The organism is Chromobacterium sphagni (assembly GCF_001855555.1).
In the GTDB taxonomy this organism is placed as follows: domain Bacteria; phylum Pseudomonadota; class Gammaproteobacteria; order Burkholderiales; family Chromobacteriaceae; genus Chromobacterium; species Chromobacterium sphagni.
This window is the reverse complement of the sequence record NZ_MKCT01000061.1, coordinates 55,408-167,420: the sequence shown is the minus strand read 5'-3', so window position 1 is coordinate 167,420 and position 112,013 is coordinate 55,408. Positions and strand designations below refer to the sequence as shown.

General features: G+C 62.0%; 112 protein-coding genes, 4 tRNA genes, 3 rRNA genes and 2 pseudogenes (1 of these 121 running past the window's edge). 34 read left to right on the top strand and 87 right to left on the bottom strand.

Annotation, left to right across the window (positions count from 1 at the left end):
* Positions 1-15: 15 nt before the first annotated feature.
* From BI344_RS18955 to BI344_RS18915, 9 genes are all read left to right on the top strand, one after another.
* Positions 16-462 (top strand): type IV pilin protein, encoded by a 447-nt coding sequence (locus tag BI344_RS18955; RefSeq protein ID WP_071114361.1) that lies wholly within the window; start codon positions 16-18, stop codon positions 460-462.
* On the top strand, positions 459-968 hold the full coding sequence (locus BI344_RS18950) for a GspH/FimT family pseudopilin (protein ID WP_071114360.1): 510 nt from the start codon (positions 459-461) through the stop codon (positions 966-968). The genes BI344_RS18955 and BI344_RS18950 overlap by 4 nt, the downstream gene beginning before the upstream one ends.
* Positions 959-1,567, top strand: coding sequence for a PulJ/GspJ family protein (locus BI344_RS18945; RefSeq protein ID WP_071114359.1), 609 nt, complete (start codon positions 959-961; stop codon positions 1,565-1,567). Before BI344_RS18950 ends, BI344_RS18945 begins: the two co-directional genes overlap by 10 nt.
* A complete protein-coding gene (locus BI344_RS18940) occupies positions 1,564-3,363 on the top strand; it encodes a DUF4097 family beta strand repeat-containing protein (RefSeq protein WP_071114358.1) in 1,800 nt (599 codons plus the stop codon). The genes BI344_RS18945 and BI344_RS18940 overlap by 4 nt, the downstream gene beginning before the upstream one ends.
* Positions 3,360-3,722: a type IV pilus modification PilV family protein gene (locus BI344_RS18935; protein ID WP_083338787.1), complete on the top strand. Its 363-nt coding sequence runs from the start codon at positions 3,360-3,362 to the stop codon at positions 3,720-3,722. The genes BI344_RS18940 and BI344_RS18935 overlap by 4 nt, the downstream gene beginning before the upstream one ends.
* An 82-nt stretch (positions 3,723-3,804) precedes the next feature.
* A complete protein-coding gene (gene ubiU / locus BI344_RS18930) occupies positions 3,805-4,821 on the top strand; it encodes a ubiquinone anaerobic biosynthesis protein UbiU (protein WP_071114356.1) in 1,017 nt (338 codons plus the stop codon).
* A gap of 23 nt (positions 4,822-4,844) precedes the next feature.
* Entirely contained in the window at positions 4,845-5,777 is a 933-nt protein-coding gene (locus tag BI344_RS18925; protein ID WP_071114418.1) for a U32 family peptidase, read from the top strand.
* Complete coding sequence (gene ubiT, locus BI344_RS18920; RefSeq protein WP_071114355.1) at positions 5,764-6,192, top strand: ubiquinone anaerobic biosynthesis accessory factor UbiT; 429 nt, start codon at positions 5,764-5,766, stop codon at positions 6,190-6,192. The genes BI344_RS18925 and ubiT overlap by 14 nt, the downstream gene beginning before the upstream one ends.
* A gap of 70 nt (positions 6,193-6,262) precedes the next feature.
* Complete coding sequence (locus tag BI344_RS18915) at positions 6,263-7,027, top strand: GGDEF domain-containing protein (protein WP_071114354.1); 765 nt, start codon at positions 6,263-6,265, stop codon at positions 7,025-7,027.
* A gap of 55 nt (positions 7,028-7,082) precedes the next feature.
* On the opposite strand, the gene BI344_RS18910 is transcribed toward BI344_RS18915, so the two are convergent.
* Positions 7,083-8,048: a LysR family transcriptional regulator gene (locus BI344_RS18910; protein ID WP_071114353.1), complete on the bottom strand. Its 966-nt coding sequence runs from the start codon at positions 8,046-8,048 to the stop codon at positions 7,083-7,085.
* 719 nt (positions 8,049-8,767) lie between these two features.
* Here BI344_RS18910 and BI344_RS18905 point away from each other — a divergent pair.
* A complete protein-coding gene (locus tag BI344_RS18905; RefSeq protein WP_071114352.1) occupies positions 8,768-9,565 on the top strand; it encodes a LuxR family transcriptional regulator in 798 nt (265 codons plus the stop codon).
* Here BI344_RS18905 and BI344_RS26210 read toward each other — a convergent pair.
* Positions 9,486-10,073: an acyl-homoserine-lactone synthase gene (locus BI344_RS26210; protein ID WP_420837176.1), complete on the bottom strand. Its 588-nt coding sequence runs from the start codon at positions 10,071-10,073 to the stop codon at positions 9,486-9,488. The genes BI344_RS18905 and BI344_RS26210 overlap by 80 nt on opposite strands.
* A gap of 361 nt (positions 10,074-10,434) precedes the next feature.
* Between BI344_RS26210 and BI344_RS18900 the strand changes: the two genes are divergently transcribed.
* Positions 10,435-11,790, top strand: a complete 1,356-nt coding sequence (locus BI344_RS18900; RefSeq protein ID WP_071114351.1) for an aldehyde dehydrogenase family protein — start codon at positions 10,435-10,437, stop codon at positions 11,788-11,790.
* Between the two features lie 54 nt (positions 11,791-11,844).
* Here the strand turns inward: BI344_RS18900 and BI344_RS18895 are convergent, their stop codons facing one another.
* From BI344_RS18895 to BI344_RS18885, 3 genes are read right to left on the bottom strand one after another with little or no spacing between them, the layout of a single operon-like run.
* Complete coding sequence (locus BI344_RS18895; protein WP_071114350.1) at positions 11,845-13,290, bottom strand: hypothetical protein; 1,446 nt, start codon at positions 13,288-13,290, stop codon at positions 11,845-11,847.
* Between the two features lie 12 nt (positions 13,291-13,302).
* The gene (locus tag BI344_RS18890) at positions 13,303-14,106 is read right to left on the bottom strand and encodes a GNAT family N-acetyltransferase (protein WP_071114349.1); all 804 of its coding nucleotides are present in this window, start codon (positions 14,104-14,106) and stop codon (positions 13,303-13,305) included.
* Positions 14,096-14,488 carry a rhodanese-like domain-containing protein gene (locus tag BI344_RS18885; protein WP_071114348.1) on the bottom strand — a complete coding sequence of 131 codons (393 nt, stop codon included), beginning with the start codon at positions 14,486-14,488 and terminating at the stop codon, positions 14,096-14,098. The genes BI344_RS18890 and BI344_RS18885 overlap by 11 nt, the downstream gene beginning before the upstream one ends.
* Positions 14,489-14,579: 91 nt before the next feature.
* On the opposite strand from BI344_RS18885, the gene pdxR reads away from it, so the two are divergent.
* Positions 14,580-16,028, top strand: a complete 1,449-nt coding sequence (gene pdxR, locus BI344_RS18880) for a MocR-like pyridoxine biosynthesis transcription factor PdxR (RefSeq protein WP_071114347.1) — start codon at positions 14,580-14,582, stop codon at positions 16,026-16,028.
* Entirely contained in the window at positions 16,025-16,507 is a 483-nt protein-coding gene (locus BI344_RS18875; RefSeq protein ID WP_071114346.1) for a 2-thiouracil desulfurase family protein, read from the top strand. The genes pdxR and BI344_RS18875 overlap by 4 nt, the downstream gene beginning before the upstream one ends.
* A 137-nt stretch (positions 16,508-16,644) precedes the next feature.
* Here the strand turns inward: BI344_RS18875 and rrf are convergent.
* The 5 genes from rrf to BI344_RS18850 all read right to left on the bottom strand — a co-directional run bounded on the left by rrf (position 16,645) and on the right by BI344_RS18850 (position 21,823).
* Positions 16,645-16,759, bottom strand: a 5S ribosomal RNA gene (gene rrf / locus BI344_RS18870).
* 130 nt (positions 16,760-16,889) lie between these two features.
* Positions 16,890-19,785, bottom strand: a 23S ribosomal RNA gene (locus BI344_RS18865).
* A 256-nt stretch (positions 19,786-20,041) separates the two neighbouring features.
* Positions 20,042-20,117 (bottom strand) — tRNA-Ala (locus BI344_RS18860).
* Positions 20,118-20,120: 3 nt separating this feature from the next.
* A tRNA-Ile gene (locus BI344_RS18855) sits at positions 20,121-20,197 on the bottom strand.
* A gap of 90 nt (positions 20,198-20,287) precedes the next feature.
* Positions 20,288-21,823 (bottom strand): 16S ribosomal RNA (locus tag BI344_RS18850).
* The 16S, 23S and 5S rRNA genes sit together here with 2 tRNA genes alongside, the layout of an rRNA operon.
* Before the next feature lie 410 nt (positions 21,824-22,233).
* On the opposite strand from BI344_RS18850, the gene BI344_RS18845 reads away from it, so the two are divergent.
* Entirely contained in the window at positions 22,234-22,869 is a 636-nt protein-coding gene (locus BI344_RS18845) for a pyrimidine 5'-nucleotidase (RefSeq protein WP_071114345.1), read from the top strand.
* A gap of 73 nt (positions 22,870-22,942) precedes the next feature.
* On the opposite strand, the gene BI344_RS18840 is transcribed toward BI344_RS18845, so the two are convergent.
* The 4 genes from BI344_RS18840 to BI344_RS18825 all read right to left on the bottom strand — a co-directional run bounded on the left by BI344_RS18840 (position 22,943) and on the right by BI344_RS18825 (position 26,907).
* The gene (locus BI344_RS18840) at positions 22,943-24,007 is read right to left on the bottom strand and encodes an ABC transporter substrate-binding protein (RefSeq protein WP_071114344.1); all 1,065 of its coding nucleotides are present in this window, start codon (positions 24,005-24,007) and stop codon (positions 22,943-22,945) included.
* 130 nt (positions 24,008-24,137) lie between these two features.
* A complete protein-coding gene (locus BI344_RS18835; protein ID WP_071114343.1) occupies positions 24,138-24,932 on the bottom strand; it encodes an ABC transporter permease in 795 nt (264 codons plus the stop codon).
* Complete coding sequence (locus BI344_RS18830; protein ID WP_193431009.1) at positions 24,925-25,818, bottom strand: ABC transporter permease; 894 nt, start codon at positions 25,816-25,818, stop codon at positions 24,925-24,927. Before BI344_RS18830 ends, BI344_RS18835 begins: the two co-directional genes overlap by 8 nt.
* A 3-nt stretch (positions 25,819-25,821) precedes the next feature.
* Entirely contained in the window at positions 25,822-26,907 is a 1,086-nt protein-coding gene (locus tag BI344_RS18825; RefSeq protein ID WP_071114342.1) for an ABC transporter ATP-binding protein, read from the bottom strand.
* Between BI344_RS18825 and BI344_RS24975 the strand changes: the two genes are divergently transcribed.
* Complete coding sequence (locus BI344_RS24975; protein WP_206600432.1) at positions 26,906-27,043, top strand: hypothetical protein; 138 nt, start codon at positions 26,906-26,908, stop codon at positions 27,041-27,043. The genes BI344_RS18825 and BI344_RS24975 overlap by 2 nt on opposite strands.
* 381 nt (positions 27,044-27,424) lie before the next feature.
* On the opposite strand, the gene BI344_RS18820 is transcribed toward BI344_RS24975, so the two are convergent.
* The gene (locus BI344_RS18820) at positions 27,425-28,015 is read right to left on the bottom strand and encodes an OmpW/AlkL family protein (protein WP_071114341.1); all 591 of its coding nucleotides are present in this window, start codon (positions 28,013-28,015) and stop codon (positions 27,425-27,427) included.
* A gap of 145 nt (positions 28,016-28,160) precedes the next feature.
* On the opposite strand from BI344_RS18820, the gene ubiD reads away from it, so the two are divergent.
* Positions 28,161-29,636: a 4-hydroxy-3-polyprenylbenzoate decarboxylase gene (ubiD, locus tag BI344_RS18815; protein WP_071114340.1), complete on the top strand. Its 1,476-nt coding sequence runs from the start codon at positions 28,161-28,163 to the stop codon at positions 29,634-29,636.
* A gap of 53 nt (positions 29,637-29,689) precedes the next feature.
* Here the strand turns inward: ubiD and BI344_RS18810 are convergent, their stop codons facing one another.
* The 3 genes from BI344_RS18810 to BI344_RS18800 all read right to left on the bottom strand — a co-directional run bounded on the left by BI344_RS18810 (position 29,690) and on the right by BI344_RS18800 (position 32,340).
* On the bottom strand, positions 29,690-30,256 hold the full coding sequence (locus BI344_RS18810) for a HutD/Ves family protein (protein ID WP_158020760.1): 567 nt from the start codon (positions 30,254-30,256) through the stop codon (positions 29,690-29,692).
* Positions 30,257-30,331: 75 nt separating this feature from the next.
* Positions 30,332-30,634, bottom strand: coding sequence for a hypothetical protein (locus BI344_RS18805; RefSeq protein ID WP_071114338.1), 303 nt, complete (start codon positions 30,632-30,634; stop codon positions 30,332-30,334).
* Positions 30,631-32,340, bottom strand: coding sequence for a M30 family metallopeptidase (locus BI344_RS18800; RefSeq protein WP_158021089.1), 1,710 nt, complete (start codon positions 32,338-32,340; stop codon positions 30,631-30,633). The genes BI344_RS18805 and BI344_RS18800 overlap by 4 nt, the downstream gene beginning before the upstream one ends.
* Before the next feature lie 218 nt (positions 32,341-32,558).
* Here BI344_RS18800 and BI344_RS18795 point away from each other — a divergent pair, with 218 nt between their 5' ends.
* Complete coding sequence (locus tag BI344_RS18795; RefSeq protein ID WP_071114336.1) at positions 32,559-32,918, top strand: 50S ribosome-binding protein YggL; 360 nt, start codon at positions 32,559-32,561, stop codon at positions 32,916-32,918.
* 108 nt (positions 32,919-33,026) lie between these two features.
* Here the strand turns inward: BI344_RS18795 and BI344_RS18790 are convergent, their stop codons facing one another.
* The 6 genes from BI344_RS18790 to BI344_RS18765 form a co-directional block, all read right to left on the bottom strand.
* Positions 33,027-33,608, bottom strand: coding sequence for a YdcF family protein (locus BI344_RS18790; RefSeq protein ID WP_241499401.1), 582 nt, complete (start codon positions 33,606-33,608; stop codon positions 33,027-33,029).
* A 111-nt stretch (positions 33,609-33,719) separates the two neighbouring features.
* Positions 33,720-33,959, bottom strand: a complete 240-nt coding sequence (locus BI344_RS18785; RefSeq protein WP_071114334.1) for a DUF2164 domain-containing protein — start codon at positions 33,957-33,959, stop codon at positions 33,720-33,722.
* A gap of 232 nt (positions 33,960-34,191) precedes the next feature.
* A complete protein-coding gene (locus tag BI344_RS18780) occupies positions 34,192-35,097 on the bottom strand; it encodes a hypothetical protein (protein ID WP_204378026.1) in 906 nt (301 codons plus the stop codon).
* Positions 35,098-35,317: 220 nt separating this feature from the next.
* On the bottom strand, positions 35,318-35,677 hold the full coding sequence (locus BI344_RS18775; RefSeq protein WP_139167077.1) for a hypothetical protein: 360 nt from the start codon (positions 35,675-35,677) through the stop codon (positions 35,318-35,320).
* 140 nt (positions 35,678-35,817) lie between these two features.
* Positions 35,818-37,221 (bottom strand): aspartate ammonia-lyase, encoded by a 1,404-nt coding sequence (aspA, locus tag BI344_RS18770; protein ID WP_071114332.1) that lies wholly within the window; start codon positions 37,219-37,221, stop codon positions 35,818-35,820.
* A gap of 134 nt (positions 37,222-37,355) precedes the next feature.
* The gene (locus BI344_RS18765; protein ID WP_071114331.1) at positions 37,356-38,264 is read right to left on the bottom strand and encodes a LysR substrate-binding domain-containing protein; all 909 of its coding nucleotides are present in this window, start codon (positions 38,262-38,264) and stop codon (positions 37,356-37,358) included.
* A gap of 499 nt (positions 38,265-38,763) precedes the next feature.
* Between BI344_RS18765 and BI344_RS18760 the strand changes: the two genes are divergently transcribed.
* The gene (locus BI344_RS18760; protein WP_071114330.1) at positions 38,764-39,306 is read left to right on the top strand and encodes a hypothetical protein; all 543 of its coding nucleotides are present in this window, start codon (positions 38,764-38,766) and stop codon (positions 39,304-39,306) included.
* A 35-nt stretch (positions 39,307-39,341) separates the two neighbouring features.
* On the opposite strand, the gene BI344_RS18755 is transcribed toward BI344_RS18760, so the two are convergent.
* The 19 genes from BI344_RS18755 to BI344_RS18665 form a co-directional block, all read right to left on the bottom strand.
* Entirely contained in the window at positions 39,342-41,222 is a 1,881-nt protein-coding gene (locus tag BI344_RS18755; RefSeq protein ID WP_071114329.1) for a polysaccharide biosynthesis protein, read from the bottom strand.
* 1 nt (position 41,223) lies between these two features.
* Positions 41,224-41,694, bottom strand: coding sequence for a GNAT family N-acetyltransferase (locus BI344_RS18750; protein WP_071114328.1), 471 nt, complete (start codon positions 41,692-41,694; stop codon positions 41,224-41,226).
* Positions 41,691-42,359: a sugar transferase gene (locus BI344_RS18745; RefSeq protein WP_083370294.1), complete on the bottom strand. Its 669-nt coding sequence runs from the start codon at positions 42,357-42,359 to the stop codon at positions 41,691-41,693. Before BI344_RS18745 ends, BI344_RS18750 begins: the two co-directional genes overlap by 4 nt.
* Positions 42,356-43,519, bottom strand: coding sequence for a DegT/DnrJ/EryC1/StrS family aminotransferase (locus BI344_RS18740; RefSeq protein ID WP_071114327.1), 1,164 nt, complete (start codon positions 43,517-43,519; stop codon positions 42,356-42,358). The genes BI344_RS18745 and BI344_RS18740 overlap by 4 nt, the downstream gene beginning before the upstream one ends.
* Positions 43,520-43,703: 184 nt before the next feature.
* Positions 43,704-44,936: a glycosyltransferase family 4 protein gene (locus tag BI344_RS18735; protein ID WP_071114326.1), complete on the bottom strand. Its 1,233-nt coding sequence runs from the start codon at positions 44,934-44,936 to the stop codon at positions 43,704-43,706.
* A gap of 1 nt (position 44,937) precedes the next feature.
* The gene (locus tag BI344_RS18730; protein WP_071114325.1) at positions 44,938-45,366 is read right to left on the bottom strand and encodes a hypothetical protein; all 429 of its coding nucleotides are present in this window, start codon (positions 45,364-45,366) and stop codon (positions 44,938-44,940) included.
* Complete coding sequence (locus BI344_RS18725) at positions 45,363-46,472, bottom strand: glycosyltransferase family 4 protein (protein WP_071114324.1); 1,110 nt, start codon at positions 46,470-46,472, stop codon at positions 45,363-45,365. Before BI344_RS18725 ends, BI344_RS18730 begins: the two co-directional genes overlap by 4 nt.
* A gap of 3 nt (positions 46,473-46,475) precedes the next feature.
* Positions 46,476-47,558, bottom strand: coding sequence for a glycosyltransferase (locus tag BI344_RS18720; RefSeq protein ID WP_071114323.1), 1,083 nt, complete (start codon positions 47,556-47,558; stop codon positions 46,476-46,478).
* Positions 47,551-48,132, bottom strand: a complete 582-nt coding sequence (locus BI344_RS18715; protein WP_071114322.1) for an acyltransferase — start codon at positions 48,130-48,132, stop codon at positions 47,551-47,553. Before BI344_RS18715 ends, BI344_RS18720 begins: the two co-directional genes overlap by 8 nt.
* Complete coding sequence (locus BI344_RS18710; protein ID WP_071114321.1) at positions 48,129-49,400, bottom strand: lipopolysaccharide biosynthesis protein; 1,272 nt, start codon at positions 49,398-49,400, stop codon at positions 48,129-48,131. Before BI344_RS18710 ends, BI344_RS18715 begins: the two co-directional genes overlap by 4 nt.
* 5 nt (positions 49,401-49,405) lie before the next feature.
* Positions 49,406-50,503, bottom strand: coding sequence for a DegT/DnrJ/EryC1/StrS family aminotransferase (locus tag BI344_RS18705; RefSeq protein ID WP_071114320.1), 1,098 nt, complete (start codon positions 50,501-50,503; stop codon positions 49,406-49,408).
* Between the two features lie 58 nt (positions 50,504-50,561).
* Entirely contained in the window at positions 50,562-51,128 is a 567-nt protein-coding gene (locus BI344_RS18700) for an acyltransferase (protein WP_071114319.1), read from the bottom strand.
* A gap of 16 nt (positions 51,129-51,144) precedes the next feature.
* Entirely contained in the window at positions 51,145-51,681 is a 537-nt protein-coding gene (locus BI344_RS18695; RefSeq protein ID WP_071114318.1) for a DUF4337 domain-containing protein, read from the bottom strand.
* 61 nt (positions 51,682-51,742) lie between these two features.
* Positions 51,743-52,801 carry a Gfo/Idh/MocA family protein gene (locus BI344_RS18690; RefSeq protein ID WP_071114317.1) on the bottom strand — a complete coding sequence of 353 codons (1,059 nt, stop codon included), beginning with the start codon at positions 52,799-52,801 and terminating at the stop codon, positions 51,743-51,745.
* Positions 52,802-53,383, bottom strand: a complete 582-nt coding sequence (locus BI344_RS18685; protein WP_071114316.1) for a YdcF family protein — start codon at positions 53,381-53,383, stop codon at positions 52,802-52,804.
* Positions 53,384-53,386: 3 nt separating this feature from the next.
* Positions 53,387-54,691: a nucleotide sugar dehydrogenase gene (locus BI344_RS18680; RefSeq protein WP_071114414.1), complete on the bottom strand. Its 1,305-nt coding sequence runs from the start codon at positions 54,689-54,691 to the stop codon at positions 53,387-53,389.
* A gap of 227 nt (positions 54,692-54,918) precedes the next feature.
* Positions 54,919-55,662 carry a polyamine aminopropyltransferase gene (locus BI344_RS18675; RefSeq protein WP_071114413.1) on the bottom strand — a complete coding sequence of 248 codons (744 nt, stop codon included), beginning with the start codon at positions 55,660-55,662 and terminating at the stop codon, positions 54,919-54,921.
* A gap of 46 nt (positions 55,663-55,708) precedes the next feature.
* A complete protein-coding gene (gene ttcA, locus BI344_RS18670; protein WP_071114315.1) occupies positions 55,709-56,692 on the bottom strand; it encodes a tRNA 2-thiocytidine(32) synthetase TtcA in 984 nt (327 codons plus the stop codon).
* Between the two features lie 132 nt (positions 56,693-56,824).
* A complete protein-coding gene (locus BI344_RS18665; RefSeq protein ID WP_071114314.1) occupies positions 56,825-57,583 on the bottom strand; it encodes a pteridine reductase in 759 nt (252 codons plus the stop codon).
* A gap of 98 nt (positions 57,584-57,681) precedes the next feature.
* Here BI344_RS18665 and BI344_RS18660 point away from each other — a divergent pair, with 98 nt between their 5' ends.
* From BI344_RS18660 to BI344_RS18650, 3 genes are all read left to right on the top strand, one after another.
* Positions 57,682-58,839 carry a class I SAM-dependent methyltransferase gene (locus BI344_RS18660; protein ID WP_071114313.1) on the top strand — a complete coding sequence of 386 codons (1,158 nt, stop codon included), beginning with the start codon at positions 57,682-57,684 and terminating at the stop codon, positions 58,837-58,839.
* Positions 58,840-58,926: 87 nt separating this feature from the next.
* Positions 58,927-59,003: transfer RNA gene (locus BI344_RS18655), tRNA-Met, on the top strand.
* A gap of 34 nt (positions 59,004-59,037) precedes the next feature.
* Positions 59,038-59,114, top strand: a tRNA-Met gene (locus tag BI344_RS18650).
* A 170-nt stretch (positions 59,115-59,284) separates the two neighbouring features.
* On the opposite strand, the pseudogene BI344_RS18645 reads toward BI344_RS18650, so the two are convergent.
* From BI344_RS18645 to BI344_RS18620, 6 genes and pseudogenes are all read right to left on the bottom strand, one after another.
* A pseudogene (locus tag BI344_RS18645) lies at positions 59,285-60,187 on the bottom strand (IS5 family transposase).
* Positions 60,188-60,479: 292 nt separating this feature from the next.
* A complete protein-coding gene (locus BI344_RS18640) occupies positions 60,480-62,132 on the bottom strand; it encodes an acyl-CoA dehydrogenase family protein (RefSeq protein ID WP_071114312.1) in 1,653 nt (550 codons plus the stop codon).
* A gap of 96 nt (positions 62,133-62,228) precedes the next feature.
* Positions 62,229-63,929 carry a hydrogenase maturation protein gene (locus BI344_RS18635; RefSeq protein WP_071114311.1) on the bottom strand — a complete coding sequence of 567 codons (1,701 nt, stop codon included), beginning with the start codon at positions 63,927-63,929 and terminating at the stop codon, positions 62,229-62,231.
* Positions 63,930-64,198: 269 nt separating this feature from the next.
* On the bottom strand, positions 64,199-65,158 hold the full coding sequence (locus tag BI344_RS24135) for a hypothetical protein (RefSeq protein WP_139167076.1): 960 nt from the start codon (positions 65,156-65,158) through the stop codon (positions 64,199-64,201).
* A gap of 14 nt (positions 65,159-65,172) precedes the next feature.
* Complete coding sequence (locus tag BI344_RS18625; RefSeq protein ID WP_139167075.1) at positions 65,173-65,826, bottom strand: hypothetical protein; 654 nt, start codon at positions 65,824-65,826, stop codon at positions 65,173-65,175.
* Positions 65,827-65,913: 87 nt separating this feature from the next.
* The gene (locus tag BI344_RS18620; RefSeq protein WP_071114308.1) at positions 65,914-68,448 is read right to left on the bottom strand and encodes an XVIPCD domain-containing protein; all 2,535 of its coding nucleotides are present in this window, start codon (positions 68,446-68,448) and stop codon (positions 65,914-65,916) included.
* A gap of 464 nt (positions 68,449-68,912) precedes the next feature.
* Here BI344_RS18620 and BI344_RS18615 point away from each other — a divergent pair, with 464 nt between their 5' ends.
* A complete protein-coding gene (locus BI344_RS18615; protein ID WP_071114307.1) occupies positions 68,913-69,614 on the top strand; it encodes a S4 domain-containing protein in 702 nt (233 codons plus the stop codon).
* Here BI344_RS18615 and sigJ read toward each other — a convergent pair.
* Complete coding sequence (gene sigJ / locus BI344_RS18610; RefSeq protein WP_206600431.1) at positions 69,587-70,483, bottom strand: RNA polymerase sigma factor SigJ; 897 nt, start codon at positions 70,481-70,483, stop codon at positions 69,587-69,589. The two genes, BI344_RS18615 and sigJ, sit on opposite strands and share 28 nt — an antisense overlap.
* A 107-nt stretch (positions 70,484-70,590) precedes the next feature.
* Here sigJ and BI344_RS18605 point away from each other — a divergent pair, with 107 nt between their 5' ends.
* The 10 genes from BI344_RS18605 to lnt all read left to right on the top strand — a co-directional run bounded on the left by BI344_RS18605 (position 70,591) and on the right by lnt (position 79,984).
* Positions 70,591-71,820 carry an NAD(P)/FAD-dependent oxidoreductase gene (locus BI344_RS18605; protein WP_071114305.1) on the top strand — a complete coding sequence of 410 codons (1,230 nt, stop codon included), beginning with the start codon at positions 70,591-70,593 and terminating at the stop codon, positions 71,818-71,820.
* A gap of 226 nt (positions 71,821-72,046) precedes the next feature.
* Positions 72,047-73,249 carry a cation:proton antiporter domain-containing protein gene (locus BI344_RS18600; RefSeq protein ID WP_071114304.1) on the top strand — a complete coding sequence of 401 codons (1,203 nt, stop codon included), beginning with the start codon at positions 72,047-72,049 and terminating at the stop codon, positions 73,247-73,249.
* 85 nt (positions 73,250-73,334) lie between these two features.
* A complete protein-coding gene (locus BI344_RS18595) occupies positions 73,335-73,715 on the top strand; it encodes a hypothetical protein (protein ID WP_071114303.1) in 381 nt (126 codons plus the stop codon).
* A 28-nt stretch (positions 73,716-73,743) separates the two neighbouring features.
* Entirely contained in the window at positions 73,744-75,078 is a 1,335-nt protein-coding gene (miaB, locus tag BI344_RS18590; protein ID WP_071114302.1) for a tRNA (N6-isopentenyl adenosine(37)-C2)-methylthiotransferase MiaB, read from the top strand.
* Positions 75,079-75,157: 79 nt separating this feature from the next.
* On the top strand, positions 75,158-75,448 hold the full coding sequence (locus BI344_RS18585; RefSeq protein ID WP_241499400.1) for a YciI family protein: 291 nt from the start codon (positions 75,158-75,160) through the stop codon (positions 75,446-75,448).
* On the top strand, positions 75,445-76,116 hold the full coding sequence (locus BI344_RS18580; RefSeq protein WP_071114301.1) for an HAD family hydrolase: 672 nt from the start codon (positions 75,445-75,447) through the stop codon (positions 76,114-76,116). Before BI344_RS18585 ends, BI344_RS18580 begins: the two co-directional genes overlap by 4 nt.
* Positions 76,113-77,078, top strand: coding sequence for a PhoH family protein (locus BI344_RS18575; protein ID WP_071114300.1), 966 nt, complete (start codon positions 76,113-76,115; stop codon positions 77,076-77,078). Before BI344_RS18580 ends, BI344_RS18575 begins: the two co-directional genes overlap by 4 nt.
* Positions 77,059-77,565, top strand: a complete 507-nt coding sequence (ybeY, locus tag BI344_RS18570) for an rRNA maturation RNase YbeY (protein ID WP_071114299.1) — start codon at positions 77,059-77,061, stop codon at positions 77,563-77,565. Before BI344_RS18575 ends, ybeY begins: the two co-directional genes overlap by 20 nt.
* Before the next feature lie 3 nt (positions 77,566-77,568).
* Positions 77,569-78,420, top strand: coding sequence for an HlyC/CorC family transporter (locus BI344_RS18565; protein WP_071114298.1), 852 nt, complete (start codon positions 77,569-77,571; stop codon positions 78,418-78,420).
* A gap of 73 nt (positions 78,421-78,493) precedes the next feature.
* Positions 78,494-79,984 (top strand): apolipoprotein N-acyltransferase, encoded by a 1,491-nt coding sequence (gene lnt / locus BI344_RS18560; RefSeq protein ID WP_071114297.1) that lies wholly within the window; start codon positions 78,494-78,496, stop codon positions 79,982-79,984.
* A 1-nt stretch (position 79,985) separates the two neighbouring features.
* On the opposite strand, the gene BI344_RS18555 is transcribed toward lnt, so the two are convergent.
* A complete protein-coding gene (locus BI344_RS18555) occupies positions 79,986-81,638 on the bottom strand; it encodes a methyl-accepting chemotaxis protein (RefSeq protein WP_071114296.1) in 1,653 nt (550 codons plus the stop codon).
* Positions 81,639-81,801: 163 nt separating this feature from the next.
* Positions 81,802-83,679: a methyl-accepting chemotaxis protein gene (locus BI344_RS18550; RefSeq protein ID WP_071114295.1), complete on the bottom strand. Its 1,878-nt coding sequence runs from the start codon at positions 83,677-83,679 to the stop codon at positions 81,802-81,804.
* Positions 83,680-84,101: 422 nt separating this feature from the next.
* On the opposite strand from BI344_RS18550, the gene BI344_RS18545 reads away from it, so the two are divergent.
* Together BI344_RS18545 and BI344_RS18540 are read left to right on the top strand one after the other, a co-directional pair.
* Entirely contained in the window at positions 84,102-84,899 is a 798-nt protein-coding gene (locus BI344_RS18545; protein WP_071114294.1) for an MOSC domain-containing protein, read from the top strand.
* A 33-nt stretch (positions 84,900-84,932) separates the two neighbouring features.
* Complete coding sequence (locus BI344_RS18540; RefSeq protein WP_071114293.1) at positions 84,933-85,847, top strand: glutaminase; 915 nt, start codon at positions 84,933-84,935, stop codon at positions 85,845-85,847.
* Positions 85,848-85,918: 71 nt separating this feature from the next.
* On the opposite strand, the gene rplQ is transcribed toward BI344_RS18540, so the two are convergent.
* The 35 genes and pseudogenes from rplQ to rpoB all read right to left on the bottom strand — a co-directional run.
* Entirely contained in the window at positions 85,919-86,314 is a 396-nt protein-coding gene (rplQ, locus tag BI344_RS18535) for a 50S ribosomal protein L17 (protein WP_043579409.1), read from the bottom strand.
* Between the two features lie 25 nt (positions 86,315-86,339).
* Positions 86,340-87,323, bottom strand: coding sequence for a DNA-directed RNA polymerase subunit alpha (locus BI344_RS18530; protein WP_043579524.1), 984 nt, complete (start codon positions 87,321-87,323; stop codon positions 86,340-86,342).
* 23 nt (positions 87,324-87,346) lie between these two features.
* A complete protein-coding gene (gene rpsD, locus BI344_RS18525; RefSeq protein WP_043579407.1) occupies positions 87,347-87,967 on the bottom strand; it encodes a 30S ribosomal protein S4 in 621 nt (206 codons plus the stop codon).
* 18 nt (positions 87,968-87,985) lie between these two features.
* On the bottom strand, positions 87,986-88,381 hold the full coding sequence (rpsK, locus tag BI344_RS18520) for a 30S ribosomal protein S11 (RefSeq protein WP_011137709.1): 396 nt from the start codon (positions 88,379-88,381) through the stop codon (positions 87,986-87,988).
* A gap of 18 nt (positions 88,382-88,399) precedes the next feature.
* A complete protein-coding gene (rpsM, locus tag BI344_RS18515; RefSeq protein ID WP_071114292.1) occupies positions 88,400-88,762 on the bottom strand; it encodes a 30S ribosomal protein S13 in 363 nt (120 codons plus the stop codon).
* Positions 88,763-88,832: 70 nt separating this feature from the next.
* Positions 88,833-88,946 carry a 50S ribosomal protein L36 gene (rpmJ, locus tag BI344_RS23250; protein ID WP_011137711.1) on the bottom strand — a complete coding sequence of 38 codons (114 nt, stop codon included), beginning with the start codon at positions 88,944-88,946 and terminating at the stop codon, positions 88,833-88,835.
* Between the two features lie 38 nt (positions 88,947-88,984).
* A pseudogene (locus tag BI344_RS23245) lies at positions 88,985-89,122 on the bottom strand (S1 domain-containing protein); the annotation flags it as partial.
* An 86-nt stretch (positions 89,123-89,208) separates the two neighbouring features.
* Positions 89,209-90,528 (bottom strand): preprotein translocase subunit SecY, encoded by a 1,320-nt coding sequence (gene secY / locus BI344_RS18505; RefSeq protein WP_071114290.1) that lies wholly within the window; start codon positions 90,526-90,528, stop codon positions 89,209-89,211.
* Positions 90,529-90,539: 11 nt separating this feature from the next.
* Positions 90,540-90,971, bottom strand: coding sequence for a 50S ribosomal protein L15 (gene rplO, locus BI344_RS18500; protein ID WP_071114289.1), 432 nt, complete (start codon positions 90,969-90,971; stop codon positions 90,540-90,542).
* A 3-nt stretch (positions 90,972-90,974) separates the two neighbouring features.
* Positions 90,975-91,160 carry a 50S ribosomal protein L30 gene (gene rpmD / locus BI344_RS18495; RefSeq protein WP_011137715.1) on the bottom strand — a complete coding sequence of 62 codons (186 nt, stop codon included), beginning with the start codon at positions 91,158-91,160 and terminating at the stop codon, positions 90,975-90,977.
* Positions 91,153-91,671, bottom strand: coding sequence for a 30S ribosomal protein S5 (gene rpsE, locus BI344_RS18490; RefSeq protein WP_071114288.1), 519 nt, complete (start codon positions 91,669-91,671; stop codon positions 91,153-91,155). Before rpsE ends, rpmD begins: the two co-directional genes overlap by 8 nt.
* A 13-nt stretch (positions 91,672-91,684) precedes the next feature.
* A complete protein-coding gene (gene rplR, locus BI344_RS18485) occupies positions 91,685-92,038 on the bottom strand; it encodes a 50S ribosomal protein L18 (protein ID WP_043579398.1) in 354 nt (117 codons plus the stop codon).
* A gap of 13 nt (positions 92,039-92,051) precedes the next feature.
* The gene (gene rplF, locus BI344_RS18480; protein WP_071114287.1) at positions 92,052-92,585 is read right to left on the bottom strand and encodes a 50S ribosomal protein L6; all 534 of its coding nucleotides are present in this window, start codon (positions 92,583-92,585) and stop codon (positions 92,052-92,054) included.
* 9 nt (positions 92,586-92,594) lie between these two features.
* Positions 92,595-92,990, bottom strand: coding sequence for a 30S ribosomal protein S8 (gene rpsH / locus BI344_RS18475; RefSeq protein ID WP_071114286.1), 396 nt, complete (start codon positions 92,988-92,990; stop codon positions 92,595-92,597).
* Between the two features lie 14 nt (positions 92,991-93,004).
* Positions 93,005-93,310 carry a 30S ribosomal protein S14 gene (rpsN, locus tag BI344_RS23240; protein ID WP_083338780.1) on the bottom strand — a complete coding sequence of 102 codons (306 nt, stop codon included), beginning with the start codon at positions 93,308-93,310 and terminating at the stop codon, positions 93,005-93,007.
* Positions 93,311-93,314: 4 nt separating this feature from the next.
* Positions 93,315-93,854: a 50S ribosomal protein L5 gene (gene rplE, locus BI344_RS18465; RefSeq protein ID WP_043579390.1), complete on the bottom strand. Its 540-nt coding sequence runs from the start codon at positions 93,852-93,854 to the stop codon at positions 93,315-93,317.
* Positions 93,855-93,863: 9 nt separating this feature from the next.
* Entirely contained in the window at positions 93,864-94,178 is a 315-nt protein-coding gene (rplX, locus tag BI344_RS18460) for a 50S ribosomal protein L24 (RefSeq protein WP_071114284.1), read from the bottom strand.
* 9 nt (positions 94,179-94,187) lie between these two features.
* A complete protein-coding gene (gene rplN / locus BI344_RS18455; protein ID WP_043579386.1) occupies positions 94,188-94,556 on the bottom strand; it encodes a 50S ribosomal protein L14 in 369 nt (122 codons plus the stop codon).
* A gap of 203 nt (positions 94,557-94,759) precedes the next feature.
* Positions 94,760-95,023 (bottom strand): 30S ribosomal protein S17, encoded by a 264-nt coding sequence (rpsQ, locus tag BI344_RS18450; protein ID WP_011137724.1) that lies wholly within the window; start codon positions 95,021-95,023, stop codon positions 94,760-94,762.
* Between the two features lies 1 nt (position 95,024).
* The gene (gene rpmC, locus BI344_RS18445; protein ID WP_071114283.1) at positions 95,025-95,213 is read right to left on the bottom strand and encodes a 50S ribosomal protein L29; all 189 of its coding nucleotides are present in this window, start codon (positions 95,211-95,213) and stop codon (positions 95,025-95,027) included.
* A complete protein-coding gene (gene rplP, locus BI344_RS18440) occupies positions 95,213-95,629 on the bottom strand; it encodes a 50S ribosomal protein L16 (protein WP_071114282.1) in 417 nt (138 codons plus the stop codon). Before rplP ends, rpmC begins: the two co-directional genes overlap by 1 nt.
* Positions 95,613-96,314 (bottom strand): 30S ribosomal protein S3, encoded by a 702-nt coding sequence (rpsC, locus tag BI344_RS18435; protein ID WP_071114281.1) that lies wholly within the window; start codon positions 96,312-96,314, stop codon positions 95,613-95,615. Before rpsC ends, rplP begins: the two co-directional genes overlap by 17 nt.
* Positions 96,315-96,324: 10 nt before the next feature.
* Positions 96,325-96,654, bottom strand: a complete 330-nt coding sequence (gene rplV, locus BI344_RS18430; RefSeq protein WP_021478358.1) for a 50S ribosomal protein L22 — start codon at positions 96,652-96,654, stop codon at positions 96,325-96,327.
* A 9-nt stretch (positions 96,655-96,663) separates the two neighbouring features.
* Positions 96,664-96,942, bottom strand: coding sequence for a 30S ribosomal protein S19 (rpsS, locus tag BI344_RS23235; protein ID WP_011137729.1), 279 nt, complete (start codon positions 96,940-96,942; stop codon positions 96,664-96,666).
* Positions 96,943-96,948: 6 nt separating this feature from the next.
* Positions 96,949-97,782, bottom strand: coding sequence for a 50S ribosomal protein L2 (gene rplB, locus BI344_RS23230; RefSeq protein ID WP_083338779.1), 834 nt, complete (start codon positions 97,780-97,782; stop codon positions 96,949-96,951).
* Positions 97,783-97,793: 11 nt separating this feature from the next.
* The gene (gene rplW, locus BI344_RS18420) at positions 97,794-98,102 is read right to left on the bottom strand and encodes a 50S ribosomal protein L23 (protein WP_043579379.1); all 309 of its coding nucleotides are present in this window, start codon (positions 98,100-98,102) and stop codon (positions 97,794-97,796) included.
* Positions 98,099-98,719 (bottom strand): 50S ribosomal protein L4, encoded by a 621-nt coding sequence (gene rplD, locus BI344_RS18415; RefSeq protein ID WP_071109263.1) that lies wholly within the window; start codon positions 98,717-98,719, stop codon positions 98,099-98,101. Before rplD ends, rplW begins: the two co-directional genes overlap by 4 nt.
* Positions 98,719-99,363, bottom strand: a complete 645-nt coding sequence (gene rplC / locus BI344_RS18410) for a 50S ribosomal protein L3 (protein WP_071114280.1) — start codon at positions 99,361-99,363, stop codon at positions 98,719-98,721. The genes rplD and rplC overlap by 1 nt, the downstream gene beginning before the upstream one ends.
* 158 nt (positions 99,364-99,521) lie before the next feature.
* Entirely contained in the window at positions 99,522-99,833 is a 312-nt protein-coding gene (gene rpsJ, locus BI344_RS18405) for a 30S ribosomal protein S10 (protein WP_011137734.1), read from the bottom strand.
* A 17-nt stretch (positions 99,834-99,850) separates the two neighbouring features.
* Positions 99,851-101,041: an elongation factor Tu gene (gene tuf / locus BI344_RS18400; RefSeq protein WP_071114270.1), complete on the bottom strand. Its 1,191-nt coding sequence runs from the start codon at positions 101,039-101,041 to the stop codon at positions 99,851-99,853.
* A gap of 81 nt (positions 101,042-101,122) precedes the next feature.
* Positions 101,123-103,222, bottom strand: a complete 2,100-nt coding sequence (gene fusA, locus BI344_RS18395; protein ID WP_071114279.1) for an elongation factor G — start codon at positions 103,220-103,222, stop codon at positions 101,123-101,125.
* A 28-nt stretch (positions 103,223-103,250) separates the two neighbouring features.
* Positions 103,251-103,721, bottom strand: coding sequence for a 30S ribosomal protein S7 (rpsG, locus tag BI344_RS18390; protein ID WP_071114278.1), 471 nt, complete (start codon positions 103,719-103,721; stop codon positions 103,251-103,253).
* A 110-nt stretch (positions 103,722-103,831) separates the two neighbouring features.
* Positions 103,832-104,203 carry a 30S ribosomal protein S12 gene (rpsL, locus tag BI344_RS18385; RefSeq protein WP_011137738.1) on the bottom strand — a complete coding sequence of 124 codons (372 nt, stop codon included), beginning with the start codon at positions 104,201-104,203 and terminating at the stop codon, positions 103,832-103,834.
* A 165-nt stretch (positions 104,204-104,368) separates the two neighbouring features.
* Complete coding sequence (gene rpoC / locus BI344_RS18380; RefSeq protein ID WP_071114277.1) at positions 104,369-108,565, bottom strand: DNA-directed RNA polymerase subunit beta'; 4,197 nt, start codon at positions 108,563-108,565, stop codon at positions 104,369-104,371.
* A 56-nt stretch (positions 108,566-108,621) separates the two neighbouring features.
* Positions 108,622-112,013, bottom strand: the 3' portion of a protein-coding gene (rpoB, locus tag BI344_RS18375; RefSeq protein WP_071114276.1) for a DNA-directed RNA polymerase subunit beta. 784 nt of this gene lie beyond the right edge of the window; the window shows 3,392 of its 4,176 coding nt (coding positions 785-4,176); the start codon falls outside the window, past its right edge; the stop codon is at positions 108,622-108,624.

Sequence of the window (112,013 nt, the reverse complement as noted above, 5' to 3'; positions counted from 1 at the left end):
GGAGCCCGCGGCCAGATGACTCCCCCGGCACATCCCCTTTCTCCTGCGCCGCCGCCGCGCGGCTTCTCCCTGCTGGAGCTGCTGATCGCGCTGGCGGTGGCGGCGCTGATCGTCGGTTTCGCCGTTCCCGGCTATCAGGGCTATATGCAGCGCAGCCGGCGCAGCGACGCGCTGGACGCGCTGTACCAGCTGCAGCAGGCGCAGTTGCGCTACCGCGGCTTCCACCCGGCCTACGCCAAGGATCTGGCCGAACTGAAAACCCCGTTCGGCGGCGGCAGCCGCCAGGGCTATTACCAGTTGTCCACCGGCAGCGCCGGCGATCCCGCCTCCAGCTACTTCGTCCAGGCCACCGTTCGCGAAGGCGGCGCCCAGGCCGGCGACAGCGAGTGCCGGCAAATCACCCTCACCCAGCGCCAGCACACGGTTAGCCTGACGCCTCTGCCCTGCTGGGGCAAGCGATGAGGCCGCCCGCCCGCGGCGTCACCTTGCTGGAGCTGCTGGTGGTGATCACCCTCGCCGCCCTGCTTCTGGCGCTGGCACTGCCGGCTCTGGGCCGCTGGATCGCGGGCCAGCAGCTGCAGAGCGCGCTGGACGACATCACCCACAGCCTGGAGCTGGCGCGCAAGACCGCCACCACGCGCCAGAAGCTGGTGTGGGTGGAGTTCAGCCGGGATGGCGCCGGCTGGCTGCTGCGGGTATCGGAGCACAAGAGCGGCAAAGGCTGCGACGCCGGACGCGATCTGAGTTGCATCGGCAGCGCGCAGCACGCCGGCATCGCCCTCAGCCGGCCAGGCCAGGCCCTGGCGCTGAAGCTGGCGTTCTCCCCGCTGCGCGGCATGCCGCAAAACCCCGATGGCAGCTTGCTGACCGAAACCGAGCTGCAACTGAGCCGGCCTGCCTGCCTGCCAGCGCGCCTGCGGCTGCTGGCCACCGGATTGATCAGCAGCGAGGCCGGCACATGCTTCTGAGGCGCGCGAGCGGCATCAGCCTGTTGGAATTGCTGGTGGGCATGACCATAGGCCTGCTGCTGCTGCTGGCGGTGTCCGGCCTGCTGGTCAACCTGCTGGGCAGCCAGGCGCGCGAGCGGCGCCAGATCCGGCTGGGCGCGATGGTGGACGCCTCGCTGTCGCTGATGGCGATGGAGCTGCGCCGCGCCGGCTACTGGGACAGCGACGGCGGAGCCGGGACTAATCCCTATGGCCGCATCTATATCGAACAAAGCGGCCGCTGCCTGCGCTACGGCTATGACACCCCGCCCAACCAACCCAAGGGGGGGCAGCGCTACTTCGCTTTCCGCCTGAAGCTGGACGATGCCCAGCGCGGCCGGCTGCAGCGGCTGAGCGCGGACGAGGCCGGCTGGAAATGCGACGCCGCCGATGCGAAATGGGACGATCTGAGCAAGCCGGACATCGGCATCATCGACACGCTGCGCTTTACCGAGGACCGCTCGGACCACGCGATCGGGGTAGAAGTGGCGGCGCACACGCCGCCGGGCGGCGAAGAGGAGAAGCTGGATATCCGCACCAGCATCGCGCTGCGCAACCGCCCCGCCGTAGAGGTGAGATGAAGCCCCTCCGCCAGCGCGGCCTGGCCACGCTGTTCACCGTGCTGACGCTGCTGGCCGTCGCCAGCCTGGTGTTGATCGCCGCCTCGCGCCAGCTGCTGCTGGCCCACGCCAACGCGCAGAACCAGCACCGCTACCACCAGGCGCTGGACTATGCCGAGGAAGGCCTGAACCAAGCGCAGGCCGCGCTGGCCGCCGGCATGCCACTGCGCGGCACCGAACGCTACCAGCTGGCGCAGACCGAAATCCTGCCCAATCTGATCCGCCTGTCCAGCACCGGCCTGTACGACGGCCACCGCGTCACGGTGCAGCGCACCATCAGGCTGGGCGGCCGCGGAGCGGACAGCCCGGTCGCGCTGGCCATCATCGGCGACCTGGACCTCAGCGGCGCAGTCGACCTGCTCAGCGACAAGCCGGTGGAGATGACGGTGGACGGCAAAGTCGCCCTCAGCGGCTCGATCAACGGCATCTCCACGCTGCAAAGCACCGGCGACATCGCCATCAATGGCCCGCAAACCATCAACACCCTGCACTCCAACGGCAATATCGAGCTGGCCAACGGCCGCTACCAAACTGTGAAGGCGGTGGGCAATCTGACGCTGCGCGGCGACGCCGCCATCGCCCAACTGGCGCGGGTCAACGGCAATGCCCAGTTCCTAAGCAGCCCGGGCATGGATCCGGCCGTGCGCGCGGCCGAGGTGAAAGGCGACGTCAAAATCGATATGGGCGGCGCCCGCTTCGGCCGGCTGGACACCGAAGGCAGGGTGGAGATCCATCAGTCCGGCGGCATGGAGGCACTGCAGGCGCGCGGAGACCTGTCGATCCAGGGCTGGGGCGCGCCGATATCCGGCGCCATCGCCGGCCACGCCAACTTCAACGCCAACAATCCGGACATTCGCGTCATCCAAGATCCCAAGCTGCAGATCAAGCTGGAGCCGGTGCCTATGCTGCAAATCGACCGGCCGCGCATAGACGCATTCGACTTCAAGAACGAGGCGCACTACCGCTTCGAGTTCGACCATGGCCGCATCCAGGTGATGGTGCGCAAGGTGCACGGCCTGGACGACGGCGTCTACCGGCTGGGACTGTCGCCCGACAGCCAGCTGCCCAACTACCTGTGCCGCGACACCGACAACCAGGGCCGCTGCAAGAGCGGCGCACCGGCGCAGCTGATCTGCAAGGGCCACGCGCCGCAGAACGACTGCTTCGCCGGCAGCCGCCCCGGCCAGTGGCGGCTGGACAGCCGGACCATGGCGCCGGGCATCCTGTGGTTCGACGGCAATCTGGAAGTGGGCAACGGCGTTTACCACAACAGCTTCATCGCCAGCGGCAACATCGCCACCAGCGGCCAGCACAGCAGCTACGCGGTGAACTACGCCGGCGCGATAGGCATCTGCCGCAACAACGACTTTCCCGCGCTGTATCCGGAAGACGACTGCCGCCTGGGCGTGTTCAAGGGCAAGCCGATAGGCAATGCAGTGCTGCTGGCCGGCGGCTACGCGGGTGGCGGCTACCAGGGCGGCGACATCACGCTGGGCGCCTCCAGCCAGGTGCACGGCAACGTCTGGGCCGGCAATATGCTGTTTTCCGGCGGCATCACCACCATACACGGCTACGTCACCGCCGCGCGGCAAGGTCGCGCCGGCGCCGGCCAGCCCCACCGCTGGGGCGCCAGCACCACCATAGACCTGCGCAACCTGCCGGAATCGTTCCAGCCCGGTAGCCAGCCCGACAACGGCGGCGGCAATGGCAAGCGCGCAGTGGAAGCGCTGCCCTACAGCTGGATGGACAGCGAATGATGAAGCCCGGCGCGCACCGCGGCTTCACGCTGCTGGAAATGATGATCAGCCTGCTGGTGCTGGCGGTGGGAGTGCTGGGCCTGCTCAGGCTGCAGACCGAACTGCTGCACAGCCAGATCGCCGCCAACGACTACAACGCCGCCACCAATCTGGCGCAAGCGGTGCTGGAGCAAAGGCACAGCGGCGGCTGCCGCCGGCCCGACTATGCCCCAGCAGCGGCCAGCGGCACCCTCTCGCGCTTCCAGTGCCGCAGCCGCGCCGCCAGCGGCACGATCAGCGTGGACGTGCGCTGGGTGGACAGCCAGGGCGACAGCGATACCCTCAGCCTGAGCGCGCCGGAGCGGCTGGCCGGCGACTGATCGGTGCGCTTGACCCAGAACAAAGGCCGGGGTTGTCGCTTCTGATACTGTCGCCGCATTTCCCTCACCCTGCGACTTCCCCATGCCTGCCAGTCAGCAACTGCCGGAACTGGTGTGTCCGGCGGGCAGCCTGCCCGCGCTGAAGGCCGCCGTCGACCACGGCGCCGACACCGTGTATTTCGGCCTGAAAAACGACACCAACGCCCGCAACTTCGCCGGTCTCAACTTCGACGACCACACCGCCCGCATCGGCATCCGCTACGCGCATGAGCGCGGCCGCCAGGTGCTGATGGCCATCAACACCTATGCCCAGGGCGGCGACATCAGCCGCTGGCAGCGCGCGGTGGACCAGGCCGCCGATCTGGGCGTGGACGCGGTGATCCTGGCCGACATGGGCCTGCTGTCCTACGCCAGCCGCCGCCATCCCGATTTGCGCCTGCACCTGTCGGTACAGGGCTCCGCCACCAATTACGAAGCCATCCGGCTGGCGCAGGAGTTATTCGGCATCCGCCGCGCGGTGCTGCCGCGGGTGCTGACGCTGGAGCAGGTGCGCCAGGTGATAGAGCACAGCGACGTCGAAATCGAAGTGTTCGGCTTCGGCAGCCTGTGCGTGATGGTGGAGGGCCGCTGCCTGCTGTCCAGCTACGCCACCGGCGAGTCGCCGAACTCGCACGGCGTCTGTTCGCCGGCCAAGTTCGTAGAATGGCGGCACACCCCGCGCAGCCTGGACGCCCGCCTCTCCGGCATCCTGATCGACCAGTACACCCCAGACCAGCCGGCCGGCTATCCCACACTGTGCAAAGGCCGCTTCGAAGTGCAAGGCGACACCTATTACGCGCTGGAGGAGCCCACCAGCCTGAACGTGCTGGCCATGCTGCCCCAGTTGCTGGACATCGGCGTGGCGGCGATCAAGGTGGAAGGCCGCCAGCGCAGCCCGGCCTACGTCGGCCAGGTCACCCGCATCCTGCGCGAGGCGCTGGACGCCGCCGGCCGCGAACGCCAGCGCTTCGCGCTGCAACCGGCCTGGCAGCAAGGTCTGGCCAAGGTGGCAGAGGGGCGGCAGCAAACGCTGGGCGCCTACGACCGGCCATGGAAATGAGCGCGCCCATCATGGGAACCAGCATGCCCACCATTCCTCTCAAGCTCGCCCTCGGTCCGGTGCTGTTTTTCTGGCACCGCGACGACATCCTGCGCTTCTACGCCGAAGCCGCCGACTGGCCGCTGGACACCCTCTATCTGGGCGAAGTGGTGTGCGGCCGCCGCCAACAGCTGCGCAGCCAAGACTGGATCGCCCTGGCCGCCGAGCTGGCCGCCGCCGGCCGTGAAGTGGTGTTGTCCTGCCAAGCGCTGCTAGAGAGCGAATCCGACCTCAAGCGGCTGCGCAGGCTGGCGGACAACGGTCAGTTGGCCATCGAAGCCAATGATCTGGGCGCCGCCCGCCTGGCCCGCGAGCGGAACCTGCCCTTCGTCGCCGGCCCCCATTTGAACATCTACAACGCCGACACCCTGGCCGTGATGCATTCGCTGGGCGCCTACCGCTGGCTGCCGCCGGTGGAAATGAGCCGCGACATCCTGGCCGCGGTGCTGACAGCCGCCCGCCGCCGGCAACTGGACATCGAAACCGAAGTCTTCGCCTGGGGCCGGCTGCCGCTGGCGCTGTCCTCGCGCTGCTTCACCGCCCGCCACTACCAGCTGAACAAAGACGACTGCCAGTTCCGCTGCCTGGAACATCCAGACGGGCTCAGGCTGTCCACCCGCGACGGCCAAGGCTTCCTCGCCATCAACGGCACTCAGACCCTGTCCGATGGTTGCCAAGCGCTGCTGCAGCATCTGTGCGGGATGGCGGCAATCGGCGTGGATCGGGTGCGGATCAGCCCGCAGGCCCAAGAAACCGGCGCCGTGGTACGCGCCTTCCGCCAAGTGCTGGACGGCCAGAGCGAAGTGGCCGGCCTGATGACGGAGCTGAGCCGCCTGGCGCCCGGACTTCCGGTAGACGGCTATTGGCGCGGCCAGGCCGGCATCCATCCGCTGGAGAACCATCATGCGCATTCCTGAGCGGCCGCTGCCCGGCGGTATCGCCAAGCTATTGGCGCGCCTGCCCGCCGCGCCGCCCAGCTGGCTTCTGGTGGCCGGGCTCAACCAATTGCTCAGCCGCGGCATCCTCCCCGCCGACATGGACCTGCTGGCGGGCAAACGCTTCCGCGTCTGCCTGCAGGATGCGGGTCTGCAGCTGGACTTCAGCGCCGACCAGCGGCGCTTCACGCTGGGCTGCGGCGAACCGGATCTCAAACTCGCCGCCAATTGCGGCGACTTCGCCCGCATGCTGCTGCGCGCGGAAGACCCCGACACCCTGTTCTTCCAGCGCAAATTGAGCATCGAGGGCGACACCGAGCTGGGCCTGATCGTCAAAAACCTGCTGGACAGCGTGGACTGGAGCCAAACCCCGCTAGCCCGCCTGATGGCAGGCTGAAGCCATACCTCTTGCCCCTGCGGATGCGATGGGCTAGCAAGAAGCTAGACCGGCATGAAACAGAGGCGCCATGAGACACTGGCCGTTCAGCACGCGGCGGATAAAGACCGAACTTGCCTTGATCGCGCTTTTCAATCTGATCAGCTTCCTGCTGTTCGTGCATTTCGAGCTGTTCGACAAGCTGGACGACTGGTTCCACAGTCACCCGGACAGCTCGCTGGACGAGGTGTTGCTGATCGGCTTCACGCTGGCGATCTCGATGTCCATCTTCGCCGTGCGCCGCCTTAAGGAGGCCAGCAGCCTGCTCAAGGCGCTGCGGCGACAGGCGGAGCGCGACGAAGTCACCGGCCTGGCCAACCGCCGCCGCGCCAACCAGGCGCTGCAGCGGGAAACCGAGCGCAGCTACCGCAGCGGCCGCCGCTACTCGGTGTTGCTGATCGATCTGGATCATTTCAAGAGCATCAACGACACCCACGGCCACCTGATCGGCGACATGGTGCTGCAGCGTTTCGGCAAGGTATTGCAAAGGCGCGCGCGCCAGCTGGACACCATCGCGCGCTGGGGCGGCGAGGAATTCATCGTCATCTGCCCGGAAACCGAGCAACAAGGCGCGCTGACCCTGGCGGAAAACATCAGCGCGCTCTTGAAGGAAATCGATGTCGCCCCGGTGGCGCAAGTCACCGCCAGCATAGGCGTGGCCACCCTGACCGACGACGACACCCCGGACAGCCTGGTGCACCGCGCCGACATGCATCTATACGCAGCCAAGCAGGCAGGGCGCAACCGGGTGGTCGGCGATGCCCAAACCTCGGAGGCATCGCAGCTGCAGGCGTGAAAAAGCCGGCGCATGGCCGGCTTCGAGCTTGAGGCAAAAGCAGTTCCGTTTCGCGTCAGACCACGCTCTGCAACAGGGCGCTGCGCTTGGCCGAGAGGTCCAGGCCCGGCAGGTCCGCCATGATGTCCGGGTGATCGGCCAGCTTCTCCACCACGAAATCGACGAATACCCGGGTACGCGGCGCGATATGGTCGCGATGCGGGAAGCAGATGTAGATCGACCGCTCCAGCGACACCATGTCGGTCAACACCGGCTCCAACTCGCCGCTACGTATCAAGTGCACCACTTCGTGCCCCGGCAGCTGCGCCACCCCCATGCCCAGGCGGGCCAATTCGGCCACCGCCTCCATGTCGTTCAATGTATAGGTGCCGTTGACTTCCAGCGGGATGCGCTCGCCCTTGCGGTCGAACTCCCACTTGAACAGGCGGCCGGAAGTCGGAAACTGGAAATTGATGCAATCGTAGCCGCCCAACTCCTCCGGAGAGGAAGGCCGACCATGCCGATCCCAGTAATCCGGCGACGCCACCACGTACAGCGGCATCTGCGCCAGATTGCGCGCCACCATCCGGCTGTCCGGCATCATGCCGGTGCGCACGCCGACATCGTAGCCGTCCTCGATCAGATCGCTGAAATGGTCGTCCAGGCCGAAAAACACCCGGACCTTGGGATAGCGTTCACAGAACTCGCCCATGATGGGCAGAATGAAGCGCCGGCCAAAGGAATTGGGCATGCTGACCCGCAAATGGCCGGCGGGCTCGTCCCGGCTGGCCTTCAGCTGATTGATGGCCGAATCCAGATTGTTGACGGGCCCGCGGCACTGCGCATAGAAACGGCGGCCATCCTCGGTCAGCGTCAGCTGGCGGGTGGTTCGGTTGAACAGGCGAACTTCCAGTTCCTGTTCCAGACGGGCAATACTCTGGCTGATGGCAGCCGGCGATACGCCGAGCTTGCGCGCGGCGTCCGAGAAACTGCCGTTTTCGGCCGTGGTCATGAAGACCATGAGAGCTTTTAAGGTATCCATAAGCGGGGCGATTCCTGAACTGGCGTGTATGCTTGCCGATCCAGCGGATTAAGCGACAAGCACAACCGTCCGCAGAATTATATGTATTTTCTTTAAAAAGATTACATCAATTCTGTACAGTATTAAAGGATATATTTTAAATTAAACCGTGATCACAACTCCGGTCGCACCATCTGCAAATCCCACATCCCCGATCCGCCATTCCGATCTATCATGCCAATCGGCTCCAGATCTTGCTTTATCGCTATTTTATGCGATGCAATTATGCGCTTTTAAGCGTTTGCTTGCCAGAATTTATTAGCCTTTGCTTACAACTTATGCCGATGACCTTGCATCGCATGCGACATGCGTCACCAAGCTAAGCAAAATTTTGCCCGCATCAAAACATAAACAAATACTTATATGTAAAGTAACACCAGACCATGCCCCAGCAAGATCGGCATCTGCGCGCGCCACGCAGAACCGTGGCAATCTGCCTAGAAAAAGTCAAATCATTTACACTGTTAACATGTTTCTATTTGTAACGAATGAATTTATGACAAATAAAATGATGAATTATCAGTAATTTTCCTAGGATTTTTGCTGCTGCAAATTTGGTATACTCGACGACGAAAAAAACAACAATTCATATGACTTCTAGTGAGCCTAGTCTTACATGCAAGGAGCATGTGAGCTACTATCTGCCTGTGTAAACCCACAAGACCAAGGAAGACTCGCTCATGGTGATCGCAAAACCCATCAATGCAAGACCGCTCCCGGCCGGCCTGACCGCGTCGCAGCAATGGACTTTGTTGGAGTGGATCCACATGGCTGGTCACATCGAGACCGAGAACGAACTCAAGATCTTCCTTGACCAAGTCCTATCTCAGGCCCCTTCCGAACGCATCGTGCTGGCCCTCGGACGCCTCAACAATCAAAACCAGATTCAACGGCTGGAAAGAGTGTTGAATGTCAGCTACCCGACAGAATGGTTGGATCAGTATATGAAGGAAAACTACGCCCAACACGATCCCATCATGCGCATTCACGTCGGCCAGGGGCCGGTAATGTGGGAAGAACGCTTCAACCGTGCCAAAGGGGCCGAAGAAAAACGATTCATCGCAGAAGCCAATCTCAACGGAATGGGCAGCGGCGTCACCTTCAGCGCCGCCTCCGAACGCAACAACATCGGCAGCATACTGTCGCTAGCGGGCCGTGAACCTGGCCGCAACGCCGCGCTGGTGGCGATGCTGAACTGCTTGACGCCCCATCTGCACCAGGCGGCCATCCGCATCGCCAATCTTCCTCCGGCCTCTCCGAACAATATGCCGCTATCGCAACGCGAGTACGACATCTTCCACTGGATGAGCCGCGGCAAAACCAACTGGGAAATCGCCACCATCCTCGACATCAGCGAGAGGACAGTGAAGTTTCACGTCGCCAACGTGATCCGCAAGCTTAATGCGAATAATCGCACTCATGCCATTGTATTGGGCATGCACCTGGCAATGCCACCCTCGATCGTAACGAACGAATAACTTCGCCGCGCATTGCCTCCCAATCAAAGTAGCCGGCCATGGACAGCACGCCGCCATCAAGCGGGCGTGGGACACCTACTGGCCGAATTGGGAAACCTAGCGTCACAAGTCGGCGGTACATGCAAGGCTCCACGACGAAATACATCCAACGGATGTTGTTCCACTGCGCCCATTGCCACAAGCTGAGATATAACAATCTGGATGCAGGAGCTGTCAGTCTCCCTCCCAATTCCGTCGCATCCACCGCAAAACGCGATATTTCGGCGCTGCGCGCCCCTTTCCGGAGTATTTCATCCGGCACTAGCAGCCTTGAGAAATCTCGCTCCAACATGTATCGCTCGGTGCCAGGCGTAAACCTTACCGACCCTACCACTCGTCCTTCCAGGAAAATCGCCAGATTGTCGGAAACAGCATCGTACTCATCGTGGTCCAGCCCACTATCGCATACGGGCAACCAGTGTAGCTTCTCGCGGAAAATCTTGTGCCTGAATACCAGCAGATCAGACATAGTTCGCTCGTCCGCGACACGATCCAGTACCAAACCATCCAACTGCAACGGATAAAACTGTTTCACTTAAGCCTCCTGATTTTGGTTGTTTGTGGGCAGGAGGAAATGTAAAACTAGTACGAAAGACCTGAATCTGTCCTATGGAACAGGTTTTCTACTTAGCAAGACAATCTATAAATAAAAATTGCTACAAAATATCAACTCAAAAATCTTGTCGATCCGACAATTCTTGCACCATTCCCTCTATCTTTGCCTCATCAAACATCCTGAAGCAGGATTCAGGACGAACAAGTTCACCGTCGCAAGGGACTCCAGGCTGTTTTTTTTGCTACATTTAGGTCTTTGCCATCCACTTCAAGCCATGACCGCCTTTACCAGTTGCAACCCCGCCACCGGCGAAGTCTGCTTCACGCGCCCCGCCTGGAATGACGCCACACTCGCACATAGCCTGACTCGACTGCGCCACTCCCAACTCGCCTGGGCAGGGCTGACCATAGACCAGCGCGCCAGCCATTTGCTGCGCCTAGCAGACCAATTGGCCATGCAGCGCGAGACGCTAGCCGACCTGATCACGCTGGAAGTTGGCAAGCGCACCGGGGAATGCCTGGCCGAGATCGACAAATCGGTGCAACTGATCCGCTACTACGCCGAACTGGCGCCGGCCCTCCTGTCTCCCCAGAACATTCCGACTCAGGCCAGCCGCAGCGGCGTGGCTTTCGAACCACTGGGCCTAGTCATCGCGGTGATGCCCTGGAACTATCCGATCTGGCAAGTGCTGCGCTTTGCCATTCCGGCCTTGATGGCCGGCAACGCCTGCTTGGTCAAACCCGCGCCTTCGGTGCCGCAGTGCAGCCAGCTCTTGCTCGACGTCGTCCATCAAGCTGGTCTTGCCGTACTGGAAATGGCCTGGATTGAAACCGATCTGGTCGAAGAGGCGATACGGCATTGCGATGCAGTCGCCTTTACCGGCTCCACCCATACTGGCCGGGTGATCGCCTCCCTGGCTGGCAGGCATCTGAAGAAAACCGTACTGGAGCTGGGCGGCAGCAACCCTTTCATCGTGCTCGCCGACGCCGACATCCGGACCGCGGCCCGCGATGCCGCCAACTCGCGCTTCCGCGATGCGGGCCAAAGCTGCAATGCCGCCAAACGGATGATTGTGGTGCCGGAGATAGCGGATGCCTTTGTCGAAGCCTTCTGCGCCGAAGCCGGCAAGCTCAAGGCCGGCGATCCGCGTTCGCCCGATACCACGCTGTCTCCGCTGACCCGGGCCGACCTGCGCGAAGCGCTGCATGCGCAAGTTTTGGACGCTTGCCATCATGGCGCCCAACTCCGGCTGGGCGGACAGATGCCTCATACGCCCGGTTTCTTCTACCCAGCCACGGTGCTGGACCACGTCAACCCATCCTGCCGCATCTACCATGAAGAAGTCTTTGGGCCGGTCGCCGGCATACTGCGCGCGCGCGATGAGGCCGACGCGCTGCGGCTGGCCAACGACACGCCGTTTGGCCTAGGCGCCAGCATCTACAGCGCCGACGACGAGCGCGCCTGGCAACTGGCCAGGCGAATAGAAGCGGGCAGCGTATTCATCAACCGTCACACCAGTTCCGATCTGCGCCTGCCTTTCGGCGGCGTCAAGGCGTCGGGTTATGGCCGCGAGCTGTCCGAGTTCGGGTTATACGAGTTCGTCAACGTGAAAACCTACTGGCAAAAATAGCCAGGCAAGAAAAAAGGGGCCAAGGGCCCCTTTCCCACATCTCCGCACAAGCAACTAGTGCAAGCGCGCCACGCTCTGCGACAACGGCACCCCAGCCTCGCGCAGGCAGTCCGACAGATCGCGCCAGCTGGCCTCCCGATCCGGCGCCACGTCCGGCACCAGCAACCAGGGCACCCGCGCCGCGATCTCGTCATTGCCCTTCACTCGCAGCGAGACTTCATAGCCCTGGATTTCCGGCTGATACTCGGCCACCGCCTCCAACTTGTCTATCCCGCCCTGGCTGGCGGCCAGCAGCGCCGCCGATACGCCCAGGCGCTTGCGGTTCCAGGCGTGCATGCCGCTGGATAAAGCATCCCACCAGGGCAGAGGCGCGAACAGTTCGGCCTCGCCGTACTCCATCTCAGCCGCAATCGCCTGCTGCACCAGCGGCATCGAGGCGTCCAGCGCCTTGCGCGCCAGCCGGCGCGCCTTGTCCATAGGCAAGGCGCCGCGCTCCACCAGGAAAGGAATCCAGGCCATCACCAATTGCGAATCGTTGGTCTTGCGCGCGGCGTCGTAAGTGGCGCGCGAAGCTTCCGGACTCAAGGGCGCGAAATCGCAGCCGGCATCCATGATGGGCGCCAGCTGGACCATATCCTGGCAGGCGCGCTCATTGAGCATGTCCACGGTGAACAACGTGGGGGAAATCCATAGAATGGACTTCTCCGGTACCTCCAGTGCGTCCGCCAACGCCACTTCCAGTTGCTCCAGGCGCGGGAAGTGCCACCAGACGCCACCCTGGCTGCGGGAAAAGGCAAAAGGCAGCGCCCACAATTCGAACGACACCACGGTGCCGTCCTTGCGGATCACTTCGGGGAAGGCCACCGCGTCGCGCGCGCTGTTCACCAGCAGTTGACGCGCAGCCGGCTCCGCCTGCAGGGCCAGCTGCGCCTCGGTGAATACCGCCTGATCGCCAGCCATCAGCGCCATTTGCACCGCCGCCGCCAGTTGCATTCCCTCCATCGGCTTGCCGACCGCCAGGCGGGCTTTGTCCACCAATTGTCCGATCGCCTGCTGGCGCTCGGCCGGCGGCAGGGGCTTGGTCGGACCGGTGCGCATTTCGCGCGGTTCCGGACCGGCTGCATCGCGCTCGGCATAAGCCTTGTGCAGCCTCTGGTAAGTCCTCATCGCCTCATCGCAGATTTCCTGCAATTCGCCGACGCTGGGCTCGATTTCGCCGTAAAAATTGAAGTCGAACAGGCGCAAACGCAGATTGCAGAGATAGACGGTCAAATTCTCCGACTCATCGAACAATACCGCGCTCGCCAGGCCATCGCGCTCGCGGCCCGGAAAGTCGGTATCGTCATTGCCCACCAGCCTGCAGATGAAGGCGGGGGACTCGGTATGCACCAGGTACTCGGCACCCTCCAGCCCCTGCTCATCGACGGCATCGCCGAAGATGAAACGGTTGGGCAGGAAAGGCTCACCCCGGATACGGGCATTACGCGGCAGAGATTTCATTAGGCGACACTATCAACGGTTACAGGCATCCATTGTAGCGCCGCCAACAGCTGGCATGAAGTCCGCTGCGCGATTTCGGCCCCGCATTGCAACAATCTGCGCCAGACTGCAACGCTGCCGCCCTTCGCCATCGAAGTTTTGCTCGTCCAGCCAGCTCTCCAGCGCCGCCCGCCGCGCCGGCCATTCGTGATCCAGGATGGAAAACCAGGCAGTGTCGCGGTTGCGGCCCTTGTTGGTGCGCGCCTGGCGGAACAGGCCCTCGAAAGTGAATCCCAGCCGCAACGCCGCCTTTACCGACGGCGAGTTCTGCGCATCGCACTTCCATTCATAGCGACGGTAGCCCAGCGCAAACGCTTCGCGCATCATCAGGTACATCGCCTCGGTCGCCAGGCGGCTGCGTTGCAAGCGCGGCGAGAAATTCAGGAAACCCACTTCGATGCTGCCATCCGCCGGCGCGATCCGCAGATAGCTGGCCAGCCCGATCGCGACGCCATCCGTCTGATCGACGATGGCGTAGAATTGCGGATCATCCTGCGCAATATGTTCGCCCATCCAGTCCTCCCAGCTCTCAAGCGTCGGGAAGGGACCATGGCTGAGATAAGTCCAGTTGGCGCCGCCGGGCATCTGATGCAGGGCGTCGAATAGCTGTCCGCCGTGCCTCGCCACATCCAGCGGCTCCACCCGACAGTATTGCCCCGCCAAGATTTTGTGCGGCGGATGCCGCGCGCCGCTCCAATCAGGCACCGGGGAACCGGCCGCTTGCCCCAAGGCGTTTATCTCCGCTGGCTGCACCAGCTGCTGCCAATCAGCAAACATCGCACATCTCCTTGCCGCAGCCTGCCCCGCGGGTGGTGGCGTAGCCATCGCGCTTCCACCAATCCAGTCCACCCTGCAACTCCTTCACCGTGAAACCAAGCTGCGACAGCCTCAACGCGCCCTTGGTGGAGGCATTGCAGCCGATTCCATCGCAGAAGGCCACCAGCGTCACATCGCGCGGCAAATCCGCGCAGCTCTCCGCCGTCATCAGCCGGTGCGGCCGATTGATTGCTCCCGGGATGCTTTCATCGGCAAAGGCTTCCGCGCTGCGCGCATCCACCAGCAAGATGGAGGCGTCGCCTTGCGACAGCGCCAAAGCGATATCGGCGGCATCGATTTCATACGTCAGCTTGGCGGCGTAAAACTCTTGCTGGCTGATCACGGCGTTTCCTTTGCTTATTGGGAGTGCTGCTATCCTATGACCAAAGTCATCTTGCAGACAGCACCACCTTGGCGTTCTGAATGGAACCACTTTGAACAACGACTGGATCTGCGATTACCTCAGGCCGCGCCTGAAAAGAAACCAGCCGGACAATCTGTCGCGCCAGCTATATCGGCAATTGCAGGAGCTGATACGCACCGGGCGACTGCCCGGCAACAGCTCGCTGCCCGCCAGCCGCGCACTGGGCAAAGCATTGTCATTAGGCCGCAATACCGTGCTGGCGGCCTATGATCAGTTGATCGCGGAAGGCTATTTGGAAAGCCGGCATGGCTCCGGCACCTATGTCTGCGACGCCTTCCTCGCCAAGCCGCCGGCGGTCAGCATCCCCCGGCCGCGTCAGCTTTCCGCCCGCGGCCAACATCTGGTGGAGTACAGCCGGCTTCCCACCGGCAAGCTGGGCGCTTTTGTGCCTGGGCTGCCAGAGCTGGAACAATTTCCGTATCGCCAATGGCAGCAATGTCTGACAAGACAGCAGCGCCAATCGCCGCTGGAGTGGCTGCATTACCAGCATGGCGGCGGGCTGCCCGAGCTGCGAGCCATTCTAAGCCAGTATCTCTACCTGACACGCTCTGTGCGTTGCAGCCCGGAACAGCTAGTCATCGCCTCGGGGGCACAAAGCGCGCTGGGGCTGTTGGCCCAATTGCTGGCAGAGCCCGGCGAGATTGCCTGGCTGGAGGAGCCCGGCTATAGCGGCGCCCAGGCGGCAATGCGGGCCGGCGGCCTGCTCTGTCATCCGGTTGGCGTCGATAGGCATGGCTTGCAGATCGATCCGCAAGCGCCGGCTCCGCGCCTGATCTATGTCACCCCATCGCATCAATACCCCACCGGAGCCGTCATGAGCCTGGAACGGCGCCTGCAATTGCTGGCAAGCGCCAGGCAGCACGACAGCTGGATAATAGAAGACGACTACGATAGCGAATTCTGCTATAGCGCCAATCCGCTGGCGGCTTTGCAGGGGCTGGATCAGGACAATCGCGTCATCTACCTAGGCACCTTCAGCAAAGTGATGTTTCCGGCGATGCGGCTGGCCTATCTGGTGTTGCCGCCGGAACTGGTGGACCCTTTCCGCCGCTGCCAGGCCAGGCTGCTGGGTGAAACCTCTTATCTGCAGCAGGCTGCGGTCGCCGACTTTATCGAGCGGGGCTACTTCGCGCGCCATATCCGCAATATGCGCGCGCTCTATTTGCGCCGGCAGCAATTGCTGCGCCACGCATTGAAGCAATATTTGGGCGATGCACTGCCGATAGCCGGCGGCCAAGCCGGCATGCATCTGCTGGCGACACTGCCGAATGGCTTTGACGAATGGGAGTTGCAACAGGCCGCCGCACAACAAGGGCTGTGGCTGCGGCCGCTGGCGCGCCACTTCCTGAATCCCCCCACCAGCAGCGGATTGGTGCTGGGCTATGCGGGAATTGCAGATCAGACTATCCTGCCCTCAGTCCAACAACTCGCAAGACTACTGGGAGCCCGCCTGAAATGAACAAGCCGACTCTACTAGTCAGCGCCTGCCTGCTGGGGCAACCCGTGCGTTACGATGCCCAGTCCAAACCCATGCCAGAGCAGGACTGGCGCTTATTGCGCCAACAGTTCGACTTGATCCCGGCCTGCCCTGAGTGCTTGGGCGGCCTGCCCACCCCGCGGCCGGCGGCCGAAATCGTCGGCGACAATGGTGCAGCGGTGTTGCGCCGACAAGCCCAGGTCAAGACCGCGCAAGGCCTGGATGTCAGCCAGGCCTTTGTTGCGGGAGCGAAAATGGCGCTGGACATCGCCCGCCAGCATGGCTGCCATGCAGCGCTGCTGAAGGCCAACAGCCCCTCCTGCGGCAACCGGCGGATTTACGACGGCGAATTTTCCGCCACGTTGAAAGATGGCAAGGGCGTAACCGCCAGCCTGCTGGACTTGGATGGCATCATGGTCTGGAACGAATATGAAATTCAGCAGTTATTGCGGCAGACCTGACCACGGCACCTTGATGATTCGCTGAGCGCAGCAACAGCAAAAACCCCATGGAATCGGTCCATGGGGTTTCAACAAACTCATCCGGCGCGCCAAACGCAAAAACCCCAGCTCATTGAGCTGGGGTTCCGCTATCGGGCGTCTGGCGGTGTCCTACTTTCACATGGCGAATGCCACACTATCATCGGCGCTAAGGCGTTTCACGGTCCTGTTCGGGATGGGAAGGCGTGGGACCACCTCGCTATGGCCACCAGACATAAACTGGTACAAACTCAAGAAGCCTGAACTCGTCTCTCAACGCGTTCTGAATATTTTTTCGGGTACTCAATTGTGTCGCACTCACACTCCATCTTCGTCACTCAGTTTCCCAAGCCACTCAAATGATAGGATCAAGCCTCACGAGCAATTAGTATCGGTTAGCTTCACGCCTCACAGCGCTTCCACACCCGACCTATCAACGTCCTGGTCTCGAACGACTCTTCAGGGAGGTCTAGCCTCCAGGGAAGTCTCATCTTCAGGCGAGTTTCCCGCTTAGATGCTTTCAGCGGTTATCTCTTCCGAACTTAGCTACCCGGCGATGCCACTGGCGTGACAACCGGTACACCAGAGGTTCGTCCACTCCGGTCCTCTCGTACTAGGAGCAGCCCCCGTCAAACTTCCAACGCCCACTGCAGATAGGGACCAAACTGTCTCACGACGTTTTGAACCCAGCTCACGTACCACTTTAAATGGCGAACAGCCATACCCTTGGGACCGGCTACAGCCCCAGGATGTGATGAGCCGACATCGAGGTGCCAAACACCGCCGTCGATGTGAACTCTTGGGCGGTATCAGCCTGTTATCCCCGGAGTACCTTTTATCCGTTGAGCGATGGCCCTTCCATACAGAACCACCGGATCACTATGTCCTGCTTTCGCACCTGCTCGACTTGTCGGTCTCGCAGTTAAGCTACCTTTTGCCATTGCACTATCAGCACGATTTCCGACCGTACCTAGGTAACCTTCGAACTCCTCCGTTACACTTTGGGAGGAGACCGCCCCAGTCAAACTGCCTACCATGCACTGTCCCCAATCCGGATCACGGACCAAGGTTAGAACCTCAAAGGGGTCAGGGTGGTATTTCAAGGTTGGCTCCACCTGAACTAGCGTCCAGGCTTCATAGCCTCCCACCTATCCTACACAAACCACTTCAAAGTCCAATGCAAAGCTACAGTAAAGGTTCACGGGGTCTTTCCGTCTAGCAGCGGGTAGATTGCATCTTCACAAACACTTCAACTTCGCTGAGTCTCAGGAGGAGACAGTGTGGCCATCGTTACGCCATTCGTGCGGGTCGGAACTTACCCGACAAGGAATTTCGCTACCTTAGGACCGTTATAGTTACGGCCGCCGTTTACCGGGGCTTCGATCAAGAGCTTGCACCCCATCACTTAACCTTCCGGCACCGGGCAGGCGTCACACCGTATACGTCCACTTTCGTGTTGGCACAGTGCTGTGTTTTTGTTAAACAGTCGCAGCCACCGATTCTCTGCGACCTGTCATAGCTTCAGACGCGAAGTCTTACACCACAACAGGCATACCTTCTCCCGAAGTTACGGTATCAATTTGCCGAGTTCCTTCTCCTGAGTTCTCTCAAGCGCCTTAGAATTCTCATCCTGCCCACCTGTGTCGGTTTGCGGTACGGTTCTTGTGTAGCTGAAGCTTAGTGGCTTTTCCTGGAAGCGTGGTATCAGTCACTTCAGGTCCGTAGACCCTCGTTATCACGTCTCGGTGTTAAAGAAGAGCGGATTTGCCTACTCTTCACACCTACCGGCTTGAACAGACTATTCCAACAGTCTGCTGACCTAACCTTCTCCGTCCCCACATCGCACTACACAAAAGTACGGGAATTTTAACCCGTTTCCCATCGACTACGCTTTTCAGCCTCGCCTTAGGGGCCGACTCACCCTACGCCGATGAACGTTGCGTAGGAAACCTTGGGCTTTCGGCGAGCGGGCTTTTCACCCGCTTTATCGCTACTCATGTCAGCATTCGCACTTCTGATATCTCCAGCATGCCTCTCGACACACCTTCACAGACCTACAGAACGCTCCCCTACCACGGACACATTTGACTGTGCCCATCCGCAGCTTCGGTTATCAGTTTGAGCCCCGTTACATCTTCCGCGCAGGACGACTCGACCAGTGAGCTATTACGCTTTCTTTAAATGATGGCTGCTTCTAAGCCAACATCCTGGCTGTCTATGCCTTCCCACTTCGTTTACCACTTAACTGATCATTTGGGACCTTAGCTGGCGGTCTGGGTTGTTTCCCTCTTGACAATGGACGTTAGCACCCACTGTCTGTCTCCCATGCTGGCACTTTCCGGTATTCAGAGTTTGCCATGGTTTGGTAAATCGCAATGACCCCCTAGCCATAACAGTGCTTTACCCCCGGAAGTGATACATGAGGCACTACCTAAATAGTTTTCGGGGAGAACCAGCTATCTCCGAGTTTGTTTAGCCTTTCACCCCTATCCACAGCTCATCCCCTAGTTTTGCAACACTAGTGGGTTCGGACCTCCAGTGCGTGTTACCGCACCTTCATCCTGGCCATGGATAGATCACTCGGTTTCGGGTCTACACCCAGCGACTGATTCGCCCTATTCGGACTCGGTTTCCCTACGCCTCCCCTATTCGGTTAAGCTTGCCACTGAATGTAAGTCGCTGACCCATTATACAAAAGGTACGCAGTCACGGAACAAGTCCGCTCCCACTGTTTGTATGCATCCGGTTTCAGGTTCTATTTCACTCCCCTCCCGGGGTTCTTTTCGCCTTTCCCTCACGGTACTGGTTCACTATCGGTCGATCACGAGTATTTAGCCTTGGAGGATGGTCCCCCCATCTTCAAACAGGATTTCGCGTGTCCCGCCCTACTTTTCGTATGCTTAGTACCAAGAATGCGTTTTCGTGTACGGGGCTATCACCCACTACGGCGGTCCTTTCCATGAACCTTCCACTAACTCAATCTCTATCACATACAGGCTGTTCCGCGTTCGCTCGCCACTACTTACGGAATCTCGGTTGATTTCTTTTCCTTCAGCTACTTAGATGTTTCAGTTCGCTGAGTTCGCTTCCTCAGACCTATGTATTCAGTCTGGGATGACCCCTAAGGGCCGGGTTTCCCCATTCGGATATCGCGGGATCAAAGCTCTATTGCCAGCTCCCCCGCGCTTTTCGCAGGCTTACACGTCCTTCATCGCCTGTGATCGCCAAGGCATCCACCAGATGCACTTAGTCGCTTGACCCTATCATTTCAGTAACCTACGTCACTTCATGACAGAGCGTGTTTGCGCGACGACTGCACCGCCCCTTTTGATATGGCGACGCAGCCTTAGATACAATCAAATACCCAAGATGACGATTTGTCCGCGTACAGAATTAACTCTACGCTTTCATTTCGCCGTCTTATATATTCGGCTTCTTCAGTTTGTTAAAGATCGGGCGTTAAAATTACAACGCAAACAGAACCAAACTCTTCCGAGTTCGCTTGTGTTTGAGTTGTGGTGGAGGATGACGGGATCGAACCGACGACCCCCTGCTTGCAAAGCAGGTGCTCTCCCAACTGAGCTAATCCCCCAACTGGTGGGTCTGGTAGGACTCGAACCTACGACCCCTGCGTTATCAACACAGTGCTCTAACCAGCTGAGCTACAAACCCAGTAAACTTCTACGCCAGCCCCACAAGGAGCTGGCTGCCCTTAACAGAATAACCGATAGGCTGTAAGTACTTGACGATCGCCTTCTCTAGAAAGGAGGTGATCCAGCCGCAGGTTCCCCTACGGCTACCTTGTTACGACTTCACCCCAGTCATGAATCCCACCGTGGTAAGCGGCCTCCTTGCGGTTAGCCTACCCACTTCTGGTGAAACTCACTCCCATGGTGTGACGGGCGGTGTGTACAAGACCCGGGAACGTATTCACCGCAGCATGCTGATCTGCGATTACTAGCGATTCCGACTTCACGCACTCGAGTTGCAGAGTGCGATCCGGACTACGATCGGTTTTATGAGATTGGCACCACCTCGCGGCTTAGCGACCCTCTGTACCGACCATTGTATGACGTGTGAAGCCCTGCTCATAAGGGCCATGAGGACTTGACGTCATCCCCACCTTCCTCCGGTTTGTCACCGGCAGTCTCATTAGAGTGCCCAACTTAATGATGGCAACTAATGACAAGGGTTGCGCTCGTTGCGGGACTTAACCCAACATCTCACGACACGAGCTGACGACAGCCATGCAGCACCTGTGTTACGGCTCCCTTTCGGGCACCAAGCCATCTCTGGCAAGTTCCGTACATGTCAAGAGCAGGTAAGGTTTTTCGCGTTGCATCGAATTAATCCACATCATCCACCGCTTGTGCGGGTCCCCGTCAATTCCTTTGAGTTTTAACCTTGCGGCCGTACTCCCCAGGCGGTCAATTTCACGCGTTAGCTACGCTACCAAGGATTCAAACCCCCAACAGCTAATTGACATCGTTTAGGGCGTGGACTACCAGGGTATCTAATCCTGTTTGCTCCCCACGCTTTCGTGCATGAGCGTCAGTGTCATCCCAGGGGGCTGCCTTCGCCATCGGTATTCCTCCGCATCTCTACGCATTTCACTGCTACACGCGGAATTCTACCCCCCTCTGACGCACTCTAGTCTTGCAGTCTCCAATGCCGTTCCCAGGTTGAGCCCGGGGCTTTCACATCAGACTTGCAAAACCGCCTGCGCACGCTTTACGCCCAGTAATTCCGATTAACGCTTGCACCCTACGTATTACCGCGGCTGCTGGCACGTAGTTAGCCGGTGCTTATTCTTCCGGTACTGTCATCCCCGCCAGGTATTAACCAGCGGAATTTCCTCCCGAACAAAAGTCCTTTACAACCCGAAGGCCTTCTTCAGACACGCGGCATGGCTGGATCAGGCTTGCGCCCATTGTCCAAAATTCCCCACTGCTGCCTCCCGTAGGAGTCTGGGCCGTGTCTCAGTCCCAGTGTGGCGGATCATCCTCTCAGACCCGCTACTGATCGTCGCCTTGGTGAGCTCTTACCTCACCAACTAGCTAATCAGACATCGGCTGCTCGTATAACGTGAGGCCTTACGGTCCCCCACTTTCCCCCTCAGGGCGTATGCGGTATTAATCCGGCTTTCGCCGAGCTATCCCCCATTACACGGTACATTCCGATGCGTTACTCACCCGTTCGCCACTCGTCAGCGGAGCAAGCTCCCTGTTACCGTTCGACTTGCATGTGTAAAGCATGCCGCCAGCGTTCAATCTGAGCCAGGATCAAACTCTTCAGTTCAATCTCATAGCAAATTTTCTGGCACGCAAGTTCAAAGAAATAAAACAAGTATTTCTTGTCTCTTGCAGTGCAAGTTTTTGGCTTTCGCCAAGCACTTACACCTATCGGTTATTCGTTCTGTTAAAGAGCAGTGCCGGCCGCTTCGAACACCGCCGGAACCTGTTTTGTTCGGCTTGTTTCGTTCGCTGCGTCAGCTGAGGAGGCGAACTATACCGCCGCGTCCCACCCTCGTCAACACCTTCCGGAAAAAAATCTGCAAGATTTTCACAGGACGCCTGCAACACATTGATAAAAAAGGGAACGTCTGCACGCCAACATCGGCGCAACCACCCTGCCGCGCTTTTTCTGGCCTGTTTCGCACAGGAAATGGATAATCGACGACCCCATCTTTTCAGCAAAAAAGCCTTACCGTGAGCCACAAGACCTGGATTTTCGACCTGGACGACACCCTGCACCATGCCAGCGGCGGCATCTTCGAGCACATCAACAAGCTGATGAGCGAATACATGATGCGCCATCTCGGCGTGGACGAAGCGGAAGCCTGCGCGCTGCGCTCGCGTTACTGGGCGCAATACGGCGCTACCATGCACGGACTCTCCACTCATCACGGCATCGATCCGCAGCACTTCCTGACCGAGACCCATCCGGTGGAGGCGCTGGCGCAATGGCTGCAGTTTGAAGATCAACTGGCCGACAGCCTGTCGGCGCTGCCCGGCCGCAAGATCATCCTGTCCAACGGCCCCAATCATTATGTGGAGGGCATTCTGCACCGGATGAGCATCCGCCATCACTTCGACTCGGTATACGGCGTCGACAACCTCAACTACGTGCCCAAACCGCACGTCGACGCATTCCATATGGTGTTGTCACGCGAAGGCCTGCGCGCCGAGCACTGCATCATGGTGGAGGACTCATTGCCCAATCTGCTCACAGCCAAGGAGCTGGGCATGACTACCGTGTGGGTGAGCAAGGAGACGCGCCGGCCGGCGTATGTGGATTTCCGCATCGAACGCATCCGGGATCTGCGGCGGCTGAAGCTGAGCTGAAATCACATAATATAGATGCGGACGCAAAAAAGGCCGGGAATCCCGGCCTTTGCTGTTGACTCGATATGGCGGCTTACTTCAGCTTGATCTCGGACCACACCTTGTTCAACTCGCGGCGGTCCTTGGCGTTCAGATCGTGCAGCTGCTGCAGGCGCGGCAGGTCGGTGGCAGTCGGGAAGATAGCCGGGATCTTGGTCAGCTCGGTCTTGACGAACTTGCCGGCAGCGGCGTTGGGGTTGCCATTGCCCAGCTCGTTGGTCAGGCCAGCCGCGTTCTTGCCGTCCAGCATGAAGTTGATGAACTTGTAGGCCAGGTCCTTGCGCGGCGCATCCTTCAATACCACGAAGTTGTCCAGCGACAGGGTGTTGCCTTCCTTCTGCAGGCTGAAGTTCAGCGCGAAGTTGCGCTTGGCCTTCTTGGCGTCCTGCTGGGCCTGGAACATATCGTTGGAATAGCCGAAGGCGACATAGATATTGCCCACGGTCAGCTCCTTGATATAGGACTGGTTGTTGAAGGCGGCCCAGTACGGCTTGGCCTTCAGAATCACATCGCGGGCGGCTTTCCAGTCGGCCGGATTGGTGGAGTTGGCCGGCTTGCCCAGGTACATCAGCGCGGCGGACACCAGTTCGCGCTGCGAATCCAGCACGGTGATCTTGCCTTTGATCTTGGAGAGCAGCGCCGGATCGAAGATCAGCGCCCAGGTATTGACCTTGTCGCCCAGGCCCAGCTGCTTCAGCTTGGTTTCGTTGTAGCCGATCAGGGTGGTGGTGAAGGCGTACGGCGCCGAGTACTTGTTGCCCTTGTCGAAGAAACTGTTCAGATAGCCCGGGTTCAGGTTCTTGAAATTGGGCAGTTGCGCCTTGTCCAGCGGCTGCGCCTTGCCCTGCTTGATCAGCGCGTCCACCGCGAAGCCGGTGGGTACCACCATGTCGTAGCCCTTGGCGCCGGCGGCCAGTTTGGCCAGCATTTCCTCGTTGTCGCCGTAGTAGTCCTGCACCAGCTTGCACTTGCAGTAGGCTTCAAAGTTTTTGGCTGCGGCTTCGGATAGATAGTTGTTCCAGTTGTACAGATGCAGCTCATCCGCTGCAAACGCCTGGGTTGAGGCTGCCAGTGCCAGCATCGCGAGGATCTTCTTCATTTTGCTTCCTTTGTATTGCACAGCATGGTGGTACTACGGGAGAAACCGGGCAGCGCCCCCTCAGGACTGCCCGGGCCAAGCGACTGCGGACATCCTAGCCGCCGCAAGGCGGCAGCCAGCCGCGGATGTGTCAACCATTGGCGCGCAGCGCGCTGGGCGATACCCTGGACGCGATGACGATCAAGGCCAGCGTCAGCAGCATCAACAAGCTGGACACCGCGTTCACTTCCGGCGTGACAGCTATCTTGATCATCGAGTAGATCTCTAGCGGCAGCATGCTGGCGCCGGCGCCGGCGGTGAAGAAGGTGATCACGAAGTCGTCGATCGACAGCGTGAACGCCATCAGTGCGCCGGCGATGATGCCGGGCTTGATCACCGGCAGCGTGATCAGGCGGAAGGCCTGGAACGGCGTGGCGCCCAGATCGCGCGCAGCTTCCACCAGGCTGTCGTCCATGCCTTGCATCCGCGCCCGCACCACGATGGCGACGAAGCCGATACAGAAGGCGATGTGCGACAGCAGGATGGTAACGAAGCCCAGCTCCAGAATGCCGATCAGCTGATTGACGATGACGAAGAAGATCACCAGCGACACCCCCATCAGCAGCTCCGGAATGGCGATGGGCGTCAGCACCAGGAAGGGCAGCAGCCTGAGCTTGTACTTGTGCAGCGCGATGCCGGCCAGCGTGCCCAGGATGGTGGCGAAGAAGCTGGCGACGATGCCGATCAGCAGCGAGTTGCCGGCCGCGGTCAGCATCTTCTCGTTGTGGAACAGCTTGTCGTACCACTTGAGGGTGAAGCCCACCCACTCGGCGTTGAGGCGCGAATCGTTGAACGAGTACAGCACCACGATCACCAGCGGCAGGTACAGGAACAGATAGGTCAGGCCGGCCGAAGCCCACAGCCACTTCGATTGTTTCTTAGCCACGCGCCTTCCCCTTTCTCGCTACCACAGCCCCCAGAACGGCGATCAGCAATACGCCGCCGGTCAGCATGATGGACAGCACCGAGCCGAATGGCCAGTCGCGGGTATCCAGGATCTGCTGCTTGATCAGATTGCCTATCATGATGGATTCGGTGCCGCCCAGGATGTCCGGAATGGCGAACATGCCCAGCGCCGGGATGAACACCAGCGCCGAGCCGGCGAACACGCCTGGCAGGCTCAGCGGCCAAGTCACGCGCCAGAAACGCTGCCAGGCATTGGCGCCGAGGTCCTGCGCGGCGTCCAGCAGCGCCATGTCGTGCTTTTCCAGATTGGCGTACAGCGGCAGCACCATGAAGGGCAGATGCACGTATACCAGGCCGACGATCACCGCGAACGAGGTGAACAACAGCCGCACCGGCTCGAAGCCCAGCGTGGTCAGCGCCAGATTCAGCGCCTTGGTGAACGCCGACTGCGGACCCAGGATGATCATCCAGGCGTAAATGCGGATCAGGAAGTTGGACCAGAACGGCAGGATCACCAGCAGCAGCAGCAGGTCGCGGTACTTCTTGCCGGAGCGGGCGATCAGCCAGGCCAGCGGGTAAGCCATCAGCAGGCAGACCACCGTGGTGGTCAGCGCGTAGCCGGCCGACTTGATGAACAGCTCGATGTACAGCGGCTCCTCCACCAGGCGGTGGAAGTTGTCCAGCGTCAGTTGCCAGACGCGCTGGCCGTCCTCGATGGTGAACAGCGGCGCCAGGCCGCCGTAGTCGCCGGGCTGGCGAAACGCCGCCACCAGCATGATCAGCGACGGGATCAGGAAGAACAATACCAGGTACAGCAAGGGGGGCCAGGACAGCGCCCACTTGCCGAAACGATCACGGATGGCCATCGCTTACTCCGTCAGGAAGCTGCCGGCGTCGAAGCGCCAGGCGATTTCGACGCTGTCGCCGTCGTCGAAGAATTTTGCGACGCCGGGAATGTTGTTTGCCTGCATCGCCTCGATACGCACGCCGTCGGCCACTTCCACCACATAGAGGGTGACGTCGCCAAGATACAGGCAATCGTGCACGCGGCCCTTCAGGTGGGCTTCGTCGTCCTGGGCCGCCAGCGACTTGTCCAGCCTCACCTTCTCCGGACGCAGCGCCAGCCAGCCTTGCTGACCCGGCTTGGCGCCGGCCACCGCCAGGCACCTCACCTCGCCGCAACCCTTGATGTCCAGCGTCATGGCGTCGCCGTCCAGCGATTTGACGGTGGCTTCCAGCACATTGCACTGGCCGAGGAAGTCGGCGACAAAACGGTTTTTCGGATAGCTGTACAACTGCTCCGGCGCGTCCAGTTGCTCGACCTGGCCGTGGCTCATCACCGCGATGCGATGGCTGAGGGCCAGCGCCTCGCCCTGGTCGTGGGTGACGTAGACGAAGGTGATGCCCACTTCCTTCTGCAGATTGATCAGCTCGATCTGCATCTCCTCGCGCAGCTTGGCGTCCAGCGCCGACAGCGGTTCGTCCAGCAGCAGCAGCCGCGGCCGGTCCACCAGCGCGCGGGCGATGGCCACGCGCTGGCGCTGGCCGCCGGACATTTCATGCGGGTAGCGGCTGCCGAACGGGGTCAGGCGCACGTCGGCCAGCAACTGATCCACCTGGGCCTCGATCTTGCGCTTGTCCCATTTGGCCATCTTCAGCGGGAAGGCGATGTTCTCGCGCACCGTCATGTGCGGGAACAACGCATAGCTTTGGAACACCGTGTGAACCGGGCGCTTCTCCGGCGCAACCTGGGACATGTCCTGGCCGTCCAGCAGGATCTGCCCGGCATCCGGCTGCTCGAAACCGGCCAGCATGCGCAGCAAGGTGGTCTTGCCGCAGCCCGAAGGGCCCAGCAGCGTGAAGAACTCGCCCGCCTCGACCGACAGGCTGACATCGTTGACCGCCGTGTAGTCGCCGAAGCGTTTGACCACGTTTTTGATTTCAAGGAGAGCCATGGATCTTCCCCACCACGAAAAAGGGCGCCAGTTTAACAAAAAATCAATTTTCGGGGCCGCTGAAATCCCTTGTAAATTCAATAACTCAGCGCATTTTTCCGCCTATCCTCGCCAACATGGCAAGCCATCCGGATAAGTTGCTCTTTTCAATGAAAAAAACTCTCCCCGGCATGCGCCGGCGCCGCGAAAAATATCTGGACTGTCATTATTGTAAATGATGTATTTTGACAACAAGATTGTCTAAGCCCGCCGCGCGGGCCAGCAAATCTTCGTCCCCGCCGCCGGCTGGCGCCAATCCATGACGCGATATCGGCGCTTTGCGCAGGCGGCAACCCGCGCGCCGTGTCTGATCGACACCCGCCGCGATGGAAAATTCACGCCGTCAATCATTATGACGCCATCAACCGCCGCGGTCATGGCCCTGAACATGCCCAAGCCATCAGATGGATGGATATAGGCTATCCGGCAAAAGAAAAAGGGCGCCGCAAGGCGCCCTTTCTCACACAGGCGGTACCGCTCAGAACTTGGTGCCGACGCCGACGCCGAACACCCACGGGTCGATGTGCAGCGTACCCAGCTTGGCGCCGCCGGCGCTGACGTCGGTCTGCACCCACAGCTTCTTGACGTCGAAGTTGACGAACCAGTTCTTGTTGATGGCGATGTCCGCGCCCGCCTGCAGCGCCGGACCGAAGCTGTTCTTCTTGACCGTGATCGCGCCGTTGCCCAGCCCGTCGTTATAGAAGCGGGTGTAGTTGACGCCGGCGCCGACATACGGACGGAAAGTGGCTTCCGGCGCGAAGTGGTACTGCACCGTCACGGTCGGCGGCAGCACCGACACCTTGCCGATGTCCGCGCCGTTGGCGGTGATCTTGTGGCGCGAGGTGCCCAGGATCAGCTCGGTGCCGATGTTGTTGGTGATCATATAGGTGAAGTCCAACTCCAGCGCGGGAGAGGACTTGGCATCCACATTCAGGCCAGGAGCCGAACTGCTCCAGCTGGCCGAAGGATCGACGTCGATCACGCGGAAACGGGCGAGGATGTCGCCCTGGGCGGCGAACGCGCCGGCGGAAAGCATGCCTATCATGGCGGCGAGAGCGAGCTTCTTCATTTTCTGTTCTCCAATGGGGCTAAAAATACTGGCCGCGCGGCCGGCCAGCGTTGACAGCGATCCCTGCCGGCAGTAGCGTGCGACGTTCGAAGGCAGATTATCCAAGCCCCCCACTCCACACTTTGCGCCAGATCATGAAAAAGTCATGAAATATGCCGATCTACGGGAATTCATCGCCCAACTTGAACAAAAACAGCTGCTGAAGCGGATCAGCGCGCCGGTGTCCCCGCATTTGGAAATGACGGAAATCGGCGACCGCGTGCTGAAGGCGGGCGGCCCCGCGCTGCTGTTCGAACAACCGCGCCATCGGGACCGGAGCTACGACTTCCCGGTGCTGGCCAACCTGTTCGGCACGCCGGAGCGCGTGGCGCTGGGCATGGGCGCTAGCGACGTGATGCAGCTCAGGGAAATCGGCCAGACGCTGGCCTATCTGAAGGAACCGGAACCGCCTAAAGGCCTGAAGGACGCCTGGGACAAGCTGCCGCTCATCAAGCAGGTGCTGTCGATGGCGCCTAAGGAAGTAAAAAAGGCGCCGTGCCAGCAGATCGTCTGCGAAGGCGACGCCGTCGACCTGGAAAAGCTGCCGATCCAGCATTGCTGGCCGGGCGATGTCGCCCCGCTGATCACCTGGGGCCTCACCGTCACCCGCGGCCCCAACAAGAAACGGCAGAACCTGGGCATCTACCGCCAGCAGGTGATAGGCCGCAACCGCGTGATCATGCGCTGGCTGGCGCACCGCGGCGGCGCGCTGGACTACCGCGAGTTCTGCCAGCAGCACCCGGGCCAGCCTTATCCGGTGGCGGTGGTGCTGGGCTGCGACCCGGCCACCATACTCGGCGCGGTGACGCCGGTGCCGGACACGCTGTCGGAATACCAGTTCGCCGGCCTGTTGCGCGGCAGCCGCACCGAGCTGACCAAATGCATCGGCTCGGACCTGCAAGTGCCGGCGCGCGCCGAAATCGTGCTGGAAGGCCACATCCATCCGGACGACACCGCGCTGGAGGGCCCCTATGGCGACCACACCGGCTACTACAATGAGCAGGACCGCTTCCCGGTGCTGACGATAGACCGCATCACCATGCGCGAGAACGCGATTTACCACAGCACCTACACCGGCAAGCCGCCGGACGAGCCGGCCATCCTGGGCGTGGCGCTGAACGAGGTGTTCGTGCCCATCCTGCAAAAGCAGTTCCCGGAGATCGTCGACTTCTATCTGCCGCCGGAAGGCTGCAGCTACCGGATGGCGGTGATCAGCATCAAGAAGCAGTACCCGGGCCACGCGAAAAGGGTGATGATGGGCTGCTGGAGCTTCCTGCGCCAATTCATGTACACCAAGTTCATCGTGGTGGTGGACGACGACGTCGACTGCCGCGACTGGAAGGAAGTGATCTGGGCGATCACCACCCGGATGGACCCGGTGCGCGACACCACGCTGATAGACCACACCCCCATCGACTACCTGGATTTCGCCAGCCCGATCTCTGGCCTGGGCGGCAAAATGGGACTGGACGCCACCAACAAGCTGCCGGGCGAGACCAGCCGCGAATGGGGCACGCCGATCGTGATGGACAACACCACCCGCCAGCGCGTGGACGCCATCTGGAGCGAACTGGGGCTGTAAGCGCCGCGCTCCCAATCGGAAAGCCAACCGCGCGGTTGGCTTTTTTCATGGCCTCAAGCCAGGCGGCTCACCCGCGCCAGCCAGGCGACGCCGTCGGTTTGCGCCTGCAGCGCCAGCGCCTCCCCCTCCGCCGCCAGCAGGCAAGCCGGCGGCAGCAGCCGGCCGTCGCAGCGCCACTCGCCCCGCTGCAGATACAGCAGGGTCATATCGGCCACCGGCACGCTCAGGTCCTGCCCTGCCGACAAGCTCAAGCGGCTGAGCTCACCGCGTCCCCAGTCGCGCGCCAGCATCAGGTTGCAGTCGCGCAACGCGCCGCCCAGCAGACGACACTGGACGGCGGCCTCGCCGCCAAAGGACGCTATCTGGCCAGGCGCGTCCAGACGCAGCGAGCCGCCATCGTCCAGGCTCAGCTCCATGCCGTCTCCCTCCAGCAAACCCAATAGGCGGTCCACCCCGGGGAAGTGGGAAAACGGGCCTCCCTGCGCCACATCGGCGATGGACAGCCGCACGGCGAAGGCGTCCGCCCGCGCGGGATGCGCCAGCCGGAACAGTTCGCAAGTCTGGCCGCCGCCGTTGGCCCAGGGCATGGAACGGAAATCATCCGCGCTGAACAATCGCATGGTGTCGGTCTCCCAAACGTAAAAGGCCCAGCCGGCATGATGCCGGATGGGCCCGTCGGCCGCCATCGCCGCGCCTCAAGGCAAGACTTCCACCTGGCGCAGAATGACCTCGCGGCCGTAAGCCGGACTGCTGGCCTCGCCGGCCACACGGTAGCGGATGCGCTGCCCGGTCTGCGGCCGCAATTGCCGCAGGCGGGCGCGGTCCACCCCCTGGCCATCGCCGGCCGGCCGGATGGTCAGCACCTCGCCGCCGCGCGCTATCCCCAGCCGCAGCAACGGCTGGGCGCCGACCGCCACCAGCGTGCCCTGCTCCCATGGCGCGGTGGCCATCGCCATCAGCCAGGGCAGCAGGCACCACAGCGGCCAGCGTCGGCTCATGGCTTCACCAGCAACAGATGGCTATTGGCCGGCACGGTGATCTGCGCGCTACCGCGCCTCACCGCCAGCGCCTGGCGATAGGTTTCCGCACCGGTGTCGCCGGACCAGTTGACCTCCCGCGCCTGGAAGGCGATTGCCGGCAATTGCAGAGTTTTACCCTGCGGGAAGTACTGGTTGGCCGGCAGCTGCAGAGTTTTGGCCGGGAAGCCGTAGCCAGGCACCGCCGAACCGCCTTCGGCCAATGCCAGCGTGGTGGTCAGCCGCAGCAGCAGGCTACTGTAATTGCCGCCGCCCACCGCGCGCAGGCCGTCGTCCAGCGCCTGCTCGCCCCGGCTGGCGCCGGTCACCCATGGTTTCATCACGCCGGCGCCGAACTGGTGCAGCATCTGCATGCCCAGCGTCAATGCTTTCGGATAGCAGGTGTAATCGCCCGCCGCCACGCTCCAGCCTTTCAGATTGCACGCAGGTTGCCGCAGCAGAGACTCGAAATCTCCACCCGGACGCAAGTCGGGATGCGAGTTGGCGTCGCGGCCGCGGCCGCCGGTGAAGGTGTCGGCCGACACCAGATAGCCCATGGTCTGCGCCGCCAACTCGTTCTCCCATACCGTGGGCGAATCCGAGCCCGGCTGCTGCCGCAGAATCTTGTTGTAGGAATACAGCACGTGCAGATACTCATGCGCCAGCGTGGACAGCGCCAGACTGGGACCATTGTCCTTCATCGACCAGTTGCCCGGGCTGTCCGCCTTGACGAAAGTGTCCAGGTCGACGAAAGTCGCCAGCGCCTGGTTGCTGTTGCCTATGATCTTCTCGCAGTCGGCGTCGCCGCCGCACACCGCCGGCGCCGCCGTGGCTAGCAGCGCGTTGGTCCAGCGCACATAGCCCAACAGACGGCTGCCGCCAACTTGGGCCGGATCGTTCAGCCGGCTGAGCACCAGATGAACATCCTTGGTGCTGCCCGGCAGCGCCAGCGCGCGCCAGTCCGGGTGGATGTCGTTGCCCCACGGCTCGCTGACCACGCTGGCCTCCAGCGGATAAACGCTGTTGGCGAAACGCTCGGCCAGCGCGTCGGCCTGGGCGTTGCTGGCGCTGACGTTGAGCCCCTGCTGCGCCCAGACGTACACCTTGCCGCCGTTGGGCAAGTCGCGCGCCGCCTGCAGCGTGGTGGCGCTGTCGGCGTCCATGTCATGCCATAGCCGCGAGTCGCCCAAGGCGTAGTTTTGCTGTTGCAAAGCATTCTGCGCGCCGCTCAACTTGGCCGACTGCCGCAACAGCTGACGCTGCATGGCGCCGCTACGGCTGTGCTGCGCCACCGCGCGCAACACCAGTTGACTTTCCGCCTCCAGCCTGTCCTGCCGCGCCGCGTCGCCGCCGCGCAAACCGCCCGCCCCGCGCCTGGCCTGCGTCGAAGTATCGCCGCTGCTGATGCGGGCGACCTCGGCATTCCAGCCTCCGGCCGCCAGTCCGGTCAAGGTGATGGTTTGCGCCTGGCCGCTGGCGTTGCTGTACTGGTAAACCGAGCCGGAAGCGGCGCCGGCCGCGCTGGCCGGCAACTGGCAGCGCGCGCCGCTGCAGGCGATCAGCGCCACCTCCTTGCCGGAAGGCTGCGCAAGTTTGCTGCTGGCGGCCTGCGCGCCGGCGGCTGCATTGCCATCCGGGCCGCTTGTCCCGCCGCCGCCGCAGGCGCTCAGCAATGAAGCTAATATCACGGAAACTGCTATTGGTTTTTTATTGGCATGCATCTCTTTGTCGCTATCGTTATGGTTTTGATGGGTATTGCTCGTTCGATACTAGCCACACCATTTATGACATAACAATCACAACTGTTACCATTTAAGAACAATAGAGAATAAGTCGCCCAGACCGCCACCACCTGACCACACCGCAAACCTGCTATCATCGCCACGTCTTTGAATAAGGAATCATCATGGCTTTTCTGCGCAACCCCAATTCCGCCCAACGTCTGAAACGCCTCAACGCCCGTCAGCGCAAGAAAATGCGCGTCGGCGAATTCCGCGAGTTGGGCTTCCACCTGATCGCCAATCTGCACGAAGGCGTGGACGCCGATGATCTGCTGGACGGCTGGCTGACCCGCGTGGATGAAGCCGGCATCAGCTTCGGCGGCCATTTCGACGGCAAGAACAAGCTGGAAGGCGTGGCCTTTCCGGTGAACGAGCTCAAGATCAGCGAAGCGCTGCGCGGCGAGCTGGTGGCCTGGCTCGAAGCCCGCAGCGAGGTTCAATCGCTGGAAGCCGGCGAGCTGATCGATCTGTGGCACGCCGCCTGAACATCGCGCAGCAATGAACAAAGCCGCCAATTGGCGGCTTTTTCTTTTGGCAATGGGCCAGCTACTTATCCACAGCAATCTAAAAATCGCCGGGTTATCCACACTCCCTCAAGACAACTGGCGAAAAACCCGGTAACCCAGATACAGCCAGGTTTCACGCGCCAGGAAGCGCGACCAGCTGGACAGGGTGCGGAAGCGGCTGGACTGGGTGGGTGCCGGATAAGCGCTCAGCCCCAGATCGCCGGCCATCAGCACCGCGCGGCGCATGTGCAGGGGGTCGCTGACCAGCAGATAGGAACGGATGCCAAACTGGCGGCCCAGGTCGCGGGCGTTGGACAGGTTCTGCCAGGTGGTGCGCGACTCGGTCTCGGCCAGCATCGCGGTCATCGGCACGCCCTGGCGGGCGGCGAATTCCCGCCCGACGTCGGCCTCGGACGGATAGCCGGGCTGCGGCGTGCCGCCGGTGAACACGATCCAGCGCACCTTGCCGCCCTGATACAGTTTGACCGCGTGGTTGATGCGCTCGCGGAACACCGGCGACGGCTTGTTGCCCCAGGCCGCCGCGCCCAGCACCAGCGCGGCATCGGCGCCGTTCTGCTCGCCGCCGCTGCCGTAGTCGACGATGGTCCAGGCGATGTAGGCGAAGCCGAGCACCACCAGCAGCACCGCCAGCAAGAAGCCTTTTATCATCAAACGCAAGTAGAGCATCGGCACAGCAGCATAAAGGGGAAGGATGCACGATTGTAACCGCAATTGCCGGCGGCCGGCAGCTTGCGCTTGTCCGGCCGAATGGTCCGGGGCCTACTTCTCCAGCTCCCAGATCGCCGCCTGCAATGTCTCCAGCCTGGCCGCCAGCGCGGTCTGCGCATCCTGCAGCGCCTTGTTGTAGATATCGCGCCCCATCTTGTCGGCAAGGAAGTCCAGCAAGAAACGGGCATCGAAACTGCCGATCTCCAGGCCAAGCTGGTCCGATAGATAGCCTTGCAGTTGCGGCGCCAATTGTTGCATTTGCTGCTCGCTCAGAAGAAATTGGGTCGCCATTGTCGCATCCGGATCAAAATGGCGATTATCGCATGGCTCGCGGGCCAACACGCGAGCATGGCCGCCGGCTCGCGCTTCCCTCCGAAGGCGCGGATAGCGCTCCGGACTCGCGCTCCAGGCTCGGTCCCTGTTCCTCGTCGCCCCCTCAGCCCCAGGGGAACAGCGGCCTGAACAAGGCCAGGCGGCTGAACGCCTAAGGCGCCAGCGCGCCGGCCTCCCTGCGGCAAGAGGTCTAGCAGTTGCCATGAATGGGAAGGCACACCCATCCCAAGTTTACGGTTTCGCTCACCTTGATCGAGAACGACAGCGCCGGCGACGAAAGCGCGATCGTCACCGCATCGGCGGTAACATTCGATACCGGCGGCCTGCCCAAGCCTATGTATTTTTTCAGCGCGATCGGACTTCCCAGCTGAATGCTCAACTGACTGTTGCCCAGCAGATAGGCGAGATTGTTCTGCAGATATTGTCCCAGCGGAAACGAGCCGCCCCCCGGCAGCGCCACCACCTTGCCCGGCGGCACCAGACGACTCAGTCCATTGAGCATGTTCTGATCGGTGCCGTACAACAGCGCGTCCTTCGCTTTGGCCATCTGAACCTGCACATTGCTCAGCAGTAGGTCATTGATCTTGTCCTGGGCCTTGCCGATCAGCACGTCGCCCACTCCCGGCAGAATCCAGCTCAAATTGGAATCACAGTCGGTAGAGGAACTGGTCGTCGCCGTCATGCCGGTCTTGCCGTCCTGCATTGCGCCGCTGGCCGTGCCATACTGGGCGGTGATGACGATGTTGCTCAGCGTCAGCGTATTGGTGCAGCTGTAGTGGATCACGCCCCATTTGCTGCCGGAATACTGGCTGCGCACCTGATAACCGAGTCCGGATACCGTCATGCGGGCCACGCCGCTGGCATCCGGGGTGATTGTCAGCTGCGCATTGCCGCTGATCGTCCCGCTCTGGAAGCTGGCGCCGTTCCTCGCCACCAGTTGCGACACCGGCCCGTTCAAAGCCTGCTGCAAATCGGAGGGCAGGCTCTGCATTTGATTCGCCACCTGCTGCAACGGCCCCATCGCCGAAGCGTCTTCGCCATAGCTCAGCGTGCCGCCGCCATAGTTGACCGTCGCCAGATATTGGTCTGCAAGCACTTTCGCCGCCCAGTCCGCCTGCGCACCACTAGTCACAAGCAGTCCCGCTAGAAAAATCGCCCTGCGCATCATAGGAATACCCTTTCCATTTAAATGGAAATATCCAAATTGGATATTTCCACGCATTCTATATCATGAGCATTAAATGGAAAGGGCTATCGCCATCGCCAGCAAACCCGCTGCGAAAACGCGGCCACGCCGGCTTGAACACCAGCCGCGGCTACAGCCGCGACCATTCCCGTCCCAACTGCAACAGGCCTTGTTGCAGCGCCTGCCGGCTGCGATGCAGGCAGTTTTGCCATTCCTCGCGCGCGCAGCCGCATTGCGGCAGATTCAGGCAGGCATGCTCCAGCCATGCGAAACGCGGCTGGCAGCCGTCATAGCACAGCGCGATGCCATCGGCGCAGCCACGCCTGGCCAGCCGCGCCAGCTTGTCCGGCAAGGGCGCCGGGCTCAGGCAGACCCTGGCGCCGTGGAACAGGCTGGAACGCCAGTACTGCTGCTGGCAGCGCCAGCCGTCCAGCAGGCAGGACAGGGTGCGGGCGGGGAATTCGATACTCCACCACAGGAGAAGACTCATCATGCGCTCCTTTTATTGTGCGGTGCACAATAAATGTTATACCTGTTGCCGGACGCAATCGCCAGCGGCTTGTGACGCAACATAAAAAAACCGGCGCCACAGGCGCCGGAAATCACGAGTCAAACAAGGATGGAAAAAGGTTACAGCGTCACCCAGCGCGGCTGGGTCAGCATTTCCGGCTGCAGGATGTCGTCCAGTTGCTCGCGGGTCAGCAAGCCGTGGGCCAGCACCACCTCGGCCACGCTACTGCCGTTGGCGTGAGCCTCGGCGGCGACACGGGTGGCAGCCTCGTAGCCAATCACCGGGTTGAGCGCGGTCACCAGGCCGATGGAGTTTTCCACGCTCAGGCGCAGGCGCTCGCGGTTGGCGGTGATGCCCTTGACGCAATGCTCGGTCAGGGTGTCGCAAGCGTTGGCCAAGTGGCCGGCGCTGCGGAACAGGCTATAGGCGATGACGGGCTCGAAGGCGTTCAGCTGCAGCTGGCCGGCCTCGGCCGCCATGGTGATGGTAACGTCGTTGCCGATCACCTCGTACGCCACCTGGCTCACCACCTCCGGAATCACCGGATTCACCTTGCCCGGCATGATGGACGAGCCGGCCTGGCGCGCCGGCAGATTGATTTCGCCGAAGCCGGCGCGCGGGCCGGACGACAACAGCCGCAGGTCGTTGCAAGTCTTGGACAGCTTGACCGCCACCCGCTTCAACACGCCGGACAGCTGAACGAAGGCGCCGCAGTCCTGGGTGGCTTCGATCAGATTGGGCGCGGTGATCAGCTTGTGGCCGGTCAGCTCGGACAGGTGCAGGCATACCAGGCGGGCATAGTCCGGATGCGAGGTGATGCCGGTGCCGATGGCGGTAGCGCCCAGGTTGATCTCCAGCATCAGCGCGCTGGCTTCCTTCAGGCGCTGCTCGTCCTCGCCCAGCATCACCGCGTAGGTCTGGAATTCCTGGCCCAGCGTCATCGGCACCGCGTCCTGCAGCTGGGTGCGGCCCATCTTCAGGATGTTCTTGAACTCGTCGGCCTTGGCGGCGAAGGCGCCGCGCAGCGCTTCCATCCGCGATACCAGCTTGTGCACGCCCCAGAAGGCGGCCAGGCGCAGCGCGGTGGGATAGACGTCGTTGGTGCTCTGGCACAGGTTGACGTGCTCGTTCGGGTGCAGATATTGGTACTCGCCCTTGGCGTGGCCCAGCAGCTCCAGCGCGCGGTTGGCGATCACCTCGTTGGCGTTCATATTGGTGGAGGTGCCGGCGCCGCCCTGGATCACATCGACCACGAATTCTTCATGCAGCTTGCCATCGCGGATCTCCTCGCAGGCGTCGACGATGGCCTGCGCCAGTTTCGGATCGAGAATGCCCAGATCGCGGTTGGCCTGGGCGGCGGCCTGCTTGATGCAGGCCAGCGCGCGGATCAGGTCGCCGTAGCTGGCGATGGTCTGGCCGGTGATCGGGAAATTCTCGATGGCGCGCAGGGTGTGCACGCCCCAGTAGGCGGCGGCCGGCACTTCGCGGTTGCCCAAGAGATCGTGTTCGGTGCGGGTGGTCATGCGGCATGTCTCCGTATAGGCCGTCGTCGGACGGCGGATGAGCCCGCACTGTATGCCTGAGCCGTCTGGCTGGCCAATTCCGAATGGCGATGGGGTCATGCAGGAAATGCATAACCTTGGCAAAGCCTACCGGCTCACACCGGCGGATAACGCGCCGACAGGTAGTCCCACAGCGCTTCCAGCTCGGGCCGGGCGCGGCGGCGGTCGCAATACAGCTGGATCTCCATCCGCACGCTCCACTCGTCGCCGCCGGCCGGCAGCAGCAGGCCGGACTGGCACTCAGCCGCCACCGAGCTTTCCGGCAGAAAAGCCACGCCATGGCCGGCCAGCGCCATCTGCTTCAAGCCTTCCGCCATATCGGTTTCGTAGCGCAGCGACAGGTGCGCCGGCTGCGGCCCTCCCACCAGGATCAAATCGCTCATCAGGCGGAAATAGGCGTTGCTGGCGTAGCCCAAGAAGGGCAGCGGCGCCTCCGCGCGGCCGGGCAGCGCGAAGCGCGGCGCGCCGTCCCGCGCCGCGGAATACGGCCGCAGCCGCTCCACGCCCAGACGCAAGCCGCCGTAACGGGCGTCGTGCAGCTCCACCGGCTGCTTGGGATGGTGGTAGCACATCAGGAGGTCGCTGCCGCCTTCGACGAAGGCCAGCAGCGCGTCGTGGACATTGCTGGCCTGCAGCCGGCAGGACAGCGGGCCGAAGTCCTGCTCCACCGCTGTCAGCCATTTGGGGAAATAGGAAAACGACAGCGTGTGCGGCACTGCGAACTCCAGCGTGCCCTGCGGCAGCGGCTGAAGGCCGCGCAGCATGGTGCGGGTAGTGTTGAGCTGGGCCAGCAGCGGCACCGCCTGCTCCTGCAACAGCTTGCCGGCGGCGGTAAGGCGGGTGGGGTAGGTGGTGCGGTCTATCAGGTCGGCCCCCAGCCAGCTTTCCAGCGCGCGGATGCGGCGCGAGAACGCCGGCTGCGTCAGATGGCGCAATTCGGCGGAACGGGTGAAGCTGCCGGTGTCGGCCAGCACCAGAAAATCTTCCAGCCAGCGGGTTTCCATCGCTCAAGGTCCTGGTTGCGGATGCCAGATGGTACACCGCCCGGGCACTTTGCGGCGCGCGCGCGCTCTACCTTGGAGCCTGTTCACGATCTTTTGCTTTTGGGCACGGCTTGCGACAAACAAGCACGTTTTCGATGCGCCACAGTCGCTTCAAGCCTGCCGCCGGATGGCAAGCCCGGAGTCTTAAGCGGCTGCCTGTTTGAGTCCCGCCACATTAGCGCGGGACGAGTTCCGCCGCGCCTCGGGCCTGACGGGCACCGGCGGGACGCCGCAGGCCAGGCTTGAGGGCGGCCTTTAGGAGTGGGGGGATATGCGGCCAAGCAAATATCCCCTCCCTGCCTGCCGGACAGCACCGGCTATGAAAACGATCATCCGCATAGCGGATTCAAAACCATAAAGATCGCGAACAGGTTCTTAGGGCCTCGATGTCACAATCGACGCAGCAAATCCAAACAGCAATGCCATAAACATATGAAAAGACAGCATCTAGTTTCCTGATATGAGCATCCTCCCCGCCCCGCGCCATCTTCGGCTGCCGCGCCGACCGTTGGCCATCGCCGCCAGCCTGCTGCTGCATGCGCTGGCCTTCTTCGCGCTGAAAGCCGTCCAACAGCAGCCCGCCGCCGCGCCGCAAGCATTGAGAGTCCAGATCCTGCCCATCAGCCTGCCCGCCCCGGCCAGTCCAAGCCCGGCAGCCTCTCCGGCGCCGCGTCGAGCCTCCGTTGCCGCGCGCGCCGCGCCGCCGGCCGCGATAACCGCGCGCCCCGGCAAAGCGGCCCGGCAAGGCAAGACCGCCGCCAGCGCCGCCAGCGCCGAAACGCGTGTCACCATCGAAGGCTTGCGCCAGCAAATGCGCCACTTGGAGCCGGAAAAACCCAACGCCAAGCCGCTGCAAGCCGAGCCGGAAAAAGCGCGGCTGGCGCGCAATATCGACCAGGCGCAGCGCAAAGACTGCAAAACCGCCTATTCCGGCCTGGGCCTGCTGGCGGCGCCCTTCCTGTTGAAAGACGCGCTGGATAAAGACAACGGCTGCAAGTGGTAGCTTGCAGCCGTTGCGCCTGGGACCGGTAACGAGACTCAGCCCTGCAGCGTCACCCAGTCCTGCGTCGCCTCGGCGGCGCGGAACTCGTGCACCGCCTGCTGCATCAGCGCGAAGGCCGCCGGCGCGTCCAGCCGCTGGCAGGCATCGCGCAGCCGCTGCAGCAGCGAAGCCATTTCGTCGGCGCTCAGGTGGTATTCCTGGGCGCGCATGATGCGGGCGTGGTCGGTGGCCAGCACGTTGTCGCCTATCAGCAGCTCCTCGTACAGTTTCTCGCCCGGACGCAGGCCGGTGATGCGGATTTCGATGTCGCCCTTGGGATGGCGCTCGTCCTTCACCTCCAGGCCGGACAGATGCACCATGCGCCGCGCCAGGTCGATGATCTTCACCGGCTCTCCCATGTCCAGCACGAACACGTCGCCGCCGTCGCCCATCGCGCCGGCCTGGATCACCAGCTGCGCCGCTTCGGGTATGGTCATGAAGTAGCGGGTGATGTCGGCGTGGGTCAGCGTGATCGGGCCGCCGGCCTTGATCTGGCGGCGGAACAGCGGCACGACCGAGCCGGAGCTGCCCAGCACGTTGCCGAAGCGCACCATCACGAAGCGCGTGCGGCTGCCGCGGGCGTGGCGGGTCTGCAGCGTCAGCTCGGCCAGCCGCTTGGTGGCGCCCATCACATTGGTGGGGCGCACCGCCTTGTCGGTGGAGATCAGCACGAAGGTGTCGACGCCGCAATCCTCGGCGGCGCGGGCGGTGGTATCCGTGCCGAAGGCGTTGTTGACGATGCCGGCCACCGGATTGTGCTCCACCATAGGCACATGCTTGTAGGCGGCGGCGTGGTACACCGTCTCCACCTTGAACGCGCGCATCACCTGGCTAAGCCTGTCGTAATCGATCACCGAGCCCAGGATGGGCGTGCGCGGGATGGCCGGCGCCAGCTGCGCCAGCTCCTGGTCTATCGCGTACAGCGCGTATTCCGACAGCTCGAACAGCACGATGCGCGATGGCTGGTTGCGGGCGATCTGGCGCACCAGTTCGGAGCCGATGGAGCCGCCGGCGCCGGTGACCATCACCACCCGGCCCTTGATGTTGCGCGCCAACAGCTCGGCCTTGGGCGGCACCGGATCGCGGCCCAGCAGGTCCTCGATCTCCACTTCCTTCAATTCCTCCACCCGCGCCTCGCCGGACACCAGGTCGGCCATGCCGGGCAGGCGCTTGATCGGCACCCGCAAGCGCTCCAGCGACTCCAGTATCTCGCGCTGGCGGCCGCGGCTGACCGACGGCATCGCCAGCAGGATGCACTTGGCGGCGGTGTCCTTGAGCAGTTGCGGCAGCTCCTCCGGCGCGTGCACCGCCACGCCGCGGAAGGTGCGGCGCCGCAGCTCGGGGTTGTCGTCGACAAAGGCCATCGGCCGGTATTCGCGGCCGGCCTGAAGCGCCAGCATCAGCTGCACCCCGGCGCGGCCGGCGCCGTAGATGATCACATGCTCGCGCGGGGCGTCCACCACGTCGATGCGCCGCACCAGGCCGCGCAACAGGAAGCGGCTGCCGCCGATATAGGCCATCGCGAACACCCAGAAGATGATGATCGCGGCGCGCGGCATGGCCCAGATGGCGAACATCTGGATCACGCCTTGCAATACCAGCACCGACAATGTCACCCCCAAAAACACGGTGACGATGATCTTGTCGTCCAGATACTTCAGCACCGCGCGGTACAGGCCCAACTTGATGAAGATGGGTATCGCCCACAGGGGCGGCACCATGAAGATCCACAGGTGCGGATTGAGCTTGGGGTCCCAGTAGCCGCCCAGACGCAGAAACACCGCGCACCACAAGGCCAGCGGCAGCAGCAGCGCGTCCATCAACGCCAACAGCGCCATCTTGTTGTGTCTGGAGAAGGAAAGCAGTTTTTCAAACATGTTATTGATTCCCCGCCGGCACGCGTACCCACTGGTACAGCGCGTCCGGACAGCGTTCCTCGTTATCCCGGCCATCGCCCAGGCTCAGCAATGTGAAACCATGCGCTTCATAAAAACGGCGCGCGCCCGGATTGGCTTGAAACACATGCAGGCGACAGACAGCCGCCCCCTGCCGCAACACATGGTCCAACAACGCGCGACCGATGCCGCGCCCTTGCAGTCCGGGGCGGATGTAGAGCTGATCCAGCCACAGCGCGCCATCCTGCATCGAACAGGCGACAAAACCGGCGATCGCGCCGTCCCGCTCCGCCAGCCACACGTTTCCCGCCGGCAGCAGAACACCGGCAAACCATTGCCGCACCGCCTGGTCGCTATGCATGAGCGGCGCGTAACGCATGTCGCGGCGGCAGCCGAGATAAATCTCCGCCAGCGCATCGGCGTCGTTTTGGCGGGCGGTTCTCAGTGTGATCATCGGGTCACGATCTTCATCAGGGTGGCGACGATGATGCGGATGTCGCCCGTCAGGCTGTGGGTTTCGGCGTAGCGCACGCAGTAAGCCAGCTTTTGCGGCAGGATTTCGTCGATGTAGGCGCGCTCCGGATCGGCGGCGCGGCCCAGTATCTCGTTTTCATCGATCATCTTGATCGACGCCCAGTCGGTGATGCCGGGCCGCACCGACAACACGATGTCGCGCACCTCGTCCGGATAATGCGCCACGTATTTGGGCACCTCCGGCCGCGGCCCCACCAGACTCATATCGCCGAACAACACGTCGAGCAGTTGCGGCAACTCGTCCAGCTTGGTTTTGCGCAGGATGCGGCCAGCGCCGGTGACGCGGCTGTCCGCGCCCACCGTCAACTGGCCCAGCTGCTCGGTATTCACCTGCATGGTGCGGAACTTGTGGATGCGGAACAGCGTGCCATTCCGGCCCACCCGCACCTGGCGGAAGAACACCGGTCCGGGCGAATCCAGCTTCACCCACAGCGCCACCAGCAACAAAGGCAAGGCCAGTGCCAGCAGGCCGCAGGCCGAAGCCGCCAGGTCGAACAGCCGCTTCGCCAGCCGCGAGCCATGGCGGCGCGGCCCGCAGCAGGGCGGCAACAGCTGGCCGCCCTTGTCGTTGCCCCGCTCGCTCATGCGCCGAGAATCTCTCGCACCGCGGCGATGACGCGGGTCTGGTCTTCGTCCGTCATCCGGGTGTACAGCGGCAGCGTCACTTCGGCCTCGAAAGCGGCATCAGCCACAGGGAACTGTTCCCGGGTCAGCTGGTAGCCGTCGCGCCATACCGGCTGGCGGTGCAGCGGGATGAAGTGCACCGAGCAGCCGATTCCCTTCTCCGCCATTTGGGCGATGAAGTCGTCGCGGCTGATTCCGGCCTCCGGCTTGATCCGCACCGGGTACAAGTGCCAGGCGTGGTTGCTGCCCTGGTCCTTGGCGCGCGCCGGCAGGATCAGCGGCAGGTCGGCCAGTTCGCGGTCGAAACGCTGGGCCATGGCTTCGCGTTTTTCATAGAAGCCGCGGATCTTCTTCAGCTGATGGATACCCATCGCCGCGGCGGTGTCCGGCATATTGTACTTGTAGCCCGGGGCCACCACTTCGTAGAACCAGGCCGGAGTCTTGGACACGTAGCGGTCGAAGGCGTCGCGGCTGATGCCGTGCAGGCGCATCACCTTGCATCTGGCGATGATGTCCTTGTTCTTCGACACCACCATGCCGCCTTCGCCGGTGGTCATGGTCTTGTTGGCGTAGAAGCTGAACACGGTCACGTCGGAATCCAGCGTGCCGACCAGCTTGCCCTTGTAATAGGTGGGCATGGCGTGGGCGGCGTCTTCGACGATCTTCAGCCCGTGCTCGCGGGCGATGGCGATGATTTCGTCCATCTCGCAGGCCAGACCGGCGAAGTGAACCGGGATAATGGCTTTGGTCTTGTCAGTGATTGCCGCGCGGATGGCGGCCGGGCGGATGTTGAACGTCGCCGCGTCCACGTCCACGCACACCGGGTGCGCGCCCAGGTAGCGCACCACTTCGGCGGTGGCGGTGAAGGTGTAGGACGGCACGATCACCTCGTCGCCCTCGCGGATGCCGATGGCCTCCAGCGCCAGATGCAGGCCGGCGGTGGCGGAGTTGACGGCGATAGCCTCGACGCCGTCGCCCAGGAAGGCGGCGAAGTCAGCCTCGAACTGCTTGGTCTTGGGGCCGGTGGTGACCCAGCCGGAACGCAGCGCGTCGACCACTTCGTTGATCTCTTCCTCGCCGATGTCCGGCAAGGCGAACGGCAGGAATTTTTGTTCGCTCATTTCTCAGTCCTTCGTCTTTGCGCGGCCGCGATGGCCGCCGTCCATATTCGTCGCCGCGCGCGATCACGCGCACGGCTCGCAAAATCTTTTGCCCATCCCGCGGGGCGGAAGCCCCACCGGAGCATTCCGCCTCAACTTCATCCATAACGACAATGGCGGAACGCCCGCACAGCGGGCTTCCGCCCTACGACAGCCTCACCGCCGCCAGAAAACGCCGCGCCAGCACCGCGTAATCGTGGTTGGCCAGCACATAGGCCTTGCCGGCCGCGCCCATCCGTTCGCGCTCGGCCAGCGGCAAAACCGCCATGCGCCGCGCCGCGTCGGCGATGGCGGACGGATCTTCCGCGCCGACACTGATGCCGGCGCCGGCGTCCTTGACCATGTCGTTGCCGGCCTCCACCGAGTGGATCACCGGCTTGCCGGCCATCATGTAGTCGAACAGCTTGTTCGGGTTGATGCCGAAGCGGTAGATCGGCAGCTTGCGCCAGCCTATGTACAGCGCGTCGCATTCGGCCAGGAAGTTGGGCACGCTGCGCTTGGCGATGGACGGCAGGAACAGCACATTATCCAGTTTCAGCTCGGCGGCGCGGGCCGCCAGCGCCGCCTTGTCCGGGCCATCGCCCACCAGCGCGAAGCTGATCGGCGTGCCTTGCAGCTGCGCGGCGGCCTCCAACAGGAAATCCAGCGCGTTGGCCAGGCCGTGGCCGCCGGCATAGCCGACGACGAAGCGGCCCTGCGCTTTCAGTTCAGCCAGCCGCATCCTGTGCTCGGCCGGCAATGCCAGCGTATCTCCCTGCCACTCGCCCACGTCCACGCCGTTGGGAACCACCGCGTATTTTTCCGCGGCCATGCCGTGCGCCATCATGTAGTCCTTGGCGCAGGGCAGCATGGACACCACCGTGTCGGCCCGCTTGTAGCCGAAATCTTCCGCCCACTGCAGCAGGCGGATGAAGGGGTGCTTCTTCGACATGCCGCCCACTTCCACCGGCGTCAGCGGCCATAGGTCATGCACTTCGTAGACCAGCCTGGCGCCGGTCTTGCCGGCGATCCACGCCGCCGGGACGGTGTCCAGCGGATAGGTGGACGAGGCGATCACCACGTCCGGCTTCCACTGCTTCAAGTATCGGCCGGACAGGCCCATCACCCGGGCCAGGAAACTGAAGATGTTCAGCACCCGGCCGACGCCGTTGCCCTCGTAAGGACGGGTCTTGCACCAGGTGTAGCGGATGCCGTCTATGTCCTCGTCGTGATACTTGCCGGCGAACTGCGGGTGCAGCTGCCTGAGGTGCGACACGTCCGCCGCCAGCATATTTACTTGATGGCCGGCCTTCACCCATTCGCGCGCCAGATAATAGGGGCGGAATTCCATGCCGTGGCGCGGGCTGCCGGCGTAGTGGTTGATATAGAGAATGCGCATATTATTGTTTGTCTTGAGTCTGGTTGGCGCGCTCTAGCTGTCGCCACTGGCTGCTGGCGAACACGCCGCCCATTAAAAGCCAGAACAGCAGCGCTGGCCCCATGGCCAGCGCCGGCTTGCTCTGGGCCACCGACGACATGCCGAATACGAACAGCGTCAGCGGCACGCCTCTGCCCAGCACACCATAAATCAGAATGAAGCGGACCTTACCTTGCGCGCGCAGCGCCGGCCAACCGGCATCGGCCAGCTTCCTGCCCAGCCAGGCTTTGTTCAGCCACAGCGGCAGCAGCAGAAGCGCGGCCAACATCAGATGCACGGCGATCATCGGCGGCGTGGCGGCAATGCCCGCCATGGAACGATTCAACTGGAACAGCAACAGGGCCGCCGCCAGCACCAGCAGCAAGGGGAACAGCAGCGCGCGCAGCTTCATTTGGCGCCCTCTTCCAGCCGGCGGTACAAACCAACCAGCTTCTCGCCTTCCGCCGCCCAGCTGTACTTGTTCAGCACAGCCTGCTTGCCGGCTTCGCCCATCGCCCGCATCCGGCCTTCGTCCGCCAGCAGCGCGTTGATGGCCGATGCGATGGCGGCGGCATCCTGCGGGTCAACCAGCACGCCGCAACCGGCGTCGTCGACGATCTCGCGCCACACCGGGAAGTCGCTGGCGATCACCGGCATGCCGGCAGCCATGTATTCGAACAGCTTGATCGGCAGCGCGTCGACGTAGTTGGGCGTGGGAAACAAGGTCACCAGGCCTATCTTGCTCCTGGCCAGCACCTCGGCCACGCCCTTGCGGTCCAGCATGCCCAGGTCGTTCACCCGCGCCCAGCCGGGCTCGGCGGTCACCTTGGCCTTCAGGTCGCTCTCGCTCCACGGCCCGGCCAGGTTCAGGCGGGTGGACGTGTCCGGCAGCGCGGCGACGATGGGCTCGATGCCGCGGATGCGGCTGATGCCGCCGATGTAGCACACCTCGTTGCGGCGGCTGTCCCACGGCGTGTCGCGCACCAGCTCGGCCAGAATGGGAAAGTTGCACACATCCAGCGCGTTGGCGCCCAGTTTCTCGAAACGCTTGCGGATGTGCGGGGTGGAGGTGACGATGGCGTCGAAGCGGCGCGCCGCCCAGTCTTCCAGCGTCTCGAAGCCGCCGGACACCAAGGGGCGCACCGCGCCCGGTATCCAGTGCTTGGCCAGGATCTGCCGCGGCACATCCTCGTGCACGTCGTACACTACCCTGATGCCGGCCTGCTTCAAGCGCACGCCGGCGGGAATCAGCTCTGGGTCGTGGAAGTGGACCACGTCCGGCCGCAGCGCCAGCGCCGCCTGGTAGACACGCTTGACGGTGCCGGTCATCCGCGACAGGCGGCCGCCGGTCTTGGGGCCGACGTCGTGGATGCGCACGCCGCCGCGGATTTCCTCGCCCAGGCCGTCGGCGACGATCAGCGTCACATCAAAGCCCGCAGCCGCCAGCGTGCAGCATTCCTTGACGAAAATGCGGATGTCGTGGCGCGGATGGGCGGAAGTCAGGTGGGCTATTTTCATTTTTCAAACCTTGTCTGCGGCCAGCTCGCGGTACAAATCGGCAAAGCCGGCCATATTGGCCTGGTGCAGCGCCTTGGCCGCCACCAGGCCGCGGTTCATCTCGGCGATGCCGCGCAGGGCGCCGTCGTCGGCCGACCACGCCATCGCCCGCAGCAGTTCGCCGCCCAGCCGACCCACGTCCTCGGCGATGACGCCGTTGAGGCCGTCTATCACCCATTCGCCGTTGGCCGGCAGATTGGACAGCAGCGGCAGGCAGCCATGGCCCATCGCCTCCAACAGGCTGATGCTGGTGGCGTCGGAACGCGGCACACTGACGAACACCCGCGATTCGGCGTACAGCCTGCCCAATGTCTGACTGTCGACAAAGCCGGCGAATTCCACATTCCGCAGCTTGAGGCCGCGCGCCAGCTGCCTGAGCGCCTCGGTTTCGCTGCCGTTGGCCGCCACGGCAAGACTCCAGTCATTAAAACGGCCATCTTGCTCCACCGCCTGCCAAGCGCGCAGGATCGCGTCTATCCGGTACAGGGGCTTGTGCAGCCGGCAGGACAGCACCTGCCGCTTCTTGGCGGCCGGATCTGGCTCGGCCGGCAAAGCGTCTATGCCGTAATTGAGCAGCTTGATGCGGCAGTCGCCGGCCAGCTCGCGGATTTTGGCCGCCATGTACAGCGAATCGGAAGTGACGGCGGCGGCGGCCTTGAGGTTGCCGCGCACCATCGCCCGCATCAGCCGGTTTTGCTGCGGCAGCAACAGCACGTCCGAGCCCCAAGCGGTGAGCAGCATCGGGATGTCGATGCCACGCAGCGCGCGGCGCGCATGCCAGGCCACGCTATTGGCCTGGTGGACATGGACGATGTCCGGCTGCAGCTCGCGGATCCAGCGGCGCAGGCGGCCGGCTATGGCGAGCGCCTTCAGGCTGAAGTCGACGCGCAGCACGCCCTTCAGATTGGCCGGCCGGCGCTCGGCCGGCGCTTCGTCGTTGCAAGCCAGGTAGATCTCGTCGACATGCGGCGCAATGCCAGCGAGGAAGCGCCAGGTGTGCACCGAGGCCGAGCCCACCACCAGCAGGCGGCGTATCCGTTCAGTCATCGGCCCAGGCCTCGTACAGCGGATGCAGGTCAGGATGCAGCGCCAGCCATTCGGCGTCCATGTCGCGGGTATCGCCCACCACCTTGGCCGGATTGCCGGCCAGGATGGCGAAGTCCGGGTAGTCGCCGGCCGCCACGAAGCTGTAGGCCGACACGATGCTGCCTTTGCCCAGCGCCACCCCGGGCATCAGCACCGAATGCGGGCCGACGAAACTGTAGCGCCCCAGAGCGGTGGGTTTCTTCAGATAGCCGGCGTGGTCGCCGCGGTCCAGGTATTCGCGGCCATAAAGACGGATGGCGACGTGGCTGGAGTGGGTCAGCAAGGACACGTAATTGGTGATCTGGCAGCCCTCGCCAATGAACAGGCCGCCGGAGGCGTCGATCAGGTTGAAGTGGCCGATGTAGACATTGTCCTCCACCATCAGCTTGTCGATATGCTCGACCCGCGTCATGTTGGAGACGCGGGTGCGCTTGAGGAAGACGCCGTCGCCACGGTGAAAGCCGTACACCATGCGCGGCCGCACCCATGCCGACAGCCGAAAGCGGATGCGGCTGAAGATTCCATTCCAGTTCATCGTGCCGCCTTGTAGAGCCAGGTGAAATATGCAATGAAATAGCCGGCCATCACTACGGATACCAGCTGAAAAGTGGGCACCGCATCCTGCCAGATGCGGAAACCCAGCCACAACGACCCCAGAAACAGCACCGCCTGCACCAAAGACAACAGGAAGGCGAAGCGCTGGCGGTTGATCACCGGCGGCACCATTCCCAGCGGTGATGCGACAAAATGGAACAGTATGAACAAGGACATCGCCTCGGCGTAGCGGCCGGCTTCCGCCCAGTTGCGGCCGAACACTAGCGTGAACAGCGGCTCGCCGAAGATCTGGATCACCAGGAAGGGAAACATCGCCATGCCGAACAGCGTCAGCATCATCTTGCGCAGGATGGGACGCAGCGGCTTGCCCAGGTTGCGCGCCTCCGCCAGCTCGCGGTAGGCCACTTGCGCCACCGCCTGGCCGATCAGCGCCGCCGGCAGCTTCAACACCCGCATCATCAGGCCGTAATAGCCGACGGCCGAGGTGCTGGCCAGCATCGCCAGCACCACCAGCGTGACCGAATCCAGCATCGCCGTGCTCAACGCATGCGGCGCGTTGATCTTGGGAAACTCGATGTAGGCGATGGCGGCTTCGCGCATGCGCTGGCGGCTGATGTCGCGCCGCCAACCGCAACGGGTTTTCAGATCGGCCCAAGCCTGCGACAGCAGCGAGCCGATCTGCCCCGCCAACTGGCCCAGAATCAGGCCGCCGGCCCCGGCGCCCAGCCAGCCGGCCAGCACCTGGGTGCCGGCCATGCCCAGCGACTGCGTCATGCGGCCGTTGGCGTTGGCCTGGTAGCGGCGGTGGCGATTGTTCCAATTGGTCCAGGCCTGCATCAGGCCGGCCAGCCACACCGACAAGGGCAGCAGCAGCAGCCAGGCCTGCAGCTCCGGCGCGCCCAGGTGGGTGGCGATGTGGGAATGGCCGCCCAGCAGCACTACCAGGCCGATCAGCAGCGCCAGCGCGCTGGCGCACAGCAGCGACAGCCCCATCAGGTTGCTGGCGCGCTTGTCGTCTGCCGGCAGCACGATGGCCATCTCGTAGCGGGCGGTCGCCAGCACCGCCAGCGTCGACATCCACGACACGTAGACGGTCTGGATGCCCACTTCATGCGGATTGTACAGCCGGGTGATCAAGGGCGACGCCAGCAGCGGCACCACCTGGGCCACGGCGGCGCCGGTGACCAGGGTGATGATGTGGCGGATGAAGCCGCTCTTGGGCATGCGCAGGGAGGCCAGCGTCAGCATCCCCCTCAACCCAGAGCCTTCTTCACCGCCGCCACGATCGCATCCTGGGTGGCTTCGTCCAGGAAGGGGTGCATCGGCAGACTCATCACGCGCTTGCCGGCGGCTTCCGCCAGCGGGAAGCAGCCCTCGCCCTGTCCCAGGTGGGCGAAGGCCGGCTGCAGGTGCAGCGGAATCGGGTAATGCACCGCGGTGGGCACGCCCAGCTCCTTCAGCGCCGCCTGCACCGCGTCGCGATTGTCGACTTCGATGGTGTACTGGGCGTAGACGTGGGTATTGCCCGCGCCGATCACCGGCACCCGCGCCACATCTTGCAACAGCTCGCTGTAGCGCGCGCCGATTCGCTCGCGCGCGGCCACTTCGTCGGGAAAGCTGGGCATCTTGGCCAGCAGCACTGCGGCCTGGATGGTGTCAAGGCGGCCGTTGATGCCGATGATCGGGTGGTGGTAGCGGCGGTCCTGGCCGTGGATGCGGATTTCGCGCATCTTCTTCGCCAGCGCGTCGTCGTTGGTAAAGCAGGCGCCGCCGTCGCCGTAGCAGCCCAAGGGCTTGCTCGGGAAGAAGCTGGTGGTGCCGATGGTGGACAGATTGCCGGATTTCTTGCCGTGCTGGCCGGCGCCGAAGCTTTGCGCGCCGTCCTCGATCACCGCGATGCCGTGCTTTTCGGCGATAGCGTTGATGGCGCTGAAATCGGCCGCCTGGCCGTACAGGCTGACCGGCATGATGGCGCGGGTGCGCGGGGTGATCGCCGCTTCCAGCAGCTTAGGGTCCAGGTTGTAGCTGATGGGGTCGATGTCGACGAACACCGGCTTGGCGCCCAACAGCGCGATCATTTCGCCGGTGGCGATGAAGGTGAACGGGGTGGTGATGACTTCGTCGCCGGGGCCGATATCCAGCGCCATCATCGCGATCAACAGCGCCTTGGTGCCATCGCAAACGCCGATGGCGTGCTTGGCGCCGGTATAGGCCGCCAATTGCTGCTCCAGTTCCTTCACTTCCGGCCCCATGATGTACTGGCCATGGTCCAGCACCGCGTGGATGCGGGCATCGATGTCGGCTTTCAGATGCTGGTACTGCGCTTTCAGATCAATAAACTGGATGGACATGGTCTTCTCAATATTCGAATGACGGCGGCCCGGCAAACGCCGCCGCCCGGATTAAAACTCACACCGGCGTGCAGTGGTTGCCGCCGACCTCGTAATGGATGCCGCACGCCGCGCAGGTGTGGGTGCCGATGTCGTTGGGCAGGCGCTCGCCGCAACCGCACATCCAGCCTATGCGCTTGGCCGGCGCGCCCACCATCAGCGCGTAGGCTGGCACGTCGCGCGTCACCACCGCGCCGGCGCCGATGAAGGCGTACTCGCCCACCGTGTGGCCGCAGACCACGGTGGCGTTGGCGCCTATGGTCGCCCCCTTCTTCACCACGGTGCGGCGGTATTCGTTCTTGCGGTTGACGTGGCTGCGCGGATTGTTGACATTGGTGAACACCATCGACGGGCCGCAGAACACGTCGTCCTCCAGCGTCACCGCGTCGTAGATCGACACATTGTTCTGCACCTTGACGTTGTCGCCGATCAGCACGTCGTTGCCGACGAACACGTTCTGGCCGAAGGAGCAGCCCGCGCCGATCCGAGCGCCGCCGCAGATATGCACCCAGTGCCAGACGCGGGTGCCGACGCCGATCTGGGCGCCCGCATCGACGATGGCGGAGCTGTGGACTGTGTATTCCATGGTGCGAAGCCTCTAATCAGAAAAACAGGAAAAAGCCGTCGGCGAAATACACCAGGCCTAGGCCGGCCACCGGCAGCGCCGTCAGCCAGATCCGCTTGCGCTTGAACAGGCCGGCGATCGACGAAATCAGGATCGCCACCTGCAGGAAGATCACCGCCATGCCGAAGGGCTTGCCCTGGCGCTGCGCCTGGTTGCGTTCGTCTTCCAACTGGCGGGCGCTCTTCTCTATCGCCTTGCGTTCCGCGCCGTAGCGCTCGGCGCGCTTGGCCGCCTGATCGATGGCCGCCTGGTAGCGCTGGCGCTGCGCGGCGCCGGCGCCGGCCGGCAGATTGTCCAGCTCGAACTGCAGCCGGTCGCGCTCCATCTCGTACAGATTGCCCTTGATGCCCTTGGCCTGATAATAGGCCCATTGGTCCGACGCCTGCGCCTGGGCGATGACGCTGCGGGTGGAAAAGCCGCCGCCCTTGAAAGTGGACAGCGTGGCGCACACCGCCAGAATGACGGTGGTGAGCGCCAGGTAATTCAACCAGGGTTCTTTCTTCTCTTCGGCCATGACGGTAATGCTTCGATGTAGCAAGGCCGGCCTGCGCATGGCAGTCCGGCCGTCGGGTGAATCAATAATCCAGCGGCAGGCTGACGCGGCGGCCATCGCGGGCCGACAGATACATCGCGATCAGCAATTCCAGCGACTTCAGCCCTTCGCGGCCGTCGGTCTCCGGCGTGGCTTCGCCGCGCATGGTCTTGATCACGTTGTCGTAATACAGCGGATGGCCAAAACCGTAGACGCTGGTAGTGGCGTAGCTGGCGTTCTTGATCTCGTCGTCCATCGGGTGCGGCTCGGCGAAGTCCCAGTGCTGGATCTCGTTGACGGCCATGCCGCCGACCCGAACCGAGCCTTTTTCGCCGAGAATGGTGATGCTGCCTTCCAGATTCTTCGGATAGGTCAGCATGGTGACGTTCATGCTGCCCAGCGCGCCCGAGCGCCACTTGACGCTGACGGTGCCAGTGTCTTCCACCTCGATGTTGCGCGCCAGCGTGGCGGTGTAGGCCTGCACGCTCTCCACCGGGCCGATCAGCCAGTCCAAGAGATCGACATAGTGGCTGGCCTGGTTCATGAAGGCGCCGCCATCGAACTCCCAGGTGCCGCGCCAGCCGGCCGCGTCGTAATACTCCTGCGGACGGGTCCAGAACACATTGACGTTGACCATGTAGATGCGGCCGAAGCGTTTTTCCTGCATCGCGCGCTTGAGCAGCTGCAGCGTGTCGTTGCGGCGGTTCTGCTTGACCACGAACAGGTGCTTCTGCGCCTTGTCGGCGGCCTTCACCATTGCCAGGCCGTCTTCCCAGCGGGTGGCCATCGGCTTCTCGGTCATCACGTGGAAGCCGGCTTCCGAGCACTCGATGCTCTGGCGCGGATGCAGGCCGGACGGCGTGGTGAGGATGACGATGTCGGCGTCGGTCTGCGCCAGCATCGCGCTCATGTCGCTGTGGCCGCGCGCGCCGGTGCGTTCAACCGCAGCCGCCAGCGCAACCGGATCGATGTCGCAGACGTCGACCAGCTCGGCGCGGTCGGCGTGCTTTTCCAGCGAGCCGAAATGATTGTTGGCGATGCGGCCGCAGCCCACCAGGGCGAAGCGGATCTTGCGCTCGGTAATCGGAGGAGTCACTAACATTCAGAAGGTCCAATAACGTACTGAATACACCAGTATCTTCAAATATTCGGACAGCACCGCGCCGGCTTCATTGATAGCCAGGCTGTGGTACAGGTCGTCGCCGGGATACACCATATGCATGCCCCAGTCCACTTCAGGCCAAGCCCGGCGGAAAGTCTCCAGCGCGCGCCGCGAGTGAAACCAGGAAGTCACCAGCGTGATGCGCCTGGGCTGCTGCGCGGCCAGGTAATGCCGGGTGAACTGCGCATTCTGGTACGTGCTTTTCGACAGGCATTCGTAGCCAATGCGCGCTCGCGGCACGCCCGCCATCACCAGCCGCTTGACGATCAGCCGACAATCGCCCTCGCCGCTGACAAACACGAACGGCGCGCGGCCTTGATGAAACAATTCCGCCGCGCCAATCACCCGTTGTCCGCTCTCCCCGCCCAGCACCACGATCCAGTCGGCCCGCTGCTGCGGCGCATCCGCCACCAGCAAGCTCTTGGAATAGCGCACCAACGGGACCAGTGTCAGCACGGCCAGCAGGCTGAAACCACCCAGCACCGCCAGCCATGCGCCCAGACGGGGAAAACGCTGCCACATGGATCAGGCCTTGACGATGTGTCCGGCCGGTTCCAGGTACTTGCCGCGGCTATCGACCAGCAGCTGGGCGTTGGCCTTCAACATCGGGTAGTCGAACTTGTCATGGTCCGTGGCCAGCAGCACGCAGTCGTAGCCGGCGACGGTTTCCGCCGTCAGCGCCACGCTCTTGAGGTCGAACTTGTGTTCGCGCATCTTCGGGAACACCGGCACGTGCGGGTCGCTGTACGCCACTTCCGCGCCCAGGTCGCGCAGTTTTTCCATCAGGAACACCGACGGGCTTTCGCGCATGTCGTCGACGTTCTTCTTGTAGGCGATGCCCAGCACCAACACGCGGCTGCCGTTGATGGATTTCTTGCGCTGGTTCAGCGCGGCCGCCACCTTGGACACCACATAGTCCGGCATATTGGAGTTCACTTCGCCGGCCAGCTCGATGAAGCGGGTGTTGACGCCGTATTCGCGCGCCTTCCAGGTCAGGTAGAACGGGTCGATCGGGATACAGTGGCCGCCCAGGCCCGGGCCCGGGTAGTAGGGCACGAAGCCGAACGGCTTGGTGGCCGCGGCGCGGATCACTTCGTGGATGTCGATGCCCATCTTGTCGGCGACGATCTTCATCTCGTTGACCAGGCCGATGTTGACCGCGCGATGGATGTTCTCCAGCAGCTTGGTCATTTCGGCGGCGCGGGTGCTGGATACCGGCACCACCTTGTCGATCACCGCGCTGTACAGCGCCACGCCGATTTCCTGGCATGCCGGGGTGACGCCGCCGCACACCTTGGGAATGGTGCGGGTGGTGAAGTCGGGGTTGCCCGGATCTTCGCGCTCCGGCGAGAACACCAGGAAGGCGTTGTCGCCGACCTTGAGGCCGCGCGACTGCATCCGCGGCAGCAGCTCTTCGTCGGTGGTGCCCGGGTAGGTGGTGGACTCCAGCGATACCAGCTGGCCTTCGCGCAGGTAGGGCACCAGGCTGTCCATGGTGTCCAGCACGAAGCTGAGGTCCGGCTCGCGGTACTTGTTCAGCGGCGTCGGCACGCACAGGATCAGCGTATCGGCTTCCGGCACGCGGCTGAAATCGGTGGTGGCCTCGAAGCCGCGCTCCAGCGCGGTGGCGATGCTGTCGGCGGAAATGTGCTCGATGTAGCTTTTGCCGGCCATCAGGGCATCGACCTTGCTCTGGTCGATGTCGAAACCCAGCACCTTGTAGCCGACTTCGGCGAAACGCAGCATCAGGGGCAGGCCGACATAGCCCAGGCCCACGATGCCGATCACAGCGGATTTGTCCGCGATACGATTGAGCAGTTGCTGCTTGATCACGATGAATGTCCCAACAGGATGTAAAAGCCTGAGCGGCAGACGCCCGTCTGCCGCCCGTTAACTCGGTACTGACTTGATTGTTCGCGCGCGGCCCGCCTCGGGGGACAGGCCGGCAACCTGCGGCCAAAGCGCGTGGAACTGGCCATTATACGCCTCGTTGCCGCCGCTTTTGGGTAAGCAAACGTAACCGGAGCACCGATTTTCCAGCGGATTCGCCCACGCTCTCAGATCAGCAGATGGCCGGCGGTCTGCTGGTTGGTCTGCTTCAGCCGGCTGACGAATTCGATGAACTCCAGACCGAAGCGGTACTCCAGCTCATCGGCGCGTTTCTTCAGCGCTTCCCACTGCGTCAGCGCGGGGCTCTGGCGGAAGGCCATCACCGCGACGTTGCCGTGGCTGGCCGCAGGCAGTTCGAGCACCCGGCCCTCGAAAACGTTCAACAAACGCTCGACAAAGCTGTGATAGCGCTTGTCGCCGCTCCACCAGTTGGTGACGAACACGCCCTTGGGGCTGAGCGCGCGCTTGCAGTCCTCGAAGAAGTCTTCGGTGGTCAACGCGTCGACGATCTGCAGGCCGTCGAAGCCATCCACCAGGATGGCGTCGGTGGAGCCGCGGAAAATCTTCACATAGTCGGCGCCGTCGGCCTCGACGATCTCGAAGAAATCGCCCTCCTCCGGCAGCTGGAAGAAGGCGCGCGCCACCGCGATCACCTGCGGATTGATGTCCACCGCCACGCTGACCGCGTCGGGCAGGTATTCGTCGATGAAGCGGGCGAACGATCCGCCGCCCAGGCCGATCTGCAGGATATGTTGCGGAGCGTCGTTCCACAGCAGGAAGCCCATCATCGCCCGGCTGTAGCTGAGCACCAGCTCGGCCGGATCGTCCAGGTCCATCGAGCTCTGGATGGTTTCCGAACCCAGGTGCAGCGAGCGGATATTGCCCTCTTCCGAGATCTCCACTTCCGGCATTTCCTCCACCGCGGCGCGCACGCGGCGGCGGAACGGATGCAGCGCCCTACGCGCCACAGCCGCTCTCCCCCTGGCTGGCCGGCTTGCGCGAGTCCAGGATGCTGATGGTGCGCTTCTGCTGCGGCGCATCCGCGCCATCATCGTGCCGCGGCGGCGCGGGGTCGCGGAACTCTTCCTTGTCGAAGGCGGTGTCGCCGCCGTCAAACGGCGCATCGCCGGTCTTGAGGCCGGCGAAATCGAACAGGCTGGTATCGGCCAGATGCGAGGGGACCACGTTCTGCAGCGCGCGGAACATGCTCTCGACGCGGCCCGGGAAGCGCTTGTCCCAGTCGTTGACCATCTCCTTCACCACCTGGCGCTGCAGATTGGGCTGCGAACCGCACAGATTGCACGGGATGATAGGGAATTCGCGCAGTTCGGCGTAGCGCTCGATATCCTTCTCGCGGCAATAGGCCAGTGGACGGATCACCATGTGGCGGCCGTCGTCGGACACCAGCTTGGGCGGCATGGATTTCAGCTTGCCGCCGTAGAACATGTTCAGGAACAGCGTGTGCAGGATGTCGTCGCGGTGGTGGCCCAGCGCGATCTTGGTCGCGCCAAGTTCGTCCGCCACCCGGTACAGGATGCCGCGGCGCAGGCGCGAGCACAGGCTGCAGGTGGTCTTGCCCTCCGGCACCAGCCGCTTGACGATGGAGTAGGTGTCCTCCTCGACGATGCGGTACTCGACGCCGACGGACTGCAGATATTGCGGCAGCACGTGCTCGGGGAAGCCCGGCTGCTTCTGATCCAGGTTCACCGCCACGATGGAGAAGTTGATCGGCGCGGACTTCTGCAGGCCGCGCAGGATGTCGAGCAGGGTGTAGCTGTCCTTGCCGCCCGACAGGCAGACCATCACGCGGTCGCCCTCTTCGATCATGTTGAAATCATTGATGGCGTCACCGACGTGGTGGCGCAGGCGCTTGGCCAGTTTGTTGCTTTCAAACGCGGCCTTCTTGGCCTTGTCGTCGAGCGCGGCGTTCTGTTCGGACATGGGGTACGGCTAAGAAATTGAAAAACAGGCGATTTTACTGTTTTCCGCCGCCGAAATCCACGGCGGCGGACAAACTATTTTCCGGGCGGCGCCGGCGGAGCTTTGCCCGTTGCCGCGGGCGCGGCAAACAGGCTACAGCGCCACGCTGCGGCCGCCGTCCACCGCCAGGATCTGGCCGGTGACATACGTCGCATCCAGCAGCAGGAAAGCCACCGCGCGCGCGATGTCTTCCGGCACGCCGGTGCGCTGCAGCGGAATGGAGGCTTCAATCTTGGCCCGCACAGCCTCGCTGAACGATTCGGCATCGTCCGGCCACAGATTGACGCCCGGCGCCACGCCGTTGACGCGCACGCTAGGCGCCAATTCCAGAGCCAGGCTGCGGATCAGCTGCGCGTGGCCGGCCTTGGCCAGGTTGTACACCACATGGTGCGCCATCGGCCGCTCCGCATGGATATCCGAGATGCCGACGATCGCGCCGCCGCGCCGGCTCAGCTCCGGCGCCAACGCCTGGGACAGGAACAGCGGCGCCTTCAGATTGCTGCCCATCAGATCATGCCAGGCGGCCTCGTCTATCCGCCCAACCTCGGTGGGGAAAAAGCTGGAAGCATTATTGACCAGCCCGTCCAGACGCCCAAACGCCGCCACCGCCTCCGCCGCCAGCCGCGGCAGCGCTGCGCCGTCCAACAGGTCTGCCTGCGCCAGCCGCACGCTGTCGGCGCGTCGCGCGTTCAGCTCGCCGGCAAGCTGTTCCGCCGCCGCGAGCGAGCCGCGGTAATGCAACACCAGGCGCAAGCCGCGCGCATGCAGATGGCGGGCGATGCCCGCGCCCACCCGCCGCGCCGCGCCGGTAATCAGGACCACGCGCTCATCTTGTTGTTGCTCTGTTAGCATTGCTTCCTCAATCGAATTCAGTTGCGCCGGCAAGCGCCCTCTTCACGCCGAGGGCCGATTGCACCACAATCGCGCCATATTGTAGCAGGACGAAGCAAATGACCACCCTACCCGCCGCCAGCGCCGAAGCCCTGGCCACCAGCCAGGCCCTGAGCCGACACATCCGCCAGACCATCCAGGCCGCCGGCGGCTGGATTCCATTCTCGCATTATATGGAAATGGCATTGTACGCGCCCGGCCTGGGCTATTACGCCGCCGGCAGCCACAAGCTGGGCGAGGCCGGCGACTTCGTCACCGCGCCGGAGCTCACCCCGCTGTTCGGCCGCGCGCTGGCGCGCCAGTTGGCCGAGCTGCTGCCGCAAACCGCCGGCATGGTTTACGAGTTCGGCGCCGGCACCGGCCAGCTCGCCATCGACCTCCTGCGCGAACTGGCCGCGCTGGGCCGACTGCCGCAAAAATACGTGATCATCGATCTGTCGCCGGACCTGATCGAGCGCCAGCAACACAATATCCGCGCCGCGCTGCCGGGATATTTCGATCGGGTGGAATGGGCCAGCCAGTTGCCGCGAGAACTGGACGGCGTGGTGATAGGCAATGAAGTGCTGGACGCGATGCCGTGCGAGATGGTGTTCCGCGACGAACAGCGCCAGCTCAGGCAACGCGGTGTGGCGGCAAGGGGCGATGGCTTCAGCCATGAAGACCGCGACTTCGTCGACGCGCGCCTGGCCGGCCTCGCCGCCGAACTGGTGCCGGACATCCCGCGCTACGAAACCGAGATCAGCCTGGCCAACCGCGCTTTCATCGCCACGCTGGCCGGCGCGCTCAAGCGCGGCGCCATTCTGATGATCGATTACGGCCACGCCGCCCGCGAGTACTACCACCCGGAACGCGCGATGGGTACCTTGCTGGGCCACTACCGCCACCACACGGTGCAGGACCCGTTCTACTTGCCCGGCCTGATGGACCTCACCTGCCACGTCGACTTCAGCGCGGTGGCGCAAAGCGGCATCGACGCCGGGCTCGACCTGATAGGCTACGCCAGCCAGGCGCAATTCCTGCTCAACTGCGGCATCGTCGGCCTGCTGGAGCAACTGGACGCCAACGACGTGATGCGCTACCTGCCGCAAGCGAAGGCGGCGCAACGGCTCTTGACGCCGCAGGAGATGGGCGAGACCTTCAAGGCGATAGGCTTCGGCAAGGGCGTGGACATAGACTGGCTGGGCTTTGCCCAGGGCGACCGTTGCTATACGCTGTGATCCGGCGCAGAAACTTGCACAAGCCGGTTGACAGCCATCAGGCGGCTGCGTATAGTTCGCGTCTCGGTGTAGACGCACCGTGAAAGTGGCGAATTAGCTCAGTCGGTTAGAGCGACGGAATCATAATCCGCAGGTCCGGGGTTCGAGTCCCTGATTCGCCACCACAGTTTTCCGAAGACTGTCCCAGACAGGTTTCGCGGCGAATTAGCTCAGTCGGTTAGAGCGACGGAATCATAATCCGCAGGTCCGGGGTTCGAGTCCCTGATTCGCCACCAATCAAGTAAAAAAGCCAGCTCGCAAGAGTTGGCTTTTTTGCTTTTCGGATCCGCATGGGCATTTATAATCGGCCTCACTCCATGCCTATCCATCTCTCAAAGATCACTGACCGATGGCCTTGTTGCGCAAATCCGTAACAGGGTGAGTCTCCCCTTTCTCCATACGGGATTTATGCGACAGCCACTGTGCGCGGACGACCCTGCATGCTGAAGCGGTTTAGAATGGCGGCCCGAACTTGCAACTCCGCTACCTGACCATCAAAGCTCCGCGCCATTACTCTTTCACCCAGCAGTTTGAAGCAACGCATCTTCGCCTCCACCAAGCTGCGGCGATGGTAACCGCTCCAGCGCTTCCAAATCGCTCGACCAAGTCGGTTGGTGGCGCGGAGAATTTCGTTCCGGGCCCGCGCCTCAGGCGATGCCCCTTTCCACTGTCGGGCATTTTTGCGCGTCGGAATGCCCCCCGCCGCCTCCCGCGCCACAATCGCCCCATGGCAAGCCTTGGTATCGTAAGCGCCATCGCCGCTCACGCAGGTTATCGGTTCATCGGCCGGGATTTGCGCCAATAGCGAAGGCAACATTTGCGCATCGCCCTGGCGGTTGTCAGTCACCTCAATCGCCCTGATTTGCTGGATTTGGGCGTCGATGCCAAGATCCATTGTCGACCGTATTCCGCGCCGGGCTTCTTGGTTTTCCACTCGCCTTCGCCCAGCATCTTGAGGCCGGTGCTATCGACCAGCGGATGCAAAGCGGCTGAGCTTTTCTGGTAAGAGATGTTGACCTGCAGCGTCTGCTGGCGCCGACAGAGGGCGCTGTAGTCTGGCACAGCCCAATCCAAGTTCGCGATCTTCGGCAGGCTTTGCACGAAGCCGATGGTCTGCGCAACGCCAGGCCGAACAGAATGGAATGGCCGCATTGCTGTAGGTTTGTGCCCGACCTCGCTTCGCCTGCGGTCTTGCCTGCCATGACATGCTTGTGTTCAGCCAGACGGATAGGGAGCCACGCTGGATCAGGGCTTGGTTGTAGGTTTTCCAGTTGGTGGTTCGGTACTGTTTGGGAGCGGGCTTGGTCATGCTGCCATGTTACCAAGCCGCCGCCTGGACTGATTTGCGCAACAAGGCCTATCCGCATACGCCGAAGACGGCATTCGCCCAATAGTAGAACCGCCCCCCGACAGGAGTTGGATAAGCAGCGATCCCCAGGCATGCATAGCAAATCCGCTGACCGTGGTGCGGCTGCCGGACGAGGCGCCTGCCTGCCAATTACCAGCGGCGGCCTGCTGATGGTGCGGGGGATCACCTTGAACAATCTTCCCCCCGCATGCAAACCGAGCAGTCTGCGACATCCGGCGGCAGATAGCTCAAATCAGACAGGCAGCGCCCGCCGCAGGATGGACCCTACATCCATCCGCCCGACTTCCAGCACGCCCACCACCCCTCCCCACTGCGCATCGGCCAGGCGGCTGGCGATGAAGCCATCCGCCATGAAGGCCGGGGATTGGCTGCGCAGCAGGCACCCCTGCGCGGTCAACGCCAGTTGCTGGGCAAAGCGCCGGCCCTGCGCCTCCAGCTGGTCCGGCGCCGCTTGCGCCAGCGCGCGCAGAGACTGGATAGCGGCCAGCAGCGCCGCTTCGTCGCCAGCCAGGCCAGCCAGCTCATCCAGCAGCGTCTGCCAGGCATCCGGCTCCCGCAGCACCGCGCGGATCACATCCAGGCACATCACGTTGCCGGAGCCCTCCCAGATGGAGTTGACCGGCGCCTCGCGGAACAGCCGCGCCATCGGCCCGGCGTCGACATAGCCGTTGCCGCCGAACACCTCCATCGCCTCGCCGCCAAGCTCCACCGCGCGCTTGCACACCCAGAATTTGGCTGCCGGGGTGACGATGCGCTTCCAGGCGCGCTGGAGCGGATCGTCGTCCCGCTCGAAAGCCTGCGCCAGCCGCATCGCCAACAGCAGCGCAGCCTCGCTTTCCAGCGCCAGGTCGGCCAGCACCGAACGCATGATGGGCTGCTCCGCCAACACCTTGCCGAAAGCCATCCGCCGGCGGGCGTAGGCCAGCGCCTGAACCAAGGCCTGGCGCAGCAGCGCCGCGCTGCCGATCACACAGTTGAGCCGGGTATGGGTGGCCATCTCCATGATGGTGGGAATGCCGCGCCCGGGCTCGCCCAGCAGCATGCCCCAGGCATCCTGGAACTCCACCTCGCTGCTGGAATTGCTGCGATTGCCCACCTTGTCCTTCAGCCGCTGGATCGCCACCGGGTTGCGGCTGCCGTCCGGCCGCCAGCGCGGCACGTAGAAGCACGACGGTCCGCCGTCCGCCAATTGCGCCACCACCAGGTGGGCGTCGCTCATCGGCGCGGAGAGGAACCACTTGTGGCCGCGCAGCAGGTATTCGCCGCCGCGGCCGCCCGGCCCCAGCGGCGTGGCCCGGGTGGCGTTGGCGCGCACGTCGGAGCCGCCCTGTTTCTCCGTCATGCCCATGCCTATCCAGGCGCAGGCTTTTTGCTCCAGCGGCAGGTCGCGGCTATCGTAATCGTGGCTGAACAGCTTGTCCCGCAGCCGCGCCCACAATTCCGGCTCCTTCCGCAGCACCGGGATGCAGGCCTGGGTCATCGTCGCCGGACACAGCGTGCCGGCCTCCACCTGGCCATGCAGGTAAATGCCGGCCAAGGTGGCGGACCAGCGGCCTGGGCGCGCGTCCTCGAACGGCAGCGACACCAGCCCCTGGCCGCGGTACTGCGCTAGCAGCCGGTGCCAGGCCGGATGGAAATCCACTTGCTCCACCCGCCGGCCACGGCGATCAAAGGCCCGCAGTTGCGGCGGGAAATGGTTGGCCTGCTCGGCCAGTTCGAAAGTCTCGGCGCTGCCCAGCAGGGCGCCATAGTCCAGCAAGCGCGGTTCGGCCCAGACCGCCTCCGCCCGCGCCAGCGCTTCGCCAAGCGCAAGATCGCTGCCCAGCAGGTTGTAGTCGGCCAGTTCGTCGTACTGATTGCTCACTTCGTGGGTTTGCCAGTTCATGCGCCTTCCCTCCAGGTGAAAACGCGGGAATCCGCCATGCTGATACGGAAGATAGGAAGCGTCCCCCTCTGCGGACGCTTCCAGTATACGGCGGTCCTATTCTCCCCGCGCCCACCGCGCGATCAGCCGCTGCGGCGTGCCGCAGGTCTTGCGCTTGAAAACGAAGTTGCGGCACTTCTCGACGAACTGGCCGCGGTTGTACAGCATGTCCTGCCGCATCTCCGCCAGCTCCGCCTCCCGGCACCGTTCCAGCTGCTCCAGATCCAGCGTCTGCTTGCGTTCGCGCCAGACTTGCCAGGCCGGAGTCAACAGCGCCTGTTTCGCCGCCTGCAGCAGCCAGCGGCCGAATTCCTGCTCGTCGCGCGGTCCGATGTCTTGCACCATTCCCAACCGCCAGGCCTGGCGCGCGCCAAGCGGCAGGCAGTCGTTGCACAGCCGGACCGCAGCCTCCGCGCCCACCGCGCGCGGCAGGGTGTAAGTCCAGTATTCCGAACCGTACAGGCCCATGGTCCGGTAGTGCGGATTGAATACCACGCCCTGCCGCGCCAACACCACGTCGGCGGCCAGCGCCAGCATCACCCCGCCGGCTCCGGCATTGCCGGCCACGCCGGCCACCACCAGTTGCGGCGCGGTGAGGATTTCCCGGCAGACGTCGTCTATCGCCTGGATGTTGCGCCAGGCCTCCGCGCCAGGATCGGCCGCCGCCTGTATCACATTGAGGTGGATGCCGTTGCAGAAGCTGCCGCGGCCGCTGCGCAGCAGCAGCACTTCGCTATCCTGGCGCTTGACCCATTGCAGCGCCTCTTGCAAGCGCAGGCATTGCTCGGTGCTGAGCGCGCCATTGTAGAACTCGAAAGTCAGCTCGCCCACCTTGCCCACCTGGCGGTAACGGATGGGCTGATAGGATTCTTCGCAATGCGGATGGCTGGCGACGGACCACTCCAGCCTGGGCACGCCATCCAGCAAGCCGGCCAGCAGATGGCGCGCCGGCTGCTTGAAGGTTTCCTCGCCGGCCTCCGGCGCACGCCGCAAGGCGCCCAGCCACAGGCTGGCGTCGCCTGTGCCCACCAGCACCGCGTCGTCGTGCACCGCCAATATTTCCCCGGGGCTGCCGCGGCGGTGGTCCAGGTGCGCGTCGTACAGGTAATAACGGCAGCCGGCCAGGTTCGCCAGCACGCCGGGCTGGCCGTCGGCGGCGTCGATGCGGCGCTTGATCTCCAACGCCGGCGCATGCCAGTCGAAAGCGCGGTCGGCCTGCTTCATATTGGCCTGCAGCCGGCCGCGCACCGCCGGATCGGCATAATCCACCGCCACGGGACGATAGCCGCCGATGAATTTCTCCACCACATCGCGTATGCAATAGATGGCGGCATCGCTGACCAGGCCATTGTAGAGCTCGGACTTGCGCAGGCCGGCAGGCAGATCGAACTCGCGGCTGGACCACACCGGCCCGGCATCCATCTCCTCCACCGCCTGCAGCGCGGTCACGCCCCAGCGTTTCTCCTGCAGGCTAATCGCCCAGTCCAGCGCCGAAGCGCCGCGGTCGCCGACGATGCCGGGATGGACGATCACCACCGGAAACGGGCTGTCGCGCCATAGCCGCGCCGGCACCCGGTCTTTCAGGAATGGGCAGATCACCAGTTGCGGCCGGGCGGCCTCGATCTGCCGGCAGACGTCGTCGGCATCGCTGAACAACACCACGCTGGGCTGATGGCCGGATTCGCGCAATTCCAGCCAGGCGCGCTGGGTAAGGCCGTTGAAGGCCGAGGACAACAGGACGATTCTCAAGGCTTGCACTGCGTTTTCCCCGCTAGATGGGTAAATGGAAGCGGAGATGCTAGGCTGGACAATTTCAATGGCATTTGACTGATGCCAAGCTTTGCGGCATCCGACCTGACCGACTGACCGAAGGGACAGTCGGCTGGCATACGGTTGGCAACAGCATTAGGCGGATCGCCGTTTTCGGCAAATGGCCCATTCCGCGGAGGCGAAAATATGGGCAAAAAAATCCGCCGGGCAGCCATGCGCCGGCGGACTAACAGGGTAGAGAAATGCAATGCGGACAATCAGCCCATATTCATGCCGGCAGAGGACCGGGAGGCGGTTTTGATTGCCTGGACCGGCGCGGCCGACGCTTTTTCCGGCGCCGCGGCCAGCGCCGCCAGCGATGCGGCGGCCGGCTGCTGGACTGCGCTGCCCACGTCCACGCTGGCGTGCCGGACTTTTTGCTCGCCGATGCGGCTGATCAGCATGGCCTTACCCGGATCGGCGGCGCTGAGCGCGGCGCCGTCGGCCTTGTCCATGCCGCCTCTCCAGCCACTGCTAGCCAACGACGCGCTCAGATTGTCGACTTGCCCGGGATTCAGCCCTGCCAGCCTGGGCTCGCGCTGCTGCAACGCCTCCACCGCCTTGGCGGTTTGCATGGCGAATTTCTGCTTGTCGGGCGACAGCGCGTCATTTTCTGTAAGCAGCTTCTGCAGTATTGTCCGGTCTGCCGGCAACGGATTGATCTGGCGCCGGTTCAAAGGACTACTGTGGAAAGGAGTATGGATACTGTCGAAATCCCTAACATTGCTGACTGGCTTGAGAGAACCCTCATAATTGGTAATCTCCTGCAAACCCGCATTGCCATAAATCTGCATATGCAGGCCAGCATGGCCCAAGCCTTTCCAAGTAAAATCAATGCAACTATTGGTTGCTCCATTATAATTTAAATTAAAATACGTGTCCGATTGACTCTTGGCAGCCTCTCCATACTCCTTCAACCTCTCATACTGCTCCTTCGAAATCTCGATTGTTCGAATATAATAAGGCGAGGCATATTTGGCGGTATCGCCTTGCTCAACAATACCAAGCCCAGTCGCTCGCCCATGTTCTTTAGGCGAAAAACCATAATCATCATACGCCTTGCCGTTGGAAATCCCATACCAGACATGGCCGGCAGCTGAAGTCGCATTAGAGTCAAAACCACCCCCAGACAATTTTGTCCCAGGTGCTGCCACATAAACACTCACAGTATAAGACATAACAAATATCTCAATTACTTCCCATAAACAATATGATCGAACACCACTCTAGAACGCAACCCAGCCAAACGAGCATCTCCTTTTACAAGCTCAACACTTGCATAGTACTGCCCTGGCTCAAATTTATAATCAAGCACATCGAGGTCTATATAAACCAACTTATTATCCTCACCACGCTTGCCTGATAAAGGACCCGACAAAAAAACACCCCCATGCGCATCCTCACTCTTTCCGACACGCTCCCCATACAAGGTTACGGGCAACCACTGCTTACCATTAAAATGAAAAACACTGACCCGAAACTCAAGCTTGACATGCTCCAACAAATCCGGAATCACGTCCTTCGGTCTATTGAAAACAAACCTAGCAATCAAGCCATATCGATTTAAGTTTTTATTAAATTTACCTGGCACAATCCAAAAAACAGAATTGACCTTTTGACCAGGCTTATCCATTCTAAAATCAAAGCTCATTGGAGCCTGAGGCTGAACAAACCAATACGGGTCCCGTGAACGCTCACGCCAAAAAAAAACACTCATCACCAGCCCGGCAGCCAAGATAAGTAACAACAAAACCAACGCACAACGGTTTTTTTTACGCAGCACTCCATACTCCTTCATCTCAATTTTCGGCATACGCATTGCTTCTCGGCTGCTATGTTCCGCCATGACGCCTGTTTGATACAAGCAACAAAATCCCAAAACCCCTCTCGGCTAACAGCAGACTCCGTCGCTAACCGCTGATGATGGCCGCTCTCACATCCCCATGCCAGGCTGCTTGGCGCGGGCAAGTTGCTGGTGCGCCTGCGGCTTGGCCGGCTCCTGCCCGTGTTCGGGCGCCGCCGCCAGCAGAGATAGGGAATGCTGGGCCGATTGCTTGATCGCATCCTTCAACTCCACCGCGGCATGCTCGACCTTGTTGGCCGCGCTCTTGTAAAGCATGCTGATCTTGCCGGGATCGACGGCGTTCACCACGACAGCCCCCACCTTCTCTATGCCTTTCTTCCAGCCCTCCACCGCTAGCGCCGCGCTGAGGTTGTCGATATGGTGCGATGCCAGATCCTTCAACCTGCCATCGCGCTGCTGCATCGAGCTCACATGTTGTTGAGCCTGGTTCAACAAGCTCTGCTTGCCTTCAGACAAACCCGGATGCCGCGCCGCCTCCCTCTGCTGGCTGGCCTGTTGCGCCGCCTGAGGGCCGGCTTCCGGTTTGTAGAAGTCGTCCTTGGGCCGCAAAGCGCCCAGAAAATCCTGCTTGCTCCAATAGGGGTTACTGCTCAGATTGACTTCCGCCGGTCCGGTGGAGGTTTGCGAACCGTAGAAAATCTGCTCGCCCTTCTCGTTTTTGCCCTTGTAGACCGCCACATGCTGGCCGCCGCCTTCCATCTTGAACATCAGGATGTCGCCCGGCTGCAGGTCTTTCTTGTTGTCGATCAGATTGAAATTGCGCTTGGCGTAGTCGCTTACATTGGCATGGGGATGCTGGCCGCCGTGTCCGCCGTTGAACAAGGTGTGGGTGGTGAAGTTCGCCGCGCTCTTGAAATCGTCGGTCACCTTGGTATTGCCCAGCTGCAGCGTGCGCCACACCAGCGATGAGCAATCCACGCCTTTCTTGCCATCTTTATCCTTGTCCTCTTCCAGGCGGCTGCCATCGATGCGATTGCCGTTGGGTTTCTTCTTGTTGGCCAACTGGCCGGCCATGTCGCCGCGGCCATATTCAAAAGTGCCGTCGCCGAAATGCTCCAGCGCGGCGTTGACCATGCGCGAGCCGCGGTCTGCGCCCTGTACCGGCTGCGGATGATGCGATTTGGCTTGAGCATGATCGGCAGGCTGCGCCCCGTGCGGCTGAACATGCGCAACCGGAGCGGTTTTGCCCGGCACGCGAGCCTCCTGGGTCTGCTGCAGATGTGGAGCGGGCTTGTGCGCTTGCTCCGGGACGGATTTCGCTTGCTCGGACTGCGGCTTGACTGCGGCGGTCAGGCCGGCAGCAGCGGCCGGCGCGTGGACAGGTTGCGCCGCGGTAGCGCCCGCCGGGACCGGCTCGGCGGCCACTGGCGCCGGCTTGCCCTGCCGCAATGCGGCTGGCGCAGCGGCATACGCCGCGCTGACTTGTTGCGGCTTGTTGCCAACATCCGTTCCCACCAGACTGATCTTGCCTGGATCGGCGGCGTTGACCACCGCGCCGTTGATCTTGGCCATGCCTTGGCGCGCGGCGTCGGCGGCCAGTTGCCCGCTCAGATTGTCCAGTTGCGCGGCATCCAGCTTCTGCAGGCGGGCATCGCGCTGCTGTAGCGCCTGCAAGACGCTCCTGGCCTCCTGCGCCAAGTGCTTTTGGTCAGCCGGCAACAGCGTCCGTACCTGTTCCGCCGCTTGGGCAGGCGCGGCAACCGCTGGAGGCGGAACCGGAACAGCAGGCTGAGATGACCGGTCATGCGTAGCCGAAGCCGCTTGGGCTGGCAGGGGTGATACCGGCGGAACTTTGGCAGTTTGCGACTGGGCGGGCTGCGTCGCCGATGGCAAATGCGTCTTGTCCGCTTGCCGCGGCGGCGTGGATTTGTCCTGTGATGCCGCCTGGCCGGACAGCTTGCTATTGGCAGGCTCGGATTTGCCGGCTTGCGCCGCTTTCTCCATGCCGCTCCGCTTCAATGCCAGCTCATGCATGTCCTGATAGTTTTCACTTTCCCTGACCTTGACATGGACTGTGACCTTTTCCTTATCCTTGTTGGTGTGGATATATGTCAAACCGGACAGCCCAGCGACATGGTATGAATGCTCTTTGTTATCCAAGGTACCGATATCTTTGAAGACTCGGTGCGGATTGCCGGTTACGCTGCTGACATCCTTATTGGCACCCATCGCCATGTAATCCGTTGATTTTTTCCCACTGCCGTCGACCGCGATCGTTTTGCCGCCACTATTGATGAAGTCCCTCACCGACCCCGCGCCGCCCAGATGCGCCCCGGCCAATATGCCGCTTTCGGTCATGGTAATCCCGGCAATCTTGGTTCCGATCACCGCCTTCAGCTTTTCCTTGCCAACCAAGCGTTCCAGCGTTTTCCAGTTTTCCCTGGTATAGGCTTGGAAGAACTCATCCTGCGCTTTGGGACTCTTCAACCAATCCTGCAGGCTATGCACCCCATCCTTGCCGGTCCATGCTCCTGTGCGCTTGTCAATGAAGCCCAGCTGTTTGCCAATCGCCTGCCTTTCCGCCTTGCCCAACTGGTATTTCCCGGCATAACCATACTTGTTCACCTTGTCGGACGATCCCCCGCCCTCGGCCTGCCACAACATGGCGCCATACGTTTGCTGAGCCGCCGCTTTCTGAAAATTACTCAGCTTGCGCCCTTCTACCGCCTCGATATTCCCGGTAAATGGCATGTTCTTTGCCGCTGCGGCATTCCTAGACTCCATGGATGTGCTCATCTTCAATATCCTTTTTAAAATTCACCTAGTTTGCTCAGCTGCCACCGCGCTTTACTAAGCATCCCGCAAGCCGGCACGCGCCGCGCCTCGCTAGGCAGTCGCGGGGGAAGACCATGCGCGCTCAACGCGGCTTCCACCGGCTGGCTCTAGCCACAATCAAATAAAATGTTTATCATAATAGATATTACATCAAATATTTTTACAAGCAAATGACCGATAAAATCATCTTGGGATCGCGGCGCGCATCTCATGCCGCCAGCCCGCTACACTGGATTTGTCAGCCGTGCGCCGGCAACGGATAATCGCCGGCCACACACGCAAGGATGTAGCCAATGGATGATACAAGCGTGCGCCTGTCCAAGCGCATGGTGGAATTGGGCCTGTGCTCGCGCCGCGAAGCCGATGCCTGCATCGAGCAGGGCCTGGTAAAGGTCGATGGCGAAACGGTGACCGTGCTGGGCAGCCGGGTGCTGCCGGAGCAGAAGATCGAATTGACCGGCAAGCCGCAGCTGCTGGCGGACCTTCCGGTGACGATGCTGCTCAACAAGCCCGCCGGCGCCGCGCAAGCGCCGGCGCAACTGCTGGGAACGGATAGCCGCGCGCCGGAAGACAAGGCGGAACAGGCATGGCTGCCGCGCCACCGCCAGCAACTGTGGCTGGCCGGCGCGCTGGACGACACCGCCCACGGCATGGTGGTGCTGACCCAGGACAAGCGCCTGCTGCGCAAACTGGCCGACTGCGAGATGGAATTCCTGCTGCAAGTGGCGGCCGCGCCGGCAGCCGAGGAACTGAAGGCACGCGTCGCCGCCGTCCGCCTGGACGGCAAACCGCTGCGCAACTGCAAGATCAACCGCCAGAGCGACCGCCAACTGCGCTGCGTGCTGCACGCGCCGCGTCCGGGCCAGCTGGAGGCCATCTGCCGCGAGGCGGGAATAGAATTGCAGGACGCCCGCTGTATCCGCATCGGCCGCCTGGCGCTCTCCGGCCTCAAGCCGGGACAGTGGCGCTATCTACAGCCGTTCGAACGTTTCTGACCGCATCCACCGGCTGTTAGGTGGGCCAGCTTGTCCGGGTTGCGCATCACGTACAGCCCGGACACCCGGCCGACTGCATCGCATTGCAAAGCCACGCTCATCAGCAATCGCTCCTCCTCCCACACCAGAACGCCGGGCATGCCATTGAGCCGTTGCGCGCACCATGCCGCGCCCTTGCGCTCGGAGCGCCGCCACAAACCGCGCAGCAGCCTGGACACCGCGCGCCGGCCGGCAAGCGGCGCCGGCAACGCCAACGCCTTGCCGCCGCCGTCCGCCTGATAGCGGACATCCATCGCCAGCAAACCCGCCAGCCTATCGACATCGCCACCTTGCAGCGCATCGACGAAGGCCGCCGCCAACGCCTGCGGATCGCCGGGAGGCCGCGCCGGCACTGCCTGTCCGCCGTCTTGCAGCCGTCGGCGCGCCCGGCTGGCCAGCTGGCGGCAGGCGGCCTGGCTGCGCTGCAGAATCGCCGCGAGTTGCGGATATTCGACATCGAACACCTCGCGCAGCAGAAAAGCCGCGCGCTCCAGCGGCTCCAGCCTCTGCAACGCCAACAGATAAGCGTAGGACAGTTGCTGCGCCCGCTCGGCCAGTTGCTCCGGCCCCGCCGCCAGGCAGTCGTCTCCGTCCGCCAGCGGCTCCGGCAGCCAGACTCCTACATATTGCTCGCGCCGCCGCCGTGCCGACTTGATCTGGTCCAAGCACAGGCGGGCCATCAGTTGCGTCAGGTACGCGCCAGGCGCCGCGATCCCCTCCAGATCGCACTCGCTCCAACGCAACCAGGCCTCCTGCGCCAAATCCTGCGCCTCGGCGCGCGAGCCCAGCATGCGGTAGCCCAGTGCCAGCAGGCGGGGGCGATGTTGCATAAACAGCGGCAGATGCATGGTATCAACCCAGGAAAAATCATGTCGATGTCACAATGATAAAGCTTGCCTCGTCATGGAGGGCATTCATCGACGCAAGAAAGCTCACCATGACCACGCTCCCCCCTCCTCCCGCCAGAATCCTGATCCTCGGCGGCGGCTACGCAGGCCTGTGCCTGGCGCGCCGCCTGGCCCATCCGGCCATGCCGCCAAGCGACATCACCCTGCTGGATGCCTCCAGCCACTGGCAGGAGCGCATCCGCCTGCATCAGGTGGCCGCCGGTCAAAACCTTCCGCGTTTCGATTACCAGCAAACGCTCGCTCCCCTGGGCATACGCTTTGTCCAGGCGGTGGCCAGCGCCATCCACCCGCATGCGCGGCGCGTCGAGGCGCAAACCCCTGCCGGAGAGGCGCTGGAGCTGGAATACGACTACCTGGCGCTGACATTGGGCAGCCACATCGCGCAAGACCCGGCCCTGGCCGATCCGCAGCTGCTGCCGCTGGACTCGCCCATCCAGGCCGCCATCCTGCACCGGCATCTGCAGGCGCAACCGGACGCGCGGGTGCTGATCGTCGGCGGCGGCCTGTCCGGCCTGGAAAGCGCCTTCGAGATCGCTGACGCCTGGCCGCGGGCCAGCGTGACGCTGGCGGACGCCGGGCGACTGGCCGCCAGCAGCCAACCCGGCGGCCTCAGCCATCAGGCAGTGGACTATCTGATCCAGTCGGCCCGGCAGAAGCGCATCGACTGGCTGCAAGACGCGCGGGTGATAGCCAGCCAGGACGGCACCGCCCGTTTCGAGCGCGGTGGCACGCTGGACTTCGACATCGGCCTCATTTCCGCCGGCTTCGCGCCATCGCCGCTAGCCAGGGCGGCCGGCCTCAGCGTCAACGCGCGCGGCCAGGCGCTGGTGGATGCCAGCCTCGCCAGCGTCGGCCACCCCGAAATCTTGGCCGCCGGCGACTGCGCCGCCATCGCCACAGCGGAAAGCGGCCCCTGCCGCATGAGCTGCGCCGCCGCTCTGCCGGCGGCGGTAGGCATCGCCAATACGCTGCGCGCGCGCCTGTTGGGCCAGCCGGCGCCGGACTACGTCTTCCGCTACGTGTTCCGCTGCCTGAGCCTGGGCCGGAATGACGGCCTGATCCAATTTGTCGACAGCCACGACGCGCCGACCCGCCAGGTCTGGACCGGCATCGAAGCGGCTCGCTGGAAGGAGTTCATCTGTCAGCGCACGCTGGCCACGCTGGGCCTGGCCGAAACGCCCCATCAGCCGCAGTTGCCACCACTGGCGGTGATGCCGCGGCTGCTGCAAATGCAGAGCTTTTTCGCCGAACCGGCGTGAAGCCACTCCGCCTCCGGGCCTGTGAGAAAGCAGGCCTCGCGGCGGCATCCCCCGCCAGGCGGAAACCTCAATCCAGTACAATGGGGCATGGCCCATTGTTCGAACGATCCGCCCTCGGGCGGGTCGAACGCCGCCAATCAGATGAAACATATAAGCAAATCAATTGGAACTAGGCTTTCGATATCCCGTCTCTATAACACTCAGTCATTCAACCGGAATTCTGCCCATGCCCCATGACACCCCCCTGATCTCCACCATAGTCGGCGGCCTGGTATTCGCCTTCGCCTTCGGCATGCTGGCGCTGCGCCTGCGCCTGCCGCCGCTGGTGGGCTATCTGTGCGCCGGCATCCTGGTGGGCCCGTTCACGCCGGGTTTTCACGCCGACACCGCGCTGGCGCCGGAGCTGGCCGAACTGGGGGTGATCCTGCTGATGTTCGGCGTCGGCCAGCATTTTTCGATCAAGGACCTGATGGCGGTCAAAGCCATCGCGGTGCCGGGCGCGCTGGTGCAGATCGCGGTGGCCACCATCCTCGGCATGGGCTTGTCGCGCTTCCTCGGCTGGCCGCTGGGCGAAGGCCTGGTATTCGGCCTGGCGTTGTCGGTGGCCAGCACGGTGGTGCTGCTGCGCGCGCTGGAGGAACACGGCTGGCTGGAAACCGAGGACGGCAAGATCGCCGTCGGCTGGCTGGTAGTGGAAGACCTGGTCATGGTGCTGACCCTGGTGCTGCTGCCGGCAGTCGCCGGCGCGCTGGGCGGCAGCCAGGCCGCGCCCACGCTAGGCCAGCTAGGCTGGACGCTGGCGCTGACGGTGGGCAAGGTGGCGGCCTTCGTCGCGCTAATGCTGGTGGTCGGCCGCCGCTTCATCCCGTGGATGCTGGAGCGCATCGTCCACACCGGCAACCGCGAGCTGTTCCGCCTAGGCGTGCTGGCCACCGCGCTGGGCGTGGCCTACGGCGCCACCCAGCTGTTCAACATCTCCTTCGCGCTGGGCGCCTTCTTCGCCGGCATGGTGATGGCGGAGTCGCCGTTCAGCCACCGCGCGGCCGAAGAGTCGCTGCCGCTGCGCGAAGCCTTCGCGGTACTGTTCTTCGTCTCGGTGGGCATGCTGCTGGATCCGCAAGTGCTGCTGGACGACACCCTGATCCTGCTGACCACCGTGCTGATCATCGTGCTGGGCAAGTCGCTGGCCGCCTACGGCATCGTGCGGCTGTTCCGCCGCAGCCACGCCACCAGCATGCGCATCGCCGCCAGCCTGTCGCAGATCGGCGAATTCTCCTTCATCCTGGCCGGCCTGGGCATGTCGCTGGGCCTGCTCAGCCCGCGCGGCCAGGCGCTGATCCTGGCCGGGGCCATCGTCTCCATCCTGCTCAACCCAATGATGTTCGCGCTGGCGGAGCGCTACCGGCCGGCGGCGCCGGTCGCCGAGTGAGCGCGGGAAATGCTATAAACATCTCGGCCGGGCCGACCCGGCCGGCCGCCTATGGTAGAATCGCGCGCAAAGTGTTCAATTTGCTATGAAAAAACTCGTCGCCACGCTGTGCCTGCTATGCTTGGTCCTGCCCGCTCTCGCCGGCAGGCTGCTGCCCGACAGCCTGGTGATGGGCAAGCTGGGCGATCAGAACGCCGAAGGCATCGCCTTCGTCCGCGCCGACCAGACCTTCTTGCAGCGGCTGGGCGGATTGATCGCCGTCTCGCCGCCGCGCTTTGCGCTGTCGCCGGGCCTACGCGTCTTCGACGCCTACAACCGCTTTATGCTGAGCGGACAACTGAACGATCTGAAGGACCGCACCGTGGGCGTGACCTTCGATCCTCAAGGCAATATCAACCGCATCTGGGTGCTGGGCGACGATGAAATCGCGGCGTTGAAGCAACGCCAGACCCAGGCCGCGCCTTAAAACCGAACCGCTGGAAACCCGAGTAGCAATGAAGAAGGTATACATCAAGACCTTCGGCTGCCAGATGAACGAGTACGATTCCGACAAGATGGCGGACGTTCTGGGCAGTACCGAAGGCATGGTCAAGACGGACAATCTGGAAGAAGCCGATGTCATCCTGTTCAACACCTGTAGCGTGCGGGAAAAGGCGCAGGAGAAAGTCTTCTCCGACCTGGGCCGCGTCCGCCCGCTGAAGGAAGCCCGCCCCGACCTGATCATAGGCGTGGGCGGTTGCGTCGCCTCGCAGGAGGGCGACACCATAGTCAAGCGCGCGCCCTACGTCGACGTGGTGTTCGGCCCGCAGACGCTGCACCGGCTGCCGGAAATGATCCGCGCCAAGCGCGACAGCGGCGAGGCCCAGGTCGACATCTCCTTCCCAGAGATCGAGAAGTTCGACCACCTGCCGCCGGCCAAGGTGGACGGCGCCGCCGCCATGGTGTCCATCATGGAAGGCTGTTCCAAGTACTGCTCGTTCTGCGTGGTGCCCTACACCCGCGGCGAAGAGGTATCGCGTCCATTCGAGGACGTGCTGACCGAAATCGCCGGCTTGACCGCCCAGGGCGTCAAGGAAATCACCCTCTTGGGGCAGAACGTCAACGCCTACCGCGGCCTGATGGCCGACGGCGAGATCGCCGACTTCGCGCTGCTGCTGGAATACGTGCACGAGGTGCCCGGCATCGAACGCATCCGCTTCACCACCAGCCACCCGCGCGAATTCTCCCAGCGCATCATCGACTGCTACGCCAAGCTGCCCAAGCTGGTTTCGCATCTGCATCTGCCGGTGCAGAGCGGCGCCGACCGAGTGCTGATGGCGATGAAGCGCGGCTACACCGCGCTGGAGTATAAGTCCATCATCCGCAAGCTGCGCGCTATCCGCCCCGGCCTGGCGCTGAGTTCGGACTTCATCGTCGGCTTCCCCGGCGAGACCGAAGCCGATTTCGAGCAGACGCTGAAGCTGGTGAAGGAGCTGGAGTTCGACTTCAGCTACGTGTTCATCTACAGTCCGCGTCCCGGCACCCCGGCGGCCAATCTGCCGGACGACACTCCGCACGCGGAAAAGGTGCGCCGGCTGGAAGCGCTGAACGAGGTCATCGAGGCCAGGGGCTTCGAGATCAACCAGGCGATGGTCGGCACCGTGCAGCGCGTGCTGGTGGAAAATGTGTCGCGCCGGGATGCCGCCATGCTGGCGGCGCGCACCGCCAACAACCGCGTGGTCAATTTCATCGGCCATCCGCGGCTGCTGGGCCAGATGATAGACGTCAGGATCACCGAAGCCCGCCCGCACTCGCTAGCCGGCGAGGTGCTGGTTCACGAAAGCGCCTGAGCCGCGTGCACACCATTGTCATGCTATCGCGGGCGCGGCGTCGGGCGTATGCTGTGCTTCGTCCCAACACGGAGAAACCATGATGTTCGTCGTCTCGCTGAGCTATACCGCCCCGCTGTCCGATATCGACGCGCTGCTGGACGCGCACGTCGGCTGGCTGAAGCAGGCCTACGCCGATGGCTTGTTCCTGGCCTCCGGCCGCAAGGTGCCGCGCAGCGGCGGCGTGATCCTGGCCCGCGGCGAGCGCGCGGCGCTGGAGGCGCGGCTGGCGCTGGACCCGTTCGCGCAGAACGGCGTGGCCCGCTACGACATCATCGAGTTCGTTCCCGGCATGACCGCGGCCGGACTGGAAGGACTGCTGGAAGCATGAAGCTGCAGGGCATCAGGGCCGTACTGCTGGACTTGGACGACACGCTGTTCGATGACGCCCACGCCACCGCGCAGGCCTTCGCCGCGTTCATCGCCCCCCATGCCCGCCGCTTCGCCCTCGGTCCCGCCGAGCTGCAGGCGCGCTGGCGCGCCTGCATCGACCGCCACTGGCGCCGCTTCGAACAGGGCGAGCTGAGCATAGAACAGCAGCGCCATGAGCGCCTGCGCGACTTTCTGGATCAGCCTCAGATGAGCGAGGCAGAAGCCGCCCGCGTGTTCCAGCCGTATATGGACGCCTACCGCCGCCACCGCCGGCTGCTGCCGGGCGCGGCGGCCTTTCTCGACGCCACCCGTCATCTAACGCGCATCCTGGTCAGCAACGGCGGCGCGGAACAGCAGCGGGCCAAGCTTGAATTCCTGGGCATAGACCATCATTTCCGGCATCAGGTCACGCCCGAAACCGCCGGCGTGGCCAAGCCGGACGAGCGCATCTTTCAACACGCGCTGGCGCTGGCCGGCCATCCCCCGCAAGCCTGCCTGATGGTCGGCGACGACGCCGAACGCGACATCGAACCGGCGCAACGGCTGGGCATGGCGACCTGCCAGGTCGGCGCCGGCCGGCATGCCGCCATTTTTGAAACGCTTAGCCAACAGCTGCGGAACGCATGAGCACGACAGAACCCTTGAGCTTCAACCCAGTGGACAACGAGCGGCTGGCCCGCCTGGCCGGCCCGCTGGACGAAAATCTGAAACAGATCGAAATCGGCCTGGACGTCACCGTGCAGCGCCGCGGCGAGAACTTCCGCGTGCAAGGGCCGCAGGCCAAGATGGCGGTGGAGGCCTTGACCCGGCTTTACCTGCTGGCCGCCAGCCAGGATGTTTCCGTCGACGACGTGCAACTGTCGCTGGTGGAATTGCGCCAGCGCCAAGCCAGCGGCGAAGAAGAGGAATCGCCGGTGCTGGCCACCCGCCGCGGCGACCTCAAAGGCCGCACGCCCAACCAGGCCCGCTACATAAAGGCCATTCTGCAGCACGACGTCACCTTCGGCATCGGCCCGGCCGGCACCGGCAAGACTTATCTCGCCGTCGCCTGCGCGGTGGACGCGATGGAGCGCGACGCGGTCAAGCGCATCGTGCTGGTACGCCCGGCGGTGGAAGCCGGCGAGAAGCTGGGCTTCCTGCCCGGCGATCTGGCGCAGAAAGTGGACCCGTATCTGCGCCCGCTGTACGACGCGCTGTACGACCTGATGGGCTTCGACCGCGTCACCCGGCTGTTCGAGAAGAACCTGATCGAGATCGCGCCGCTGGCCTATATGCGCGGCCGCACGCTGAACCACGCCTTCATCATTCTCGACGAGGCGCAGAACACCACGCCGGAACAGATGAAGATGTTCCTCACCCGCATCGGCTTCGGCTCGCGTGCGGTGATCACCGGCGACGTCACCCAGATCGACCTGGCCCGCCATCAGAAGAGCGGCCTGGTCGAAGTGGAGCGCATCCTGGGCCAGGTGCGCGGCATCCATTTCCACCATTTCACCAGCCTCGACGTGGTGCGCCATCCGCTGGTGCAGAAAATCGTCGACGCCTACGACAACTACCAAAGCCAGCAAGATGAAACAAGCCAAACGTAACCCGCTGCTCGCCCGCCTGGCGGCGCGGCTGCAATTGACCCTGGACGTGCGCAGCGACGCCGCCTTCCTCCCGCCGCCGGCGCTGATCCGCCGCGCCTGCCAGGCGGCGCTGCAGCGCGACGTCAAGCAGGCGCAAATCAGCATCGTCGTCGTCGACGCCGCTGAAGGGCGTCAGCTCAACAATGATTACCGCGGCAAGGATTATGCGACCAATGTGCTGTCCTTCGCGCTGAACGAGGGCGAAACAGTGGCAGGCCTGCCCTTGTTCGGCGACTTGGTGCTGTGCGCGCCGGTCGTCGAACAGGAAGCCGCCGAGCAGGGCAAGGCCCTGATGGCGCACTACGCGCACCTGTTGGTGCACGGCATGCTGCACCTGCAGGGCTTCGACCATGAAGAAAATGATGAGGCCGAAACGATGGAAGCGCTTGAAACCGTCATCGTTCAGCGGCTAGGATATCCCGATCCCTACCACGAGGAGCAGTTCTAAGAAATGGAAGACCCCAGTAAACCGCGACCCAGCTGGCTTGAACGCCTGTCCACCATGCTCTTGCGCGAGCCGGAAGACCGCGAGGAGTTGATCGAGCTGTTGCACAACGCCTTCGAGCGCAACCTACTGGATGCCGAAGCCCTCGGCATGATAGAAGGCGTGCTGGAAGTGAGCGAACTGACTGTCCGGGACGTGATGATCCCGCGCAGCCAGATGCATGTGCTCAACATCGACGACCCGATCTCCCGCTTCCTGCCGACCGTGATCGACTCCGGCCACTCGCGCTTCCCGGTGATAGGCGAAAGCAAGGATGACGTGCAAGGCATCCTGCTGGCCAAGGAATTGCTGCGTTACTTCCATGCGCCGGCCACCTTCAATCTGAAGACCGTGCTGCGGCCGGCGGTGTTCGTGCCGGAATCCAAGCCGCTGAACGTGCTGCTGCGCGACTTCCGCGCCACCCACAACCACATGGCGGTGGTGGTGGACGAATATGGCGGCGTCTGCGGCCTGGTGACCATCGAGGACGTGATCGAGCAGATCGTCGGCGACATCGAGGACGAGTACGACATCGAGGACGACGAGGACGACATCGTGCCGGTGCGCGGCAACGAACGCTACCGCGTCAAGGCGCTGACCGAGATTGAAGACTTCAACCACTATTTCGGCACCGACTACGCCGACGACGACGTCGACACCGTCGGCGGCCTGGTGATCTCGCTCACCGGCCACCTGCCCAAGCGCGGCGAAAAGATCGAGGCCGCCGGCCTGCGCTTCACCGTGCTGCGCGCCGACAGCCGCCGGCTGGACAGCCTGCTGGTGGAACGCATCCAGCTGTCCGCCAGCCAGGTCGAATAAGACCTATGCTGAAGGCAGCCTGCCTTGCGCCGGCTGCCCGGCCCATCCATTACACTTGGCAATACGCTAGCCCATGCGAATACTGATCCTGCTTCTGGCCGCCGCGCTAGCCGGCGCCCTCACCGTCTTCTCCTTCGCCCCCTACCGGCTGTTCTGGCTGATGCCGCTGTGCCTGGCCGCGCTGATGGAACTGATCCAGCGCGAGCCGCGCCGCGCCTTCTGGCTGGGCTATGTCTGGGGCGTGGCCGCCTACACCAGCAATTTCCACTGGCTGTACGCCAGCCTGCACGACGTCGCCGGACTGCCGGCGGCGATCGCCGCGCCGCTGGTGCTGCTGCTGCCCGCCTACCTGGCGCTGTACCCCGGCCTGGCCGCCTGGGTGGCCTGCCGCATCGACCCGCGCCCCTGGGTGCGCTACCTGGTGGCCTTCCCCGCCGCCTGGGAGCTCGGCGAGTGGTTGCGCAGCTGGGTGATGACCGGCTTCCCCTGGGCGGCGGCCGGCTATTCGCAGATCACCGAAAGCCCGCTGTCCGGCTATGCGCCGCTGGGCGGCATCCACCTGGTAAGCTATCTGGTGGCCTTGTCGGCCGGCGCGTTGATGATGCTGGCGCGCAGCAATATGCGTCTGCGGCTGGGCATTCTGATTGTCGCCGCCCTGCTGTGGTGCAGCGGCTTCTGGCTGCGCGACGTGGAATGGACCACCCCGCAGGGCAAGCCGATCAGCGTGGCGCTGGGGCAGGGCAATATCGCCCAGGAGCTGAAATGGACGCCGGAAAACCTGGAACAGTCGCTGCTCACCTACTACCGCCAGGTGGCGATGACCCGCGCCGACTTGATGATCCTGCCGGAAACCGCGCTGCCGCTGTTTCTCGACGACCTGCCGATCGGCTATCTGACCATGATCCGCGGCGAAGCCAGCCGCGCCGGCATGGCGCTGGCCAGCGGCATTCCGCGCCGCACCAACGACGGCCGCGGCTACCTGAACTCGGTGGTGGCGCTGTCCGATCCGAAAATGCCCTATTACGCCAAGGACCACCTGGTGCCGTTCGGCGAATTCATTCCGCTGCCGGGCCTGATCGGCTGGATCTACCAGTACATGAACATGCCGCTGTCCGGCTTCAGCCGCGGCGGCGCCAATCAGCCGCCGCTGCTGCTGGCCGGCCAGAAGGTGGCGTTCAACGTCTGCTACGAGGACAGTTTCGGCGAAGAGCTGGCGGGACCGGCAGCGCAGGCCGGCATGCTGGCCAATGTCAGCAATCTGGCCTGGTTCGGCAAGAGCGAGGCGATGAGCCAGCATCTGCAGCTGTCCCAGGCGCGCTCGCTGGAAACCGGCCGCTACATGCTGCGCGCCACCAACAACGGCATGACCGCCATCATCCGCCCGAACGGCGAGATTTCCGCCATCGCCGCGCCGTTCACCGCCCAGGTGCTGACCGGCTTCGCCCAGAGCCGCCAGGGCCTGACCCCGTACATGCGGACCGGCAACCTACCGGTGGTGCTGGGCTGCGGCGTTTTGCTGCTGGCCGCGCTATTGCTGGGCTGGCGCCGGCGCGGCAGGCACTAGGCTAGCGCCGCTCGCCGACGGAGAAACGCGACACCAGCTGACGCAGGTTGGACGCCAGCTGGTCCATATTGTGGATGGCGCGCGACGCCGACTGCGAAGCGGCAGCGTTGCTGCTGGCGCTGTGGGCGATCTGCTCGACGTGCTGGGCGATGGTCTGGCTGGCCACGCTCTGCTCCTGCAAGGCGAAGGAGATGTCGCCGACCACCGCGATCACGCCGTTGGCGCTGTCCTGGATCCGCGAAATCTCCTCGCCCGCCTGTTCCGCCAGCCCCAGTCCGGCCTTCACCCGGGATACCGCCTCCTCCATGCTGCTGCGCGAATTCTGCGCGCCTTGCTGCACGTCCTGGATCATGGCGGCGATCTCCTGCGTCGCCTGCGCGGTGCGCTCCGACAGCTTGCGCACTTCGTCGGCCACCACCGCGAAGCCGCGCCCCAGCTCGCCTGCGCGCGCCGCTTCGATCGCCGCGTTCAACGCCAGCAGATTGGTCTGGTCGGCAATGTCGCGGATCACCTGCATGATGCTGGAGATGGTCTCAGTCTTATCGGCCAGGCTGGTGATGATGCCCGAGGTCTGATCCACCGCCTCGTTGATGCGGCGCATTTCGCTGACTGCCTCGGCGATCACCGCGCTGCCGCTCTTCGAGCGCGTGCCCGACTCGCCGGCCAGATCGCGCGCATCCTGCGAACGGTCGGCGATATGGTTGACGCTGACCGTCAGCTGTTCGATCGAGGCCGCCATCGCGGTGGCCGCCTCGCTTTGCTGCTCCGAACCCTTCCCCACCGCCGCGGCTTCGCCGGTCACCTCGCTGCTCGCTTGCGACAACTGATTGGCATCGGCGATGATGTCCCGCACCAGATGCCGCAGCTCCTCCTGCATCCCGCTGACCGCCGCCATCAGGCTGGTCTGGTCGCCGGCCTTCAGCTCCACCGGTTCCGCCAGCTGGCCGGAGGCGATGCGCTTGACCACCGCCACCGTCTCCAGCGGATCGGCGCCCAACTGGCCCAGCACATTGCGCAGCACCATGCCGCCCAGTCCCAGCAAGACCAGCAGCGCCAAGGCCAGCACGCCGCCCAGCCACAACAGCTGCTTATGGAAGGCAGCGGCGACGTCGTCCAGGTAGATGCCGGTGCCGACCACCCAGTGCCAGCGCGGCGTGGTGGTCACATACGACAGCTTGGGCTGCGGCTGATCGAAACCGGGCTTGCTCCAGACGTATTCGGCGAAGCCCCCGCCCGCCGGCGAGGAGATCGCATCGCGGAACAGCCCCAGCAGCTCGACGCCGTTGGCGTCCTTCACCCCGGCCAGATTCTTGCCTATCAGTTCCGGCTTGGCGCCATGCGCCACGTAGTTCCAGTCGGAGTCATAGGAGAAGAAATATTCGCGCTTGTCGTAATGCATGGAGCTGAGCACCTTGGACACTGCGCGCTTGGCATCCGTCTCGCTGATCTTGCCGCTCTGGGCCAATTGCTCATAGGTGGACACCAACGTCACCGCGCTCTCGACCAGGTTTCGCACCTTGTCCTGGCGGTCCTGCATCATGGTCTGGCGCTGGTTGAGCACCGAGGCCGCGCCCAATGCGCACACCACCAGCACCACCAGCGCCATCAGGCCGAACAGTCTGGTTTTCAAGCTCATGCCCGCCGCGTTTGCCATTTCCCGCTCCCTCCCCTGGCACATATCCATGATGTGCTTGTTTTGATATTTCTACTATGGACTTATTCTAGGAACCGACGCCGATGCCCGCCATGTCGATTTGCCGGCTCCACGGCAACAAAAAACCCGGCGAAGCCGGGCTTGGGATGCGGCGTCGCCGCGCTCAGACGCGGAAGCTGGAGAACAGCTGGCGCATGCTGCTGGCGGAGTGCGACAACTCGCTCAGCGTTTCGCGCACCGTCTGCAGCGCGTCGTCGCTGTCGACGATGCGGCCGTTGATCTGCTCGGTGCTCTGGGCGATCAGCGTGGTGGCCTTGTGCTGTTCGCTGGTGGACAGGGTGATTTCGTTCATCTTGGCCATCACCTCCTCCATCGCCTTCTGGATCTGTTCGATGCGCTCAACCGCGCCCAGCGTCAGTTCCACGCCGCCGTCCACCGAGCTGACGGTGCGCTGCATATTGCTTACCGCCTGACTAGTTTCCTCGCGGATGGTGCTGACCATGCCGGAGATCTCCACCGTGGCCTGGCCGGTGCGCTCGGCCAGCTTGCGCACCTCGTCCGCCACCACCGCGAAGCCGCGGCCCATTTCGCCGGCGCGCGCCGCCTCGATCGCCGCGTTCAACGCCAGCAGATTAGTCTGGTCGGCGATGTCCTTGATCACATTGGTGATGCCGCTGATCTGCTGCGAGCGCTGATCCAGCGAAGACAGCATGCTGGACAGCCCCTTCACCGCCTCCACCGTGCTGTTCATTTCACTGGAGATGCGCTGCATGCCGCTGGCGCTTTCGCTGGAGACTTCGCCGGTATGGTTGACCAGGCTGTCCGCCTCGCGCGCAGCGTCGGCGATGTGGGAAATGCTGACGGTGATCTCCTCCAGCGTGGCGGCGTTGGAGCTGGACACGTCGGCGATCTGCCGCGAATCATGGGCCACCTTGTCCACCGTCTGGGTCACGCTCTCCACGCCGCCGGTCACCCGCTCCGCCTCGCTCTTCACCGCCACGAACATGCTTTGCAGCTGGCCGATGAAGCGGTTGAACGCGGTGGCGGTCTCGGCGATTTCATCCTGGCCGCTCACTTGGATGCGGCGGGTCAGGTCGCCCTCTCCCTGCGAGATTTCCAGCATCGCGCCGCGCAGGCGGCCAAGGCCCGACAACATCTTGCTCAGCATCACGCTGGCCAGCGGAATCAGGATCGCCACGCACAAGGCCCCCAGGCCGATGATGGTCATCAGCAGGGTGTGCAGCGGGCTGGTCACCACCGACTCGTCGGTCACCACGCCCAGCAGCCAATTGGTGCCCTCCACCGGCTGCACCTCCACCAGCTTGCTCTCGCCGCCTATGCCCACCTCGGCCATCTCGTTGTTGCTGGCCAGTTGCGTCAGGCGCTCGCCGGTCAGTTCCGGCACCTTCTCCGATAGCGGCTTCAACGTCAGGCTGTTATCCGGGTGCGCGATCACCTTGCCGCTCTTGTCGGTGAGGAAGGCATAGCCATTGCCGCGCAGCTTGACCGACAACACCGTTTTGACCAGATCGTCGATGAAGATGTCGCCGCCGATCACCGCCTTCAGCGTGCTACCGTCCTTCACCGGGGAGACAAAGGTCACCACCAGCTTCTTGGTGTCGAAATCGACATAAGGATCGGACACGCCAGGCTGGCCGCTAGCCTGCGCCTGCTGGTACCAGGGGCGCGCCACCGGATCGTAGCCCTGCGGCTGCGGCTTGAAGTCGGAACGGATCATCCGGTGGTCGGCGGTGCCGATATAGGTCATCGCATAGCCGCCGGCGTCGCTCAGCCGCGCCAGCATCGGCATCGGTTCCGGCATCGCCAGCACCTGGTTGCCCGCCAGCACCACCTTGAGCTTGCTCTGATACCAGCCGCTCACCAGGCTGGCATAGCCCTTGGAGGTGCCGTCCAGCTCGTTTTCCACGCCGTGGACTATTTCGCTACGCATCTGGCTGTACACCAGAACCGTAATCACCACGCCCAACACCACCAACAATAGGGCAATAAAAGCAATCAGTTTGACACGCAAAGAGCGCATTGCACTTTCTCCTTATCCCCAATCACTTGCGGCGCCGCCACAGCTTTGGCCCCGCTGTGTCAGGCACTGTTATGATGTATTACTTCTCTGGTTTAGTCGCTAACCGAACAAAGCTCAACGCCCGATTTCACTCTGCATCGACACCGTCATGACACAAACTGGCGGCGTTTGATCCCGATCATAAAATCTCCGCATCGAACGGCCCTTCGGACAACATCAGAACAATCCGACAATAAGCGCCTGGCCAATCAATTTAAATTGCCAGGCGAATATATGCAATGGTTCCCTTACAAACAACCGCACCGCCGCCTGCCGTTTTGATTAAAAACATTGTCGGGCGCGCCTACTCGCGGCGCCGGCGCCGCAACACGCCATCGCCGCACAGTGGTAGCATCCATATTGAATGTAATATGGAGATAGCAATGCAATTGACCGGCATGTTCGTCCATCCGCTCAAGTCGACCCGCGGCATCGCCTTCGAGCGCGCGTTCGCCGGCAAGCTAGGCCTGCTGCACGACCGCGAATGGCTGCTGGTGACCCCCGACGGCGACCAGATCACCGCCCGTTCCCATCCACAGCTGGTTCGGGTCCGGGTAGAGCTGCTGCCGGGCGGCATCCTACTGCACTACGAAGGCAAGCCGCCCATCTTCGCGATGACCACCGTCTTCACCCGCCCCCATCGCGCCCAGGTATGGAAAGACGTTTTCCAGGCTTGGCACGGCGACCAGCGGCTGGACGCCTGGTTTGCCGCCATCCTGGGCCAGGAATGCCGGCTGCTGTGGCTGGGCGCCCAGTCCGGACGGGCGCTCAAGGGCGGCGGGGAAAAAATGAGCTTCGCCGACGGCTACCCCTTCCTGCTGGTCAACCAGGCCTCGCTTGACGACCTCAACAGCCAGCTGGCGCAACCGGTGACGCTGCGCCACTTCCGCCCCAATCTGGTGGTGAACGGCGATTACCCATGGATGGAGGACGAGTGGCAGGTGATCCGCATCGGCGAAGTGGAGTTCGACGTGATGAAACCCTGCGCCCGCTGCGTGCTGACCACCGTGAATCCGGATAGCGGCGAGAAAAACCCGGACGGCGAACCGCTGCGCACGCTGGTGCGCACGCGCCGGCTGGAAGAAGGGGTGTGCTTCGGCATAAATCTCAAGGCCCGCAACGAGGGCATGCTGCAGTTGGGCGCGCCGCTGGAAATCCTGGAGCAGCGCTACAGCTTCTAGACTGAAGCGGCGTAGGGTGCTTACAATCATTGAATGAATCTGCAAGCACTCATTGAAGATATCCGGCAGCAGGTGCTGCCGTTCTACGACCAGGGCCGCGTCGCCGACTACATCCCCGCCCTGGCGTCCGTCGCGCCGCATCAGTTCGGCCTCGCCATCTGCACGCTGGATGGCGAGCATTACGCTTGCGGCGATGCCGCCACCCCCTTCTCGATCCAAAGCATCAGCAAAGCCTTCATGCTGGCGCTGACGCTGCAGGCCGAAGGCGAAACGCTATGGCGGCATGTCGGCAAAGAGCCGTCCGGCAACCCGTTCAACTCGCTGGTGCAGCTGGAGTACGAGCACGGCATTCCGCGCAATCCCTTCATCAACGCCGGCGCGCTGGTAGTGACCGACCGGGCGATCCGCCATTTCGGCGCCGCCCACGGCCGGCTGCTCGACTGGCTGCGCGCGGAAAGCGGCGCGCCCCGGCTATCGGCCAACGAACAGATCGCCGCCTCCGAGCGCGAACACGGCGACCGCAACGCGGCGCTGGCCCACTTCATGAAAAGCTACGGCAATCTGGACCATCCGGTGGAGCAGGTTCTGGACCAATACTTCCACAATTGCAGCATAGAGATGAGCTGCAGCCAGCTGGCCCGCGCCGCCCTGTTCCTCGCCAACCATGGCCTGTCGCCCAATACCGCGCAACAATACCTCAGCCGCAGCCAGGCCAAACAGGTGAACGCCGTCATGCTGACTTGCGGCACCTACGATGCGGCCGGCGAATTCGCCTACCGCGTCGGGCTGCCAGTGAAAAGCGGCGTCGGAGGCGGATTGCTGGCGGTGATTCCCGGCAAGATGAGCATCGCGGCATGGAGCCCGCAGTTGGACCGCCGCGGCAATTCGGTGCTGGGACTGGAAGCGCTGGACCGCTTTACCACCCGCACCGGGCTGTCGATCTTCTGAAGCGCCCAGATCGAGCACGGAAATGAAAAAAGCCAGCTCTCGCGAGCTGGCTTTCTTCTCAACCCTGCCGATTACTCGGCGGAGTCGTCTACAACGGCAACGGCATCTTCAGCACGGTCCACCAGCTCTACCAGAGCCATCGGGGCGTTGTCGCCCTTGCGGAAACCGTACTTCAGGATACGCACGTAACCGCCATTGCGGGCGGAGAAGCGCGGGCCGAGTACGTCGAAGAGCTTGACCACGATATCGCGGTCACGGGTGCGGTCGAACGCCAAACGACGGTTGGCGAGAGACGGCTTTTTGCCGAGCGTGATGAGCGGCTCGGCCACACGACGCAGTTCCTTGGCTTTCGGCAGCGTGGTCACGATTACTTCGTGCTTCAGCAGCGAGTTGGCCATGTTGCGCAGCATCGCCAGACGATGGCTGGTCGTGCGGTTCAGTTTACGATTACTGTAACGATGACGCATTGTTAATGTCCTTTTATCTCAAACCTTACGGCTTTTCGAGGCCAGCAGGCGGCCAGTTCTCCAGCTTCATGCCGAGAGTCAGGCCTTTGGAAGCGAGAACTTCCTTGATCTCGTTCAGCGACTTGCGGCCGAGGTTCGGAGTTTTCAGAAGCTCGGTTTCAGTACGCTGGATCAGATCGCCGATGTAATAAATGTTCTCAGCTTTCAGGCAGTTGGCCGAACGAACCGTCAGTTCAAGATCGTCTACCGGACGCAGCAGGATCGGATCGATCGGCGGCGCCTTTTCAACGACTTCTTCAACCGCTGTGCCCTGAAGATCTGCAAAGATGGACAACTGATCCATCAGGATGCGGGCCGCGTTGCGCACGGCCTGCTCCGGCTCGATGACGCCGTTGGTCTCGATGTCGAGAACCAGGCGGTCGAGGTCGGTACGTTGCTCCACACGGGCGCTTTCCACAGCAAAGCTCACGCGGCGAACCGGCGAGAAGGAAGCGTCCAGTTGGATGGTACCGATGGAACGGTTGTCATCATGGCTGGATCGAACGGACACCGGCTGATAGCCGCGGCCCTTTTCGATCTTGATCTCCATGTCGATCTTACCGCCGGACGAGAGGTGACAAATCACGTGTTCCGGATTGATCACTTCCACATCATGCGGCAGCTCGATATCGCTAGCCAAGACAGCGCCTTCACCGTCCTTTTTCAAGGTCAGCACGACACTGTCGCGACCATGCAGCTTAAGCACTACGCCCTTGAGGTTGAGGAGGATGTCAACGACATCCTCCCGCACGCCGTCAAGTGCGGAATACTCATGCAAAACGCCAGCGATAGTCACTTCGGTCGGAGCGTAGCCCGGCATCGACGACAACAGAATACGGCGCAGCGAATTGCCCAGGGTATGGGCATAGCCGCGCTCGAACGGCTCCATCGACACGCGAGCGTGAGTTGCGGAAACCGGCTGTACGTCGATGAGACGGGGTTTCAGAAATTCCGAAGCGCTGTTTTGCATAGTCATTCCCTAAGAGCTAGCGATTACTTGGAGTAGAATTCCACAACGAGTTGTTCGTTGATATCGCTAGACAGTTCGGAACGTTCCGGTGCGGATTTGAAGACGCCTTCCATTTTCTTGGAGTCAACCGACACCCAAGACGGGAAGCCACCTTGCTCGGCCAGAGCCAGGCCTTCAGCGATACGAGCCTGTTTCTTGGCTTTTTCGCGGACGGACACTACGTCACCGGCTTTAACCTGGTACGACGGAATGTTCACAACCTGGCCATTCACAACGATAGCCTTGTGGCTTACCAGCTGGCGCGCTTCGGCGCGAGTGGAGCCAAAGCCCATGCGATATACAACGTTGTCCAGGCGGGACTCAAGCAGCTTCAGCAGGTTTTCACCCGTAGAGCCCTTGCGGCGCACAGCTTCCGCAAAGTAGTTGCGGAACTGACGCTCGAGTACGCCGTAGATGCGGCGGATTTTCTGCTTTTCACGCAGCTGGACGCCATAGTCGGACAGGCGGCCGCGACGGGCGCCATGCTGACCAGGAGGGGTGTCCAGTTTGCATTTGGAATCCAGTGCACGACGCGCGCTCTTCAGGAAAAGGTCGGTGCCTTCACGACGAGCGAGCTTGCACTTCGGGCCAATATAACGTGCCATGTTCTCACACTCTCCGAATTAGATACGACGTTTTTTGGGCGGACGGCAACCGTTGTGCGGTACCGGCGTCACGTCGGAGATGCTGGTGATCTTGAAGCCCAGCGAGTTGAGTGCGCGAACAGCGGATTCACGACCCGGGCCCGGGCCTTTAATACGAACTTCGAGGTTCTTCACACCATATTCTTGGGCAACTTTACCAGCGTGCTCTGCAGCTACCTGAGCAGCAAAGGGTGTACTCTTGCGCGAGCCCTTAAAACCAGCGCCGCCAGAGGTAGCCCAAGACAGTGCATTGCCTTGACGGTCGGTGATAGTGATGATGGTGTTGTTGAACGAAGCGTGAACGTGCACGATACCTTCGCTAACAGACTTGCGCACTTTTTTACGTACACGGACAGCTGTGTTTGCTTTAGCCATTCTCTGTGTTCCTTAAGATTACTTCTTGCCGGCGATCGCCTTACGCGGTCCCTTGCGGGTACGAGCGTTAGTGCGAGTGCGCTGACCGCGGCACGGCAAGCCACGACGATGGCGCATGCCGCGATAGCAGCCCATGTCCATCAGACGTTTGATGCTCATGGTGATTTCGCGACGCAGGTCACCTTCAACGGTGAACTTCGCCACTGCATCACGCAGAGTTTCCATCTCGGCGTCCGTCAGATCCTTCACTTTCGTGGAAGGATTCACGCTGGCAGCAGCACAAATCTGCTGGGCGCGAGTCTGACCGATGCCGAAGATTGCCTGCAGGCCGATAACGGCATGCGCATGATTGGGGATATTTACCCCTGCAATACGGGCCATACTCTTTCCTTAAGCCTTAAGACCTTGAAAAGTTTGCGATTGTATCACGCAAATCGAGGTCTAACAAATGTTAGCCTTGTTTTTGCTTGTGACGCGGGTCCGTGCAGATCACGCGTACTACGCGATTGCGACGGATAATTTTGCAATTACGGCAAATCTTCTTTACAGAAGGCTGTACTCGCATGTTCAGATCCTTTCAAATCCAAATAAAGAGCGAATGCGTTACTTCGCACGGAACACAATGTGCGCCCGGGACCGATCAAATGAAGCGGGCTTCATCATCACTTGCTCGCCTGGCAGAATGCGGATGCAGAACATCCGCATCTTCCCAGAGATATATCCCAGTACCACGTGTCCATTTCCAGCCAGGCTCCGGGGAACTCCCCGGGACCCAGTCGTGAAACTGGATAGTGTCTTCTCAGCCACACCCAGCGTGAACTCGTGCGTCAGCGGGTAAGGGCGTTGCCTTTGAAGTTGGCCTTCTTCAGCAAGCTCTCATACTGATGCGACAACACATAGGACTGCACCTGAGCCATGAAGTCCATGGTCACCACCACCATGATCAGCAGCGATGTACCACCGAAGTAGAACGGCACGTTCCACTTCAGGATCAGGAATTCCGGCAGCAGGCAGACCAGCGTGATATAGATCGCACCGATCAGTGTCAGTCGCAGAATGATCTTCTCGATGTAGCGGGAAGTCTGCTCACCTGGACGGATGCCTGGAATGAACGCCCCACTCTTCTTCAAGTTGTCTGCCGTTTCCTTCGGGTTGAAAACCAACGCCGTGTAGAAATAGCAGAAGAAGATGATTGCAGCAGCATACAACAGCACATAGATAGGCTGACCCGGATGCAGTTTGTCGGCCACACCCTTCAACCAGGACATGTGCTCACCCTGGCCAAACCAGCCGAGAACGGTGGCCGGGAACAGAATGATGCTGGATGCAAAGATCGGAGGAATCACCCCTGCCATGTTGAGCTTGAGCGGCAGATGCGTGCTCTGGCCCTGCATGACGCGATTGCCAACCTGACGCTTGGCGTAGTTCACCAGAACCTTGCGTTGGCCACGCTCAGCGTAGACCACCACGAAAGTCACCAGGATCACCGCGACAAACAGCACGATCGCAAACAGGATAGGCAACGAGCCCTGACTGGTAAGAGTCAGGGTTTTACCGATGGCAGCCGGAACACCCGACGCGATACCGGCGCAGATGATCAGCGAGATACCGTTGCCGATACCGCGCTCGGTGATCTGTTCGCCCAACCACATCAGAAACATGGTTCCGGTGACCAGAGACACCACGGATGTCAGGTAAAACTCCCACTGAGCAGTCATCACCAGGTTTGGCTGCTTGTACAACATCACCGCGATGCCGAAACTTTGAAAAGTCGCGAGCAGCACGGTGGCGTAACGCGTGTACTGGGTTATCTTGCGACGTCCCGCATCGCCTTCCTTCTTCAGCTGCTTCAGGCTGGGCAATGCCTCGGCCGCGAGCTGCAGAATGATGGAAGCCGAGATGTACGGTGTGATGCCCAGGGCAAAAACCGTAAACCTCGAGAGGGCACCGCCCGAAAACATGTTGAACATGTCGAGCAGGCCCGTCTGCGATGTGTGGAACAACTTCGCTAGTTCGGCAGGGTTCACACCTGGCACCGGAATGTGCGCACCGATACGGTAAACGATCAATGCTCCAATCAGGAACCAGATTCTACGCTTCAGATCACCAAACTTATTGGCATTCGCCACTAGAGAAGTATTCGCCACAAATTTATGCCTTATTCAATGCTGCCGCCGGCAGCCTCGATGGCAGCGCGGGCGCCAGCGGTAACGCTGATACCACGCAGTTTGACCGCGCGCTCAACCTTACCGGACAGGACTACCTTGGCAACGAGTGCCTGAGCAGCCACCAGACCGGCTTGCTTGAGAGCCAGCAGATCGATTTCATCGACCGGCAGCAGGTTCAGTTCGGACAGGCGAACTTCGCAAACGAAGCGAGCCGTCAGCGACTTGAAGCCGCGCTTCGGCAGACGACGTTGCAGCGGCATTTGACCGCCTTCGAAGCCTACCTTGTGGAAACCACCGGCACGGCTCTTTTGACCCTTGTGGCCGCGGCCGCAAGTCTTGCCCAGGCCGGAACCGATGCCACGGCCGACACGGCGCTTGGCATGCTTGGCGCCGGCACCCGGTTGTACGGTGTTCAGCAGCATCTCTTAGCCCTCGAATTTGAGCAGGTAGCTGATCTTGTTGATCATGCCACGGTTTTCAGGGGTATCGAGCACTTCAACGGTCTGGCGAATCTTCTTCAGACCCAGACCACGGGCGCAGGCCTTGTGAGACTCCAGGCGACCGATCAGGCTCTTTACCAGAGTGACCTTAACAGTCTTGGCGTTACTCATGAACCACCCCCAGGATGTCCTCGACGCTCAGGCCACGCTTGGCGGCGATTTGCGCCGGAGTGCTGATGTTGCTCAGGCCGTTCAGAGTTGCACGAACCACGTTGTACGGGTTGGTGGAACCATGAATCTTGGCCGAAACGTTATGAACACCCATTGCGTCGAAGATCGCGCGCATCGGGCCACCGGCCTTCACGCCGGTACCTTCTTTGGCCGGCTGGATGAACACGGTGGTTGCACCGTGTTTGCCCACTACAGTGTGCTGCAGCGTGCCGTTCTTCAGCGGGATCTTGACCATGGTGTGGCGGGCCTGTTCCATTGCCTTTTGTACGGCAACCGGAACTTCCTTGGAACGACCCTTACCCATGCCGATACCGCCGTCGCCATCACCAACTACGGTCAGGGCAGAGAAAGCCATGATACGGCCGCCCTTGACCACTTTGGTGACGCGGTTGACGCTGATCATTTTCTCGACCAGACCGTCGCCGCGATCTTCCATTTCGTGCTTAGCCATTCTTCACTCCGAATTAGAATACGAGGCCGTGTTCGCGAGCGGCGTCAGCCAGTGCCTTCATGCGACCGTGGTATTTGAAACCGGAACGATCGAAAGCAACTTTCTCGATGCCAGCAGCTTTTGCCTTTTCGGCAATGCGCTTGCCGATCACGGCCGCAGCTGCCACGTTGCCGCCGTTGGAGAGTTCAGCGCGTACGTCGGCTTCCAGCGAGGAAGCGCTTGCCAGTACCTTGCTGCCGGTCTCATCAACGATCTGGGCGTAAATGTGGCTGTTGGTGCGGTACACAGTGAGACGCACCATCTTGAGCTCCGCGATCCGGGCACGGGTTTTACGTGCGCGGCGGAGTCGAGCTTGTTTCTTGTCCATATCAGTGCCTCAGTTACTTCTTCTTGGTTTCTTTCAGAACCACAACTTCATCAGCGTAGCGAACACCCTTGCCTTTGTAAGGCTCGGGAGCGCGGTAAGCGCGGATTTCAGCTGCGATCTGGCCTACGAGCTGCTTGTTGGCGCCCTTAACCAGGATCTCGGTCTGAGTCGGAGTCTCAACCTTGATGCCTTCGGGCATCTTGTGAGCTACCGGGTGGGAGAAACCAAGAGACAGGTTCAGCATATCGCCCTGAGCCTGGGCACGATAGCCCACGCCTACCAGTTGCAGCTTCTTCTCGAAGCCCTTGGATACGCCGTTAACCATGTTGTTCAACAGGGCGCGCAGGGTGCCGGACATGGCACGCGCGAACTTGCTGTCGTTCTTGGCAGCGAAAGTCAGCTGGTTGTTGTCCAGCTTGATTTCTACCTGTTCGCACAGAGCGGTGCTCAGGGTGCCCAGGGCCCCCTTTACAATCACTTCTGCAGCATTGAACTTCACTTCAACGCCAGCCGGAATGGCTACGGGATTCTTAGCTACGCGAGACATTTGACCCCCTTAAGCCACGACGCAGAGCAACTCGCCACCGATGCCGGTGGAGCGCGCTTTACGGTCAGTCATGATGCCTTGGGAAGTGGACAAGATCGCCACGCCCAGACCATTCATGACCTTCGGGATTTCGGTGGAGCCCTTGTACACGCGCAGGCCAGGACGGGAAACGCGGTCAATGCGCTCGATCACCGGACGGCCAGCGTAGTACTTGAGCTGGATATCGAGAACAGGCTTCTTGGCTTCGCCGGCAACGGCGAAATCTTCAATGTAGCCTTCTTCTTTCAGCACCTGCGCCAGCGCAACCTTCAGCTTGGAAGACGGCATGGAAACTGCCACCTTGGAAGCGCGTTGGCCGTTGCGGATGCGGGTCAACATATCGGAAATAGGATCGTGCATGCTCATTTATGTGTCTCCTATTACCAGCTGGCCTTAACAACACCCGGAATCTCACCCTTCATGGCGATCTCACGCAGCTTGTTACGACCCAAACCGAATTTGCGGAATACACCACGCGGACGACCGGTGATGGCGCAGCGACGACGCTGGCGTACCGGGGAAGCGTTGCGCGGCAGTTGCTGCAGTTGCAGGCGGGCGGCGAAACGCTCTTCTTCCGAGAGGCTCTGGTTGTTGATGGTGGCGATCAGGGCTTCACGCTTGGCGGAATACTTTTCAGCCAGCTTGACGCGCTTCTCTTCACGGTTAATCAGTGCAAGTCTTGCCATGTGCTTAACCCTTGAACGGGAACTTGAACGCGGCCAGCAGTGCGCGGGCCTCTTCGTCAGTCTTCGCCGTAGTGGTGACAGTAATGTTCATACCACGCAGAGCATCGATCTTGTCGTACTCGATTTCCGGGAAGATGATCTGTTCTTTGACGCCCATGTTGTAGTTGCCACGGCCATCGAAGGACTTGGCAGACACACCACGGAAGTCGCGAACGCGCGGCAGCGCGATGGTTACCAGGCGGTCCAGGAACTCGTACATGCGTTCGCGACGCAGAGTTACCTTGCAACCTACCGGGTAGTTGTCGCGGATCTTGAAGCCGGCGATGGACTTGCGGGCGGTGGTGACAACCGGCTTCTGGCCGGCGATCTTTTCCATATCGCCCACGGCGAATTCCATTACCTTTTTATCGGCAACGGCTTCGCCCACGCCCATGTTCACGGTGATCTTCTCGATACGCGGAACTTGCATGATCGACTTGTAGCCGAACTGTTTCATCAGTTCCGGCACTACGCTGTCTTTGTAGAAATCGTAGAGACGTGCCATGTTTGCTCCTTAGGCGCCGATAACTTCGCCGCTAGACTTGAACACGCGTACCTTACGGCCGTCTTCAAGAACCTTGAAGCCCACGCGGTCAGCCTTTTGGCTTGCCGGATTGAAAATCGCGACGTTCGATGCGTCCACAGGCATGGTTTTTTCAACGATGCCGCCAGCCACGCCACGTACCGGATTCGGTTTCTGGTGTTTTTTGGCGATGTTGACGCCTTCGACGACCAGCTTCTCGTCCAGAACACGCAGGACGGTGCCGCGCTTACCCTTGTCTTTGCCGGTGATTACTACGACTTCATCACCTTTACGAATTTTGCGCATGTGACCTCCTTACAGCACTTCAGGAGCCAGCGAAACGATCTTCATGAAGCGTTCGGTACGCAGTTCACGCGTAACGGGCCCGAAGATACGAGTGCCGATCGGCTCAAGCTTGTTGTTGAGCAGAACAGCAGCGTTGCTGTCAAACTTGATCAAAGAGCCATCCGGACGGCGCACGCCTTTGGCAGTGCGTACCACGACCGCATTGTAGACGTCGCCTTTTTTGACGCGACCACGCGGAGCGGCATCCTTGATGCTCACCTTGATAATGTCACCTACGCTAGCATAGCGACGCTTGGAGCCACCCAACACCTTGATGCACATAACGTGACGCGCACCAGTGTTGTCAGCGACCTCAAGCATGGTCTGCATTTGGATCATTTGATGATTACCTTTCTAATCCAACTTTATCCGTCACTTTCACCTGCCGGTTTCTCGCATAAAAGCAAGACCATACAGACGAAACGCCACAGAAAACTGTGGCGTATCCAACGGCCAGTTTTGGACCCCGTAAGGGCGGAACTCTTGCGAAAGTAGATGCAAGAGGTGGCCATTATACAGAGGACCGAAGTCCTCTGCAAGCTTTATACCTGGCGAGATTTCTCAACCAGGCCAGTTACCACCCACGACTTGGTCTTCGAGAGCGGACGGGACTCGCTGATAACTACCAGGTCGCCCGCCTTGAACTCGTTGTTCTCGTCGTGTGCGTGGAACTTCTTGGAGCGACGGATAATCTTGCCGTAGATCGGGTGCTTAACCTTGCGCTCGACCAGGACGGTAACAGTCTTATCCATCTTGTCGCTGACCACCACACCGGTCAGCGTACGTACCACTTTGGTTTCGCTCATCTTAAACTGCCTTTTCTTTCAGAACGGTGCGAACGCGAGCGATTTCACGACGCACTTTCTTCAGTTCAGAGGTCTTGGCGAGTTGCTGAGTAGCGTGCTGCATGCGCAGCGCAAACTGGGCCTTCAGCAGGCTCAGCAGTTCCGCCTTCAGCTCGTCAACAGTTTTGGCTTTCAGTTCGGACGCTTTCATTACTGACCTACCTGTTTGGTTACGAACACAGTGGCGATCGGCAGCTTAGCTGCGGCCAGACGGAAAGCTTCACGAGCGAGTTCCTCGGAAACACCATCCATTTCGTACAGCATCTTGCCAGGCTGAATCTCGGCCACGTAGAACTCCGGAGAGCCCTTACCGTTACCCATACGCACTTCTGCGGGCTTCGAGGTGATCGGCTTGTCCGGGAAGATGCGGATCCAGATGCGACCGCCACGCTTGATGTGGCGGGTCATCGCGCGACGCGCAGCTTCAATCTGGCGCGCGGTCAGGCGACCACGACCAACAGCCTTCAGACCGAAATCACCAAAGCTCACTTTGTTGCCACGAGTAGCGATACCCGTGTTGCGGCCTTTATGCTGTTTGCGGTACTTGAGTCTAGTTGGCTGCAGCATTGCGGGCACCCTTTCTCATTTTCTTCTCGGGAGCTGCCGGCGTGGCCACTACCTGGCCCGGCTTCAGCTCGCCTTTGTATACCCATACCTTGATGCCGATGATACCGTAGGTAGTCTTGGCTTCCGAGGTAGCGTAATCCACGTCGGCGCGCAGGGTATGCAGCGGAACGCGGCCTTCGCGGTACCATTCGCTACGCGCGATGTCGATACCGTTCAGACGACCGGAGGACATGATCTTGATGCCTTCGGCACCCAGACGCATGGCGTTCTGCATCGCGCGCTTCATGGCGCGACGGAACATCACGCGCTTCTCCAGCTGGGAAGCGATGCCGTCGGCGATGATTTGCGCGTCCAGTTCCGGCTTGCGAACTTCTTCGATGTTGACGTGTACCGGAACGCCCAGGCGCTTTTGCAGTTCTTGCTTCAGAACTTCAATGTCTTCGCCCTTCTTACCGATCACGACACCCGGACGGGCGCTGTGAATGGTGATGCGGGCGGACTTGGCCGGACGCTCGATGGTAACGCGGCCAACCGAAGCATGACCCAGACGCTTCTTCAGGAATTCGCGAACTTCGATATCCTGTTTCAGCATTTCCGGGAAGTTCTTCGAAGACGCGAACCACTTGGAAGACCAGTTTTTGTTAACGGCAAGACGGAATCCCGTCGGATGAATCTTCTGACCCATTTCTTACCCCTTAATTGCCAACGGTCAACGAGATGTGGCAGGTCTGCTTTTCGATGCGATTGCCACGACCCTTAGCACGGGCAGTGAAACGCTTCAGACTAGCGCCCTTGTCAACGAAGATGCTGGTGACACGCAGGGTGTCGATGTCAGCGCCTTCGTTGTGCTCGGCGTTAGCGATTGCAGATTCCAGCACTTTCTTGATGATTACCGCGCCCTTCTTCGGGGAGAAGGCCAGGATATTCAGCGCCTGGGCCACGGATTGACCGCGGACCAGATCGGCCACCAGGCGGCACTTTTGTGCCGACAGGCGAACACTTTTCAGATTTGCAGATACTCTCATCGCTTCACCTTACTTCTTCTTCGCCTTCTTATCGGCAGCATGGCCTTTGAAGGTGCGAGTCAGCGAGAATTCACCCAGTTTATGACCGACCATGTTTTCAGAAACATAGACGGGAACGTGAGTGCGACCGTTGTGTACAGCGATGGTCAAGCCAATGAAGTCCGGCAGGATGGTCGAACGACGGGACCAGGTCTTGATCGGACGCTTGTCGCTGGTTGCCCGTACCGCATCAACCTTTTTCAGGAGATGCAGGTCAACGAACGGGCCTTTTTTCTGCGAACGTGCCATTGTCAATTACCCTTTGTTGGAATAGCGACGGCGTACGATCATGTTGTCGGTACGCTTGTTGCGACGGGTACGGAAGCCCTTAGCCGGAGTGCCCCATGGGCTAACCGGCACGCGGCCTTCGCCAGTGCGGCCTTCACCACCACCGTGCGGGTGATCGATCGGGTTCATCGCCGTACCGCGAACGGTCGGGCGGATGCCGCGCCAACGAGAAGCACCTGCTTTACCCAGCTTGCGCAGGGAGTGCTCTTCATTACCCACTTCACCAACAGTTGCACGGCAATCGACGTGCACCAGGCGGATTTCGCCCGAGCGCAGACGCAGTTGAGCGTAAGCGCCTTCGCGAGCCAGCAGCATCGCAGAAGCACCAGCGGAGCGAACCATCTGGGCGCCCTTGCCAGGTTGCAGTTCCACGCAGTGGATAGTGGTACCCACCGGGATGTTGCGGATCGGCAGGGTGTTACCGGCCTTGATCGGCGCTTCCGAACCGGACAGCAATACGGCACCAACCTTCACACCGCGCGGGGCGATGATGTAGCGGCGCTCGCCGTCGGCGTAGCACAGGAGGGCGATGTGGGCAGTGCGGTTCGGGTCGTATTCGACGCGTTCCACCTTAGCCGGGATGCCATCCTTGTTGCGACGGAAGTCGATCAGACGGTAGTGCTTCTTATGGCCGCCACCACGATGACGCGTAGTGATGTGACCATTGTTGTTACGGCCACCGGTCGAGTTTTTCTTCTCAACCAGGGCAGCGTGCGGAGCACCTTTGTGCAGGTCAGGGTGTACTACCTTGACAACGGCACGGCGACCCGCGGAAGTCGGTTTTACCTTAACGATAGGCATGCTCTATCTCCTTACTCCGCCGCGGCCGGGGTAGCGGTCAGATCAATTTCTTGACCTTCGACCAAGCTTACGTAGGCCTTTTTCCAGTCACTGCGACGACCGGTGGAACGGCCGAAACGCTTAACCTTGCCCTTGACGTTCACAGTGGAAACGCCTTCAACTTTTACGTTGAACAGCATCTCAACAGCCGCCTTGATTTCCGGCTTGGTTGCGTTGGTAGCAACACGGAACGCCATTTGCTGATGCTTCTCAGCGATCATGGTGCTCTTTTCGGAAACGATGGGAGCAAGGATTACTTGCAACAGACGTTCTTGGTTCATGCCCACTGCTCCTCCAGTTGCTTCACGGCGTCGCGGGTGATCACGGTCTTCTTGAAGCGCAGCAGGCTGTACGGGTCAGCTTGTTGAGCCTCGATAACCAGCACGTTCGGCAGGTTACGCGAAGAGAGATAGAGGTTTTCGTTCAGTTCACCAGTGATGAACAGAGCCTGCTCCAGACCCATCGGCTGAACAGTACCCACGAACTCCTTGGTCTTCGGGCTGGCTACATTGAGCTCGTCCACGATGATCAGACGCTCGTCACGCACCAGTTGCGACAGGATAGCCGCCATACCAGCACGGAACATCTTGCGGTTGATCTTCTGGGTGAAGTTCTCGTCCGGCTTGTTCGGGAAAGCACGGCCACCACCACGACGGTTCGGGGTGGAAGTCATACCTGCACGAGCGTTACCAGTGCCCTTCTGACGGAACGGCTTCTTGGTCGAGTGCTTCACTTCTGCACGAGTCAGCTGGGCACGGTTGCCGCTACGGGCGTTCGCCAGGAACGCGGTAACGACTTGGTGTACCAGAGCTTCGTTGTAGTCGCGGCCGAACAGGGAGTCGGACACTTGCAGGCTACCAACAGCCTTGCCTTGGGTATTGATTACATTCAATTCCATCACGCACCCGCTTTCACGCTAGGACGCACGACCACGTCGCCGTTCTTGGCGCCCGGGACTGCGCCCTTGACCAGGATCAGCTGACGCTCTGCGTCGATACGAACGATCTCGAGGCACTGTACAGTGCTCTTGACGTTACCGTACTGACCAGCCATGCGCTTACCCGGGAAAACGCGACCCGGATCCTGCGCCTGACCGATGGAACCCGGCGTATTGTGCGAACGCGAGTTACCGTGGGAAGCACGGTTGGAAGAGAAGTTGTGACGCTTGATCACACCGGAGAAGCCCTTACCCTTGGAGGTACCGGTAATATCAACCAGTTGACCAACAGCGAAGGTTTCAACAGCGACAGCATCGCCCAGCTTGAAGTTGGCAACGGTTTCAGCCGACAGAGCGAACTCTACCAGGACTTCACCTGCTTCAACGCCAGCCTTGGCGAAGTGGCCAGCTGCAGCCTTGTTTACACGATTGGCTTTTTTCGAGCCAAAAGTAACCTGCACGGCATTGTAGCCGTCGGTTTCTGCAGTTTTGATTTGCGTGACGCGGTTAGCGGACATGTCCAGCACAGTTACCGGGATGGTTGCGCCATCTTCGGCAAAAATGCGGGTCATGCCGACTTTGCGACCGACAAGACCTAAACTCATGTTTATTTCCTTTTTCAGGCGCCGATTGCGATTGACCGGCATAAAAAACACGACATAAAAAACAAAAACGGACTCGCCAATATGGCGAGTCCGCTAATGTATCACAGAAAATTCAAGAATCGCAAGCACTTAGCTCGCAAACCCTTGAACTTAAGCGATTACTGCAGCTTGATTTCCACATCCACACCGGCCGGCAGGTCGAGCTTCATCAGAGCATCGACGGTCTTGTCGGTCGGATCAACGATGTCCATCAGACGCAGGTGCGTGCGGATTTCCAGCTGGTCGCGGGAAGTCTTGTTCACGTGCGGCGAACGCAGGACGTTGAAACGCTCGATTTTGGTCGGCAGCGGAACCGGGCCCTTGACTACGGCGCCGGTGCGCTTGGCGGTTTCAACGATTTCCTGAGCGGAACGGTCGATCAGGTTGTAATCGAACGCCTTCAGACGGATGCGGATTTTTTGGCTAGACATGAAAATCTCCGGTCCGATTAAGCGATGATCTTGGAAACAACGCCGGCGCCGACGGTACGGCCACCTTCGCGGATCGCGAAACGCAGACCCTCTTCCATCGCGATCGGAGCGATCAGCTTAACGGTGATTTCCACGTTATCGCCCGGCATTACCATTTCCACGCCCTCAGCCAGCGTAACCGCGCCGGTCACGTCAGTGGTGCGGAAGTAGAACTGCGGACGGTAGTTGGCGAAGAACGGAGTGTGACGACCGCCCTCTTCCTTGCTCAACACGTACACGGAACCGCTGAACTCGGTGTGCGGCTTGATGGAGCCCGGCTTCACCAGAACTTGGCCACGCTCAACGTCTTCACGCTTGGTGCCGCGCAGCAGCACGCCCACATTGTCGCCAGCCTGACCTTGGTCCAGCAACTTGCGGAACATTTCCACGCCGGTGCAGGTGGTCTTGGCGGTTTCTTTCAGGCCAACGATTTCCAGCTCTTCGCCGACTTTCACGATGCCGCGCTCTACACGACCGGTCACCACGGTGCCGCGGCCGGAGATCGAGAACACGTCTTCGATCGGCAGCAGGAACGGCTTGTCGATAGCGCGTTCCGGAGTCGGGATGTAGGAATCCAGAGCAGCGGCCAGACGGAAGATCGACGGTTCGCCCATTTCGGACTGGTCGCCTTCCAGCGCCAGACGAGCGGAGCCGGTTACGATCGGGGTGTCGTCGCCCGGGAAGTCGTAGGAAGACAGCAGATCGCGCACTTCCATTTCAACCAGTTCCAGCAGCTCGGCGTCGTCAACCAAGTCAGCCTTGTTCAGGTAGACGATGATGTACGGCACGCCAACCTGGCGGGACAGCAGGATGTGTTCGCGGGTTTGCGGCATCGGACCGTCAGCGGCCGAGCAGACCAGGATCGCGCCGTCCATCTGGGCGGCACCGGTGATCATGTTCTTAACGTAGTCGGCGTGACCCGGGCAATCTACGTGTGCGTAGTGGCGGGCTTCGGTTTCGTACTCAACGTGCGCGGTATTGATGGTAATACCACGTGCCTTTTCTTCCGGCGCGCTATCGATCTGGGAGTAGTCTTTAGCTTCGCCACCGAACTTCTTCGACAGAATGGTGGTGATAGCAGCGGTCAGAGTGGTTTTACCATGGTCAACGTGACCGATGGTGCCTACGTTTACGTGCGGCTTGGTCCGCGCAAACTTTTCTTTTGCCATTTTGCAAAAATCCTTAATTAAAGAACATTAGATCGGGACTGGTCGGTCTTGATTGAAAAAGCCGACCAGCCTCAGCGCGCATTACTTCTTGGCGGCCATTACAGCGTCAGCGACGTGCTTCGGAGCCTGGGAGTAGTGCTTGAACTCCATCGAGTAGGTAGCACGGCCTTGGGTGGCCGAACGCAGATCGGTGGAGTAGCCGAACATCTCGGCCAGCGGTACTTCGGCCTTGATGATCTTGCCGCCCAGACCGTCGTCGTCCATGCCTTGAACCATGCCACGACGGCGGTTCAAGTCACCCATGACATCACCCATGTACTCTTCCGGAGTCTCCACTTCCACGGCCATCATCGGCTCGAGAATGCACGGACCGGCGCGGCGCATGGCTTCCTTGAATGCCATGGAGCCAGCCAGTTCGAACGCGATCTGCGAGGAGTCGACGTCGTGGTAGGAACCGAAGGTCAGACGCACGGTAACGTCAACCACCGGGAAGCCGGCGAGAATACCGTTGGACAGGGTGTTTTGAATACCCTTGTCCACGGACGGTATGAATTCGCGCGGAATCACGCCACCCTTGATCTCGTCGACAAACTTGTAGCCATTGCCTTCGCCGGACGGCTCCAGGGTGATGACCGCGTGACCGTACTGACCCTTACCGCCGGACTGCTTGACGTGCTTGCCGTCAACGTCGGTAACCGTCTTGGTGATGGTTTCGCGATAAGCAACCTGCGGCGCGCCAACGTTGGCCTCAACGCCGAATTCACGACGCATGCGGTCAACCAGAATTTCCAGGTGCAGTTCGCCCATACCGGAAATGATGGTCTGGCCGGATTCTTCGTCGGTACGCACGCGGAACGACGGGTCTTCCTTAGCCAGGCGATTCAGGGCAACGCCCATTTTCTCCTGGTCGGCCTTGGTCTTCGGCTCAACGGCAACGTGAATCACCGGCTCCGGGAATTCCATGCGCTCCAGGATCAACGGAGCGTCGATCGCGCACAGGGTTTCACCGGTGGTGACTTCTTTCAGACCGATGGCAGCGGCGATGTCGCCGGCGTGCACTTCTTCGATCTCTTTACGGTCGTTGGCGTGCATCTGCACGATACGGCCGATACGTTCCTTCTTGCCCTTGACCGAGTTCAGCACGGTGTCGCCGGACTTCACCACGCCGGAGTAGACGCGGAAGAAGGTCAGCTGGCCCACGTACGGGTCGTTCATCAGCTTGAACGCCAGCGCGGAGAACGATGCGCTGTCGGAAGCTTCGCGAGTGGTCGGCGTGCCATCTTCGTTCTCGCCCGGAACCGGGGGAACGTCGAGCGGGCTCGGCAGCAGTTCGATCACGGCGTCCAGCATGCGCTGAACACCCTTGTTCTTGAACGCGGAACCGCACAGCATCGGCTGGATTTCGCACTTCAGGGTACGTTCGCGCAGACCGGCAACGATTTCTTCCTCGGTCAGCGTCTCGCCGCCCAAGTACTTGTCCATCATTTCTTCGCTGACTTCGGCGGCGGCTTCAACCATCTTCTCGCGCCATTCTTCGGCAACGGAAACCAGGTCGGCCGGGATTTCGCCGTATTCGAACTTCATGCCCTGAGACGCCTCATCCCAGATGATGGCCTTCATCTTCAGCAGGTCAACCACGCCGGTGAAGGTATCTTCAGCGCCGATAGGCACAACGATGGGCACCGGGTTGCCACGCAGGCGAGTCTTCACCTGCTCAACCGCGCGGAAGAAGTTGGCGCCTTGACGGTCCATCTTGTTCACGAACGCGATGCGCGGAACCTTGTACTTGTTGGCCTGGCGCCATACGGTTTCCGACTGGGGCTGAACACCACCCACAGCGCAGTAAACCATTACCGCACCGTCCAGCACACGCATGGAACGCTCTACCTCGATGGTAAAGTCCACGTGTCCCGGGGTATCGATGATATTGAAATGGTGGGCCGGATACTGCATGGCCATGCCTTTCCAATAGGTGGTGGTAGCAGCGGAAGTGATGGTGATGCCACGTTCCTGCTCCTGCTCCATCCAGTCCATGGTGGCGGCGCCATCATGCACTTCACCGATCTTGTGGTTCACACCGGTGTAAAACAGAATACGCTCGGTAGTAGTAGTCTTACCGGCGTCAATGTGAGCGGAGATACCAATGTTACGGTAGCGCTCTAGGGGGGTTTTCCGTGCCACGATCTACACCTTGAATGAGTGGGTGAGCTTAGAAGCGGAAGTGCGAGAAGGCCTTGTTGGCTTCTGCCATGCGGTGCACTTCGTCACGCTTCTTCATCGCGCCGCCACGGCCTTCGGCCGCGTCGAGCAGTTCACCAGCCAGGCGCAGGTCCATGGACTTTTCACCGCGCTTGCGCGCGGCGTCGCGCAGCCAACGCATGGCCAGGGCCATACGACGCGACGGACGTACTTCAACAGGAACTTGATAGTTTGCACCACCTACGCGGCGGCTTTTCACTTCTACTACCGGCTTAGCGTTGGTCAGTGCTGCGTTGAACACTTCCAGGGCGTTTTTGCCGGATTTCTTTTCGATCTGTTCCAGAGCGCCGTAGATGATGCGTTCAGCAACAGACTTCTTGCCGTCGATCATTACGACGTTCATGAATTTGGAGAGATCCTGCGAACCGAACTTCGGATCCGGCAGAATTTCACGCTTGGGGACTTCTCTGCGTCTTGGCATGTTACTTCCTTAAATTATTCAGTTGAGCTTTGGCTCATGACTACCCAATGGAGCAGTCACTTACTAGACGACCATTACGAAACGCTCAGGCCGCCATGAGACCTTCCCAATTACTTGGGACGCTTGGCGCCGTACTTGGAACGGGCTTGCTTACGGTCTTTAACACCGGCGGTATCCAGGGAACCGCGCACGGTGTGGTAACGCACACCCGGCAAGTCTTTTACACGACCGCCACGGATCAGCACTACGGAGTGTTCCTGCAGGTTGTGGCCTTCACCACCGATGTAGGAGATCACTTCGAAACCGTTGGTCAGACGTACCTTGCACACTTTACGCAGAGCCGAGTTCGGCTTCTTCGGAGTGGTGGTGTAGACACGGGTGCACACGCCACGCTTCTGCGGGCAGGCTTCCAGCGCAGGCACCTTGCTCTTCGCCGTGATGGCGACGCGGCCCTTGCGAACGAGTTGGTTAATGGTTGGCATTACTATCAGTTCCTAGTTGATTCTTCCTGAAGACAACATGCCTCCAGAAAGGACGGAGGATTATATTTTAGTCAATGGCCCAGAGTCAATGAAAACAACGCTGCCCTATCACGTTAACCGTTGATAGGGCAGCGTTTTTTCAACACTTAAGGTCTAGGACCGGTGTCAGTCGTCGTTTTCCAATGCGGTGTTCAGCATGCCTGCTTCGAACAGCTGCGATTCGGCAGCGTCCAGACCCAGGTGTTGGCGACGGCGGGTGCGATGGTAGGCGAGACCGGTGCCGGCCGGGATCAGACGGCCGACGATCACGTTTTCCTTCAGACCGCGCAGATCGTCTTTCTTGCCCATGATCGCCGCTTCGGTCAGCACGCGGGTGGTTTCCTGGAAGGAAGCCGCCGAGATGAACGAGTCGGTGGACAAGGACGCCTTGGTGATGCCCAGCAGCACGTTTTCGTACTGCGCCGGCTCCTTGCCTTCCGCCATCATCTTGTCGTTCATTTCCAGCACTTCGGCACGTTCCACCTGCTCGCCCTGGATGAACTCGGTGTCGCCGCTGTCGGAGATCACGACGCGACGCAGCATCTGGCGAATGATCACCTCGATGTGCTTGTCGTTAATCTTCACGCCCTGCAGACGATACACTTCCTGAACTTCCTGGACGATGTAGCGGGCCAGCGCCTCGATGCCCTGCAGACGCAGGATGTCGTGCGGATCGACCGGACCGTCGACGATGGATTCGCCGCGGTTCACCACCTGGCCGTCATGGACCAGCACGTGCTTGTCCTTCGGGATCAGGTTTTCGTAGCCGCTGCCTTCCAGATCGGTGATGATCAGGCGCTGCTTGCCCTTGGTGTCCTTGCCGAACGAAACGGTACCAGTCACCTCGGCCAGCATGCCGGCATCCTTCGGCGAACGGGCTTCGAACAGCTCGGCCACGCGCGGCAGACCACCGGTAATATCGCGGGTCTTGGACGATTCTTGCGGGATGCGGGCCAGCACTTCGCCCTTGCCCACGTCCTGACCGTCGCGCACCGTGATGATGGCGCCAACCTGGAATGTGATCGATACCGACGCGTCGGAACCGGCCAGCTTCACTTCGTTGCCGTTGTCGTCGAGCAGCTTCACCAACGGACGCAGCATCTTCGACTGCGAACCGGCGCGGCGTTTCGGGTCGATCACCACCAGCGTCGACAGGCCGGTCACTTCGTCGGTCTGCTTGGCTACGGTGTTGCCCTCTTCCACGTTCTCGAACTTCACGCGGCCCGCGTACTCGGTGATGATCGGACGGGTGTGCGGATCCCAGGTGGCCAGCACCGTGCCCGCCTTGATCAGCAGACCGTCGGTGACCATCAGGGTCGCGCCGTACGGCACCTTGTGACGCTCGCGCTCGCGGCCCATGTCGTCATGGATCACCACTTCGCCGGAGCGGGTGATCACGATCAGCTCGCCCTTGGTGTTGGCGACATAACGCATCTGGCTGGAGAAGCGCACGGTACCGTTCGACTTGCCTTCCACCTGGCTGGCGGCTGCGTTTCGAGACGCGGCGCCACCGATGTGGAAGGTACGCATGGTCAGCTGGGTGCCCGGCTCGCCGATCGACTGGGCGGCGATCACGCCGACAGCCTCGCCGGCGTTGACGCGCTTGCCGCGCGCCAGATCGCGACCATAGCACTTGGCGCACAGACCGTAGCGGGTGTCGCAAGTGATGGCGGTACGCACCTTCACTTCGTCGATGCCCAGGCTGTCGATCGAGTCGACCATCTGCTCGTCCAGCAGCGTAGCGGCTTCGATCACGGTTTCGCCGGTGGACGGATCCACCACGTCTACCGCGGTCACGCGGCCCAGAATGCGGTCGCGCAGCGCTTCGATCACGTCACCGCCCTGCAGCACCGCCTTCATGGTGAAGCCGTTGGTGGTGCCGCAATCGTCCTCGATCACCACCAGATCCTGGGTCACGTCGACCAGACGACGCGTCAGGTAACCGGAGTTCGCGGTCTTCAACGCCGTATCCGCCAGACCCTTACGGGCGCCGTGGGTGGAGATGAAGTACTGCAGTACCGTCAGGCCTTCGCGGAAGTTGGCGGTAATCGGCGTTTCGATAATCGAACCGTCCGGTTTCGCCATCAGGCCCCGCATGCCGGCCAGCTGCTTGATCTGCGCCGCGGAACCCCGCGCGCCGGAGTCGGCCATCATGTAAATCGAGTTGAAGGATTCCTGGTCGACTTCCTTGCCGTCGCGATCCAGCACGCGCTGCTTGGACAATTCGTCCATCATCGCCTTGGCGATCTTGTCGCCCGTGCGGCCCCAGATATCCACAACCTTGTTGTAACGCTCGCCCTGAGTCACCAGACCCTGGCGATACTGCTCTTCGATCTCTTTGACTTCCTTGTTGGCTTCGCCAAGCAGTTCGGTCTTTTTCTTCGGGATCTGCATGTCGTCCACGCAGATGGAAATACCGCCGCGGGTCGAGTAGGCGAAACCGGTGTACATCAGCTGGTCGGCGAAGATGACCGTGTCGCGGATGCCGCAACGACGGAACGAAACGTTGATCAGTTTCGAGATTTCCTTCTTCTTCAGCGCCTTGTTGATGTGCTCGAACGGCAGGCCCTTCGGCAGGATGTCGGACAGGATCGCGCGGCCGACGGTGGTGTCGTAGCGCTTGATCACCGGCTGGAACTCGCCCTGCTCGTCCTTTTCCCATTCCTTCAGGCGGACGGTGATGCGGGTGGCCAGTTCAACCTGGCGGGTTTCGTAAGCGCGATGCACTTCCTTGGTGTCCGCAAACACCATGCCCTCGCCCTTGCCGTTCACCTTGTCGCGGGTCATGTAATACAGACCCAGCACGATATCCTGCGACGGCACGATGATAGGCTCGCCGTTGGCCGGGGACAGCACGTTGTTGGTGGCCAGCATCAGGGTGCGGGCTTCCATCTGCGCCTCCAGGCTCAGCGGAACGTGTACGGCCATCTGGTCGCCGTCGAAGTCGGCGTTGAACGCCGCGCAGACCAGCGGATGCAGCTGAATGGCCTTGCCTTCGATCAGTACCGGTTCGAACGCCTGGATGCCCAGACGGTGCAGGGTCGGCGCGCGGTTCAGCAGCACCGGATGCTCGCGGATCACGTCTTCCAGGATGTCCCAGACTTCCGGCACTTCCTGTTCGACCAGCTTCTTGGCCGCCTTGATGGTGGAGGCCAGGCCCATCACTTCCAGCTTGTGGAAGATGAAAGGCTTGAACAGCTCCAGCGCCATTTTCTTCGGCAGGCCGCACTGATGCAGACGCAGGGTCGGGCCGACGGTAATCACCGAACGACCGGAGTAGTCGACGCGCTTACCCAGCAAGTTCTGACGGAAACGGCCGCCCTTGCCCTTGATCATGTCGGCCAGCGACTTCAGCGGACGCTTGTTGGCGCCAGTCATCGCCTTGCCGCGACGGCCGTTGTCCAGCAGCGAGTCAACCGATTCCTGCAGCATGCGCTTCTCGTTGCGCACGATGATGTCCGGCGCGCGCAGTTCCAGCAGGCGCTTCAGACGGTTGTTACGGTTGATAACGCGACGGTACAGGTCGTTCAGGTCGGAGGTCGCGAAGCGGCCGCCGTCCAGCGGCACCAGCGGGCGCAGCTCCGGCGGCAGCACCGGCAGCACGTCCAGGATCATCCATTCCGGCTTCATGCCGGAGCGCTGGAAGGCCTCCAGCACTTTCAGGCGCTTGGAGATCTTCTTGATCTTGGTGTCGGAGCTGGTGGCCTTCAGTTCGGCGCGCAGCGTTTCGATCTCGCTGTCCAGATCCAGCTTCTTCAGCAGTTCCTTCACCGCTTCGGCGCCCATCATGGCGACGAACTCTTCACCGTACTGATCTTCCTTGTCCAGGAAGTCCTCTTCGGTCAGCAGCTGGCGGTACTGCATCGGGGTCATGCCCGGATCGGTCACGACGAACGCTTCGAAGTACAGCACGCGTTCGATGTCGCGCAGCGTCATGTCCAGCACCATGCCCAGACGCGACGGGAGCGACTTCAGGAACCAGATGTGCGCGGTCGGGCTGGCCAGTTCGATGTGGCCCATGCGCTCGCGGCGCACCTTGGACAGCGTCACTTCGACGCCGCACTTCTCGCAGATCACGCCGCGGTGCTTGAGGCGCTTGTACTTGCCGCACAGGCACTCGTAGTCCTTCACCGGTCCGAAGATGCGCGCGCAGAACAGGCCGTCGCGCTCCGGTTTGAAGGTGCGGTAGTTGATGGTTTCAGGTTTCTTTACTTCACCATAAGACCAGGAACGGATCTTGTCAGGCGAGGCGATGCCGATCTTAATCGCATCAAACTCTTCTTCTTGCGTAACTTGCTTAAAGAGGTCGAGCAGAGCTTTCATTGCGTCTCCAGTCAGGGGACAGGCGCGGCCTCAAACTGCCGCGCCCATGCACCCAATCAATAACGTTCCAGGTCGATATCCAGGCCGAGCGAACGGATTTCCTTCACCAGCACGTTGAAGGATTCCGGCATGCCGGCATCGATCTTGTGCTCGCCCTTGACGATGTTTTCGTAGACCTTGGTACGGCCGGTCACATCGTCCGACTTCACGGTCAGCATTTCCTGCAGCGTGTAGGCGGCGCCATAGGCTTCCAGCGCCCACACCTCCATCTCACCGAAACGCTGGCCGCCGAACTGCGCCTTACCGCCCAGCGGCTGCTGGGTCACCAGCGAGTACGGGCCGGTGGAACGGGCGTGCATCTTGTCGTCGACCAGGTGATGCAGCTTCAGGTAGTGCATCACGCCCACGGTCACCTTGCGGTCGAAGGCTTCGCCGGAGCGGCCGTCGTGCAGGGTCATCTGGGTCTTGGACTCGTTGAAGCCCATCTTCTCGGTCAGCTCGTCGCCGCTCGGGTAGGCCAGATCCAGCATGTGCTTGATCTCGGCTTCTTTCGCGCCGTCGAATACCGGTGTAGCAAAAGTCATGCCCTTGCGCAGGTTTTGCGCCAGTTCCAGCACTTCGCCGTCGGACAGCGACGCCAGGTCCTCGCTACGGCCGGTTTCGTTGTACAGGCGCTCCAGGTAGCCACGGATCTCGGCAGCGGTCTGCTGTTCCTTGATCATGCGGTCGACGCGCTCGCCTATGCCCTTGGCGGCCCAACCCAGATGCACTTCCAGGATCTGGCCGATGTTCATACGCGACGGTACGCCCAGCGGGTTCAGCACGATGTCGACCGGACGGCCATCGCCCATGTACGGCATGTCTTCGATCGGCAGGATGCGCGAAACCACGCCCTTGTTGCCGTGACGACCGGCCATCTTGTCGCCGGCCTGCAGGCGGCGCTTCACCGCCAGGTAGACCTTGACCATCTTCTGCACGCCCGGCGGCAGCTCGTCGCCCTGGGTCAGCTTGCGCTTCTTGTCTTCGAACTTGAGGTCGAATTCTTCGCGCTTCTGCGCCAGGCTTTCCTTGATCAACTCCAGCTGCTTGGCGATGTCTTCATCGCTCATGCGGATGTCGAACCAATCGTGCTTGGTCGGCAGGCCGGCCAGGTATTCCTGATCGATCACGGTGCCCTTGACCAGGCGCTTCGGACCGCCGTTGGCGATCTTGCCTACAATCAGGCGCTCGATACGGCTGAAGGCGTCGTTGTCGAAAATCCGCAGCTGGTCGTTCAGGTCTAGGCGATAGCGCTTCAGTTCCGAATCGATGATGGACTGGGCGCGCTTGTCGCGCTCGATGCCTTCGCGGGTGAACACCTGCACATCGATGACGGTGCCGACGGTGCCGGTCGGCACGCGCAGCGAGGTGTCCTTCACGTCGGAGGCCTTTTCGCCGAAGATCGCGCGCAGCAGCTTCTCTTCCGGCGTCAGCTGGGTTTCGCCCTTAGGCGTCACCTTGCCCACCAGCACGTCGCCAGCCTCGACTTCGGCGCCGATGTAGACGATACCGGCTTCATCCAGACGGCCTGCCATGCGTTCGGACAGGTTCGGGATATCGCGGGTGATTTCTTCCGGTCCCAGCTTGGTGTCGCGGGCAACCACGGACAGTTCTTCGATATGGATCGAGGTGTAGCGGTCTTCGGCGACCAGCTTCTCCGAGATCAGGATCGAGTCCTCGTAGTTGTAGCCGTTCCACGGCATGAAAGCGATGGTCATGTTCTGGCCCAGCGCCAATTCGCCCAGGTCGGTAGACGCGCCATCAGCCACCACGTCGCCGCGCGCGATGTGGTCGCCCACTTTCACGATCGGACGCTGGTTGATGTTGGTGTTCTGGTTGGAACGGGTGAACTTGGTCAGGTTGTAGATATCCACACCCACCTCGCCCGCAGTCGCTTCCTCGTCGTTGACGCGGACCACCACGCGGCCGGCGTCGACGTAATCCACCACGCCGCCGCGTCGGGCCACCACGGTGGTGCCGGAGTCAACGGCTACGGAACGCTCGATGCCGGTGCCTACGAACGCTTTTTCCGGACGCAGGCAAGGCACTGCCTGGCGTTGCATGTTGGCGCCCATCAATGCGCGGTTGGCGTCATCGTGCTCCAGGAACGGAATCAGCGAAGCCGCCACCGACACCACCTGACCGGTGGCCACGTCCATGTACTGCACGCGGTCCGGAGTCGCCAGAATGGTTTCGCCCTTTTCGCGGCAGGTCACCAGCTCGTCGATCAGCGCGCCGTCTTCGCTCAGCTCGGCGTTGGCCTGAGCGATCACGTAGCGGCCTTCTTCGATCGCCGACAGGTAGTCGATCTCGTTGGTTACCTTGCTGTCCACCACCTTGCGGTACGGGGTTTCCAGGAAACCGAACTCGTTGGTGCGCGCGTAAACGGACAGCGAGTTGATCAGGCCGATGTTCGGGCCTTCCGGCGTTTCGATCGGGCACACGCGGCCGTAATGGGTCGGGTGCACGTCGCGCACTTCAAAGCCTGCGCGCTCGCGGGTCAGACCGCCCGGACCCAGCGCCGATACGCGGCGCTTGTGAGTGATTTCCGACAGCGGGTTGGTCTGGTCCATGAACTGCGACAGCTGCGAGGAACCGAAGAATTCCTTGATCGCGGCGGAAACCGGCTTGGCGTTGATCAGATCGTGCGGCATCAGGTTGTCGGACTCGGCCTGATTCAGGCGTTCCTTCACTGCGCGCTCGACGCGCACCAGGCCGGCGCGGAACTGGTTTTCGGCCAGTTCGCCCACCGAGCGCACCCGGCGGTTGCCCAGGTGATCGATGTCGTCCACTTCGCCGCGGCCGTTGCGCAGCTCGGTCAGGATGGCGATGACGGAAACGATGTCTTCAGTCGACAGCGTGCCTTCCATCACGTCGCGGCGGCCGGCGAACTTGTCGCCGATCAGCGACTTGAACCACTCCGGGGTCTTGTCGTCGAACTTGTACTGATAGGTGCGCGAGCTGAACTTCATGCGGCCCACGCGCGACAGATCGTAGGTTTCCTCGCTGAAGAACAGGCGCTGGAACAGCGCTTCCACCGCATCTTCGGTCGGCGGCTCGCCAGGACGCATCATGCGGTAGATCGCCACGCGCGCCTGCAGCTGGTCCTGGATGTCGTCGGAACGCAGGGTCTGCGAAATGTAGGCGCCCTGGTCCAGATCGTTGGTGAACAGCACGTCCACCTGGTCGATGTCGGCCAGCGCCAGCTTGGCCAGCACTTCCTCGGTCACTTCCTCGTTGGCGCGCGAGATCACTTCACCGGTGTTGGTGTTGACCACGTTGTGCGCCAGCATCTTGCCCAACAGCGCGTCGGCCGGCACTTCGATGCGGTCGAGCTCGGCGGTCTGGATGTCGCGGATGTGCTTCGCGGTGATCCGCTTGTCCTTGGCCACGATCAGCTTGCCGTCTG

Bases quoted from the DNA above. Each gene is read 5' to 3' on its own strand.
- BI344_RS18910 (WP_071114353.1), bottom strand. From the start codon at position 8,048: ATGGATACCTTAAAAGCTCTCATGGTCTTCATGACCACGGCCGAAAAC.
- BI344_RS24135 (WP_139167076.1), bottom strand. From the start codon at position 65,158: ATGTCTTATACTGTGAGTGTTTATGTGGCAGCACCTGGGACAAAATTG.
- BI344_RS18675 (WP_071114413.1), bottom strand. From the start codon at position 55,662: ATGCCGGAAGTGGAGATCTCGGAAGAGGGCAATATCCGCTCGCTGCAC.
- BI344_RS18700 (WP_071114319.1), bottom strand. From the start codon at position 51,128: ATGGAATACACAGTCCACAGCTCCGCCATCGTCGATGCGGGCGCCCAG.
- rpsQ (WP_011137724.1), bottom strand. From the start codon at position 95,023: ATGAGCGAAACCAAAGTGGTACGTACGCTGACCGGTGTGGTGGTCAGC.
- rplF (WP_071114287.1), bottom strand. From the start codon at position 92,585: ATGTCTCGCGTAGCTAAGAATCCCGTAGCCATTCCGGCTGGCGTTGAA.
- rpsG (WP_071114278.1), bottom strand. From the start codon at position 103,721: ATGCCAAGACGCAGAGAAGTCCCCAAGCGTGAAATTCTGCCGGATCCG.
- rpoC (WP_071114277.1), bottom strand. From the start codon at position 108,565: ATGAAAGCTCTGCTCGACCTCTTTAAGCAAGTTACGCAAGAAGAAGAG.
- BI344_RS18775 (WP_139167077.1), bottom strand. From the start codon at position 35,677: ATGAGTCTTCTCCTGTGGTGGAGTATCGAATTCCCCGCCCGCACCCTG.
- BI344_RS18585 (WP_241499400.1), top strand. From the start codon at position 75,158: ATGATGTTCGTCGTCTCGCTGAGCTATACCGCCCCGCTGTCCGATATC.
- ttcA (WP_071114315.1), bottom strand. From the start codon at position 56,692: ATGTCCGAACAGAACGCCGCGCTCGACGACAAGGCCAAGAAGGCCGCG.
- rpmD (WP_011137715.1), bottom strand. From the start codon at position 91,160: ATGAGTAACGCCAAGACTGTTAAGGTCACTCTGGTAAAGAGCCTGATC.
- BI344_RS18950 (WP_071114360.1), top strand. From the start codon at position 459: ATGAGGCCGCCCGCCCGCGGCGTCACCTTGCTGGAGCTGCTGGTGGTG.
- rplP (WP_071114282.1), bottom strand. From the start codon at position 95,629: ATGCTGCAGCCAACTAGACTCAAGTACCGCAAACAGCATAAAGGCCGC.
- ubiD (WP_071114340.1), top strand. From the start codon at position 28,161: ATGAAATATGCCGATCTACGGGAATTCATCGCCCAACTTGAACAAAAA.
- BI344_RS18550 (WP_071114295.1), bottom strand. From the start codon at position 83,679: ATGCGCTCTTTGCGTGTCAAACTGATTGCTTTTATTGCCCTATTGTTG.
- rpsL (WP_011137738.1), bottom strand. From the start codon at position 104,203: ATGCCAACCATTAACCAACTCGTTCGCAAGGGCCGCGTCGCCATCACG.
- rplB (WP_083338779.1), bottom strand. From the start codon at position 97,782: ATGCCTATCGTTAAGGTAAAACCGACTTCCGCGGGTCGCCGTGCCGTT.
- rplN (WP_043579386.1), bottom strand. From the start codon at position 94,556: ATGATCCAAATGCAGACCATGCTTGAGGTCGCTGACAACACTGGTGCG.
- rpsS (WP_011137729.1), bottom strand. From the start codon at position 96,942: ATGGCACGTTCGCAGAAAAAAGGCCCGTTCGTTGACCTGCATCTCCTG.
- rplW (WP_043579379.1), bottom strand. From the start codon at position 98,102: ATGAACCAAGAACGTCTGTTGCAAGTAATCCTTGCTCCCATCGTTTCC.
- BI344_RS18935 (WP_083338787.1), top strand. From the start codon at position 3,360: ATGATGAAGCCCGGCGCGCACCGCGGCTTCACGCTGCTGGAAATGATG.
- BI344_RS18735 (WP_071114326.1), bottom strand. From the start codon at position 44,936: ATGCGCATTCTCTATATCAACCACTACGCCGGCAGCCCGCGCCACGGC.
- BI344_RS18750 (WP_071114328.1), bottom strand. From the start codon at position 41,694: ATGATCACACTGAGAACCGCCCGCCAAAACGACGCCGATGCGCTGGCG.
- rpmJ (WP_011137711.1), bottom strand. From the start codon at position 88,946: ATGCGAGTACAGCCTTCTGTAAAGAAGATTTGCCGTAATTGCAAAATT.
- miaB (WP_071114302.1), top strand. From the start codon at position 73,744: ATGAAGAAGGTATACATCAAGACCTTCGGCTGCCAGATGAACGAGTAC.
- BI344_RS18545 (WP_071114294.1), top strand. From the start codon at position 84,102: ATGCAATTGACCGGCATGTTCGTCCATCCGCTCAAGTCGACCCGCGGC.
- rpmC (WP_071114283.1), bottom strand. From the start codon at position 95,213: ATGAAAGCGTCCGAACTGAAAGCCAAAACTGTTGACGAGCTGAAGGCG.
- BI344_RS18715 (WP_071114322.1), bottom strand. From the start codon at position 48,132: ATGAACTGGAATGGAATCTTCAGCCGCATCCGCTTTCGGCTGTCGGCA.
- BI344_RS18785 (WP_071114334.1), bottom strand. From the start codon at position 33,959: ATGGCGACCCAATTTCTTCTGAGCGAGCAGCAAATGCAACAATTGGCG.
- rpsD (WP_043579407.1), bottom strand. From the start codon at position 87,967: ATGGCACGTTATATTGGCCCGAAGTGCAAGCTCGCTCGTCGTGAAGGC.
- BI344_RS18795 (WP_071114336.1), top strand. From the start codon at position 32,559: ATGGCTTTTCTGCGCAACCCCAATTCCGCCCAACGTCTGAAACGCCTC.
- lnt (WP_071114297.1), top strand. From the start codon at position 78,494: ATGCGAATACTGATCCTGCTTCTGGCCGCCGCGCTAGCCGGCGCCCTC.
- BI344_RS18690 (WP_071114317.1), bottom strand. From the start codon at position 52,801: ATGTTAGTGACTCCTCCGATTACCGAGCGCAAGATCCGCTTCGCCCTG.
- tuf (WP_071114270.1), bottom strand. From the start codon at position 101,041: ATGGCAAAAGAAAAGTTTGCGCGGACCAAGCCGCACGTAAACGTAGGC.
- BI344_RS18710 (WP_071114321.1), bottom strand. From the start codon at position 49,400: ATGCTGACGCTGGCCTCCCTGCGCATGCCCAAGAGCGGCTTCATCCGC.
- BI344_RS18900 (WP_071114351.1), top strand. From the start codon at position 10,435: ATGACCGCCTTTACCAGTTGCAACCCCGCCACCGGCGAAGTCTGCTTC.
- BI344_RS26210 (WP_420837176.1), bottom strand. From the start codon at position 10,073: ATGTCTGATCTGCTGGTATTCAGGCACAAGATTTTCCGCGAGAAGCTA.
- BI344_RS18915 (WP_071114354.1), top strand. From the start codon at position 6,263: ATGAGACACTGGCCGTTCAGCACGCGGCGGATAAAGACCGAACTTGCC.
- rpsE (WP_071114288.1), bottom strand. From the start codon at position 91,671: ATGGCTAAGCACGAAATGGAAGATCGCGGCGACGGTCTGGTCGAGAAA.
- BI344_RS18575 (WP_071114300.1), top strand. From the start codon at position 76,113: ATGAGCACGACAGAACCCTTGAGCTTCAACCCAGTGGACAACGAGCGG.
- BI344_RS18665 (WP_071114314.1), bottom strand. From the start codon at position 57,583: ATGCTAACAGAGCAACAACAAGATGAGCGCGTGGTCCTGATTACCGGC.
- ubiT (WP_071114355.1), top strand. From the start codon at position 5,764: ATGCGCATTCCTGAGCGGCCGCTGCCCGGCGGTATCGCCAAGCTATTG.
- rplX (WP_071114284.1), bottom strand. From the start codon at position 94,178: ATGCGCAAAATTCGTAAAGGTGATGAAGTCGTAGTAATCACCGGCAAA.
- rpsK (WP_011137709.1), bottom strand. From the start codon at position 88,381: ATGGCTAAAGCAAACACAGCTGTCCGTGTACGTAAAAAAGTGCGCAAG.
- BI344_RS18660 (WP_071114313.1), top strand. From the start codon at position 57,682: ATGACCACCCTACCCGCCGCCAGCGCCGAAGCCCTGGCCACCAGCCAG.
- BI344_RS18810 (WP_158020760.1), bottom strand. From the start codon at position 30,256: ATGCGATTGTTCAGCGCGGATGATTTCCGTTCCATGCCCTGGGCCAAC.
- BI344_RS18765 (WP_071114331.1), bottom strand. From the start codon at position 38,264: ATGGAAACCCGCTGGCTGGAAGATTTTCTGGTGCTGGCCGACACCGGC.
- aspA (WP_071114332.1), bottom strand. From the start codon at position 37,221: ATGACCACCCGCACCGAACACGATCTCTTGGGCAACCGCGAAGTGCCG.
- rpsN (WP_083338780.1), bottom strand. From the start codon at position 93,310: ATGGCAAGACTTGCACTGATTAACCGTGAAGAGAAGCGCGTCAAGCTG.
- BI344_RS18925 (WP_071114418.1), top strand. From the start codon at position 4,845: ATGCCCACCATTCCTCTCAAGCTCGCCCTCGGTCCGGTGCTGTTTTTC.
- BI344_RS18540 (WP_071114293.1), top strand. From the start codon at position 84,933: ATGAATCTGCAAGCACTCATTGAAGATATCCGGCAGCAGGTGCTGCCG.
- rpsH (WP_071114286.1), bottom strand. From the start codon at position 92,990: ATGAGCATGCACGATCCTATTTCCGATATGTTGACCCGCATCCGCAAC.
- BI344_RS18725 (WP_071114324.1), bottom strand. From the start codon at position 46,472: ATGAAAATAGCCCACCTGACTTCCGCCCATCCGCGCCACGACATCCGC.
- BI344_RS18830 (WP_193431009.1), bottom strand. From the start codon at position 25,818: ATGGCCATCCGTGATCGTTTCGGCAAGTGGGCGCTGTCCTGGCCCCCC.
- ybeY (WP_071114299.1), top strand. From the start codon at position 77,059: ATGAAACAAGCCAAACGTAACCCGCTGCTCGCCCGCCTGGCGGCGCGG.
- BI344_RS18620 (WP_071114308.1), bottom strand. From the start codon at position 68,448: ATGTTGTGGCAGGCCGAGGGCGGGGGATCGTCCGACAAGGTGAACAAG.
- BI344_RS18805 (WP_071114338.1), bottom strand. From the start codon at position 30,634: ATGAGCCGACGCTGGCCGCTGTGGTGCCTGCTGCCCTGGCTGATGGCG.
- BI344_RS18840 (WP_071114344.1), bottom strand. From the start codon at position 24,007: ATGAAGAAGATCCTCGCGATGCTGGCACTGGCAGCCTCAACCCAGGCG.
- BI344_RS18580 (WP_071114301.1), top strand. From the start codon at position 75,445: ATGAAGCTGCAGGGCATCAGGGCCGTACTGCTGGACTTGGACGACACG.
- BI344_RS18685 (WP_071114316.1), bottom strand. From the start codon at position 53,383: ATGTGGCAGCGTTTTCCCCGTCTGGGCGCATGGCTGGCGGTGCTGGGT.
- rpsC (WP_071114281.1), bottom strand. From the start codon at position 96,314: ATGGGTCAGAAGATTCATCCGACGGGATTCCGTCTTGCCGTTAACAAA.
- BI344_RS18615 (WP_071114307.1), top strand. From the start codon at position 68,913: ATGGATGATACAAGCGTGCGCCTGTCCAAGCGCATGGTGGAATTGGGC.
- BI344_RS18740 (WP_071114327.1), bottom strand. From the start codon at position 43,519: ATGAGCGAACAAAAATTCCTGCCGTTCGCCTTGCCGGACATCGGCGAG.
- BI344_RS18825 (WP_071114342.1), bottom strand. From the start codon at position 26,907: ATGGCTCTCCTTGAAATCAAAAACGTGGTCAAACGCTTCGGCGACTAC.
- BI344_RS18875 (WP_071114346.1), top strand. From the start codon at position 16,025: ATGAACAAGCCGACTCTACTAGTCAGCGCCTGCCTGCTGGGGCAACCC.
- BI344_RS18790 (WP_241499401.1), bottom strand. From the start codon at position 33,608: ATGATAAAAGGCTTCTTGCTGGCGGTGCTGCTGGTGGTGCTCGGCTTC.
- rplE (WP_043579390.1), bottom strand. From the start codon at position 93,854: ATGGCACGTCTCTACGATTTCTACAAAGACAGCGTAGTGCCGGAACTG.
- BI344_RS18820 (WP_071114341.1), bottom strand. From the start codon at position 28,015: ATGAAGAAGCTCGCTCTCGCCGCCATGATAGGCATGCTTTCCGCCGGC.
- BI344_RS18530 (WP_043579524.1), bottom strand. From the start codon at position 87,323: ATGCAAAACAGCGCTTCGGAATTTCTGAAACCCCGTCTCATCGACGTA.
- BI344_RS18640 (WP_071114312.1), bottom strand. From the start codon at position 62,132: ATGAACTGGCAAACCCACGAAGTGAGCAATCAGTACGACGAACTGGCC.
- BI344_RS18720 (WP_071114323.1), bottom strand. From the start codon at position 47,558: ATGACTGAACGGATACGCCGCCTGCTGGTGGTGGGCTCGGCCTCGGTG.
- BI344_RS18565 (WP_071114298.1), top strand. From the start codon at position 77,569: ATGGAAGACCCCAGTAAACCGCGACCCAGCTGGCTTGAACGCCTGTCC.
- BI344_RS18760 (WP_071114330.1), top strand. From the start codon at position 38,764: ATGAGCATCCTCCCCGCCCCGCGCCATCTTCGGCTGCCGCGCCGACCG.
- BI344_RS18605 (WP_071114305.1), top strand. From the start codon at position 70,591: ATGACCACGCTCCCCCCTCCTCCCGCCAGAATCCTGATCCTCGGCGGC.
- rplC (WP_071114280.1), bottom strand. From the start codon at position 99,363: ATGAGTTTAGGTCTTGTCGGTCGCAAAGTCGGCATGACCCGCATTTTT.
- BI344_RS18940 (WP_071114358.1), top strand. From the start codon at position 1,564: ATGAAGCCCCTCCGCCAGCGCGGCCTGGCCACGCTGTTCACCGTGCTG.
- BI344_RS18555 (WP_071114296.1), bottom strand. From the start codon at position 81,638: ATGGCAAACGCGGCGGGCATGAGCTTGAAAACCAGACTGTTCGGCCTG.
- BI344_RS18955 (WP_071114361.1), top strand. From the start codon at position 16: ATGACTCCCCCGGCACATCCCCTTTCTCCTGCGCCGCCGCCGCGCGGC.
- BI344_RS18600 (WP_071114304.1), top strand. From the start codon at position 72,047: ATGCCCCATGACACCCCCCTGATCTCCACCATAGTCGGCGGCCTGGTA.
- rplR (WP_043579398.1), bottom strand. From the start codon at position 92,038: ATGGACAAGAAACAAGCTCGACTCCGCCGCGCACGTAAAACCCGTGCC.
- BI344_RS18730 (WP_071114325.1), bottom strand. From the start codon at position 45,366: ATGAAGCTGCGCGCGCTGCTGTTCCCCTTGCTGCTGGTGCTGGCGGCG.
- rplQ (WP_043579409.1), bottom strand. From the start codon at position 86,314: ATGCGTCATCGTTACAGTAATCGTAAACTGAACCGCACGACCAGCCAT.
- rplO (WP_071114289.1), bottom strand. From the start codon at position 90,971: ATGCTGCTGAACACCGTACAACCGGGTGCCGGCGCCAAGCATGCCAAG.
- BI344_RS18705 (WP_071114320.1), bottom strand. From the start codon at position 50,503: ATGTCCATCCAGTTTATTGATCTGAAAGCGCAGTACCAGCATCTGAAA.
- BI344_RS24975 (WP_206600432.1), top strand. From the start codon at position 26,906: ATGGATCTTCCCCACCACGAAAAAGGGCGCCAGTTTAACAAAAAATCA.
- sigJ (WP_206600431.1), bottom strand. From the start codon at position 70,483: ATGCAACATCGCCCCCGCCTGCTGGCACTGGGCTACCGCATGCTGGGC.
- BI344_RS18895 (WP_071114350.1), bottom strand. From the start codon at position 13,290: ATGAAATCTCTGCCGCGTAATGCCCGTATCCGGGGTGAGCCTTTCCTG.
- BI344_RS18625 (WP_139167075.1), bottom strand. From the start codon at position 65,826: ATGGCGGAACATAGCAGCCGAGAAGCAATGCGTATGCCGAAAATTGAG.
- rplV (WP_021478358.1), bottom strand. From the start codon at position 96,654: ATGAGAGTATCTGCAAATCTGAAAAGTGTTCGCCTGTCGGCACAAAAG.
- rpsJ (WP_011137734.1), bottom strand. From the start codon at position 99,833: ATGTCTAGCCAAAAAATCCGCATCCGTCTGAAGGCGTTCGATTACAAC.
- rpsM (WP_071114292.1), bottom strand. From the start codon at position 88,762: ATGGCCCGTATTGCAGGGGTAAATATCCCCAATCATGCGCATGCCGTT.
- ubiU (WP_071114356.1), top strand. From the start codon at position 3,805: ATGCCTGCCAGTCAGCAACTGCCGGAACTGGTGTGTCCGGCGGGCAGC.
- BI344_RS18695 (WP_071114318.1), bottom strand. From the start codon at position 51,681: ATGGCCGAAGAGAAGAAAGAACCCTGGTTGAATTACCTGGCGCTCACC.
- rplD (WP_071109263.1), bottom strand. From the start codon at position 98,719: ATGGAATTGAATGTAATCAATACCCAAGGCAAGGCTGTTGGTAGCCTG.
- BI344_RS18905 (WP_071114352.1), top strand. From the start codon at position 8,768: ATGGTGATCGCAAAACCCATCAATGCAAGACCGCTCCCGGCCGGCCTG.
- BI344_RS18890 (WP_071114349.1), bottom strand. From the start codon at position 14,106: ATGTTTGCTGATTGGCAGCAGCTGGTGCAGCCAGCGGAGATAAACGCC.
- BI344_RS18745 (WP_083370294.1), bottom strand. From the start codon at position 42,359: ATGAGCGAGCGGGGCAACGACAAGGGCGGCCAGCTGTTGCCGCCCTGC.
- BI344_RS18945 (WP_071114359.1), top strand. From the start codon at position 959: ATGCTTCTGAGGCGCGCGAGCGGCATCAGCCTGTTGGAATTGCTGGTG.
- BI344_RS18755 (WP_071114329.1), bottom strand. From the start codon at position 41,222: ATGTTTGAAAAACTGCTTTCCTTCTCCAGACACAACAAGATGGCGCTG.
- BI344_RS18595 (WP_071114303.1), top strand. From the start codon at position 73,335: ATGAAAAAACTCGTCGCCACGCTGTGCCTGCTATGCTTGGTCCTGCCC.